Origin of the sequence: Streptomyces sp. NPDC050439 (assembly GCF_040655335.1) — a bacterium.
Taxonomy (GTDB): Bacteria; Actinomycetota; Actinomycetes; order Streptomycetales; family Streptomycetaceae; genus Streptomyces.
On record NZ_JBFAJT010000007.1, the window covers coordinates 113,282 to 225,192 of the forward strand.

The 111,911-nt window shown below is 71.4% G+C and carries 101 protein-coding genes, 1 tRNA gene and 1 pseudogene (2 of these 103 running past the window's edge); 44 read left to right on the forward strand and 59 right to left on the reverse strand.

The features are described 5' to 3' along the window. Positions 1-1,495, forward strand: the 3' portion of a protein-coding gene (locus tag AB0I66_RS28315; protein ID WP_363210774.1) for an amidohydrolase. The gene continues 233 nt to the left of window position 1, outside the view; only the last 1,495 of its 1,728 coding nucleotides appear in the window; the start codon falls outside the window, past its left edge; the stop codon is at positions 1,493-1,495. Positions 1,496-1,525: 30 nt separating this feature from the next. On the opposite strand, the gene AB0I66_RS28320 is transcribed toward AB0I66_RS28315, so the two are convergent. Together AB0I66_RS28320 and AB0I66_RS28325 are read right to left on the reverse strand one after the other, a co-directional pair. Then, on the reverse strand, positions 1,526-2,308 hold the full coding sequence (locus AB0I66_RS28320) for an ABC transporter permease (protein WP_363210775.1): 783 nt from the start codon (positions 2,306-2,308) through the stop codon (positions 1,526-1,528). Between the two features lie 112 nt (positions 2,309-2,420). After that, positions 2,421-3,350 (reverse strand): ATP-binding cassette domain-containing protein, encoded by a 930-nt coding sequence (locus AB0I66_RS28325; RefSeq protein ID WP_363210776.1) that lies wholly within the window; start codon positions 3,348-3,350, stop codon positions 2,421-2,423. A 63-nt stretch (positions 3,351-3,413) separates the two neighbouring features. Here AB0I66_RS28325 and AB0I66_RS28330 point away from each other — a divergent pair, with 63 nt between their 5' ends. Continuing rightward, positions 3,414-4,124 (forward strand): TetR/AcrR family transcriptional regulator C-terminal domain-containing protein, encoded by a 711-nt coding sequence (locus tag AB0I66_RS28330; RefSeq protein ID WP_363210777.1) that lies wholly within the window; start codon positions 3,414-3,416, stop codon positions 4,122-4,124. A 22-nt stretch (positions 4,125-4,146) separates the two neighbouring features. Here the strand turns inward: AB0I66_RS28330 and AB0I66_RS28335 are convergent, their stop codons facing one another. The 3 genes from AB0I66_RS28335 to AB0I66_RS28345 all read right to left on the reverse strand — a co-directional run bounded on the left by AB0I66_RS28335 (position 4,147) and on the right by AB0I66_RS28345 (position 9,010). Next, positions 4,147-6,909: an AAA family ATPase gene (locus tag AB0I66_RS28335; protein ID WP_363210778.1), complete on the reverse strand. Its 2,763-nt coding sequence runs from the start codon at positions 6,907-6,909 to the stop codon at positions 4,147-4,149. A gap of 197 nt (positions 6,910-7,106) precedes the next feature. Then, positions 7,107-8,030, reverse strand: coding sequence for an NADP-dependent oxidoreductase (locus AB0I66_RS28340; RefSeq protein ID WP_363210779.1), 924 nt, complete (start codon positions 8,028-8,030; stop codon positions 7,107-7,109). Then, positions 8,027-9,010: a zinc-binding dehydrogenase gene (locus AB0I66_RS28345; protein WP_363210780.1), complete on the reverse strand. Its 984-nt coding sequence runs from the start codon at positions 9,008-9,010 to the stop codon at positions 8,027-8,029. The genes AB0I66_RS28340 and AB0I66_RS28345 overlap by 4 nt, the downstream gene beginning before the upstream one ends. A gap of 218 nt (positions 9,011-9,228) precedes the next feature. On the opposite strand from AB0I66_RS28345, the gene AB0I66_RS28350 reads away from it, so the two are divergent. Continuing rightward, on the forward strand, positions 9,229-10,620 hold the full coding sequence (locus tag AB0I66_RS28350; RefSeq protein WP_363210781.1) for an MFS transporter: 1,392 nt from the start codon (positions 9,229-9,231) through the stop codon (positions 10,618-10,620). Between the two features lie 12 nt (positions 10,621-10,632). Here the strand turns inward: AB0I66_RS28350 and AB0I66_RS28355 are convergent, their stop codons facing one another. Genes AB0I66_RS28355 through hmgA form a run of 3 tightly spaced genes read right to left on the reverse strand, consistent with a single transcriptional unit; the run spans position 10,633 to position 13,987 of the window. Further along, on the reverse strand, positions 10,633-11,841 hold the full coding sequence (locus tag AB0I66_RS28355) for a type ISP restriction/modification enzyme (protein WP_363210782.1): 1,209 nt from the start codon (positions 11,839-11,841) through the stop codon (positions 10,633-10,635). 15 nt (positions 11,842-11,856) lie between these two features. Then, the gene (locus tag AB0I66_RS28360; protein ID WP_363210783.1) at positions 11,857-12,606 is read right to left on the reverse strand and encodes a GntR family transcriptional regulator; all 750 of its coding nucleotides are present in this window, start codon (positions 12,604-12,606) and stop codon (positions 11,857-11,859) included. A 34-nt stretch (positions 12,607-12,640) separates the two neighbouring features. Then, entirely contained in the window at positions 12,641-13,987 is a 1,347-nt protein-coding gene (gene hmgA, locus AB0I66_RS28365; RefSeq protein ID WP_363210784.1) for a homogentisate 1,2-dioxygenase, read from the reverse strand. Between the two features lie 101 nt (positions 13,988-14,088). Here hmgA and AB0I66_RS28370 point away from each other — a divergent pair, with 101 nt between their 5' ends. From AB0I66_RS28370 to AB0I66_RS28385, 4 genes are all read left to right on the forward strand, one after another. Continuing rightward, entirely contained in the window at positions 14,089-14,721 is a 633-nt protein-coding gene (locus AB0I66_RS28370; protein WP_363210785.1) for a TetR/AcrR family transcriptional regulator, read from the forward strand. Positions 14,722-14,811: 90 nt separating this feature from the next. After that, positions 14,812-17,085, forward strand: coding sequence for a molybdopterin-dependent oxidoreductase (locus tag AB0I66_RS28375; protein ID WP_363210786.1), 2,274 nt, complete (start codon positions 14,812-14,814; stop codon positions 17,083-17,085). A gap of 121 nt (positions 17,086-17,206) precedes the next feature. After that, positions 17,207-18,637 (forward strand): citrate:proton symporter, encoded by a 1,431-nt coding sequence (locus tag AB0I66_RS28380; protein ID WP_363210787.1) that lies wholly within the window; start codon positions 17,207-17,209, stop codon positions 18,635-18,637. A 14-nt stretch (positions 18,638-18,651) separates the two neighbouring features. Next, positions 18,652-19,896, forward strand: coding sequence for an MFS transporter (locus tag AB0I66_RS28385; RefSeq protein WP_363210788.1), 1,245 nt, complete (start codon positions 18,652-18,654; stop codon positions 19,894-19,896). A gap of 136 nt (positions 19,897-20,032) precedes the next feature. Here the strand turns inward: AB0I66_RS28385 and AB0I66_RS28390 are convergent, their stop codons facing one another. The 6 genes from AB0I66_RS28390 to AB0I66_RS28415 all read right to left on the reverse strand — a co-directional run bounded on the left by AB0I66_RS28390 (position 20,033) and on the right by AB0I66_RS28415 (position 27,953). Further along, the gene (locus AB0I66_RS28390) at positions 20,033-22,255 is read right to left on the reverse strand and encodes a glycoside hydrolase family 3 N-terminal domain-containing protein (protein ID WP_363210789.1); all 2,223 of its coding nucleotides are present in this window, start codon (positions 22,253-22,255) and stop codon (positions 20,033-20,035) included. Between the two features lie 13 nt (positions 22,256-22,268). Next, on the reverse strand, positions 22,269-23,156 hold the full coding sequence (locus AB0I66_RS28395; RefSeq protein ID WP_363210790.1) for a carbohydrate ABC transporter permease: 888 nt from the start codon (positions 23,154-23,156) through the stop codon (positions 22,269-22,271). Then, positions 23,153-24,055 (reverse strand): sugar ABC transporter permease, encoded by a 903-nt coding sequence (locus tag AB0I66_RS28400; RefSeq protein ID WP_363210791.1) that lies wholly within the window; start codon positions 24,053-24,055, stop codon positions 23,153-23,155. Before AB0I66_RS28400 ends, AB0I66_RS28395 begins: the two co-directional genes overlap by 4 nt. Then, the gene (locus AB0I66_RS28405; RefSeq protein ID WP_363210792.1) at positions 24,052-25,425 is read right to left on the reverse strand and encodes an extracellular solute-binding protein; all 1,374 of its coding nucleotides are present in this window, start codon (positions 25,423-25,425) and stop codon (positions 24,052-24,054) included. Before AB0I66_RS28405 ends, AB0I66_RS28400 begins: the two co-directional genes overlap by 4 nt. Positions 25,426-25,563: 138 nt before the next feature. Then, positions 25,564-26,577 (reverse strand): LacI family DNA-binding transcriptional regulator, encoded by a 1,014-nt coding sequence (locus AB0I66_RS28410; RefSeq protein ID WP_363210793.1) that lies wholly within the window; start codon positions 26,575-26,577, stop codon positions 25,564-25,566. A gap of 161 nt (positions 26,578-26,738) precedes the next feature. Next, on the reverse strand, positions 26,739-27,953 hold the full coding sequence (locus tag AB0I66_RS28415) for a S8 family peptidase (protein WP_363210794.1): 1,215 nt from the start codon (positions 27,951-27,953) through the stop codon (positions 26,739-26,741). Between the two features lie 329 nt (positions 27,954-28,282). On the opposite strand from AB0I66_RS28415, the gene AB0I66_RS28420 reads away from it, so the two are divergent. The 3 genes from AB0I66_RS28420 (at position 28,283) to AB0I66_RS28430 (ending at position 32,349) form a co-directional block, all read left to right on the forward strand. After that, the gene (locus tag AB0I66_RS28420; RefSeq protein WP_363210795.1) at positions 28,283-29,671 is read left to right on the forward strand and encodes an aldehyde dehydrogenase family protein; all 1,389 of its coding nucleotides are present in this window, start codon (positions 28,283-28,285) and stop codon (positions 29,669-29,671) included. A 56-nt stretch (positions 29,672-29,727) separates the two neighbouring features. After that, entirely contained in the window at positions 29,728-30,810 is a 1,083-nt protein-coding gene (locus tag AB0I66_RS28425; RefSeq protein ID WP_363210796.1) for a Zn-dependent alcohol dehydrogenase, read from the forward strand. 174 nt (positions 30,811-30,984) lie between these two features. Beyond that, complete coding sequence (locus AB0I66_RS28430; RefSeq protein WP_363210797.1) at positions 30,985-32,349, forward strand: MFS transporter; 1,365 nt, start codon at positions 30,985-30,987, stop codon at positions 32,347-32,349. Here AB0I66_RS28430 and AB0I66_RS28435 read toward each other — a convergent pair. Genes AB0I66_RS28435 through AB0I66_RS28445 form a run of 3 tightly spaced genes read right to left on the reverse strand, consistent with a single transcriptional unit; the run spans position 32,315 to position 34,817 of the window. Then, on the reverse strand, positions 32,315-33,358 hold the full coding sequence (locus AB0I66_RS28435; RefSeq protein WP_363210798.1) for an urea transporter: 1,044 nt from the start codon (positions 33,356-33,358) through the stop codon (positions 32,315-32,317). The genes AB0I66_RS28430 and AB0I66_RS28435 overlap by 35 nt on opposite strands. A gap of 60 nt (positions 33,359-33,418) precedes the next feature. Further along, entirely contained in the window at positions 33,419-34,123 is a 705-nt protein-coding gene (locus AB0I66_RS28440) for a winged helix-turn-helix domain-containing protein (protein WP_363210799.1), read from the reverse strand. A 43-nt stretch (positions 34,124-34,166) separates the two neighbouring features. Beyond that, positions 34,167-34,817: a TetR/AcrR family transcriptional regulator gene (locus AB0I66_RS28445; protein ID WP_363210800.1), complete on the reverse strand. Its 651-nt coding sequence runs from the start codon at positions 34,815-34,817 to the stop codon at positions 34,167-34,169. 84 nt (positions 34,818-34,901) lie between these two features. Between AB0I66_RS28445 and AB0I66_RS28450 the strand changes: the two genes are divergently transcribed. The 3 genes from AB0I66_RS28450 to AB0I66_RS28460 all read left to right on the forward strand — a co-directional run bounded on the left by AB0I66_RS28450 (position 34,902) and on the right by AB0I66_RS28460 (position 37,151). Beyond that, a complete protein-coding gene (locus AB0I66_RS28450; protein ID WP_363210801.1) occupies positions 34,902-36,053 on the forward strand; it encodes an acyl-CoA dehydrogenase family protein in 1,152 nt (383 codons plus the stop codon). Positions 36,054-36,152: 99 nt separating this feature from the next. After that, a complete protein-coding gene (locus tag AB0I66_RS28455) occupies positions 36,153-36,449 on the forward strand; it encodes a YiaA/YiaB family inner membrane protein (RefSeq protein ID WP_363210802.1) in 297 nt (98 codons plus the stop codon). A 69-nt stretch (positions 36,450-36,518) separates the two neighbouring features. Further along, entirely contained in the window at positions 36,519-37,151 is a 633-nt protein-coding gene (locus tag AB0I66_RS28460) for a TetR/AcrR family transcriptional regulator (protein ID WP_363210803.1), read from the forward strand. A gap of 13 nt (positions 37,152-37,164) precedes the next feature. On the opposite strand, the gene AB0I66_RS28465 is transcribed toward AB0I66_RS28460, so the two are convergent. Beyond that, positions 37,165-37,629, reverse strand: coding sequence for a MaoC family dehydratase (locus tag AB0I66_RS28465; protein WP_363210804.1), 465 nt, complete (start codon positions 37,627-37,629; stop codon positions 37,165-37,167). Positions 37,630-37,745: 116 nt separating this feature from the next. On the opposite strand from AB0I66_RS28465, the gene soxR reads away from it, so the two are divergent. Continuing rightward, positions 37,746-38,213 carry a redox-sensitive transcriptional activator SoxR gene (soxR, locus tag AB0I66_RS28470; protein WP_363210805.1) on the forward strand — a complete coding sequence of 156 codons (468 nt, stop codon included), beginning with the start codon at positions 37,746-37,748 and terminating at the stop codon, positions 38,211-38,213. Here soxR and AB0I66_RS28475 read toward each other — a convergent pair. Both AB0I66_RS28475 and AB0I66_RS28480 read right to left on the reverse strand, forming a co-directional pair. Next, positions 38,170-39,504 carry a solute carrier family 23 protein gene (locus tag AB0I66_RS28475; protein ID WP_363210806.1) on the reverse strand — a complete coding sequence of 445 codons (1,335 nt, stop codon included), beginning with the start codon at positions 39,502-39,504 and terminating at the stop codon, positions 38,170-38,172. The two genes, soxR and AB0I66_RS28475, sit on opposite strands and share 44 nt — an antisense overlap. 4 nt (positions 39,505-39,508) lie before the next feature. Continuing rightward, positions 39,509-40,660, reverse strand: a complete 1,152-nt coding sequence (locus AB0I66_RS28480) for an aryl-sulfate sulfotransferase (protein WP_363210807.1) — start codon at positions 40,658-40,660, stop codon at positions 39,509-39,511. Between the two features lie 97 nt (positions 40,661-40,757). Between AB0I66_RS28480 and AB0I66_RS28485 the strand changes: the two genes are divergently transcribed. Then, positions 40,758-41,348 carry an XRE family transcriptional regulator gene (locus tag AB0I66_RS28485; protein ID WP_363210808.1) on the forward strand — a complete coding sequence of 197 codons (591 nt, stop codon included), beginning with the start codon at positions 40,758-40,760 and terminating at the stop codon, positions 41,346-41,348. Between the two features lie 41 nt (positions 41,349-41,389). Here AB0I66_RS28485 and AB0I66_RS28490 read toward each other — a convergent pair whose 3' ends face one another. Together AB0I66_RS28490 and AB0I66_RS28495 are read right to left on the reverse strand one after the other, a co-directional pair. Further along, on the reverse strand, positions 41,390-42,460 hold the full coding sequence (locus AB0I66_RS28490; protein ID WP_363210809.1) for an RNA ligase (ATP): 1,071 nt from the start codon (positions 42,458-42,460) through the stop codon (positions 41,390-41,392). Positions 42,461-42,599: 139 nt separating this feature from the next. After that, the gene (locus tag AB0I66_RS28495) at positions 42,600-43,322 is read right to left on the reverse strand and encodes a 3-keto-5-aminohexanoate cleavage protein (RefSeq protein ID WP_363210810.1); all 723 of its coding nucleotides are present in this window, start codon (positions 43,320-43,322) and stop codon (positions 42,600-42,602) included. A gap of 51 nt (positions 43,323-43,373) precedes the next feature. Between AB0I66_RS28495 and AB0I66_RS28500 the strand changes: the two genes are divergently transcribed. Beyond that, a complete protein-coding gene (locus AB0I66_RS28500) occupies positions 43,374-43,892 on the forward strand; it encodes a hypothetical protein (RefSeq protein WP_363210811.1) in 519 nt (172 codons plus the stop codon). Between the two features lie 33 nt (positions 43,893-43,925). Here the strand turns inward: AB0I66_RS28500 and AB0I66_RS28505 are convergent, their stop codons facing one another. Continuing rightward, positions 43,926-44,534 carry a hypothetical protein gene (locus tag AB0I66_RS28505; protein WP_363210812.1) on the reverse strand — a complete coding sequence of 203 codons (609 nt, stop codon included), beginning with the start codon at positions 44,532-44,534 and terminating at the stop codon, positions 43,926-43,928. A gap of 239 nt (positions 44,535-44,773) precedes the next feature. On the opposite strand from AB0I66_RS28505, the gene AB0I66_RS28510 reads away from it, so the two are divergent. After that, on the forward strand, positions 44,774-47,611 hold the full coding sequence (locus tag AB0I66_RS28510) for a penicillin acylase family protein (RefSeq protein WP_363210813.1): 2,838 nt from the start codon (positions 44,774-44,776) through the stop codon (positions 47,609-47,611). An 11-nt stretch (positions 47,612-47,622) separates the two neighbouring features. On the opposite strand, the gene AB0I66_RS28515 is transcribed toward AB0I66_RS28510, so the two are convergent. From AB0I66_RS28515 to AB0I66_RS28530, 4 genes are all read right to left on the reverse strand, one after another. Then, the gene (locus AB0I66_RS28515; RefSeq protein WP_363210814.1) at positions 47,623-48,894 is read right to left on the reverse strand and encodes a serine-threonine protein kinase; all 1,272 of its coding nucleotides are present in this window, start codon (positions 48,892-48,894) and stop codon (positions 47,623-47,625) included. Positions 48,895-48,947: 53 nt separating this feature from the next. Beyond that, complete coding sequence (locus AB0I66_RS28520; protein WP_363211137.1) at positions 48,948-50,201, reverse strand: MFS transporter; 1,254 nt, start codon at positions 50,199-50,201, stop codon at positions 48,948-48,950. Positions 50,202-50,340: 139 nt separating this feature from the next. Continuing rightward, positions 50,341-51,666, reverse strand: a complete 1,326-nt coding sequence (locus AB0I66_RS28525; protein ID WP_363210815.1) for an erythromycin esterase family protein — start codon at positions 51,664-51,666, stop codon at positions 50,341-50,343. 124 nt (positions 51,667-51,790) lie between these two features. Next, positions 51,791-53,059, reverse strand: coding sequence for a DUF1343 domain-containing protein (locus AB0I66_RS28530; protein ID WP_363210816.1), 1,269 nt, complete (start codon positions 53,057-53,059; stop codon positions 51,791-51,793). Between the two features lie 155 nt (positions 53,060-53,214). Here AB0I66_RS28530 and AB0I66_RS28535 point away from each other — a divergent pair, with 155 nt between their 5' ends. Genes AB0I66_RS28535 through AB0I66_RS28545 form a run of 3 tightly spaced genes read left to right on the forward strand, consistent with a single transcriptional unit; the run spans position 53,215 to position 56,339 of the window. Next, positions 53,215-53,982 (forward strand): SDR family oxidoreductase, encoded by a 768-nt coding sequence (locus AB0I66_RS28535; protein WP_363211138.1) that lies wholly within the window; start codon positions 53,215-53,217, stop codon positions 53,980-53,982. Beyond that, positions 53,979-55,721 (forward strand): AMP-binding protein, encoded by a 1,743-nt coding sequence (locus AB0I66_RS28540; protein WP_363210817.1) that lies wholly within the window; start codon positions 53,979-53,981, stop codon positions 55,719-55,721. Before AB0I66_RS28535 ends, AB0I66_RS28540 begins: the two co-directional genes overlap by 4 nt. Before the next feature lie 24 nt (positions 55,722-55,745). Beyond that, complete coding sequence (locus tag AB0I66_RS28545) at positions 55,746-56,339, forward strand: TetR/AcrR family transcriptional regulator (protein WP_363210818.1); 594 nt, start codon at positions 55,746-55,748, stop codon at positions 56,337-56,339. 6 nt (positions 56,340-56,345) lie between these two features. Here the strand turns inward: AB0I66_RS28545 and AB0I66_RS28550 are convergent, their stop codons facing one another. The 3 genes from AB0I66_RS28550 to AB0I66_RS28560 all read right to left on the reverse strand — a co-directional run bounded on the left by AB0I66_RS28550 (position 56,346) and on the right by AB0I66_RS28560 (position 59,136). Then, positions 56,346-57,560: an acyl-CoA dehydrogenase family protein gene (locus tag AB0I66_RS28550; RefSeq protein ID WP_363210819.1), complete on the reverse strand. Its 1,215-nt coding sequence runs from the start codon at positions 57,558-57,560 to the stop codon at positions 56,346-56,348. Positions 57,561-57,567: 7 nt separating this feature from the next. Continuing rightward, entirely contained in the window at positions 57,568-58,602 is a 1,035-nt protein-coding gene (locus AB0I66_RS28555) for a phosphotransferase family protein (RefSeq protein ID WP_363210820.1), read from the reverse strand. Positions 58,603-58,839: 237 nt separating this feature from the next. Continuing rightward, positions 58,840-59,136, reverse strand: coding sequence for a hypothetical protein (locus AB0I66_RS28560; RefSeq protein ID WP_363210821.1), 297 nt, complete (start codon positions 59,134-59,136; stop codon positions 58,840-58,842). 126 nt (positions 59,137-59,262) lie between these two features. Here AB0I66_RS28560 and AB0I66_RS28565 point away from each other — a divergent pair, with 126 nt between their 5' ends. Beyond that, positions 59,263-60,219, forward strand: coding sequence for an NADP-dependent oxidoreductase (locus AB0I66_RS28565; protein WP_363210822.1), 957 nt, complete (start codon positions 59,263-59,265; stop codon positions 60,217-60,219). Between the two features lie 24 nt (positions 60,220-60,243). On the opposite strand, the gene AB0I66_RS28570 is transcribed toward AB0I66_RS28565, so the two are convergent. From AB0I66_RS28570 to AB0I66_RS28590, 5 genes are read right to left on the reverse strand one after another with little or no spacing between them, the layout of a single operon-like run. Continuing rightward, entirely contained in the window at positions 60,244-60,585 is a 342-nt protein-coding gene (locus AB0I66_RS28570) for a DUF202 domain-containing protein (RefSeq protein ID WP_363210823.1), read from the reverse strand. Beyond that, positions 60,573-60,965 (reverse strand): DUF202 domain-containing protein, encoded by a 393-nt coding sequence (locus AB0I66_RS28575; protein WP_361052801.1) that lies wholly within the window; start codon positions 60,963-60,965, stop codon positions 60,573-60,575. The genes AB0I66_RS28570 and AB0I66_RS28575 overlap by 13 nt, the downstream gene beginning before the upstream one ends. 9 nt (positions 60,966-60,974) lie before the next feature. Beyond that, positions 60,975-61,511, reverse strand: coding sequence for an NUDIX domain-containing protein (locus AB0I66_RS28580; RefSeq protein ID WP_363210824.1), 537 nt, complete (start codon positions 61,509-61,511; stop codon positions 60,975-60,977). 37 nt (positions 61,512-61,548) lie between these two features. Then, entirely contained in the window at positions 61,549-62,322 is a 774-nt protein-coding gene (locus AB0I66_RS28585; protein WP_363210825.1) for a glucose 1-dehydrogenase, read from the reverse strand. After that, positions 62,319-62,945, reverse strand: a complete 627-nt coding sequence (locus tag AB0I66_RS28590) for a helix-turn-helix domain-containing protein (RefSeq protein WP_363210826.1) — start codon at positions 62,943-62,945, stop codon at positions 62,319-62,321. The genes AB0I66_RS28585 and AB0I66_RS28590 overlap by 4 nt, the downstream gene beginning before the upstream one ends. Before the next feature lie 128 nt (positions 62,946-63,073). Between AB0I66_RS28590 and AB0I66_RS28595 the strand changes: the two genes are divergently transcribed. The 5 genes from AB0I66_RS28595 (at position 63,074) to AB0I66_RS28615 (ending at position 68,922) form a co-directional block, all read left to right on the forward strand. Further along, complete coding sequence (locus AB0I66_RS28595; RefSeq protein WP_363210827.1) at positions 63,074-64,729, forward strand: FAD-binding dehydrogenase; 1,656 nt, start codon at positions 63,074-63,076, stop codon at positions 64,727-64,729. Between the two features lie 211 nt (positions 64,730-64,940). Continuing rightward, a complete protein-coding gene (locus tag AB0I66_RS28600; protein WP_363210828.1) occupies positions 64,941-65,900 on the forward strand; it encodes a hypothetical protein in 960 nt (319 codons plus the stop codon). 41 nt (positions 65,901-65,941) lie between these two features. Next, positions 65,942-67,510 carry an APC family permease gene (locus AB0I66_RS28605; RefSeq protein WP_363210829.1) on the forward strand — a complete coding sequence of 523 codons (1,569 nt, stop codon included), beginning with the start codon at positions 65,942-65,944 and terminating at the stop codon, positions 67,508-67,510. Between the two features lie 172 nt (positions 67,511-67,682). Beyond that, positions 67,683-68,348 carry a molybdopterin-dependent oxidoreductase gene (locus AB0I66_RS28610; RefSeq protein WP_363211139.1) on the forward strand — a complete coding sequence of 222 codons (666 nt, stop codon included), beginning with the start codon at positions 67,683-67,685 and terminating at the stop codon, positions 68,346-68,348. After that, positions 68,320-68,922, forward strand: coding sequence for a cytochrome b/b6 domain-containing protein (locus tag AB0I66_RS28615; RefSeq protein ID WP_363210830.1), 603 nt, complete (start codon positions 68,320-68,322; stop codon positions 68,920-68,922). The genes AB0I66_RS28610 and AB0I66_RS28615 overlap by 29 nt, the downstream gene beginning before the upstream one ends. A 63-nt stretch (positions 68,923-68,985) precedes the next feature. Here the strand turns inward: AB0I66_RS28615 and AB0I66_RS28620 are convergent, their stop codons facing one another. Beyond that, positions 68,986-70,383, reverse strand: coding sequence for a gluconate:H+ symporter (locus AB0I66_RS28620; RefSeq protein WP_363210831.1), 1,398 nt, complete (start codon positions 70,381-70,383; stop codon positions 68,986-68,988). 83 nt (positions 70,384-70,466) lie between these two features. Continuing rightward, complete coding sequence (locus tag AB0I66_RS28625; RefSeq protein WP_363210832.1) at positions 70,467-70,976, reverse strand: gluconokinase; 510 nt, start codon at positions 70,974-70,976, stop codon at positions 70,467-70,469. Positions 70,977-71,165: 189 nt separating this feature from the next. Between AB0I66_RS28625 and AB0I66_RS28630 the strand changes: the two genes are divergently transcribed. Continuing rightward, entirely contained in the window at positions 71,166-71,867 is a 702-nt protein-coding gene (locus AB0I66_RS28630) for an FCD domain-containing protein (protein WP_363210833.1), read from the forward strand. Between the two features lie 64 nt (positions 71,868-71,931). Beyond that, the gene (locus tag AB0I66_RS28635; RefSeq protein ID WP_363210834.1) at positions 71,932-72,333 is read left to right on the forward strand and encodes a YchJ family protein; all 402 of its coding nucleotides are present in this window, start codon (positions 71,932-71,934) and stop codon (positions 72,331-72,333) included. A gap of 24 nt (positions 72,334-72,357) precedes the next feature. Here AB0I66_RS28635 and AB0I66_RS28640 read toward each other — a convergent pair whose 3' ends face one another. After that, positions 72,358-73,638: a lipase family protein gene (locus AB0I66_RS28640; RefSeq protein ID WP_363210835.1), complete on the reverse strand. Its 1,281-nt coding sequence runs from the start codon at positions 73,636-73,638 to the stop codon at positions 72,358-72,360. A 394-nt stretch (positions 73,639-74,032) separates the two neighbouring features. Here AB0I66_RS28640 and AB0I66_RS28645 point away from each other — a divergent pair, with 394 nt between their 5' ends. The 4 genes and pseudogenes from AB0I66_RS28645 to AB0I66_RS28660 all read left to right on the forward strand — a co-directional run. Continuing rightward, complete coding sequence (locus AB0I66_RS28645; RefSeq protein WP_363210836.1) at positions 74,033-76,912, forward strand: peroxidase family protein; 2,880 nt, start codon at positions 74,033-74,035, stop codon at positions 76,910-76,912. Further along, entirely contained in the window at positions 76,899-78,311 is a 1,413-nt protein-coding gene (locus AB0I66_RS28650) for a hypothetical protein (protein ID WP_363210837.1), read from the forward strand. Before AB0I66_RS28645 ends, AB0I66_RS28650 begins: the two co-directional genes overlap by 14 nt. A gap of 60 nt (positions 78,312-78,371) precedes the next feature. Then, complete coding sequence (locus AB0I66_RS28655; RefSeq protein WP_363210838.1) at positions 78,372-79,214, forward strand: YhjD/YihY/BrkB family envelope integrity protein; 843 nt, start codon at positions 78,372-78,374, stop codon at positions 79,212-79,214. Positions 79,215-79,734: 520 nt separating this feature from the next. Beyond that, positions 79,735-79,971 (forward strand): annotated as a pseudogene (locus tag AB0I66_RS28660) (M23 family metallopeptidase); the annotation flags it as partial. A gap of 199 nt (positions 79,972-80,170) precedes the next feature. Here AB0I66_RS28660 and AB0I66_RS28665 read toward each other — a convergent pair. Beyond that, positions 80,171-80,258, reverse strand: a tRNA-Leu gene (locus AB0I66_RS28665). Positions 80,259-80,439: 181 nt separating this feature from the next. On the opposite strand from AB0I66_RS28665, the gene AB0I66_RS28670 reads away from it, so the two are divergent. From AB0I66_RS28670 to AB0I66_RS28680, 3 genes are all read left to right on the forward strand, one after another. Continuing rightward, the gene (locus AB0I66_RS28670) at positions 80,440-81,792 is read left to right on the forward strand and encodes a M20/M25/M40 family metallo-hydrolase (RefSeq protein WP_363210839.1); all 1,353 of its coding nucleotides are present in this window, start codon (positions 80,440-80,442) and stop codon (positions 81,790-81,792) included. A gap of 147 nt (positions 81,793-81,939) precedes the next feature. Beyond that, complete coding sequence (gene chpH / locus AB0I66_RS28675; RefSeq protein WP_363210840.1) at positions 81,940-82,173, forward strand: chaplin ChpH; 234 nt, start codon at positions 81,940-81,942, stop codon at positions 82,171-82,173. A 140-nt stretch (positions 82,174-82,313) separates the two neighbouring features. Further along, on the forward strand, positions 82,314-83,090 hold the full coding sequence (locus AB0I66_RS28680; protein ID WP_363210841.1) for a chaplin family protein: 777 nt from the start codon (positions 82,314-82,316) through the stop codon (positions 83,088-83,090). A gap of 87 nt (positions 83,091-83,177) precedes the next feature. On the opposite strand, the gene AB0I66_RS28685 is transcribed toward AB0I66_RS28680, so the two are convergent. Then, positions 83,178-83,366 carry a DUF5703 family protein gene (locus tag AB0I66_RS28685; RefSeq protein ID WP_363210842.1) on the reverse strand — a complete coding sequence of 63 codons (189 nt, stop codon included), beginning with the start codon at positions 83,364-83,366 and terminating at the stop codon, positions 83,178-83,180. Between the two features lie 47 nt (positions 83,367-83,413). On the opposite strand from AB0I66_RS28685, the gene AB0I66_RS28690 reads away from it, so the two are divergent. Then, complete coding sequence (locus AB0I66_RS28690; protein ID WP_363210843.1) at positions 83,414-84,172, forward strand: hypothetical protein; 759 nt, start codon at positions 83,414-83,416, stop codon at positions 84,170-84,172. Between the two features lie 70 nt (positions 84,173-84,242). Here the strand turns inward: AB0I66_RS28690 and AB0I66_RS28695 are convergent, their stop codons facing one another. Both AB0I66_RS28695 and AB0I66_RS28700 read right to left on the reverse strand, forming a co-directional pair. After that, complete coding sequence (locus AB0I66_RS28695) at positions 84,243-86,444, reverse strand: helix-hairpin-helix domain-containing protein (protein ID WP_363210844.1); 2,202 nt, start codon at positions 86,442-86,444, stop codon at positions 84,243-84,245. Next, on the reverse strand, positions 86,441-87,421 hold the full coding sequence (locus AB0I66_RS28700) for an aldo/keto reductase (protein ID WP_363210845.1): 981 nt from the start codon (positions 87,419-87,421) through the stop codon (positions 86,441-86,443). Before AB0I66_RS28700 ends, AB0I66_RS28695 begins: the two co-directional genes overlap by 4 nt. Before the next feature lie 187 nt (positions 87,422-87,608). Between AB0I66_RS28700 and AB0I66_RS28705 the strand changes: the two genes are divergently transcribed. Beyond that, entirely contained in the window at positions 87,609-88,658 is a 1,050-nt protein-coding gene (locus tag AB0I66_RS28705; protein ID WP_363210846.1) for an LLM class F420-dependent oxidoreductase, read from the forward strand. A 222-nt stretch (positions 88,659-88,880) separates the two neighbouring features. Next, positions 88,881-89,660 carry a ferritin-like domain-containing protein gene (locus tag AB0I66_RS28710; RefSeq protein WP_363210847.1) on the forward strand — a complete coding sequence of 260 codons (780 nt, stop codon included), beginning with the start codon at positions 88,881-88,883 and terminating at the stop codon, positions 89,658-89,660. An 18-nt stretch (positions 89,661-89,678) separates the two neighbouring features. Here AB0I66_RS28710 and corA read toward each other — a convergent pair whose 3' ends face one another. Continuing rightward, complete coding sequence (gene corA, locus AB0I66_RS28715; protein ID WP_363211140.1) at positions 89,679-90,677, reverse strand: magnesium/cobalt transporter CorA; 999 nt, start codon at positions 90,675-90,677, stop codon at positions 89,679-89,681. Between the two features lie 62 nt (positions 90,678-90,739). Between corA and AB0I66_RS28720 the strand changes: the two genes are divergently transcribed. The 4 genes from AB0I66_RS28720 (at position 90,740) to mshC (ending at position 94,236) form a co-directional block, all read left to right on the forward strand. After that, positions 90,740-91,426 (forward strand): histidine phosphatase family protein, encoded by a 687-nt coding sequence (locus tag AB0I66_RS28720; protein ID WP_160504050.1) that lies wholly within the window; start codon positions 90,740-90,742, stop codon positions 91,424-91,426. Positions 91,427-91,507: 81 nt separating this feature from the next. Continuing rightward, complete coding sequence (locus AB0I66_RS28725; RefSeq protein WP_363210848.1) at positions 91,508-92,098, forward strand: DUF3090 domain-containing protein; 591 nt, start codon at positions 91,508-91,510, stop codon at positions 92,096-92,098. A gap of 23 nt (positions 92,099-92,121) precedes the next feature. Then, positions 92,122-92,919 (forward strand): SCO1664 family protein, encoded by a 798-nt coding sequence (locus AB0I66_RS28730; protein WP_363211141.1) that lies wholly within the window; start codon positions 92,122-92,124, stop codon positions 92,917-92,919. Positions 92,920-93,006: 87 nt separating this feature from the next. After that, on the forward strand, positions 93,007-94,236 hold the full coding sequence (gene mshC / locus AB0I66_RS28735) for a cysteine--1-D-myo-inosityl 2-amino-2-deoxy-alpha-D-glucopyranoside ligase (RefSeq protein ID WP_363210849.1): 1,230 nt from the start codon (positions 93,007-93,009) through the stop codon (positions 94,234-94,236). 98 nt (positions 94,237-94,334) lie between these two features. On the opposite strand, the gene AB0I66_RS28740 is transcribed toward mshC, so the two are convergent. From AB0I66_RS28740 to AB0I66_RS28755, 4 genes are all read right to left on the reverse strand, one after another. Continuing rightward, the gene (locus tag AB0I66_RS28740) at positions 94,335-94,901 is read right to left on the reverse strand and encodes a hypothetical protein (RefSeq protein ID WP_363210850.1); all 567 of its coding nucleotides are present in this window, start codon (positions 94,899-94,901) and stop codon (positions 94,335-94,337) included. Positions 94,902-94,935: 34 nt separating this feature from the next. Next, positions 94,936-96,732 carry a S8 family peptidase gene (locus AB0I66_RS28745; protein ID WP_363210851.1) on the reverse strand — a complete coding sequence of 599 codons (1,797 nt, stop codon included), beginning with the start codon at positions 96,730-96,732 and terminating at the stop codon, positions 94,936-94,938. A 255-nt stretch (positions 96,733-96,987) separates the two neighbouring features. Next, on the reverse strand, positions 96,988-98,040 hold the full coding sequence (locus tag AB0I66_RS28750) for a PAC2 family protein (RefSeq protein WP_363210852.1): 1,053 nt from the start codon (positions 98,038-98,040) through the stop codon (positions 96,988-96,990). A gap of 140 nt (positions 98,041-98,180) precedes the next feature. Beyond that, entirely contained in the window at positions 98,181-98,852 is a 672-nt protein-coding gene (locus tag AB0I66_RS28755; protein ID WP_363210853.1) for a FadR/GntR family transcriptional regulator, read from the reverse strand. Positions 98,853-99,024: 172 nt separating this feature from the next. Between AB0I66_RS28755 and AB0I66_RS28760 the strand changes: the two genes are divergently transcribed. Continuing rightward, the gene (locus AB0I66_RS28760; RefSeq protein WP_363210854.1) at positions 99,025-99,567 is read left to right on the forward strand and encodes a MarR family transcriptional regulator; all 543 of its coding nucleotides are present in this window, start codon (positions 99,025-99,027) and stop codon (positions 99,565-99,567) included. Here the strand turns inward: AB0I66_RS28760 and AB0I66_RS28765 are convergent. Genes AB0I66_RS28765 through AB0I66_RS28815 form a run of 11 tightly spaced genes read right to left on the reverse strand, consistent with a single transcriptional unit; the run spans position 99,549 to position 109,897 of the window. Beyond that, complete coding sequence (locus AB0I66_RS28765) at positions 99,549-100,568, reverse strand: aromatic ring-hydroxylating dioxygenase subunit alpha (protein ID WP_363210855.1); 1,020 nt, start codon at positions 100,566-100,568, stop codon at positions 99,549-99,551. The two genes, AB0I66_RS28760 and AB0I66_RS28765, sit on opposite strands and share 19 nt — an antisense overlap. Positions 100,569-100,573: 5 nt before the next feature. Further along, positions 100,574-100,798, reverse strand: a complete 225-nt coding sequence (locus AB0I66_RS28770; protein ID WP_363210856.1) for a recombinase-like helix-turn-helix domain-containing protein — start codon at positions 100,796-100,798, stop codon at positions 100,574-100,576. Between the two features lie 49 nt (positions 100,799-100,847). Then, entirely contained in the window at positions 100,848-101,783 is a 936-nt protein-coding gene (locus AB0I66_RS28775) for a PDR/VanB family oxidoreductase (protein ID WP_363210857.1), read from the reverse strand. A gap of 13 nt (positions 101,784-101,796) precedes the next feature. Beyond that, complete coding sequence (locus tag AB0I66_RS28780) at positions 101,797-103,764, reverse strand: thiamine pyrophosphate-binding protein (protein ID WP_363210858.1); 1,968 nt, start codon at positions 103,762-103,764, stop codon at positions 101,797-101,799. Between the two features lie 11 nt (positions 103,765-103,775). After that, a complete protein-coding gene (locus AB0I66_RS28785) occupies positions 103,776-104,561 on the reverse strand; it encodes an SDR family oxidoreductase (protein WP_363210859.1) in 786 nt (261 codons plus the stop codon). Between the two features lie 19 nt (positions 104,562-104,580). Beyond that, on the reverse strand, positions 104,581-105,336 hold the full coding sequence (locus AB0I66_RS28790) for an SDR family oxidoreductase (protein WP_363210860.1): 756 nt from the start codon (positions 105,334-105,336) through the stop codon (positions 104,581-104,583). After that, the gene (locus tag AB0I66_RS28795) at positions 105,329-105,850 is read right to left on the reverse strand and encodes a cupin domain-containing protein (RefSeq protein WP_363210861.1); all 522 of its coding nucleotides are present in this window, start codon (positions 105,848-105,850) and stop codon (positions 105,329-105,331) included. Before AB0I66_RS28795 ends, AB0I66_RS28790 begins: the two co-directional genes overlap by 8 nt. 14 nt (positions 105,851-105,864) lie before the next feature. Continuing rightward, the gene (locus tag AB0I66_RS28800) at positions 105,865-106,656 is read right to left on the reverse strand and encodes an alpha/beta fold hydrolase (protein WP_363210862.1); all 792 of its coding nucleotides are present in this window, start codon (positions 106,654-106,656) and stop codon (positions 105,865-105,867) included. Further along, positions 106,653-107,450, reverse strand: coding sequence for an aspartate dehydrogenase domain-containing protein (locus AB0I66_RS28805; protein WP_363210863.1), 798 nt, complete (start codon positions 107,448-107,450; stop codon positions 106,653-106,655). The genes AB0I66_RS28800 and AB0I66_RS28805 overlap by 4 nt, the downstream gene beginning before the upstream one ends. Beyond that, a complete protein-coding gene (locus AB0I66_RS28810; RefSeq protein ID WP_363210864.1) occupies positions 107,447-108,385 on the reverse strand; it encodes a VOC family protein in 939 nt (312 codons plus the stop codon). The genes AB0I66_RS28805 and AB0I66_RS28810 overlap by 4 nt, the downstream gene beginning before the upstream one ends. A 24-nt stretch (positions 108,386-108,409) precedes the next feature. Beyond that, the gene (locus AB0I66_RS28815) at positions 108,410-109,897 is read right to left on the reverse strand and encodes an aldehyde dehydrogenase family protein (protein ID WP_363210865.1); all 1,488 of its coding nucleotides are present in this window, start codon (positions 109,895-109,897) and stop codon (positions 108,410-108,412) included. Positions 109,898-110,196: 299 nt separating this feature from the next. On the opposite strand from AB0I66_RS28815, the gene AB0I66_RS28820 reads away from it, so the two are divergent. After that, a complete protein-coding gene (locus AB0I66_RS28820) occupies positions 110,197-111,576 on the forward strand; it encodes an MFS transporter (RefSeq protein WP_363210866.1) in 1,380 nt (459 codons plus the stop codon). An 88-nt stretch (positions 111,577-111,664) separates the two neighbouring features. Here AB0I66_RS28820 and AB0I66_RS28825 read toward each other — a convergent pair whose 3' ends face one another. Further along, a protein-coding gene (locus AB0I66_RS28825; protein WP_363211142.1) for a ferredoxin reductase crosses the window boundary here: on the reverse strand, positions 111,665-111,911 show its 3' portion. 500 nt of this gene lie beyond the right edge of the window; 247 of the gene's 747 nt are visible here — the last part of the coding sequence; the start codon falls outside the window, past its right edge — the gene reads right to left on this strand; its stop codon occupies positions 111,665-111,667.

Consider the following 111,911-nt stretch of genomic DNA (forward strand, 5'->3'; position numbering starts at 1 on the left):
CACCTCCCACGACGACCGGATCACCGGCCTGAACGCCGAGATCTGGGACAACGCCGAGCTGTCCCTGCGCGAGTGGAAGTCCTCCGTCGCCGAGGCCGAATTCCTCGAACAGGCCGGATTCGACGTGCAGTTCGGCACCGCGGGCTTCCCGACGGCCTTCACCGCGACGTACACGCACGGCAAGGGCGGACCGGTCCTCGGCTTCAGCGGCGAGTACGACGCGCTGCCCGGCCTCTCGCAGCACAAGGGCGTCGGCCACCATGACCCGCGCGAGTACATCCACGACCCCTTCGCCCCCAGCTACGGCCCCGGCCACGGCTGCGGCCACAGCGCGCTCGGCACGGCGGCGGCAGCCGCCGCGGCAGCCGTCGCCCAGGCCGCGAAGAAGCACCGCGTCCCCGTCACCGTGAAGTTCTTCGGCTCCACGGCCGAGGAAGCACTGATCGGCAAGACGTACGCCGTCAGCAAGGGGGTCTACGACGGGCTCGACGCGTTCCTGGACTGGCACCCCTCGACGGCCAACGCGACCGGCTGGGGCACCACCACCGCGATGACCGCCGTCACCTTCACCTTCCTCGGCGTGGCAGGCCACGGCGGCACCCCGCTCGGCAACAAGTCCGCCCTGGACGCCGCCGTGATGATGGCGACGATGTCGGAGTTCCTGCGCGAGGAGAACCTGGCGCCGAGCGGCCGCCTGCACTGGGTGATCAACAACGGCGGCGACATCCCTAACGTCACCCCGGAGATCGCCGAGATCTCGTACTACGTGCGCGAAGGAAGCCCCGCCCGCGTCCAGGTCCTCCTGGACAAGGTGATCGCGGTCTCCGAGGCGGCAGCGAAGGCGTCGCAGACGTCCGTGCGCCACCGCGTCACCTCCGCCTGCTGGAACCAGCTCCCGGCCAAGGCGTTCGCCGAGCTCCTGCACGCGAACATGCGCGAGATAGGCCCGCCCGACTTCACCTCCGAGGCCCATGAGCTGGCCAAGGAGCTCCAGGAGTCCCTGGGCCTGCCCCAGAAGGGCCTGCACGACAAGATCGGTGAACTCACCCCGCCCAACCCGGTGTTCATGGGCGGCGGCTCCACCGACGTCGCCGACATCAGCTGGAACGTCCCCACCGTCTCGATGGGCGCCGCCCTCGCCCCCATCGGCACCAAGATGCACACCTGGTCCACCGCCGCCTGCGCGGCGGCCGCCCCCGGCCAGGCCGCGGTGCTCGCCGCCGCGAAGTATCTGGCGGCGACGGCGGTCGACCTGATCACGCAGCCCGAACGCCTGAAGGCGGTCAAGGACGAGTTCAAGGAGCGCACGAAGGACGTCAGGTGGAAGACCGCGCTGCCCGACGGCTATGAGCCGCCGATGTACGAACCCCCGGCGTGGTTCCTGAAGAAGACGGGCCAGAAGTGGCCGCCGCCGAACATCACCTGGCCGCCGAAGCGCGTGGTGTCCCAGGAGAAGTTCTCCTCGCTCGGACCGGAGCTCGCGCCCCAGAAGTAGGGCGCCCCGCAGAAAAATTCGGCAGTCCGCTCACCGTCCGCCGCGCGTGTACCGGCGGACGGAGAGCGGCACGCACACGGCGAGCAGCGCGAGGCACCAGAGAACCGCCCCCGCCACGGGATGCGCCACCGGCCAGGCGGCGTCGACCGGGACGGGCGCGTTGCCGCAGAGATCACGCACCGCCGTGGCGACCGCGCTGATCGGATTCCACTCGGCGACCGTCCGCAGCCACGCGGGGAGCCCGTCCACGGGGATGTACGCGTTCGAGAGCAGCGGCAGCATGAACGTCGCGCCGCCCAGCTGTCCCGCCGCCTCCTCGCTCTGCGAGACGAGGCCGAGCAGAATGCCGATCCAGGTCGTCGCGAACCGGAAGAGCAGCAACAGGCCGAAGGCGCCGAGGGCCTGCAGCGGCCCGCCCTCGATCCGCCAGCCCATCGCGAGCCCGACGAGCATCAACGGCACGAGCCCCACCGCGGTGGTCAGCAGATCGGCGACGGCCTGCCCGAGCGGCACGGCCGACCGGCTCATGGGCATCGTGCGGAACCGGTCCATGACACCCCGGTGGGAGTCCTGGGCAGCGGTGAACATGCCGGTCATGATGCCGTTCGCGGCGGTCGCGACGAGCATGCCCGGGACGAGGAAGGCACGGTAGTCGGCGCCGGGCATGGCGAGGGCGCTGCCGAAGACGTAACCGAAGAAGAGCAGGAAGACGATGGGCATCGTCTGCGTCATGACGAGGATGGCGGGCGCGTGCCGGATACGCCGCAGATGCCGCCCGAGAACGGCGGAGCCGTCGTAGAGGATGGCGCTCAAGGGGAAACCTCCAAGGGTCGGGTGGCCACCCGCCCCGCCCTCGGCCGACGCGTGTCGGGCTGCGGGGTGCTCGGGTGGGTGGGCGGGAAAGAATCCGCCGCGAAGCCGCGGTCTAGGAAACGCGCGCGACCAGCCGAAGAAAGACCTCGTCGAGAGTCGGCGCCCGAAGCGTCGCGTCGACGACGGGGACTCCCGCAGAGTCCAGCTCCCGTACGACCCGGGGCAGGGTCAGCGTCGTGTCGAGGGCGACCGCCCCCGCGGCCCGCCGACCGGGGTCGAGGATGGGCTCGGAGCCGGTCAACTGATCGAGGATGACCGCGGCGGCATGCAGCGCGGCATCCTCGGCGACGACCACTTCGACGTAACTCCCGATCTGCGCCTTCAGGGCGGTGGGCGTTCCGCGATGCGCGACCCGCCCCCCGTCGATCAGGACGACCTCGTCGGCCAGCTGATCCGCCTCCTCCAGATACTGCGTCGTCAGCAGCACGGTCGTCCCCTCGGCGGCCAACTCCCGTACGGCGTCCCAGATGCCGTTGCGGCTGTGCGGATCGAGCCCGGTGGTGGGCTCGTCGAGGAAGAGCACCCGTGGCCGCACCAGCAGGCTCGCCGCGAGGTCGAGCCGCCGCCGCATGCCACCGGAGTACGTCCGCGCGGGACGGTCGGCCGCGTCCGTGAGGCCGAAGCGGTCGAGCAACTCGTCGCCCCGCGCCCGCGGAGCCCGCAGCAGCCGGGCGAAGAGCCGCAGATTCTCCCGCCCGGTCAGATCCCCGTCGACGGAGGCGTACTGCCCGGTCACCCCGATGAGCCGCCGCACCGTGGCGGCCTCCCGCACCACGTCGTGCCCCGCCACGAACGCCCTCCCGGCGTCCGGCGCCTGGAGCGTGGTGAGCAGGCGCACGGCGGTCGTCTTGCCTGCCCCGTTCGGGCCGAGCAGCCCGCAGACGGTGCCTTCCGGGACGGCGAGGTCGAGCCCCCGCAGGGCGTGGACGTCACCGAAGCGCTTCTCCAGACCCTCACTAAGTACAGCGTACGTAGAAGTCATGGCCACACGGTACCTCACTACGTACGCTGTACGTAACTAACATGGTGAGCGAGGTGATGATCAATGGCGGGCCGAGCGGCCGAACCGGAAGTGATCTGGGCGCGCCCCGAGCGTGCGGGCCGTGGCCCGAAGCCCGCGTACAGCAGGGCGGACATCGCGGCGGCGGCCGTCCGTATCGCCGACGCGGACGGCATCGACGCGCTCTCCATGCGCAGGGTCGCAGCCGAGCTCGGCTGCGGCACCATGTCGCTCTACAACTACGTGCCGCGCAAGGAAGACCTGAACGAACTGATGGTCGACGCGGTGAGCGGCGAGTACGTGCTGCCGGCCGGACCGCCGGGCAGTGACTGGCGCGCCGAGATGATGGCGCTCGGCCGGCAGACGCGCGGGATCATGCGACGCCATCCGTGGCTGCCGCGGATCATGTCGACGCTGTACGGCTTCAGTCCGAACGCCCTGCGCTACCTGGAGCACTGCCTCGGCGCACTGGAGGGCCTCGACGTGCCCTACGGCACCAAGATGGAACTCATCGGGATGGTCAACGGCTCGGTCATGACGTACGTCGTCAACGAGTTCGCCATGGCGGAGCGCGCGCGGGCCCTGCCGTGGACGGAGGAGCAGGAGCAGCAGGTGCGGTTCGCGTACCTCGCGGGGCAGGTCGCCGACGGGGCCTATCCGCGGCTCGCGGCGGCGCTGTCGGAGGGGCCTTCGCCCGGGGACGCCGACGAGCTCTTCGACCGGATGCTGAACCGGCTCCTGGATTCGTTCGCCTGAGGGTGCACGCCGGCACCCTCGCTCAGGCCGTGGCCTCCTCCTGGTCCCGGAACCGCAGGCGGGCCAGCTCGCCGCGCGATGCCACGCCCAGCTTCGGATAGGCGTTGTAGAGGTGGTATCCCACCGTGCGCGGCGAGAGGAACAGCTGGGCGCCGATGTCCCGGTTGGTCATGCCGGTCGCCGCGAGGCGCACGACCTGCCGCTCCTGCGGGGTGAGCCGCTCCAGGGGTGCCTCGTCACCGACGTGCCGCGCCCTGCTCTCGCCGGTGGCCCGCAGCTCGGCGCGGGCCCGCTCGGCCCACGGCGGCGACGCCAGCAGCTCGAACGTGTCCAGGGCCGAGCGCAGCGGGACACGGGCCTCGCTCCTGCGGCCCGCGCGGCGCAGCCACTCCCCGAAGAGCAGCTCCGTGCGGGCCCGTTCGAACGGGCGGCCGTCGTCGACGTGCAGCGCGAGGGCTTCCTCGTACGCGGCCTCCGCCTCCGTCTCCGGGGCGAGCAGCGCACGGCAGCGGGCGGTCAGTGCCCGCGCCCAGGCCGTACCCGTGTGGCCGGCCCACTCGCCGAACGTCTTCGCCGCCTCCCGTACGGAATCGGCCTTCCCGGTCCGTACGGCGGCCTCGACGCGGTCCGGCACGCAGTACAGGACGACGATCGTGTGGCCGGACGGGCTCGCCGCCACGTCCTCGTACGCCCGCAGTGCGGCCTCGTGGTGGCCGAGGCCGAGCTCCAGCATGGCGACCGCCATCCCGCCCCACACCTGCCCGGGCAGCACCTGCCGCAGATCACCCTTGGCCGCGAGCTCGCGGCAGCGCTCCTCGTCGCCGTCCAGGGCGGCGAGGTAGGCGAGGATGCCCGTCAACTGGCCCACGTAGTGCGGCTGTCCGGTGTCCTGGGCGATCCGCAGGCCCTCCGTCGCGCCCATCAGGGCACAGCTGTGGCGGCCCAGGAAGATCCGCGCCCGGGTCCGCAGAAGGAGCACGAGCGGCAGCGGGCCCAGGGCGCCCTGCTCACGGCACTCGCGGTCCAGCTCGGCGGCGAGGTCGTTGCCGGTCTCCAGCGCGCCGAGCGGCGAGAACCAGGAGGCGATCGAGACGCGTTCGCGCAGGGTGTGCCCGCGGTCGTGCCGCTCGGCCCGCAGGCTCTCGAACAGCGCGCGCAGCGGCGGGAGTCCGCTGCCCGGGTCACCTGCCGCGAGCCGGGCGAGGCCCTCCGCGGCCGGCAGATAGGGCAGGGCGTCCGGGGGAGTCTTGACGTCGAGTTCGCCGATGCGGTGGCTCATCTCGTCGATCGACTGCCGGTGCCCGGAGAGCCAGGCGGCGGTCATCGCCTCGTACGCCATGAACGCCGCCGTCTGCGGGGCGTGCGGGGCGATGTCGGCGGCCGTGTCCAGGAGCACGGAGTACGAGGCCTCCAGGCGGCCCTGCTCGCGGGCCACGGCGGCGCGCACCTGCGCGAGCTGCGCGAGGACGGCCGGGTCGGACAGGTGCGGGGCGGCGCGCAGGGCCAGTTCGGCGGCGCGTTCGTTGTGGCCCGCGTCCGCGGCGGCCGACGCGGCGAGCGCGAGACGCCGGGCGCGGTGCGCGCCGTCCGGGCTGAGCTGGGCGGCGCGTTCGCAGGCGGCGGCGACGGCCGCGTAGCCGCCGCGGGATCGCGCGTGTTCGGCGGTCTGCTCCAGGACACCGGCCACGTACTCGTCGGGCTCCGTGGTGGCGGCCGCCAGATGCCAGGCGCGGCGGTCCACGTTGCCCACGCAGGGCAGGGCGTCGGCCAGTGCGCGGTGTGCGGCGATACGGTCGCCGACCGGGGCGCTCTGGTAGGCGGCGGCGCGGATCATGGGGTGCCGGAAGGTGAGGCGGCCGCCGTCCAGGCTGAGCAGTTCCTTGCGTTCGGCGGGCTCCAGATCCGTGACGCCGGCACCGAGCCGGCTCGCCGCGGCCGCCGTGACGGTCAGGTCGCCGGTGCCTTCCGCCGCCGCGACCACGAGCAGGGTGCGGGTGGCCCGGGGCAGCGCCGACATCCGGTCGGCGAAGGTCCGCAGGAGGCGGGAGTGGCTCGGCAGCGAGCTCAAGTGGCCGCCGTAGCCGGGTATGTGTCCCTCGCGCTGGGCGGCGGGCAGCTCGCGCAGGGCGAGCGGGTTGCCGCCGGACTCGGCGCGGATCTGCTCGCGTACGTAGCGGGGAAGATCACCTGCGTGTTCGGCGAGGAGATCCCCCGCGGTCTCGTCGTCGAGGCCGGTGAGCCGCAGCTCGGGCAGGCCCTCGGCGGGGAAGGGCGGCGCGTGGGCGTCGCGTGCGGCGAACAGCATCACCACGCCGTCGGCGGCGAGGCGCCGGGCGGCGAAGAGGAGGGCGTCGGCGGAGGCCTGGTCGAGCCACTGGGCGTCGTCGACCAGGCAGAGGAGGGAGCCTGCCTCGTCGGCGAGGTCCGCGAGGAGGGTCAGGACGGCCAGGCCGATGAGGAAGCGGTCGGCCTGCGCGCTCGGGGCGAGGCCGAGTGCCGCGCGGAGCGCCTTGGCCTGCGGCTCCGGCAGGGCGTCGATCCGGTCGGTCACGCGGTGCAGGAGCAGGTGCAGGCCGGCGAAGGGGAGTTCGCTCTCGGCCTCGATGCCGGTTGCCTGCAGCAGGCGGGTGTCGTGGCTCCTGGCGGTGGCGGCGGCGTGCGCGAGGAGTGCGGACTTGCCGATGCCGGCCTCTCCTCGTACTACGAGGGCAGCGCTGTGGCCCTGCCGGGCCTGGGCCAACAGGGCGTCCAGCTTCGCGATTTCATCGCCGCGTCCGTAGAGCATGCCTTGACCCTAACGGGGCACCTGAGTTGCCCGGCCGCCGTCCGTCCCGCCCGCTTCGCGGCGGACCTTTCCCACCCACCCACCCGTTACCCCGGAGCAGGGGGCAGGGGGCAGGGGGTAGGGAGCCGGGCGCCGGGAGTCGGGGTGCTGGGCCCCCGGGGGTTGAGGCGGCCCGCCAGGTTAGGCGTTGCCGACCGTCAGAGGGTGGGCGTCAGGATCACCTTGCCTCGGCCGTGGCCCCGTTCCACCTCCCGCTGTGCGTCCGCCGCTCGGTCCAGGGTGTACTGCGCGCGGATGTGGACCCGCAGCGCGCCCTTCGCGTACAGGGCCGTCATCTCCGCCAGGCGCGACGCCGTTCTCGTGCCGTTCAGTTCGGGCAGGCCCAGGCGGCGGGCCTCCTCCGTGGCGACCATCGTGATGACCCGGTCGGGCTGCTTCGCCACCGCGGCCGACGCACGCAGCGCCTCCGCGCCCGCACCGTCCAGCGCCGCGTCCACGCCCTCCGGGGCGATCGCACGCACCCGCTCCTCCAGGCCCTCCCCGTACGTCACGGGAATCGCGCCCAACGACCGCAGATGGTCGTGGTTGGCCTCGCTCGCCGTGCCGATCACCGTCGTCGCGCCCCACGCCCGCGCCAACTGCACCGCCAGCGTGCCGAGTCCGCCCGCCGCCGCGTTGATCAGGACCGTGTCACCCGCGCCCACCCGCATCGCGCTCAGCGCCATGTGCGCCCCCTGCGCGTTGCCCGAGAAGCCGCCCGCCACCGTCCACTCCATCGCGTCCGGCTTGGCGACCAGGTTCTCCGCCGGGACGACGACGTACTCCGCGTACGAGCCGAGCAAGGAGAAGCCGAGCACCGGATCGCCCGGCCCGAAGCCGGTCACCCCGGGGCCCGTCACGTCGACCGTCCCCGCGAACTCATTGCCCGGCACCACGGGGAACACCACCCCCGGCGGTCTGATCACGCCTTTCCGCAGCCCGATGTCGAACGGCAGCACGCCGGCCGCCCGTACCCGCACCCGCACCTCGCCCGGACCGGGCTCGGGGACGGGCAGATCGATCGGACGCAGCACCTCCGCCGGACCGTGCGCCGCGAACGCCACGGCTCGCATCGTGCTCATGGTGTGAGCACCACCTTTCCCACCGTCTCCCGCCCCAGCAGCGCCGCATGCGCCGCCCCCGCCTCCCGCAGCGGGAACGTCGTCACCGCCGGTACGAGCGTGCCGCGTGCCGCCTCGTCCAGTGCCCGCTCCTGGAGGCCCCGCAGGCCGCCGGGAAGCCGCGCGATCCGCGGGCCCAGCGCGTACGTCGCCGTCAGGAGTCTGCTCTGCAGATCCTTCGTGCCCAGTTCCGTGGGCTTGCCCGACGACCAGCCGTACATTACGAACCGGCCGCCGAAGCCCAGGAGTTCGAGCGCGGCGCGCCCCGCGGCTCCGCCCACGCTGTCGAAGGCGACGCTCACCTCGCGGCCGCCGAGCGCCGCGCGCACCTTCTCCGGCCAGTCGGGCTCGTTGTAGTCGACGGCCACGTCCGCGCCCAGCTCACGGACTCGCGCGGTCTTCTCGGGGCCTCCCGCCGCGCCCACCACGGTTACGCCCGCGTTCCTCGCGGCCTGCACGAGGAGTGTGCCGATGCCGCCCGCGGCGGCCGTCACCAGGGCCACGTCGTCCGGTTCGAGCGCGGCGACGTGCAGGATGCCGAGCGCCATCCGGCCGGTGCCGACCATGGCGATCGAGGCCTCGTAGGAGAGCGCGTCGGGCAGCGCGAACAGTGCGTCCGTCTCCCGCACGGCCAGTTCCGCGTAGCCCGCGTTGACCAGGCCAAGATGCGTCACCACCCGCCTGCCGAGCCACTCCTCGTCCACTCCCTCGCCGAGGGCGTCGACCACGCCTGCCACCTCCCGGCCGGGGGTCATCGGCAGCTCCGGCATCGGGAAGGGGAGTTCGTCGGCCGCCCCCTTCTGCAGCGCGGTGTCCAGGAGGTGGACCCCCGCGGCCTTGACCGCGACACGGACCTGGCCGGGCCCCGGCTCCGGGTCGGCGACCTCCTCGTACCGCAGGTTCTCGGGCCCGCCGAAGGCGTGCAGTCGGATCGCTCGCATGGTCGGCTCGCTTTCGTCGTACGGAGTCGTACGGAGATGAGGTGGATGAGGCGGCGGGTGGTTCTCGCCGTCACGAGAAAGCTACGGAGAGGGCCGGCTCCCTGGCCTCTGTCAGGTGACCGGGACCATGACCGGGTGATGACTGGGGCGGGCCTTGTCGGTCACCCCAGTCGTGCGACAGAGGCGCCGCACGCGCCCCGGTTCCTAGCGTCGACCCCATGACGCACGCGACCCGTGACACCCCGCCCCCTGCCGACACCGCCCCCACCACGACCCGCTGGACGCCGGTCGCCGTCATGGCGCTCGCCATGCTGATGGTCACCCTGGAGCTGAGCCTCTCCTCCGTGACGCTGCCGGCGATCGGCGCCGACCTCGGTGTCGGTACCTCCGCGACCCAGTGGGTGCTCCTCGCCTACGCCCTGCCGACGGCCGCCCTCGCGATCCCCGCCGGGCGGTGGGCCGACCGCGTCGACCTCCGCGCGGTGTTCCTCTTCTCCGTCCCGGCCATCGGCCTCACCAGCGTCCTCGCGGCCGCCGCGCCCAACCTCCCCGTGCTGCTTGCCGCCCGCGTCCTCCAGGGCGTCGCGGGCGCGCTGGCCGTCGCGGTCTACCTGCCGGTCGTCGCCGCCGTCGTACGACCGGAGCAGCGGGGCCGTGCGATGGGCTACATCGCCACGATCATGCCGATCGGCTCGATGGGCGGCTCGTCCCTCGGTGGGATCGTCGCGGACGCGTACGGCTGGCGGCCCGTGATGCTGATGAAGGTGCCGGTCCTGATCCTCGTGATCTGGCTGGGGGCGCGGCACATACCCTCCACCGGCGGCGGGCTCTCCCGGCCCGACCGGTCCCTGGTGGGAGACGGCCTGGTCCTGGGCGGATCGGTGACCGCGCTCCTGGTCGCCTTCGACCGGGTGGAGGCCGGACAGCCGGTCGTCGCGGGGCTGTTCGCGGTGGCCGCGGCCGCCCTCGCGCTGTGGTGGACGCGGCTGCGCTCGGCGCGCCCGGTGATCGGTCTGCTGCGGCGCAGGGCCATCGGGCTTCCGGTCCTCTCGCTCCTGCTGACCGGCACGTTCGTGGGGCTCTCCTACTTCCTGCTGCCGTTCTACGTCGCCGACGTCCTGCACGGGAGCGCCGCCATGACCGGCCTCGCGATGGTCTTCTTCATCGGCGCGGTGGCCGCGGTCTCGCCGCTCAGCGGGCAGCTCGCCGACCGGCTGCCCGGCAGAATCCTCGGGGCCGCGGGACTGCTCCTGGTCATCGGCGGCCTGCTGAGCATGCTGACGCTCGGGCCCGGCTCCGGGCTGTTCGACATCGGCTGGCGGCTGGCCGTGATCGGCGTGGGACAGGCGCTGTTCGGCACCCCGGTGAACGCCTCGATCCTGGCCGCCGCACCCGCCGGCCTGGTGGGCACGAGCGGCGGCGTCGGCAACACGTTCCGCACCCTCGGCTTCACCGTCGGCCCGGCGGCAGCGGCCCTCGCGTACGGCCTGGGCGGCGGAGGGGCGGACGGCTTCCGGGCCGGGGTCGTCACGCTGACCCTGCTGCAGGTGGCCGGCCTGGGGGCGTTGCTCGCCTCCGGCGCAGGCTCCCGCAACGCTCGGGCCACGTGACCCCGGGCAGCTTCAGATGAGGGCGAACTGGCCGCCCGGCCCTTCCTCGTGATGATCGAGGACCGATGCCGGGCGGCGGGCGGCGTCGGGGACGGGGAGTACGCCGGCCCGGTGCAGTGCGTCCGCGGAGATGCCGGGGCCGGCCGACTCGAGCGCACGGGTCAGTTCGTCCTGAAGGGGGCGGAGTTCCGCGAGCAGTGCGAGTGCCGTGATCAGCTCAAGGAGCTCGGACGTCCAGGTCTGGGGCCACTCCTTCGGACGGATCGCCTCCAGGGAGCCCGCCTCACCCGTCTCCGTACGCCGCGCGAACCACAGCTCAAGGACACGCACCCCGCTCACCTCGAAGTCCCACGCCTCCCGTGGCACCGGCGAGATGCGGCCCGCGTCCACGCACAGGGCCTCCTCGTCGGCGTCGTACGCGACCTCGGCGGGGCGGGCGGGCAGGGGCGCCCGCACGTAGGGCCGCCGGCCACCGGGAAGCTTCGGTCGCGCGCCGTCACCGCGGGCCTGGAGCGCGAGCATGCGGCGCCCCAGCTCCGTGCCCCGCGCCCAGAGTTCGACGTCGGACGTCAGCGGCACCCGGCAGCCGGCCGGGGATGCCTGCGCGACGGCCAGCGTCCAGGCGAGGAGGTCACCGGCGCCGATGTCCGTGCCGAGTGACGTGGAGAGGTGGGCGAGGAGGCCCGGCGCCGCATTGGGTTCGTCGCCGCCGGGGCGGCGGAACAGTGGCCGGATGCGCCCCGGCCGCCCGGCGGGGGAGCGTCCGTCGGGCAGTACGGCGGAGGCGAGGACCGCGGGGCCCGTGGAACCGGCGACGTGCCCCTGCTCGACGAGAAAGAGCTGGCCCTCGCCCGCGACCCGCCACAGCTCCGGGCGCGCGGCGTCGATGAGCCGGTGGTCCGGGATCAGCCACTGCTCGTCGAAGGGGCCGTGCAGGACCCGCACCGGCTCGGGGCAGGGGCCGGACTCCGCGGCCAGCGGGACGGTGCCGCCCGGGTGGCCCGGGAGTTGGGCGACCGCGGTGTGCAGGGTGCGCGAGCGCGAGGGGGAGAGGAGCTTGTCGCGTTCCGCCGTGTCCGCCCGCACGAACGCGGCCCAACGGGCTTTGAGGGATGCGGCGTCCGGTCCCATCGGCCACCCGCGGCCCGGCCGGAGCGGTGCGACGGACCACGGCATGAGGTCCGCGAGCAGCGGCGCTTCGTCGTGCGTCACGCCCGGCATCGTACGTCGAGACCCTTACGTCGCGTCGAGGGTGACCGTGAAGGAGAAGCGGTCCCCGCGGTAGTGGATGCGCGCCACGTCCAGGGCGCGGCCGTCCTCGTCGTACGTGATGCCGGTGTAGTGCAGGATCGGGCTGAGCAGCGGCACTTCGAGGAGGCGGGCCGTCTCCGGGTCGGCGAGCGTGGCCTCGACGGTGTCCGTGATGCGGCTGATGCGGACGCCCACGACGTCGCGCAGGACCTTGGTCATGGGCCAGCGCGTCAGGTCGTCGAGGTCGACACGGTCCGCGAGTTCGGGACGTATGTAGTTATGGGCGTGATTGGTCGGTTCGCCCGTCTTCTCGTCGCTGCGCAGCCGGTGGTACGTCGCCACCTCGGTCAGGTCGGGGAAGTGCTCCGAGAGTTCGCCGGAGACCGGTGACGTGCCGTGCGCGAGCAGCTGCGTGCTCATGCCCGACTGCTGGGCCACGATCGCGTCGACCGAGCCGAGCAGCCGGACCGGTGAGCCGCGCTGGGCGCTGGGCTCGATGAACGTGCCGCGCCGCCGGTGCCGGGTGATCAGGCCCTCGTCCTCCAGCTCCTTGAGCGCCTGGCGCATGGTCAGGACGCTCACGCCGTAGTGCCCCGCCAGCTGCTCCTCGGTGGGCAGCCGGAGCGGGGCATCGGGCGTTCGGCCGAGTATCGAGGCGCGCAGCGACTGCGACACCTGATACCAGAGCGGCAGCTTGCGATTCAGGACGATCGAGTCCGGGGCGAAAGCGGTCACGGTCTCTCCGAATCAGTTGCCGACCAGGTGCCGATCAGTTTCGAAAATGGCGCTCCAGACCCTCCCACACATCGTCGTATCCGCGCTGCAGATGGGCGGCCTGAGCTGCCTGTTCGGTCGCCGTCACCGGCCAGCGCGTCTCGAACATGAAGGCAAGTCCGTCGTCGATCTTCTGCGGCTTCAGCTCGGCGGCCGAGGCCTTCTCGAAGGTGTCGCGGTCGGGGCCGTGCGCCGACATCATGTTGTGCAGGGAGCCGCCGCCGGGCACGAAACCTTCCGCCTTCGCGTCGTACGCGCCCTCGATCAGGCCCATGTACTCGCTCATCACGTTCCGGTGGAAGTACGGCGGCCGGAAGGTGTTCTCGCCGACCAGCCAGCGCGGCGCGAAGACCACGAAGTCGACGCCCGCCAGGCCCGGGGTGTCGGACGGCGAGGTGAGGACCGTGAAGATCGACGGGTCCGGGTGGTCGTAGCTGATGGTGCCGATGACGTTGAAGCGACGCAGGTCGTACACGTACGGCACGTGGTTGCCGTGCCAGGCGACGACGTCGAGCGGCGAGTGGTCGTAGGTCGCCTGCCACAGGTTGCCGCAGAACTTGTTCACGACCTCCACCGGGCGGTCCGCGTCCTCGTACGCGGCGACCGGGGCCCTGAAGTCCCTTGCGTTCGCGAGGCCGTTCGCGCCGATCGGGCCCAGGTCGGGGAGCTGGAAGGCCGCCCCGTAGTTCTCACAGACGTAGCCGCGCGCCGTCCCGTCGAGCAGTTCCACGCGAAAGCGCACCCCGCGCGGGATGAGCGCCACCTCGCCCGGCTCGGTGCGCAGCAGGCCGAACTCGGTGCGAAGGAGCAGGCCGCCCTGCTCGGGTACGACGAGGAGTTCGCCGTCCGAGTCGCTGAACACCCGGTCCCGCATGGAGGAGTTGGCGTGGTAGAGGTGCACGGCCATGCCGGTGCGCTGGGTGGCGTCTCCGTTGCCGCCCAGCGTCCACAGGCCCGCGAGGAAGTCCGTGCCCGGGGCGGGCTCGGGGAGCGGGTTCCAGCGCAGCCGGTTGGGGTCGGGCGTCTCGGTGAAGGGCGCCGTCCGCAAGGCACCGTTGTCCACGCGGGTGAAGGCGGGGTGCGCGGCCGAGGGGCGGATGCGATAGAGCCAGGAGCGGCGGTTGTGCGCGCGGGGCTCGGTGAAGGCGGTGCCGCTCAGCTGCTCCGCGTACAGGCCGAGGGGAGCGCGCTGGGGCGAGTTCCGGCCGTGCGGCAGGGCGCCGGGCACCGCTTCGGAGCTGTGTTCGTTGCCGAAGCCGGAGAGGTACGTCAGTGCCTCGGCCGTCTTGCGCGGGTCGTTCCCGTCCCCACGGCTGGCGTCGCTGGTGTGTTCCCGGCTCATCATCGCTCCCTCGTCAACGATTCCTATGGGACACCGTAGGATTCGCGTTTTCCTTCCGCAAGGGGATCCAAGGATGTGAACATTGCTCTACTCTCCCGGGGATGCCCCACCGTGATCAGCCAAAGCCCCCGCCGCCCCCGAAGACCCTGCGCCGCGTGCCCGTGCAGGAGCGCAGCGCCGAGCGTCTGACCCGCATCCTCGACGCCTGCGCCGAACTGCTCGACGAGGTCGGCTACGAGGACCTGAGCACCCGCGCCGTCGCCGCCCGGGCGGGCGTCCCGATCGGCTCGGTCTACCGCTTCTTCGGCAACAAGCGCGCCATGGCCGACGCCCTGGCCCACCGCAACCTCGACGCCTACGGAGAGCGCGTGGCGGCGCGCATGGCCGGGGTGGAGCGCGGTGACTGGCGCGGCGCCGTCGACGCGGCCTTCGACGAGTACCTCGCCATGATGCGCAGCGTCCCGGGCTTCGGCCTGGTCGACTTCGGCATCCCCTCGGCCCCCGGCGCGATGCCCGACGCCAATTCGGACGTCGCCGAGCGGGTGGCGGGACTGCTCGCCGAACACATCGGCCGGCCGCTGGACAAGAAGCTGCGCCGCACGGTGCTCGTCGGCGTCGAGGCGGTGGACGCCGTCCTGCAACTGGCCTTCCGTGCGCACCCGTCGGGCGATCCCGACCTGATCGACGAGACGCGGACCCTGCTGCACTCGTACTTCGCGGGTTCACTGGACTGAACCCGTTCCCCGCAGGGGCCTGACGCCATGCATACCGGTCGGTATGGTGAGAGCGCACGTGCGCCGTAGCCGCCGCCCTGGAGGGTCTCCATGCCCAGCACAGCCCTGCGTATCTGCCCCCTCTGCGAAGCCACCTGCGGGCTCACGCTCACCATCGAAGGACCCCCTGACGGCGCCGGCGCCGCGCGGGTGACCGGAGCGCGCGGAGACCGGGACGATGTGTTCAGCCACGGCTTCATCTGCCCCAAAGGCGCCTCCTTCGGAGAGGCCGACTCGGACCCCGACCGCCTGACGGGCCCCCTCGTACGCAAGGACGGCGTACTGCGGGAGGCAAGCTGGGACGAGGCGTTCGACGCCGTCGCCGCCGGGCTTCGCCCCCTGATCGAGCGGTACGGGCCGCAGGCGGTCGGCGTGGTGCTCGGCAACCCGAACGTGCACACCATGGCCGGCGGCCTCTACCCGCCCGTGCTGCTCGGCGCGCTCGGCACCCGCAACATCTTCACCGCGAGCACCGTCGACCAGATGCCCAAGCACGTCTCCAGCGGACTCCTCTTCGGCGACGCGTTCGCCATCCCCGTGCCCGACCTGGACCGCACCGACCATCTGCTCCTGCTCGGCGCCAACCCCCTGGACTCCAACGGGAGCCTGTGCACCGCCCCCGACTTCCCGGGCAAGCTGAAGGCGCTGCGCGCGCGAGGCGGCACGCTCACCGTCGTCGACCCCCGCCGCACCCGCACCGCCAAGCTCGCCGACCGGCACCTGGCGATCCGGCCCGGCACGGACGCGCTGTTGCTCGCGGCCATGGTCCAGGTGCTCTTCGAGGAGAAACTCACCGACCTCGGGGTGCTCGAAGACCAGGTGGAGGGCGTCGAGGAGGTACGCGAGGCCGTGGGCCACCTCACCCCCGACGTCGTCTCCGCGGCCTGCGACGTGCCCGCCGACACCATCCGCACCCTCGCCCGCGACCTGGCCGCCGCGCCCACCGCCGCCGTCTACGCCCGCGTCGGCGCCAGCACCGTCGCCTACGGCACGCTCACCAACTGGCTGGTCGACGTCCTGAACGTGCTGACCGGCAACCTCGACCGGCCCGGCGGCGCCCTCTTCCCGCTCTCGGCCACCGACCGCGCACCCCGCCCGGCGGGCCCCGGCAAGGGCTTCGCGCTCGGCCGCTGGCACAGCCGCGTGAGCGGGCACCCCGAGGCCAAGGGCGAACTGCCGATCGCCGCGCTCGCCGAGGAGATCGACACCCCCGGTGACGAGGCGATCCGCGCGGTCGTCGCCGTCGCGGCCAACCCCGTCCTCTCGGCCCCCGACGGCGACCGGCTCGACAAGGCCCTGGCCTCACTCGACTTCATGGTCAGCGTCGACCCGTACCTGAACGAGACCTCCTGCCACGCCCACGTGGTGCTGCCGCCGCCCCCGCCCTCCCGGAGCCCGCACTTCGACTTCGCCTTCAACGGATTCGCCGTACGCAACCAGGTCCGTTACACCCGCGCCGCGCTGCCCCTGGCTGACGGCCGGATGGCGGAGACCGAGATCCTGGCCCGGCTCGTGCTCGCCGCCGGGGGGATGCACGGCGCCGATCCGGCGGCCGTCGACGCGATGGTCGTCGACAAGGCGCTCGGCAAGGCCGTCACCGAGCCGCACTCCGCCGTGCACGGCCGTGACCCCGGGGAACTGTCCGCCCTCCTCACCGGCGAGAGCGGCCCCGAGCGGCGGCTCGACCTGATGCTGCGCCTGGGCCCCTACGGCGACGGATTCGGCGCCCGCGAGGACGGGCTGACCTTGGAACGGCTCCTCGCCCACCCGCACGGCATCGACCTCGGACCCCTGGAGTCCCGCCTCCCGCAGGTCCTCAGGACCCGCAGCGGCCGGGTGGAGCTCTTCCCCGCCCCGATCGCGGACGACCTGCCGCGCCTGACGAACGCGCTGCGCGCCGCCCCGGACGAGCTCGTCCTGGTGGGCCGCCGCCACCTGCGCTCCAACAACAGCTGGATGCACAACGTGCGCACCCTCACCGGCGGCTCCAACCGCTGCACCCTGCACGTCCACCCCGACGACGCGGCCCGCGTCGGCCTGGAGAACGGCGGACACGCGCGCGTGGAGGCCACCGGCGGCTCGCTCACCGTGCCCGTGGAGGTGACGGACGCCGTGCGCCCCGGAGTGGTCAGCCTGCCGCACGGCTGGGGCCACGACCGCCCCGGCACCCGCCTGGCCGTCGCCGCCGAGAACCCGGGGGCCAATGTGAACCAGCTCCTGGACGGCACCCTCCTCGACCCGCTCTCCGGGACGTCCGTGCTCAACGGCTTCCCGGTGTCCGTCACTGCCCTCGTATCGGAAACAGTTCCGGCAGCAAGTCGTTGACCTGGAGTTTTGCGCTTATTGCTCACACGTCAACATCTTGTTAACGGATCGAGACGGGTCCTAACGTCAACCGGACCGCCAGACCTGGTGGGAGTTCGATGGTGAACGTTAGGTAGCCCCCATGCTGACAATCCTCGGATTCGTCATGATCGCCACCTTCCTGGTGCTGATCATGATGAAGAAGATGTCGCCGATCGCGGCACTGGTGCTGATCCCCGCGCTCTTCTGCGTGTTCGTAGGAAAGGGAGCCCATCTCGGGGACTACGTCCTCGAAGGCGTCGGGAATCTGGCGCCCACGGCGGCCATGCTCATGTTCGCCATCGTGTACTTCGGCGTCATGATCGACGTCGGCCTGTTCGACCCGATCGTCCGGGGCATCCTGCGCTTCTGCAAGGCGGACCCGGTACGCATCGTGGTCGGCACCGCGCTGCTCGCCGCGATCGTCTCGCTCGACGGCGACGGCTCGACGACCTTCATGATCACGGTCTCGGCGATGTATCCGCTCTACAAACGCCTCAAGATGAGCCTCGTCGTCATGACGGGTGTCGCGGCCACCGCCAACGGCGTCATGAACACCCTGCCGTGGGGCGGCCCGACGGCCCGCGCCGCGACCGCCCTCAAGGTCGACGCCGCGGACATCTTCGTGCCGATGATCCCGGCGCTCGCCATGGGCCTCGTCTGCGTCTTCCTCCTCGCCTACGCACTGGGCCTGCGGGAGCGCAAGCGGCTCGGGATGCTCTCCCTGGACGAGGTCCTGGAGAAGGAGACGGCGGACGAGACGGTCCTGGTGGGTGCCGGTGGCGGCACCGGCGGGCGCACCTCGCTCACGAAGAAGACCACCGGGGGAGCGGGCTCCGGCACGGACGCGGACGCCGCGGAGTCCACCGACGACGCCGACGAGGACGACGGCTTCCAGGGGCTCGACCCGAACCGCTCCACCCTGCGCCCCAAGCTCTACTGGTTCAACGCCGGTCTCACCGTGGTCCTGCTCACGGCCATGATCATGGAGTGGCTGCCGATCCCGGTCCTCTTCCTGCTCGGCGCCGCGCTCGCCCTGACGGTCAACTTCCCGCACATGCCCGACCAGAAGGCCCGTATCGGCGCCCACGCCGAGAACGTCCTCAACGTCACCGGCATGGTCTTCGCGGCCGCCGTCTTCACCGGCGTCCTCCAGGGCACCGGCATGGTCGACAGCATGGCCAAATGGCTCGTCGACGCGATCCCGGAGGGCATGGGCCCGCAGATGGGCCTGGTCACCGGCCTCCTGTCCCTGCCGCTCACCTACTTCATGTCGAACGACGGCTTCTACTTCGGCGTCCTGCCGGTCCTCGCCGAGGCCGGCCAGGCACACGGCGTCGGCACCCTGGAGATCGCCCGCGCCTCCATCGCGGGCCAGGCCCTGCACATGTCGAGCCCGCTGGTGCCCGCCGTGTACGTCCTCGTCGGCATGGCGAAGGTCGAGTTCGGCGACCACACCAAGTTCACCGTCAAATGGGCCGTTCTCACCTCTCTCGTGGTGCTCGGCTCCGGCATCCTCTTCGGCATCATCTGATGCCATTGACACCGGTGACACTGTCGACACCGGGCCGGGCCTGGTTGCTGCGCCTCGTCATCGCCTTCGCCTTCGCGCAGGGGGCGGTGTCGATGGCGCGTCCGGCCGTCTCCTACCGGGCGCTCTCCCTCGGCGCCGACGAGCGGGCGATCGGCGTCATCGCCGGTGTGTACGCCCTGCTCCCGCTCTTCGCCGCCGTACCGCTCGGGCGCAGGACCGACCACGGGCGGTGCGCGCCGCTCCTTCCGATCGGCGTCGTGCTGATCGCCGGAGGGTGTGCGCTCAGCGGTACGGCGGGCTCGCTCGGCCCGCTGGCCGCCTGGAGCGGTGTGATGGGGCTCGGTCACCTGTGCTTCGTGATCGGCGCCCAGTCGATCGTGGCCCGGCAGTCCGCCCCCGACGAACAGGACCGCAACTTCGGGCACTTCACGATCGGTGCCTCGCTGGGGCAGCTGATCGGGCCGATCGCGGCGGGGTCCCTGATCGGCGGGGACATGGGGCGTACGAGTGCGTTCGCCCTCTTGGTGTCGGGTGGGGTCGCGGCGGTCTCGCTCACCTCGCTGTGGCGCATCGAGCACGTCCGTTCCGGCGGGGGCTCGCCGAAGCGGGGGGACAAGGTCCCGGTGTTCGGCATCCTGCGTGCCCGCGGTGTCCCCGCGGGGATCTTCATCAGCCTCGCGGTGCTCTCCGCCACGGACATCCTCACGGCTTACCTGCCGGTGGTCGGCGAGCACCGGGGCATCGCGCCCGCGACGGTCGGCGTGCTCCTCTCGCTGCGGGCCGCCGCGACGATCGCCTGCCGCCTCGTGATGACGCCGCTGATCAATCTGCTCGGGCGTACGGCGCTGATCGTGGTCACGTGTCTGCTGGCCGCCCTGCTGTGTGCGGGGGTTGCGCTGCCGGTGCCTGTGTGGGGGCTCGCGGTGATGCTGGTGCTGCTGGGCTTCTGTCTCGGGGTCGGGCAGCCGCTGTCGATGACGACGGTGGTGCAGGCTGCTCCTGAGGGGGCGCGGTCCACTGCGTTGGCCTTGCGGCTTACGGGGAATCGGCTCGGTCAGGTTGCTGCCCCCGCGGGGGCGGGGCTGATTGCCGGGGTGGCGGGGGTGGCGGCGCCGTTCGTGATGCTCGGGGGGCTCTTGCTGGTGGCGGCAGGGCTGGGGCTGAGGCGTAACCCTGCGGGGCCCTCCCCAATCCCACCCCTTCCCGAAACTGGGGGCTCCGCCCCCAGACCCCCGCTCCTCAAACGCCGGAGGGGCTGAAAGACAGCGCGCGGGCGGGTATTTCAGCCCGTCCGGCGTTTGAGGACGAACTCGGCGGAGCCGGTGATTGGCGGCCACCGTGCGGCAGGGCCGCTACGCGGAGCCGGTGATTGGCGGCCACCGTGCGGCAGGGCCGCTACTTCACCCGCACCTCGCACCGCATGCGCCGCTCATGGCCCACCATCCGCTCCGGGCCCGTCAGGGTCAGCGGCAGCCGGTGGTGGGTCCTCGCGCTGGAGGGGCCGAAGCGGAGTTCCAGGGCGCCCGGGTCCACGATCCGGTGGCCCTCGGGGCCCGTGTACGACGCCAGGTCGGCGTGGAACGTGGCCTCGACCTCCGCGGACTCACCCGGCGAAAGCGGCACGCGGGCGTAACCGATCAGGCGGGTCACCGGGCGCGCCACCCGGCCCACGGGATCGTGGAGGTAGAGCTGGACCACCTCCGTGCCGGAAACGGCCCCCGTGTTGGTGACCGTCAGCCGCAGCGTCACCTCACCGTCCGTGGGCAGCTCGGCGGGAACGGGGGACACCTCCCACCCGAAGGTGGTGTACGAGAGGCCGTGCCCGAAGGGATACAGCGGCGTCGGATCGAGGTTGCTCGCCTCGCCGCGATGGCCCAGCGGGGGAGCCAGGTACGTCCAGGGCTGGCCCGACGGATCGCGGGGCACGCTGACCGGGAGGCGGCCCGACGGGTTCACCCGGCCCGAAAGGACCCCCGCCACCGCACCCCCGCCCTCCTCACCGGGGAAGAACGCCTGCACCACCCCCGCGAGGCCGTCCGCCCAGCGCCCGAGCGCGTACGGGCGGCCGGAGAGCAGGACCAGGATCGGGGGCGTTCCCGCCGTGAGTGTCTCGTCCAGCAACTCACCCTGCCTGTCCGGTAGTTCCAGGTCCGTCGCGTCACAACCCTCTCCCGACGTGCCCCGTCCGAAAAGCCCCGAGCGGTCACCCACCACCGCCACGCAGACCTCCGCGTCGGCCGGGTCGTCGACGAACACCGCCTCCGGGAACTCCGCCCGCAGCGCCTGGAGCAATGTCGGAACCGCGACGCCCATCGGCAACTCCGGGTGCTCCACGCCCACATGGCGCGGGAAGGTGTAGCAGCCGAGCATCGCCGCCGGGTCGTCGGCGAGCGGGCCCACCACGGCGATACGTGTGCGCGGGCGGAGAGGGAGGGTCCCGCCCGGGTTGGCGAGCAGGACCACCGACTCCTCGGCCAACTCGCGCGCCAGCAGCCGCATCTGGGGCGGGTCCAGGTCCAGCGGCCCCGCGGGGGGAGCCGGCGTCCAGCCCGGGTCGAGCAGGCCCAGCTCGCACTTCTGGGTCAGTACGCGAAGCGCGGCGCGGTCCACCGCGTCCCGCGGGGCGGCGGTTCCCGCGCCGAAGCACCGTACCGCCGGGAGTTCCACGTCCACGCCCGCCGCCAGGGCCAGCGCTGCCGCCCCAGCCCTGGAGTCGGTCACCCCGTGGGCCGACTCCAGGAAGGACACCCCGAAGTAGTCCGAGACGACCGTGCCGGTGAAACCCCAGTCCTCGCGCAGGAGTTGCGTGAGCAGCGCCCGGTGGGCGTGGGCCGGGAGCCCGTCCAGGTCGTTGTACGCGGGCATCACCGAGCGGGCGCCCCCGTCACGTATCGCCATCTCGAAGGGAGGGAGTACGACGTCCGCCAGTTCGCGCGGGCCGATGGACACCGGCGCGTGATTGCGGGCCCCGCGCGAGGCTCCGTAGCCCGCGAAGTGTTTGAGGGTGGCGACGATCCCGGTCGACTGGAGGCCCTGGACGTACGCCGTGCCGATGGTCGCCACCAGATACGGGTCCTCGCCGATCGACTCCTCCGTGCGGCCCCAGCGCGGGTCGCGCACGACGTCCAGGACCGGGGCGAGCCCCTGGTGGACGCCGACCGCGCGCATGGACGTACCGATGGACTCGGCCATCCTGCCGACCAGTTCAGGGTCGAAGGACGCGCCCCAGGCGAGCGGTGTCGGGAAGATGGCCGCCTGCCAGGCCGTGAAGCCGGTGAGGCACTCCTCGTGCGCGACGGCGGGAAGGCTGAAGCGGTTCGCGGCGCGGACCCGCTCCTGGAGGGCTGCGAGCCGCGCCGCGCCCTCGGCGGGTTCCACCGGGGCCGTGCCGAAGGGGCGCGTCACTTGGCCGAGGCCGTGGGGGAGCAGCGCCTGAAGGTCGACGCGTTCGGCCACCTCGTGTTGCAGGGGTGCCACGTCGGCGCTCTCCTCCTGGGCGTCCGAGCCGGGCCAGACGCTGTAGAGCTGGGCGAGCCGCTCCTCCGCCGTCATCCGGGCGAGCAGGTCCGCGGCCCGCTCGGAAGCGGGCAGCGTGGTGTCCTGCCAGGGGTGGACCATGGAACTCCTCAAGTCAGCGGCCGCCCGCGCCCATCAGACCGTCGACCAGCTGACGGCGGGCGAAGAGATACACGGCGAAGATGGGCACGATGGACAGGACCACGGCGGCGAGCAGCGCCGGCACGTCGACGCGGAACTCGCCGACGTAGTCGTAGAGCCCGAGGGTGAGCACCCGGGACTCGGGGGACTGGGTGAGGATCAGCGGGAAGAGGAAGCCGTTCCAGGCCTGCAGGGCGGTGTAGACGGCCGCCGTGGAGATGCCTCCGCGGGACATCGGGACGACCAGGCGCAGCAGGATGCGGGTGGGCCCGGCGCCGTCGAGAGCCATCGACTCGTACAGCTCCTCGTCGATGTCCCGCATGGAACCGGCGAGGATCAGCACGCTCACGGGCAGCGCGAACGCGGCCGTCGGCAGGATCACGGCGAGCAGCGAGTCGTACAGCTGCAACTTCGTGATCAGCAGGAACACCGGGATGATCACGGCCTGGGCGGGGATCGCGAGGCCGAGCAGGAACATCTGGAAGAGGCGCTGGGCGCCCCGGCCCCGCGCCCGCACCACCGCGTAACCGACGCACACCCCGAGCACCAGGACGATCGCGACGCAGGCGACCGTGACCACCGCGGTGTTGAGGAGGTAGGTGAAGAAGCTGCTGTCCAGGACGCGGCGGTAGTTGTCGAGGATCGGGTCGGTGGGCGCGGAGAGCGGGCCGCGGTCGAAGTACGCGTCGCGCGACTGGAGCGTCGTGGCGAGCAGGACGTACAGCGGCAGCGCGATGATCACCAGCCAGATCAGCGAGGCGACTCCGGCCGGGAGGTTGGGGCGGGCGCGCCGCCGACGGCCGGTCCCGCGCGGCGGCCGTACGGGGGCCTGCGTGCCCGGCCGCTCGATGGTGCTGGTCACAGGCCCTCCCGCGTGGAGCGCATCGCCGAGAAGCCGGTGAGGCGTACGAGCAGCAGGGAGATGCCCGTCGCGACCACGACGAGCGCCGTGGCGATGGCGCTCGCGTAGCCCATGTCGCGGGAGACGAAGCCGGTCTCGTACATCCAGTAGGGGACGATCGTGGTGTCCGTGCCGGGGCCGCCCTCGGTGAGGATCAGCACGGTGTCGAAGAACGTCAGCGCGCCGACCACCATCAGGACGGACGAGGTGATGACGGTGTTGCGCAGCTGCGGCAGCGTGATGTGGAAGAACTGCCGCACCGTGCCCGCCCCGTCGATCGACGCCGCGTCGTAGAGGGAGCGCGGGATCTGCCGGGCGCCGCCCTGGTAGAGCAGGGTGTGGAACGGGATGAACTGCCAGGCCGCCACGAAGAGCACCGCGCCGAACGCGCCGCGCGAGGAGCCGAGCACGTCGCCGTCCGCGAAGCCGATCCAGGGGCCGATGTCGGCGATCAGGCCGAAGTTGGGGTCGAGGAGTGTCTTCCAGAGCAGTGCGAGCGCCACCGACGAGGCCAGCAGCGGCAGGAAGAAGACGGCGCTGAGCACGGCGCGGTTCTTCTGTCGGCCCGCCGCCCAGACGCCCAGCAGCAGCGCGATCGGCGTCTGGACGAGCCAGGTCAGCGCGGTGAGCAGCAGGCTCAGGACGATCGCCCCGCGCATCGTGGAGTCCTCCCACAGGCGGCGCCAGTTGCCGGTGCCGCTGAAGGAGGGCAGGCCGCCGAGTCCGTCCCACTCGGTGAAGGAGAGATAGCCGACGAGGAGGAGCGGGCCGAGCGCGAAGCAGAGGAAGAACAGGGCGCCGGGCGCGGCCCACAGCAGGCCGGGGCGGCCCACGCGGCTGCCGGCGGGGGCCGGGCTCACTGCACGCGCCGCATCGCGTCGGCGAAGCCCTTCGGGCTCAGGTCGCCGTTGAAGAGCTTCTGCAGGTTGTTGGTGAGCGGGGCGGTGAACTTGGCGGGGAGCGCCTGGTCCCAGGAGAGCGTGAAGGACGGGGCCTCGCTCACCATGTCGTACTGGTAGGTGGCGTACTCGGGGCTTTTGTGCGCGCCGAGCTGCTTCTTCGCGTCCGAGGTCGCCGGGACGTCCCCGTTGGCGACGAGGTCCTTGGCGTAGGCGTCCTGGGAGGCGAACTTCAGGAACTCCACGGCGGCGTCGCGCCGTTCGCCCTTCTTCACCCGGGTGGCGTTGACGGACCAGTAGTTGGTGGGGTTGCCGACGACGTCCTTCGGGTCGCCCTTGCCGTCCGGCACCGCGGGGAAGGACGTCCAGCCGAGGCCCTTCTCGGCGAACTCCTTCTGGTTGGCCTGCTGGTTGGCGTACTCCCAGCTGCCCATCAGGTGCATGGCGGCCTTGCCGCGGGCGAACAGGGTGGACGCGCCGTCGGCCGTGTAGTTGACGGACTTGTAGTTCTTGCCGAACGCCCCGCGGTCGACCAGGTCACGGATCATCTCGCCCGCCTTGATCATGGCGGGGTCGTTCCAGGCGGACGCGTCGCCGTCCATGATCTTCTGGAAGACGTCGGGCCCGCCGATCCGGTCGAGGAGGTACTCGAGCCACATCAGTTCGGTCCACGGGTCGGCGCCCGCGAGCGCGAAGGGCGTGACGTCCTTCTCCTTGAAGGTGTCGATCAGGTCGAGCATGTCGGCCCAGGACGAGGGAGGTTGGGCGCCCGCCTCGCGGAACACCTTCTTGTTGTAGAAGAGGATCACCGGCTGCATGCCGCGCATCGGGACGCCGTAGTACGTCCCGTCGATGCGGCCCGCGTCCAGGATCGAGGGGATGAACGCCTTCTTCAGCGCGGGATCCTTCTTCATGTACGGGCCGAGGTCCACCAGCATGTCCTTGGCCGCGAAGTCGCTGATGGAGCCGCCGCCCCAGTTGAAGAAGATGTCGGGGGCGTTGGCGGTGCCCATGGAGGTGCGCATCTTGTCCTGGTAGCCCTCGCCGGGGATCTCGACGAGCTTCACCTTGACGTCCGAGGTCTTGTTGAAGCGGTCGACGACCTTGCGCTGCACGGCGGCCGACGGGTCGCCGTAGACCCAGGCCTCCAGCGCGGCGCCGCCACCGCCCGCGCTGTCCTGGGGGCCGCCGCTGCCGCAGGCGGAGAGGCCGGTGGCGGCGAGCGTCAGGGCCGCGGCGGCGGCCAGGGCCGTACGTATGCGTCGGCCCGGTCGGCCCGGTCGGCCCGGACGGCCCGGGAGGCACAGTCGGCGCAGGGGAGGGGTAGGCATCGCAGCGCACCTTCCGGAAGAGTTCCGAAAATTATCGGTCGATGCGCACGGAAGTTACGGGCGGCGTCCGGACGTGTCAACGCCCCTGACAGGAAAGGGAGTTCGCGGGGCCGGAGGAGAGCGGGGTGGGGGCGGGGCTCAGACGCGGGACGCGGTGCTCGCCCGAACCACCAGCTCCGTGGCCAGTTCGACGCGGGGCGACGCCGGCTCCTCGCCGAGCGCGAGCCGCAGCACCGTACGGGCCGCCAGTTTCCCCATGTCGGACAGCGGCTGACGCACGGTCGTCAGGGGCGGCGCCGACCAGCTGACCTCCGGCAGATCGTCGAAGCCCACCACGCTGAGATCCTCGGGAACGCGCAGGCCGCGCCGCCGCAGCGCCTCGATCGCGCCGAGCGCCATCTGGTCGCTGGCGGCGAAGAGCGCGGTCGGCGGCTCGGCGAGGCCGAGGAGCTCACCCGCCCCGGCGAACCCGGACGCGTGGTAGAAGTCGCCCGGCACGATCAGCGCGTCGTCGACCGGCACGCCCGCGCTCTCCAGGGCCGCCCGGTAGCCGTCGAGCCTGGCCCGGGAGCACAGGAGCCTCGGCGGGCCCGCGATGAAGCCGATCCTGCGGTGGCCCAGGGAGAGCAGATGCTCCGTCGCGGCCATCCCGCCGGCCCAGTTGGTGGCGCCCACGGTCGGTGCGTCCAGGGCGGGCGATCCCGCCGGGTCGATCACGACGAGCGGTACGCCGAGCCGCCGCAGCTCGTCGTGGAGCATCGGTTCCAGGACGGAGGTCACCAGGATCACGCCGTCCGACGCTCGGGCCCGCAGGTTCTTCATCCACTGGCGGGCCGAGCCCGACGCCCCGTGGATCGCGGAGACGACCGTGCCCGCGCCTGCCGCGTGCGCCACTTCCTCCACGCCACGGATGATCTCGACGGCCCAGGGGCTGTCGAGGTCGTTGAAGACCAGGTCGACGAGGGCGGCACGGCTGCCGGGCGCGCTCGCCCGCCGTTCGTAGCCGTGCTCGCGCAGCAGGTCCTCGATGCGCGCGCGGGTGTCCTCGGAGACGTCGGACCGGCCGTTGACCACCCGTGACACCGTCGGCACCGAGACACCCGCCTGCCTGGCTATCTCCGTGATGGTCACCTTGCTCCTGGACCGGCTCACTTCGCACCTCCGTCAAACTCCGTCGAAACCTTGCAGAAGTCTTCCGGAACACCGGAGTTGAGGTGAAGCCTAGAGGAGAGGATCGGTCCCGCACCGCAAAGTTCCCCGGAGGCGCCGGCTGCCTCCGGGGAACGGTGTGCTGTTCGGGAACTGCCCGTCGACTACGGGACGATCTTGAGCAGCCTGTTCGGCGAGCCGCTGCCCGGGCTCGTGACCTTGCCCGTGGTGGCTCCGTTCACCAGCGCGGACGAGACCTGGGCGGGTGTGGCCGAGGTGTGGCCCGCCAGGTAGACCGCCGCGGCGCCCGCGACGTGCGGGGTGGCCATCGACGTACCGGAGATCGTGTTCGTGGCCGTGTCGCCGGTGTTCCAGCCCGCCTTGATCGAGACGCCCGGCGCGAAGATGTCAAGGACCGAGCCGTAGTTGGACCAGCTGGCCTTGGCGTCCGTGTTGCTGGTGGCGCCCACCGTGATTGCCGCGGGGACCCGCGCCGGGGACGACGAGGAGGCGTTGACGCCCTCGTTGCCCGCGGCGACCGCGTAGCTGACACCGTCGGCGATGGAGTTCTTCACCGCGTTGTCGAGGGTGGTGGACGCGCCGCCGCCGAGCGACATGTTGGCCACGGCGGGGGCGCCCGCCGTGTGGTTGCCCGTCACCCAGTCGATGCCCGCGATGACACCGGCGGTCGTGCCGGAGCCGTTGTTGTCGAGCACGCGGACGGCCACGATCTTGGCCTTCTTGGCGACGCCGTACGTCTTGCCCGCGATGGTGGTGGCCACGTGCGTGCCGTGACCGTTGCCGTCCTGGGCGGTGTTGTCGCGGTCGACCGCGTCATAGCCGTTCACCGCGCGCCCGCTGATCTCGGAGTGCGTGATGCGTACGCCGGTGTCGATCACGTACGCGGTGACGCCCGAGCCCGCGGTGTCCGGGTAGGTGTAGGTGCCGGACAGCGGCAGGCTCGTCTGGTCGATGCGGTCCAGGCCCCAGGGGGCGTTGGTCTGGGTCGCGTCGGCCCGGACGGTGCGGTTCTGCTCCACCGAGGCGACGGCGGGGTCGGCGGCGAGTTGTCTCGCCTCCGCCGCGCTCAGGTCGACGGTGTATCCGTTGAGCGCGGACCTGAAGGTCTTCTGCACCGACCCGCCGTACTCGGATATCAGGCCCTTGCCCTGGGTCGAGGCGGCCTTGAAGCCCGAGTCCTTCTTCAGCGTGACGATGTAACTGCCCTTGACGGCGTCGGCCGAACCGGCGCCGATCACGGTGCCCTCGGCGGGAGCGGCCTGGGCCGGGAGGGCGGTGACCGCACCGAACAGGGTGGCGGCGGTGGCGGTCGAGATCGCCGCGGCGATCACGGTCTTCTTGCTGCGCAGCATTGCCATTACGAGGGAGTCCTCCTCATTGGCGGCGCTCGCCCTGGGGTCGGGCGGCGCAACTGTGGGGGCGTGTGCGTGCTCGCACACACAGCCAGGAGCGGTGCGTTCCGCTCCCGGCGCGCTCAGCAGAATGTCGGCTCTACAGGCGTAGATCAAGGGAGTTGACGACGTGACATGTATCTGTCACATGCACGAAACGGAATTTCGGCGGACCCTCTGGGGGGTAGGTGTCGAGCCGGGGTGAATGTCCCTGGTCCCGACGCCCTTCCGACGCCCCTGGTGCCAAAAAACTATCAGCGCTAGTTTGGGGTGCGGACGACTACCTGAGGAGTGCGATGAAGGCCCACGACGGCATGTACATCGGCGGCGCCTGGCGGCCCGCCGTCGGTACGGACACGATCACGGTCCTGAACCCGGCCGACGAGCAGCCGATCGGCCAGGTCCCGGCAGGCACGGCGCAGGACGTCGACGCGGCGGTGCGCGCCGCCCGCGAGGCCTTCCCCGCCTGGGCGGCGACCCCGCCCGCCGAGCGAGGAGCGCTCATCGGCGCGCTCCGCGACCAGCTGGTCGCCCGCAAGGACGAGATCGCCGAGACGGTGACGGCGGAGCTCGGCTCGCCGCTGCCGTTCTCGCAGATGGTGCACGCGGGCGTACCGATCCTGGTCTCCGGTTCGTATGCCGAGCTCGCCGCGACGTACGCCTTCGAGGAGAAGATCGGCAACTCCACGGTCTACCTGGAGCCGGTCGGCGTGGTCGGCGCGATCACCCCCTGGAACTATCCCCTCCACCAGATCGTCAACAAGGTCGCCCCCGCGCTCGCCGCGGGCTGCACGGTGGTCCTGAAGCCCGCCGAGGACACCCCGCTCACCGCCCAGCTCTTCGCCGAGGCCGCGCACGAGGCGGGCATCCCCGCCGGTGTCTTCAACCTGGTCACCGGGCTCGGCCCGGTCGCCGGACAGGCGCTCGCCGAGCACGAGGACGTCGACCTGGTCTCCTTCACCGGCTCCACGGCGGTCGGCAAGCAGATCGGCGCGACCGCGGGTGCGGCCGTCAAGCGCGTCGCCCTGGAACTCGGCGGCAAGTCCGCCAACGTCATCCTGCCCAGCGCCGACCTGGCCAAGGCGGTCAACGTCGGCGTCGCCAACGTCATGTCCAACTCGGGCCAGACGTGCAGCGCGTGGACCCGCATGCTGGTGGACTCGGAGCGGTACGACGAGGCGGTCGCGCTCGCGTCGGCCGCCGCGGTCAAGTACGGCTCCCGCATCGGCCCCGTCGTCAACGCCAAGCAGCAGGCTCGCGTGCGGGGTTACATCGACAAGGGCGTCGAGGAAGGCGCCCGCGTGGTGGCAGGCGGCTCCGAAGTTCCGCGCGAACAGGGCTACTTCGTACAGCCGACGGTCTTCGCCGACGTCACCCCGGACATGACGATCGCCCAGGAGGAGATCTTCGGCCCGGTCGTCTCGATCATCCGGTACGAGGACGAGGCCGAGGCCCTGCGGATCGCCAACGGCACCGTGTACGGGCTCGCGGGCGCGGTCTGGGCGGCCGACGACGCGGAGGCGATCGCCTTCGCCCGCCGCATGGACACGGGGCAGGTCGACATCAACGGCGGCAGCTTCAACCCCCTCGCCCCGTTCGGCGGTTACAAGCAGTCGGGGGTGGGGCGCGAACTGGGCCCGCACGGGCTCGCCGAGTACCTCCAGACGAAGTCCCTCCAGTTCTGAGCGGTCCCGAGCAGTTCTGAACTCATCGCCACCCGCCTTTCAAGGAGTACGCCACCGTGGTCCGCGCCGCCGTTCTGCCCGCCGTCGGTTCTCCGCTGGAGATCACCGAGATCGACCTGCCCGAGCCGGGACCAGGCCAGGTGCGGGTGCGCCTCGCCGCCGCCGGGGTCTGCCACTCCGACCTGTCCCTGACGAACGGCACGATGCGGGTGCCCGTGCCCGCCGTGCTCGGGCACGAGGGCGCGGGGACGGTCGTTTCCGTGGGGGAGGGGGTCACGCATGTCGCCCCCGGTGCCGGGGTCGTCCTCAACTGGGCCCCCTCCTGCGGCAGTTGTCACCCCTGCTCGCTCGGCGAGGTGTGGCTGTGCGTGAACGCGCTGGCCGGTGCGGCCGATGTGTATGCCAAGCGCGCCTCGGACGGCGCCGACCTGCACCCGGGCCTGAACGTCGCCGCGTTCGCCGAGGAGACGGTGGTGGCGGGCAACTGCGTGCTGCCCGCCCCGGACGGCGTCCCGCTGACGGACGCCGCCCTCCTCGGCTGCGCCGTGCTCACCGGCTACGGCGCCGTGCACCACTCCGCGCGGGTACGCGAAGGCGAGACGGTGGCCGTTTACGGGGTCGGGGGCGTGGGTCTCGCGACACTCCAGGCGGCACGGATCGCCGGGGCCTCGCAGATCATCGCGGTCGACGTGTCTCCGGAAAAGGAGGCGCTGGCGCGGTCGGCCGGAGCGACGGAGTATGTCGTCGCCTCCGAGAAGACGGCGAAGGACATCCGCAAGCTGACCGGCGGCCAGGGCGTGGACGTGGCCGTGGAGTGCGTGGGCCGCGCGGTGACGATCCGCACGGCCTGGGAGTCCACGCGGCGCGGCGGGCGTACGACGGTGGTCGGCATCGGCGGCAAGGACCAGCAGATCACCTTCAACGCCCTGGAGATCTTCCACTGGGGCAGGACCCTCGCGGGGTGCGTGTACGGCAACTCGGACCCCGCGGTCGACCTGCCGGTCCTGGCCGATCACATCCGTGCGGGGCGCTTCGACCTCGGCCTCCTGGTGACGGACCGCATCGCCCTGGACGGCATCCCCGCGGCCTTCGAGAACATGGTCGCGGGGAAGGGCGGGCGGGCGCTGGTGGTGTTCTAGCCCCGGTCAAAACATCACCGGCTCCGCCGAGTTCGTCCTCAAACGCCGGACGGGCTGGATTTCCAGTCCGTCCGACGCGAACCGTTGACCACATACCCACCGGTCGGTACGGTCCCTGCAATCACACGCCCACCCCCCCGTCCCGTCCCCGGACCCACCGGAGTGTGCACCGCAATGGACCCCGCACCGTCCGCCCCCACGGCGGCCCCCCACCCCCCATCCGATCGGCCCGCGAACCCGGCGGATCCCCACCGCCGCAAGGTGGCCACCGCGGCCGCCCTCGCCTCGGCCGTCGAGTGGTACGACTACTTCGTCTTCGGCATCGCGGCCGCCCTCGTCCTGGGCGACCTGTACTTCCCCTCCGGCAGCTCCTCCGCCGGAGTCCTCGCCGCGTTCGCCACCTTCGCGGTCGGCTTCCTGGCCCGCCCCGTCGGCGGCATCATCGCCGGGCACCTCGGCGACAAGCGTGGCCGCAAGCCCATGCTGGTCCTCGCCCTGACCCTGATGGGCCTGTCCACCACGGGCATCGGCCTGCTCCCCACGTACGACACCGTCGGCATCGCCGCGCCGATCCTCCTCGTCACCCTCCGCGTGTTCCAGGGCATCGCGGTCGGCGCGCAGTGGGGCGGCGCGATGCTGATGGCCACCGAGTACGCCCCCGAGGGCAAGCGCGGCCTCTACGGGAGCCTGGTCCAGCTCGGCGTGCCCATCGGCGTGGTGACCGCCAACACGGTCTTCCTGATCGCCGGTGCCGTCACCAGCGAGAGCACCTTCGAGTCATGGGGCTGGCGAGTGCCCTTCATGGTCGGGCTCCTCGTCCTCGTGCTCGCCTGGTACATCCACACCCGCGTGGAGGAGACCCCGGAGTTCCGTGAGGCGGAGAAGGCCCTCGCGGAGAAGGAGAAGGCCCAGAAGAGCGCGGGCGGCGAAGGGGGCAACTCGCCCCTGCGGACGATCCTGCGCCACCACCTCGGCACCGTCTTCCTGGCGGGCGGCTCCTTCGCGGTGAACACGGCGACCTTCTACATCATCATCACCGGCGTCCTCGACTACACCACCCGCGAACTCGACATGAAGCGCAGCGCGGTCCTCACCGTCTCGCTCTGCGTGAGCCTCACCCAACTCGCCCTGATCCCGGCGTCCGCCGCGCTCTCCGACCGCATCGGACGGCTGAAGATCTACGCTCTGGGCGCCGCGGGGCTCGCGGTCTGGGCGGTGCCGATGTTCCTGCTCATCGACACCGGCTCGCTGCTGTGGCTGGCCGTCGGCACCTTTGTCACCAGCTGTTTCCTCAGCATCATGTACGGGCCGCAGGCCGCGCTGTTCGCGGAGCTGTTCACCGCCGAGATGCGCTACACGGGAGCCTCGCTCGGCTATCAGATCGCGGCCGTGTTCGGCGGCGGGCTCGCGCCCTTCGTGATGGTGCTGCTCCTGGAGGCGACGGGCACCTCGATGGCCGTCTCCGCGTACATCATCGGCCTCGCGGTGATCGCGCTCATCTCCATCAAGGTGCTTGCGGGGAGGGCGAGTTCCCGCTGACGGGGGCACTCGTGACCGGTGGCGGCGCCGTCTTCGCCGACGGCGCCGCGGCCGGTTCGCCCAGGCGTGCGAAGGACTTGGCCGCGGCCAGGAACGCGAGAGTCGTCAGCACGAACGGCCAGGTGAACGCGTGCCCGCCGGAGGGTGCGAGGAGCGCCGTCAGCGCTGAGCCCGCGAGGGTCGCCGTGGCGGCGCCGACGAGCGCGTAGGCGAGCGTCACGCCCCGGGAGGGCAGGAAGACGCCGCACAGCGCGAGCGCCACGAGGACCGCGTTGTATCCCATCGTGCCGTCGGCGATCCGCGCGGTCGGCGCCCCGAGCGCGACCGCCGTGCCGATGCCGGTCAGGCTGCCGAGGCACGCCACGGCCCCCGCGCGACGGCTCGCGACGAAGAGGCCGAGGAGCACGAGCGCGCCGACGTACCACTGCGGCATGAAGAAGATCTGGGCGAAGCCCGCGAAGAACCCGCGCGTCAGATCGACGAGCCGGAGCGCTGTCGGGTCACTCGCCGCCTGCGTCAGCGCCGCCGGGTCGACCCGGTGGTGCCAGACCCGCTCGAAACCGGGCGCCGCCATCGTCGTCACGCTCGCGAGCAGGCAGTACGGGAGCGTGAGCGAGGGCAGGTCCCAGACGGCGAGGAGGTTCACGATCGCCGCCGTCACCACCGTGACCACCACGCAGCCCGCGAGGGCGAGCACGGCCGTGGACAGGTGCCCGGCGCCGAGGAACACCGCGAAACACAGCGCGGTGAGGCAGGCGTTGAAGCCTTCGAGCCCGGTCGAGACGCGGTCGTGCGCCGCCCCGAGGAGCCGCGCCGTCCCCGTGCCGACGGCCGTGCCCGCGAGCCCGTAGAGGCCGTACTGCCATCCCGCCGCGAAGAGCGCCACGCAGAAGACCGCACCCGCCGCCGCGCTGGGCAGGAAGGTGACCTGCGCCTGGCCGCGCAGGACGTGGGCGGCGAAGGGCAGGGCCCGAAGTGGCAGGCTCTTGGCATCCGTTGCGTGCCGCACGGCTCACTCCCGTGTTACGTCCATGTTTCCCCCGACAAGGCAGGTGCACTTTACATTTACCTAGCGGGGCGCGGCGATACCGAGGTGCGTCTCCAGTGCCCGCGCTCCCGTCGGCGTCACCTTGACCGCCCGCTCGGAACCGATCCGCACCAACCACCCCGCGTCCAGCGCATGGCGGCACAGCGCCGCGCCCGCGACCCCCGCCAGGTGCGGCCTGCGTTCCGTCCAGTCGACGCAGGCGCGGGCCAGCGGGCGCCTGCCGGTGCGCTCCAGGCCGATGCCCGACTCCCCGAACCAGGTGATCCCTTCGTCGGTCAGGGCGAAGCCCGCGTCCTGGCGCAGCAGGCCGCGCTCCGTCATCGCCCGGGTGATCGTGATGCCCAGGTGGCCCGCGAGGTGGTCGTAACAGGTGCGTCCGCGCGCCATCGCCTCGCTCGCACCGGACTCCCGCAGCGTGCGCGGCGGCCGGACGGCGGCCCCGCCCGGCCGCGCGTATGCCGTCAGGTCCTCGATCAGTTGCGCCACGCGCGCGTCGGCGACGCGGACGTAGCGGTGGCGTCCCTGCCGCTCCTCGGCGAGCAGCCCGCCCGCGACGAGCTTCCCCAGGTGCTCGCTCAGCGTGGACGCCGCGACCCCCGCGTGCCGCGCCAGCTCACCGGCGGTCCAGGCCCGGCCGTCGAGCAGGGCGAGCAGACAGGCGGCGCGCGTCTCGTCGGCGATGAGCCCGGCGAGCGCGGCGAGGTGAGGGGTCGCGGGGTCGGTCATGGCTCAAGGATGCGCCGGGGACGGTTCGGTCGGCGCCGAACGGTCATACGGCGGGCGCCGCCACCTGCGCGTACTGCAGCGCCAGCCCGTCGAGCAGCGCCTGCAGGCCCGTCTCGAAGGCGCGCTCGTCGATCTCCTGCTGGCGGTCGGCGAGGAGGTGGGCCTGGCCCAGGTGCGGATAGTCGGCCGGGTCGTAGGCGGTCGCGTCGTCCACGAAGCCGCCGGCGAAGGAGCCGAGCGCCGAACCCATGATGAAGTACCGCATCAGCGCGCCGATCGACGTGGCCTGCGCGGCGGGCCAGCCCGCGTCGACCATCGCCCCGAACACCGCGTCCGCCAGGCGCAGTCCGGCCGGGCGCCGGCCGGGGCCGCTCGCGAGCACCGGAACGATGTTGGGGTGCAGGGTGAGCGCCGCGCGGTAGGAGACGGCCCAGTCGTGCAGCGCCGTCCGCCAGTCGCGTTCGTCGGTGGTCTCGAACATCGACAGGTCGACCTGTGCGCTCACCGAGTCCGCGACCGCCTCCAGGATCTCGTCCTTCGTGCGGAAGTGGTTGTAGAGCGAGGGCCCGCTGACCCCGAGCTCGGCGGCGAGGCGCCGCGTCGAGACGGCGGCGAGGCCCTCGGCGTCCACGAGCGCGCGCGCCGTCTCGACGATGCGATCTCTGCTGAGGAGGGGCTTGCGCGGTCGGGCCATGCGGCACATAGTAGGGCTGCCGCAAGAAACTAGCAGTGCTAATTTAAATCTGGTCCCACGCGTCGATCCGAAGAGGTGCCCCCGATGAACCTGGAGCTCAGCGAGGAGCAGTCCGCCGTCCGGCAGCTGGCGAAGGACTTCGTCGCCCGCGAGATCGCCCCGCACGTCATCGAGTGGGACCGTGCCGAGAGCGTCGACCGCTCGATCGTGAAGAAGCTCGGTGAGGTCGGCTTCCTCGGGCTCACCGTCGACGAGGAGTACGGCGGCTCGGGCGGGGACCACCTCGCCTACTGCCTGGTGACCGAGGAGCTGGGGCGCGGCGACTCGTCCGTGCGCGGCATCGTGTCGGTCTCCCTCGGCCTGGTGGCCAAGACCATCGCGTACTGGGGGAGCGAGGAACAGAAGCGGCAGTGGCTGCCGGGCCTCACCTCCGGTGAGCTCGTCGGGTGCTTCGGGCTGACCGAGCCGGGCACCGGGTCCGACGCGGGGAACCTCTCGACGAAGGCCGTGCGCGACGGCGGCGACTACGTCATCAACGGCTCCAAGATGTTCATCACGAACGGCACCTGGGCCGACGTCGTGCTGCTCTTCGCGCGGACGAACGACGCCCCCGGCCACAAGGGCGTCTCCGCCTTCCTGGTGCCGACCGACACTCCGGGACTGAGCCGCCGCACCATCCACGGCAAGCTCGGGCTGCGCGGCCAGGCCACCGCCGAACTGGTCCTCGAGGGCGTCCGCGTCCCCGCGTCGGCCATGATGGCGCCCGAGGGCAAGGGCTTCTCGGTGGCCATGTCGGCGCTCGCCAAGGGGCGGATGTCGGTCGCCGCCGGGTGTGTGGGCATCGCCCAGGCCGCCCTTGACGCGGCCGTGACGTACGCGACCGAGCGCGAGCAGTTCGGCAAGGCCATCGCGGGGCACCAGCTGGTGCAGGAGCTGATCAGCGACATCGCGGTGGACGTGGACGCCGCGCGCCTGCTGACCTGGCGGGTCGCCGACCTCATCGACCGCGGGCAGCCCTTCACCACGGAGTCCTCCAAGGCCAAGCTGTTCGCCTCCGAGGCCGCGGTGCGCGCCGCAAACAACGCCCTCCAGGTCTTCGGCGGCTACGGCTACATCGACGAGTACCCCGCGGGCAAGCTGCTGCGCGACGCGCGCGTGATGACGCTCTACGAGGGCACGAGCCAGATCCAGAAGCTGGTCATAGGACGGGCGCTCACCGGGATCTCGGCCTTCTGAGTACGCGACTTGAGCACGCGACTTGAGCACGTGACCTGAGTACGTGACCTGAGTACGGCAACGGATGTGGCGCGGCCGCTCCCGGGCGAAGCTCTGACCATGAGTGAGACACCGGCACCGGTCAAGCAGCAGAACAGCACCGCCTACTACGGTCAGGCCATCGCGTCGTTCGCCGTGGCGATCGGCGCCGTGGCGATCGGCGTCTACAGCCTCGACGTCAGCGGCTGGATCCGCGCCTTCCTCGCCGTCTCCGTCCTGTACCTGACGACCTCCGCGTTCACCCTCGCCAAGGTGATCAGGGACCGGCAGGAGGCGGACCAGCTCGTCAGCCGCGTCGACCAGGCCCGTCTGGAGAAGATTCTGGCCGAACACGACCCGTTCAAGCCGGCGGCCTGACCGGCGTCCTAAGCGCTTGCTCACCGTCAGGGGTATGGTGTCCCTCCCGACCGGCGGAAGGAGTGGGCGATGAGCACGGCGGAGCAGACCGAGGGCGATGACCTGCCATGGGGCGAGGTCACGCCCGATGCGGCGCGGCGGCTGCTGATCGCCGCCGTCGAGGCCTTCGCCGAGCGTGGGTACCACGCGACGACGACCCGGGACATCGCGGGCCGCGCCGGCATGAGCCCGGCGGCGCTCTACATCCACTACAAGACCAAGGAAGAGCTGCTCCACCGCATCAGCCGGATCGGCCACGACAAGGCCCTGCGGGTCCTGCGCACCGCGGCCGACGGTCCGGGCGGCGCGGCGGAGCGGCTCGCCGACGCCGTACGGTCCTTCGTGCGCTGGCACGCCGACCATCACACCACCGCCCGCGTGGTCCAGTACGAGCTGGACGCGCTCGGCGAGGAGCACCGCACGGAGATCGTCGCGCTGCGCCGCCAGTCGGACGCCGCCGTGCGGGACATGATCAACGACGGGGTGCGGGACGGGGAGTTCGACGTCCCCGACGTGCCGGGCACCACCCTTGCCGTGCTCTCGCTCTGCATCGACGTGGCCCGCTGGTTCAACGTCGCGGGCACCCGGACGCCCGACGAGGTCGGCGCGCTCTACGCCGACCTCGTGCTGCGGATGGTGGGGGCCAAGAAGCAGGACTCCTGAGCCCCCGGCCGCCTCAGAAGTAGTAGCGCGAGACCGACTCCGCGACGCAGGCGGGCTTCTCGCTGCCCTCGCGCTCGACGGTGACCACGGCGGTGACCTGGACGCCGCCGTCCTTGGTCGGCTCGACCTCCTTGAGCACGGCGGTCGCCCGCACCCGGGAGCCCGAGGGCACCGGCGAGGGGAAGCGGACCTTGTTGGTGCCGTAGTTGACGCCCATCTTCATGCCCTCGACGCGCATGACCTCCGGCACCAGGCTCGGCAGCAGCGACAGCGTCAGATAGCCGTGCGCGATGGTCGTCTTGAAGGGGCCCTGGGCCGCCTTCTCCGCGTCCACGTGGATCCACTGGTGGTCGCCCGTGGCGTCGGCGAACAGGTCGATCCGCTTCTGGTCGACCTCCAGCCACTCGCTGTGCCCGAGCTGCTCGCCGACCCCGGCACGCAGGTCGTCGGCCGACGCGAAGATCCTCGGCTCTGCCATGTCCCTGGCCTCCTCAAAATGTACGAACTAAGCGGTTGCTCAGCATGCTGCGTACGCCGACGTGTGTCAACGGACCGGTCATCGCGGGCGGCGGATCTGCCATTAGGGTTGGAGGGGTGCCCCAGATCCCAGAGAAGATCCATGAGCTCACCGTCGGCCAGCTCTCGGCCCGCAGCGGCGCCGCCGTCTCCGCCCTGCACTTCTACGAGACCAAGGGCCTGATCACCAGCCGCCGCACCTCGGGCAACCAGCGCCGCTACCACCGTGACGCGCTGCGCCGCGTCGCCTTCGTCCGTGCCGCGCAGCGCGTGGGCATTCCGCTCGCCACGATCCGCGAGGCGCTCGACTCGCTCCCCGAGGAGCGCACCCCGACCCGCGAGGACTGGGCGCGCCTCTCGGAGGACTGGCGCTCCGAACTGGACGAGCGGATCAAGCAGTTGGGGCGGTTGCGCGATCACCTCACCGACTGCATCGGCTGCGGCTGCCTCTCCCTGGAGAACTGCGTGCTCTCCAACCCCGACGACGTCTTCGGCGAACGCCTCACCGGCTCCCGTCTGTTGGTGGAGCGCCGGCCTCAGTCGTGACCTCGGGGGTGACCTCGGGCGCGGCTTCGGGCCGGTCGCGCGGCCCCAGATGGCGGAAGGCCACGCTGAGGATCACGGCGGCGAGCGCGCCCGCGGCCACTCCGCTGCCGAAGATCGTGTGCGCCCAGGGCGGCAGCGGTGCGTACAGGCCCGGGGTCATCACCGGCAGCAGCCCCACGACCAGGGCCAGAGCCACCACGATGCTGTCGGTGCCGTGCGTGAGGTCGACCCGGGACAGCATGCTGAAGCCGAGGACGGCGATCACCGCGTAGATCACCAGACCCGCCGCGCCGACCACCGGCTCGGGGATGGCGGCGAGCAGGCGCGTCAGCGGGGTCAGCAGACCGCAGACGACGAGCAGTACGCCCGCGCCCGCCGTGACGAACCTGCTGCGTACGCGCGTCAGTTGGACGATGCCGATGTTCTCGGCGCTCGTCACCATCAAGGACGTGCCGAAGACACCGGCGCCCAGCGACACGAGGGCGTCGGCGCGGGCGATGCGCGGCACGTCCCGGCCCGCGTCCGGGGTGCGGCCGACCGCCTCGCTGTTGAGCACGGTCTGGCCGGTGGCCTCGGCGAGCGAGGCGAGCGCGAAGACCAGCAGCGGGATCGCCGCGAGCAGGTCGAAGTGCGGGGCGCCGTACGGGAAGGGGTCCGGCAGCGCGAACGCGGCGCCGGAGGCGAGATGGATGTCCGTGCCGAGCAGCAGCGCGATGGCCGTGCCGCCCACGAGGCCGAACAGCACCGCCATCTGCCGCCACACGCCCCGCAGGACGAGGAAGAGCAGCGCGATGACGCCGAGCGTCGCGAACCCGGGTCCCGGCCCCGACGCCACCATCGGGGCCGTCACCTTGATCATGTTGATGCCGATGAGGACGACCGTCGTCCCCATCACCAGGGGCGGGAACAGCCGCACCACACGTCCGTAGAAGGGTAGTACGCAGATCAGGAACACCCCGGCGATCAGGACGGAGCCGGACGCCGTCGCGGCCCCGTACTCCTTCCCGATCTGCAGGAAGATCGCCACCGCCGCCCCGCCCGGCAGCATCAGGAACGGCAGCCGGGCGCCGACCCGCAGCGCCCTTACGCCGAGCGACTGGAGCAGCGCCCCGATGCCGCACAGCACCAGCGTGGCGCTGAGCAGCGAGGCCGTCTGAGCGGTGGTCAGCCGCAGCGTCGTGCCGATCAGGATCACCGAGGAGACGGGCGCGGCGATCCCGGCGAGGAGGTGCTGGAGGGCGAGCGGTGCGAGGCGCGGCAGCGGAAGGCGCTCGTCGACGGCGGCCACCACGGGCTCAGCCCTTCGCTGGTGCGGGAGCCGGGGTGAGCCAGGGCAGTTCGGAGGCGGCGTAACGGTAGGCGCGGAAGACGGCGTTGGGCTCCGACGGGAAGAGTTTGCGGACCTCTTCCTCCTCGTAGCCGCCGAAGAACGGCACGACGTACTCCCAGCAGAGGTAGCCGTCCGCGGTGACCTCGAAGAGGCGGCCCGCGGGGGAGTCGGTGATCAGGGTGTTGCCGTTCGGCAGTCGCTGGGCGCTGCCCATGAACGGCGCGAAGAACGACTCGCGGGCCGGGTCGTGGTACTCCCAGACGACCTTGCCGCTGGAACGCTCGATCTCGATGACCCGGCTGAACGGCACGTCCCAGTGCGGCCGGAAGACGCCGTTGTCGAAGACGAGGAAGTTGCCGTTCGGCAGTTCGGTCGGGCAGTGCTGCTGGGACACGACGCCGGGCTCCGAGCGCCAGATGATGTCGCCCGTCTCACGGGATATGACGACGACGGCGGAGACCGAGCGGAAGCTGGCGAGGATGTTGCCGTCGCTCGTCGGCAGGACGCTGTTGATCAGCGGGTAGTGCTCGCGGGCGTAGTCGGGGTGGAGCGGGAAGTCCGCGCGGCCGAGGTGCTCGGAGACCTTCCACTCCCAGGTGGTGTTCCCCTCGGCGTCCACCTCGACGATGGTGTCGGCCCACACGGTCCCGTCGGAGGCCTCGGACCCGGGCACGCCTCCGCGGACGGCCGCGGCGTCCTCGCCGGTCAGGGGTTCGAGTGCCGTGTAGAGGAGCCGGCCGTCGCCGTAGTGGTGCGCGTCGTGGTGCTGGAAGCGGTCGCGGTGCTCGCGCAGGACCGTGCCGTCCGGGGCGATCTCCTGCATGATCCCGCCGCGGTACTTGTGCCACATGGGGAAGAGCGCGGGCTCGTCGGGGAGTACGCCGTTGTAGGCGAGGTTGCCGTTCGGCAGGATCCGCGCGTGCCGTCCCGGGCGGTGCGGGAGGTTCCACTGGTGGGCGATCTCGCCGTGGGCGTCGACGAGGTAGACCTCGCCGCTGCCGGTGAGCGGGGCGAAGAGGGTGTAGCCGCCAAAACTGGCGCCCTCGTCCAGGGCCATCAGGCCGGTGCCACGGCGGCGGCGCTGATTCTGGTCCACGCGGGTCATGTCGCGGGTCATGGAAGTCCCGTCCTCTCGGTCAGGTGCGCTCGACTGCGCGCACTTAACTTTCTTAAGTGGTGCCGAAGAGGTTAACCCGACGGATATGCTGAGGGACATGGGTACGAGTGAGGAAAGTGCGGCGGGCGTCCCGCAGGTCGGTCCCGGGATCCGCAGGCTCCGCCGGGCCCTTGACCTGACGCTGGCGGACGTGGCGGCGCGGGCGGGGGTCTCGGCGCCCTTCCTCAGCCAGGTGGAGAACGGCCGCTCCCGGCCCAGCATGGGGTCCTTGCAGCGCATCGCCGACGCCCTGGACACCACGGCCGTCCAGCTCCTCGCCTCGGCGGATCCGCCGAAGCCGGTGGACGTGGTGCGCGGTGACTCGGCCTCGGTGGGCGAGGGCAAGGGCGACCGGGAGGCCCGGATGCGTCCGCTGGTCCGCGGCCACCAGCGGCTGCACGCCCTGGAGTTCACCGGGGACCACGACTGGGGCCGCGAGTACCGCCACCGCAACGACGAGATCCTCTACGTGGCCGACGGCTCGGCCGAGGTGGAGGCGGACGGCTCCGTGTACCGCCTGGACCGCGGGGACACGCTGTACTGCGCGGCCGAACTACCGCACCGCTGGCGTCCGTTGGAGGAGGGGACGCGGATGTTGGTGGTGGGGATCGCGGACGGGGTGCGGGTGACGGACGAGCGGGGCCACTGAGATGGCCGCCTGCCCGTCCGCCAGGTCGCTCGCCCCGGGGGTCACTCGAACTCCGTGCCGCCCTTCCTCGTCAGATAGGCCGCGCTGACCGCCTTGGCGATGGCGCGGCCGCCGGTCACGGGGGAGTACCGCTCGACCGCGGGCCGGATCACGACGCCCTCCCGCAGATGCAGGGCGCGCCCGGACACCGTCTCGCGGCCCGAGGCGACCGCCAGGACGTGCTCGGCGTCGTACGGGCCCTCGTACAGGCGCGGCACCAAGGGGAGCCGGTCCTTGAGCAGGGCCGCGGGGTCCAGCCACCGGACCTCGCCGTCGATCTCGGCGCTCACGTCGAAGACCGCGTAACCGAGCGTCTCGCGGCGTCCGTCGGCGCCGTACGTGAGGTCCTGGACTCCGGCGCCGTACACCTCCCCGAAGATCCCGACCCGGCGCGCGCCGAGCCGCTCGGCCAGGGCGGCGGCCGCGGCCGCGACTCCGTGCCCATGTACCGCGCGCCAGTACAGATTGCGCGCATCTTCCTTCAGGGCAAGGGACTTGGCCCCAAAGCCCTTCGAGGAGACATGCACCCGGCCGCCCGCATCGGCGACGTAGGTCAGCAGGCAGGCGGAACCGTGCAGCTTCTCCGTGAGGACCACCGGCTCGCCGGGCGCGAAGATGTCCGGGTGGCGCTGGATGTTCTCGATGTCGACCCACGGCAGCAGGTCGGGTGCGGCCTCGACGTCACCGTTCATGGTGGGCGGTATCGGCGGCACCCACTTCACGACACCGAGCCGGTCCGCGAAGTCCGTGCCCTCCGCCGCGGCCCGCGCCAAATCCACCTCCGCGAGCGCCCGAGGCCGGCACACGATGCCCTGCGACAACTCACCCCGCAACCGCACCGCCTTGACCCGATCCGCCTTGCCGCCCGCGAGCCGCCCGGTGAGCCCCAGCTCGTCGATCAACTCGACGGGCAGGACAGCCTGCTCCGGTATGTAGAGCGCCGTATCCCCGCTCCGATAGACGCCCTTGGCGACGACCGCGCGATACAGGCCCACCTGGGCCAGTTCGAGGGCATCGGCGTTGGGATGCTCGTGAATGGTCAGCACTTCGGCGGTGACGCGCAGCGTCGACATGGGACGGGCTCCTGGTTCCTACGTGCCGCGTGGACACGGGATCACGACGTTCATCACCACCAACTGTGCCGACGACAAAGCACTGGAGCGACCAAATATGTGGCTGCTAACGTCACGCTCTCGCGCGCCGGGGCCACCCCTACCGGGACGGCGTCCCGTACATCGACAGTGCCGTAGAGACCAACTGAGCGTTTGACTCCGCTCGTTCGCCGTCCGGCAGGACCAGGGTGTCCTCCAGGCCGATGCGGGTGGCCAGGCCCAGGCGGCCCGCGAGGCGTAGTACGGGCCAGGTGCCTGCCTCCTCGCCGTGCAGCAGGACGGGGCGGCCGTGGGAGCGGCCGAGCACGGTGAGGAGGGCGCGGGCCGAGTCGCGGGCCGTGGCGGGGTCGGGGTCCGTCACCTCCGCGAGGACCCGCAGGACGCGCGGGCCGAGCGGCGACGCCATGAAGCGTTCCGTGCCGTCCGTGCCGGACCAGATGCCGGCCTCCACGCCCACGCCCCGGTCCAGCAGGGCCTCGGCCACCGCCTCCGCCCCGGGCTCGTGCCAGTTCACCGACGCGTGGTCGGGCAGCACGGTCCACGCCCGGATGCGCGCCACCCGCTCCCTGGGGTCGGCCTCCGCCCAGGCGCCCGTGGTCACCCCGACCGGCACGGAGGTCACGGAACGGACCGCTTCCAGCGCGGCCGCAACCGCACGTGGCGCCAACGTGTCTTGCCCACAGGGGGACTTGGGGTGAACATGAACGTCCCGCGCGCCCGCCGCGACGGCCGCCGCCGCGGACTCGGCCATCGCCCCGGGTGACAGGGGGATCAACGCACCATCGCCCGCGCCGCGGGCGCCGTTCAGACATACCTGCATCACCACAGGACAGCACAGACGACGACACACAGACGACTCACAGGGGGAAGGCCGATGGGAATAGCCATCTGCTCGTTGCTGTGGAGTGCCGAGCGCTCGGGGCGGCAGAAGATCACCTACGACAGCGACGGCTACCACCTCGTGCGTTTTCCGTACACGGGCACCGACGAGTCGTACGACCCGTGGCACATGCACGACCCCGGCAAAGGCGCCACCAGCCCGTCAGGTTTCCCGGACGCCAGGTCCGGGCTCATCTGGCCGAGCCATCACGGCTGGGGCACCCTGTCGGCGATGATCTTCTGGGAGCCGGACGACCGGCCCACCGAGTACCGCGCGCGCTTCGTGCGCGACCCGCTCGGCGCCTCCACCGGCTACGACTCCACGGCCACCACCGACTGGATGCCCACCAGGGGCGGGCAGTACCGGACGCACATGTGGCAGATGTTCGTCCGCCCGCAGACACCGGTCGGCCTGAAGATGTCGGCGCGCGGCCCCGGCGACGTGAAGATCGCCGCACCGCTCATGTTCGCCGAGTTCAAGCTGGCCATACAGACGGACGTGGCGACGCCCTAGCCGCCGTACGCCCGCGGACGCTCCGGCCGCACCTCATGCCGAGACCAGCGGCCGTGCCCGCCGCGCCCGTGCCCGCGCCATCGCGGCGGGCGTGAGCACCGGGGCCGGCACGACGATGCCGCAGCCCGTGCAGACGGCGCCCGCGGAGGGCTCGTGCGCCAGGCCGTGCGTCCAGACGAGGTCGGTGCGGTCGCACACCGGGCACACCGTGCCCGGCTCCCGCTCCAGCGCCGCGATCAGCCGCCGCAGCACCTCGGCGAGCGGTCCCGAGGGGTGGACGCCGGGATCGTCGCACCAGGCGACCCCGAAGCCGCCCCAGGTGCACCGGTGCCAGTCGTCCACGCTGCCGGGCCGGCGGAGCCCGTCGTGCTTCTCCTTGCGGCGGCGCTCCGCGAAGTCCCGCTCGTAGGCGAGCCAGACCGCGCGCGCCGCCTCCAGCTCATCGAGCGCGGCCACCAGCCGCGCCGGGTCGGGAGAGCGGTCCTCGGGCCCGAAGCCCGCCCGGGAGCACAAATGATCCCAGGTCGCCCGGTGGCCGTAAGGGGCGAACCTCTCCAGGCACTTGCGCAGTGAATACCGCCGCAGTGCCAAATCGCTCAGCGGATCGCGCACCTGTCTCGCGAGACTCCGGAATCCGGCCATCGCCCTGCACCTCCGTCGCACGTTCTCGGACGTTGCCGAGTAGACGTATCGACTTGCGATTCGGCTCCCTCGACTTCCCCCCGAGTTTTCGGCGGACGACATAAGGCGGCGGTGAGCTGGAGCTATGTGCGCATTTTGAAAAAGCGACGCATGTTCATCTTCCGGGTTCGGCAACCCGCCAGTAACCTCCGCCTCAACTCCACCCCACAGGAGCACGAGCGGAGCCCAGAGGAGCACCCATGCGACGACGCATCGACCGGCTCAGAACCCTCACCGCCACCGCGGCACTCGCCCTCGCCGCGTCCCTCCTCGCACCGCAGCCGGGGGCGGCTGCCGACACCGAAGAGCCTCAACCCGCCGCGACGGACTACTGCGAGGGGCAGTGCGCGGACATCCTGCCGCCCGGCGCGAACGGGAACGCCACGCTCGCCGAGATACTCGCCCACCGCGTCCTGGGCACCCAGCCCAAGCACGCGAACGACCAGTTGGGCCCCTACGACGCGCTCTCCTCCGGCTATCCGTCCCTCACCGACGACAAGCTGACGGAGTTCTTCAACGACGCGTCCTTCGGCGTGCGCGAAGGCCAGGTCGCCTCCGTCACCAGACCGCGCGACGACGTGACGATCACCCGGGACAAGAAGTACGGCATCCCGCACATCAAGGGCTCCACGCGCTACGGCACCGAGTTCGGGGCGGGCTTCGCGGCCGGGCAGGACCGGCTCTGGCTGATCGACCTCTTCCGGCACATCGGCCGCGGCGAGCTGACGTCCTTCGCGGGCGGCGCGCTCGCCAACCAGGGCCTGGAGCAGCAGTTCTGGCCGCAGGCCCCGTACACGGAGAAGGACCTGGAGAAGCAGGTCGAGTACATCAGGACGACGCAGGGCGAGCGCGGCAAGCAGGCCATGGAGGACGCCCAGGCCTACATCGACGGCCTCAACGCCTATCGCGTGAAGTCGAAGAACGGCCGCTACTTCCCGGGTGAGTACGTCCTCACCGGCAAGATCGACGCGATCACCAACATCGGTGAGATCCAGCCCTTCAAGATCACCGACATGATCGCGCTCGCGTCCGTCGTCGGCGGTCTCTTCGGCAACGGCGGCGGCGGAGAGGTCGACGCGGCCCTCTCCCTCCTCAAGTCCCAGGAGAAGTACGGCGTCGAGAAGGGCACGAAGGTCTGGGAGTCCTTCCGCGCCCGCAACGACCCCGAGGCCGTCCAGACCGTCCACGACGGCACGAGCTTCCCGTACGCGGGCAAGCCGGAGAACGCCCGCGGCACCGCGATGCCCGACGCCGGTTCGGTCGAGCGCGAGCAGCTGGTGTACGACCGCGAGGGCGGCGCAAAGCCCGCGTCCGGGGACAAGGCCCCCAAGGACCCGGTGAAGGCGCCCAAGAAGCTCAAGCCGCTCCAGGGGATGTACGACGACGGGGTGCTGCCCGAGGACCTGTTCCGGCAGGACGGCCACAAGAAGGGCATGTCGAACGCTCTCCTCGTCTCCGGCAAGCACACCGCGAGCGGAAACCCCGTCGCCGTCTTCGGCCCGCAGACCGGCTACTTCGCCCCGCAGCTCCTCATGCAGCAGGAGCTCCAGGGCCCCGGCATCAGTGCGCGCGGCGTCTCCTTCGCGGGCGTCGGCATGTACGTCCAGCTGGGGCGCGGCCAGGACTACGCCTGGTCGGCCACGTCCGCCGGGCAGGACATCACCGACACGTACGCCGTCGAACTCTGCGAACCGGGCGGCGGCACCCCCACCAAGCAGTCCGCCCACTATCTCCACGACGGCACCTGCACCCCCATGGAGAAGATGGAGCGCAAGAACTCCTGGAAGCCGACCCTCGCCGACTCCACGGCCGCGGGCTCCTACCGCATGCAGGTGTTCCGCACGAAGTACGGCGTCGTGACGCACCGCGCGAGCGTCGAGGGCAAGCCCGTCGCGTACGTCTCGCTGCGCTCCACCTACCGCCACGAGGCCGACTCGATCATCGGCTTCCAGATGCTGAACGACCCGACGTACGTCAAGGACGCCTCGACGTTCAAGAAGGCCGCCGAGAACATCAGCTACGCCTTCAACTGGTTCTACGCCGACTCGCGCGACACCGCGTACTACAACAGCGGCGCCAACCCCGAGCGCGCGAAGGACATCGACCCCGCCCTGCCGGTCAAGGCCCAGAAGGCCTACGAGTGGCAGGACTTCGACCCGGAGAACAACACATCGGCACAGACTCCGTCCGCCGAACACCCGCAGTCCGTCAACCAGGACTACTACATCTCCTGGAACAACAAGCAGGCCAAGGACTTCAGCACGGCGGGCTTCGGCCTGAGCGCCGTGCACCGCGGTGACCTGCTCGACGGACGGGTGAAGAAGCTCACCGAGGAAGGCGGCGTCACGCGCGCCGCACTGACCCAGGCCATGTCCGAGGCGGCGGTCACCGACCTGCGCGGCGAACAGGTGCTCCCCGAACTGCTCAAGGTGGTGCGGAGCAAGCCCGTCACCGACCCCCAGCAGGCCAAGGCGGTCCAGCAGCTGGAGGCCTGGCGAAAGGCGGGCTCGCAGCGGAATCAGACAGCGGCGGGCTCCAAGACCTACGCCCACCCCGACGCCGTACGCATCATGGACGCCTGGTGGCCCCTGCTGATCGAGGCGGAGTTCAAGCCGGGCCTTGGCAAGGAGCTGTACGAGGCGCTGACGGGGCAGCTGAGCACCGACGAGGCACCGTCGGCCGGGCACGGGCCGACCGGGGCGCACGCCGGTTCGGCCTTCCAGTACGGCTGGTGGGGCTACGCGGACAAGGACCTGCGGGCCGTGCTCGGGCAGCCCGTGGAAGGCGCGCTCGGGGACACATACTGCGGCGAGGGGAAGCTGGACGCCTGCCGTGACGCGCTCCTTGCCACCCTGACGCAGGCCGTCGCCAAGCCCGCCACCGAGGTCTATCCCGGCGACGACAGCTGCAAGCCGGGCGAGCAGTGGTGCGCGGACTCGATCATCCACCGGGCGCTCGGCGGCATCACGCACGGGCCGGTCCAGTGGCAGAACCGGCCCACCTACCAGCAGATCGTCGAATTTCCCGAGCACCGCTAGGAGAAAGGGAATTACGTGAGCGGGATCCGCCCTGCGGCGAACACGACACGCGCCAGTTCCTCGTGGCAGATGTCGCTGTGCGCGCCGGAGGGCGGACCACCGCGCCGCACCACCGACGACGCGTCCACACTGACGCACCCCTTGGCCGGGATCGCCCGGCCCAGTTTGACGCGTCTGGCGCCGTCCACCGCCCGGATGCCGTCGTACCCGATGGCGCCCCAGCGCTCCCAGAGACCGAGGAAGGTCGAGGAGTCACCGGCGATCTTCGACGCCAGGGGGTAGATCTTGCCCAGGGCGTCGTCGTGCCGTGAGTAGCAGGACACCAGCGGCCCGTCGATCCGCCGCTGCACGCCGCTGAGCGCGCCGCTGCGCGAGGGCGCGTGCGGCAGCCGCTTGGAGAACGCGTAGTGCGAGAAGGCCCCTTGGAGCAGGGTCGTGGACTTCACGCTGCGCACCGACGCCGGCATCCCGCGCAGGGCGTACGACACGAGCCGTGCGCCGAAGCTGTGCCCGATGAGATGCACCCGTACGTTCGGTGCCTCCCGGGCCAGCAGTCCGATCGCGGGGCCGAGCCCCAGCTGGCCCACGGAGCCCGCCCGGCGTTTCATGGCGTAGTAGCTGGCCTGGCGGAGAACTTCGTGCGCCCCGTTCCAGAGACGTTTGCGCAGGCTGCCGAAGAGCTCCTGCTGGCCGGTGCCCTCCATCGCCGCGGCGAACACCTGGCACACCTCGACCGCGTCGTCGGTCAGCATGGCGGGCAGACCCGTCCAGGTGTCGTTGGCGAAGCGCCAGGCGGCACTGTTCTGGTGCACGGCGACCAGATTGCGCACCAGGCGGCTGTACTCGTAGAGACGCGTGGGCACCTCGGAGCGCTCCTCGAGGAGTGCACCGATCCGCCGCAGGTCGTCGTCGTGATCGGGGAACGTGCGGGCGAGCAGCAGCCGCGTCGGCTCGTCGAGCAGAGGTCCCGCGCCCGGCACCGGACCCGGCCCGGTGGCCGTGACCGACGGCTCGAAGTCCGGGATCCGTTCGTCGGGGAAGCGGATGGCGGGCCAGAGCACGCCCACGTACCCCAGGCGTACGCGCGATCCCGCGAGGTCGCGGCACGGCGTGTAGAACCGCCGGTAGAGGTCGGTCGCCATGTCTTGGTCGTTGTTCCAGCCGTGCGCGAGGACGAGGAGATCGGTGACGTTCTCGTCGGCCACCTCGGCGAGGAGATGGTCGCGTTGCGTGGTGTCGACATCCCCGTCGGCGTCGAAGGTCAGTTCCCAGTAGGGCTCCACGCGGTCATCGTCCTGCGGCGCCGGTGTACTGACCAGATGTCCCGCAAGGGAAGCTACGCCAGTTCCCGCTCGCGCGTTTCCGGCAGCGCGAGGACGCACACCAGGGACACGACGGCCATGGCGCTCACGTACCAGCCCACCGACGACGAACCGAACGCGGACTGCAGCCGGGTCGCCACCAGCGGGGAGACCGCGCCGCCCAGCACACCGCCCAGGTTGTAGGCGAGCGAGGCGCCCGAGTAGCGCACCTTCGTGCCGAACAGCTCCGGCAGGTAGGCGCCCATCGGCCCGTAGACGACCCCCATGCAGAACAGCGCGCCGCCGAGCGCCAGCGCCATGAGCACCGGCTGCTCGGTGTCCAGGAGCGGGAAGAGCACCAGGCCCCACACCACCGCGAGCCCGGCGCCCACCAGGACCAGCTTGCGGCGTCCGGCGCCGTCGGAGCGCGTCGCGGCGAGCCACGTGCCGGCCGCGAGGAAGAGACAGGCCACCAGCGAGAGGCCCAGCATGGTGTTGCGGGAGACGCCCAGGGTGCCGGTGGAGTAGGCGAGGCAGTACGTCGTCGCCGTGTAGAAGAGGCCGTACGCGACGACCATCCCGCCCGCGCCGAGCAGCAGTTCACGCGGATGGTGGCGCAGCACGTCGAGCGTGGGGACCTTGCTGGCCTCTTGCGCGTCCATGACCTTCGCGAAGACCGGCGTCTCGCTGATCCGCAGCCGGACGAAGAGTCCGACGCCGACGAGCAGGAAGGAGAGCAGGAACGGCACGCGCCAGCCCCAGGAGCGGAACGCGTCGTCGGACAGGACCGCCGAGAGCAGCCAGAAGATGCCGGTCGCCGCGAAGAACCCGACGGACGGGCCGAGTTGCGGGAAGGCCGCGTACAGGCCGCGTTTCTTCTTCGGCGCGTGTTCCACGGCGAGCAGCGCGGCCCCGCCCCACTCGCCGCCGAGCCCGATGCCCTGCAGGAAGCGCAGCAGGATCAGCAGGACGGGCGCCCAGATGCCCAGGGTGCCGTATCCGGGCAGGAGTCCGACGAGCGCCGTCGACAGACCCATCAGGAGCAGCGAGGCCACGAGCACCGACTTGCGGCCGACACGGTCGCCGAAGTGCCCGAAGACCACCGAGCCGATGGGCCGCGCCGCGAACGCCACCGCATAGGTGGAGAAGGAGGCGAGGGTGGCGTTGACCGGGTCCAGGGTCGGGAAGAACGCCTCGTTCAGGACGAGCGCGGCCGCCGTGCCGTAGATGTAGAAGTCGTAGAACTCGATGGCCGTCCCGATGAACGAGGCCACGGCCACCCGGCGCATGCTCTCGGGGCTGCCGTCCGCGTCCGGGACCTGCTCTTTCTCTGCTGCTGTCGATTCGCTCCGCACGACCGGCACTGTCGCGTTGGATGTAGGGGCCAGTCAATACCCGGGACGGCTTGTCTCGGTCATTGAGACCGCTTCACCGGTCCTGGCGGTGAGCTGCGGTGACGCGGTGCAGATGGATGAGGATGTCGTGCGAGGGCGCGAGCCGGATCTGGTGCGGGCCGTCCGGGAACGCCGTGCCGATGCTCTTGGTCAGGCGGCTCTTGCCCAGCCACTTCCGGGCGGTCGCGGGAGCGGTCCGCATGTCCAGGAAGTAGTCGTCGTGCCGCACCTTGTCGAGCGTGTGCTCGTTCATCCCGCGCGTGGCGGCGCCCACGGAGCGCGGCTTCCACACCTCGGACTCCGCGCTCTGCGCCATGAGCGAGCCCCGGTCGAAGGTGAACCCGATGCTGACGTAGCGCTCGCCGAGCCGGTCCCGCAGGAAGGCGCCCTGCATCTTCGGGTAGCGGGGGTCGTAACTCTCGTACCCCACATGGGCGTTGTGCGCCGACAGAAGCACCTTGTCGCCGGTCTGCCGCTGCCACCACGCGGTGTTCCGCGCCATGAGGCGGTCGCGGTAGAGCATGCCGTCCTTGATGCCTTCGGGAGTGTCGAAGGGGAAGGCGTAGATCGTGGCGGTCTGCGAGACGGACCGGGCGTGCTGCAGGGCCAGGGTGAACTCGCGGTCGGAGGAGGCGGGTCGCAGTTCCTTCAGCAGGTCGTGCGCCTCCCGTGCCTTCCCGGAAAGCTCTTCGCGCTCCTTCAGCGGCCTGGCCATGTACGTGTCCCCGTCCGCGAGGCGGCGGATCGGCGCGTACAGCTCGGTGATCCTGGGCAGCAGACCGGGCTCATGGGCGCGGACGTAGTCTTCCACGCCGTCGAACAACTCGGCGCCGATCTCGGGGTAGTTGAGGTCGTTGCCCATGAAACGCACCTGGCGGTGCGGGTGCTTGTCGTTGTAGTTGCGCATCCAGGTCAGGAGCTCGACGTACTCCTCGGTGTCCCAGGGCGTCTTCGCCAGCTCCTTGTGGACCAGCTCGCGCACGTCTCCCTTGCCCCCGCGCACGTACGCGTCGAAACGCAGGCCCGTGGTCCAGCTGACCTCCTGCGAGAAGGTGGTGAACCCCTTCTCCTCCACGAGATAGCGAAAGACGCGGTCCTTCATCGTGAAGAACTCGTGCGAACCATGTGTGGCCTCACCCAGGCCCACCACCGAAGCGTCACCCACCATCCGGCCCATCGGCCGCAGGTCCTTCGTGGAACCGCCCGGATCGGTCGAGCGCAAGGGGTGAGCCGCTCGTTCGATCGCCGGGACCGGATCGGTGGACGCCGGCGCCGCGCCGGCCTGAGGGGCGACGAGCACCCCCAGGCCGAGCGTGCCGGCCACCGCCAGGGGGACGGTGCGTCGTGCTGTCCGTGCCATGCCGGATCTCCTCAACTCGGGTGTACGGAGCTAAAGATCAGGATTCCGGCCCGGCAGGGGCGCCTGCCACCCGGCAGGCACCCCTCTCACCGGTGGGGCCTTCCCCACCTTCTCCGGCGAAGGCCTACGAGTAGCGCAGGTACCGCTTGCGCACGGCGCGGAACCGAGCGAGATCGTCGTGCCAGCCGGCCACCACCTCGTCCGTGCCCGCGCCCGCGTCGATCATGGTGCGGACCCGCGTGGTGCCCGTCAGCTTGTCGATCCAGTTGTCGGGGCGCCAGGCGAAGCCGCTCCACGTCTTCTTGGCGGTCACAAGGAGCGCGATACCGGTGCGCACCGGGTCGAACGACTCCCGGTCGTGCACATGGAGCTGCACGCCGCCGATCGTCTTGCCCTGGAACTTGGAGAACGTCGGCGCGAAATACGCCTCCCTGAAGTCCACGCCGCGCAGCCCGGCATCGTTCGCGGCGGCAGCCCACTTCCGGTCGATGCCCTCGGCGCCCAGCAACTCGAAGGGGCGGGTCGTGCCGCGCCCCTCGGAGAGGTTCGTGCCCTCGAAGAGGCAGGTGCCGCTGTAGACCAGGGCGGTCTCGGGCGTGGGCATGTTCGGGCTCGGCGGCACCCACGGGAGCTCGGAGGCGTCGTAGAAGTCCGAGCGCTTCCAGCCCGTCATCCGTACGGTCTCCAGCTCGACCGGGCGCTCCAGGAACTCGCCGTTGAACAGCAGCGCGAGCTCCGTCACCGTCATCCCGTGCGCCTGCGCTATCGGCTGCCGGCCGACGAACGTCGCGAACTCCTTGTGCAGCACGGGTCCCAGCGCGGCGCGTCCCGTCACCGGATTCGGCCGGTCGAGGACGACGAACCGTTTCCCCGCGAGCTCGGCCGACTCCATGCAGTCGAAGAGCGTCCAGATGTACGTGTAGAAGCGCGCCCCCACGTCCTGGATGTCGAAGACGATCGTGTCGACGCCGGACGCCGTGAAGATGTCGGCGAGGGCCTTGCCGCTCTTCTGGTACGTGTCGTAGACCGGAAGCCCGGTGGCAGGGTCGTCGTACCGGCCCTCGGAACCACCCGCCTGCGCCGTGCCACGGAAGCCGTGCTCGGGGCCGAAGACCGCTACCAGGTCCACTCGCTCGTCGGCGTGCATGACGTCGACGATGTGGCGGACGTCCCTGGTCACGCCGGTCGGATTGGTGACGACACCGACCCGCTCGCCGTCCAGGAGCGCGTATCCGTCGGCGGCCAGGCGGTCGAAGCCGGTGCGCAGCCTCCGGCCGCCGCCCGATCCGCCCCCGCCTCCCGCGGCGGCCGCCGGGGCCGCCGATGTGAGGGCCGTGGCGGTGCCGGCGGCCAGCAGGCCCCGTCTGGAGAAGCTGCGGCGGGACAGGTTCATGCAGAGACCTCCGTGTGCGCGGTGGCTGTCATGGCCACGCACGCTAGCGCGCGGACCGCGGCCGGGGAACGAACCTGGCTGCCCGACCCTCTTCCATCCGAACATACCGACTGGTTAGTCTGCGATCACAGCGGAGCCGCAGTCGAAGGAGACTGATCGTGGAGACCTTGCAGGACAAGGGAGTTGTCGTCACCGGTGCCGGAGGCGGGATCGGGGCCGCGCTGGCCCGCCGGTTCGCCGCCGCCGGGGCGCGCGTCGTGGTCAACGACCTGGACGCCGCCAAGGCCAAGGCGGTGGCCGACGAGATCGGTGCCGTCGCCGTGGCCGGCGACGCGTCTGCGGTCGTGGCCGAGGCCAGAGACGCGCTGAGCGGCACCGTGGACGTGTACTGCGCCAACGCGGGCCTCGGCTCCGGCGGCTCGGAGGCCGCGCCCGAAGAGGTCTGGGCCACGGCCTGGGACGTCAACGTCATGGCCCATGTGCGCGCGGCCCACGCGCTGCTGCCCGAGTGGCTCGAGCGCGGCAGCGGCCGCTTCGTCTCCACCGTCTCGGCTGCGGGGCTGCTCACCATGATCGGCGCCGCGCCCTACAGCGTCACCAAGCACGGCGCGTACGCCTTCGCCGAGTGGCTCTCGCTGACCTACCGCCATCGCGGGATCGACGTCCACGCGATCTGCCCCCAGGGCGTGCGCACCGACATGCTCGCCGCCACCGGCACCGCGGGCGACCTCGTGCTCACCCCGACCGCGATCGAACCGGACGACGTCGCGGACGCGCTCTTCACCGGGATGGAGGAGGGCCGCTTCCTGATCCTGCCGCACCCCGAGGTGGCCGAGTACTACCGCATCCGCGCCGCCGAACCGGACAAATGGCTCACCGGCATGAACCACATCCAGCAGAAGTGGGAGGCGACGGACCGGTGAGCGACTCCACCAGGACCGGCTCCCTCACGGCCTCCGCCACGGCCGCCGGTGCGTCCATCTACGCCGCCAAGCCCTGGCTCGGCCGCCTCAGCGAGGCCCAACGCGGCCCGGTCGAGCCCGCCGCGTCCGTCGTGCACGCCTTCCGCGCCGCGGTGCTGAGGGCCCCCGAGCACACGGCCCTCGCCTACTTCGACGGGCGCCTGAGCTACCGCGAGGTGGACGCCCTCACCGACTCCGTCGCCGGGCACCTCGCCGCACGCGGGCTCGCCCGGGGCGACCGGGTCGCGATCCTGCTGCAGAACACCCCGCACTTCGTGATCGCGCTGCTCGGCGCGTGGAAGGCGGGCGCCACGGTCGTGCCGGTGAACCCCATGTACAAGTCGGCGGAGGTCGGGCACGTCCTCGCGGACGCCGACGTGACGGCGCTGATCTGCTCCGACCGCGCCTGGGAGACGTATCTGCGCGAGACGGCCGCCGCCTCGCCCGTACGCGTCGTGCTCACCGCCTGCCAGCTCGACCTGCAGACCCGGGGCGACACCCGCGTCCTGGACTTCGAGCGCCTCCCGCAGGCCGCCGACGCCGACGACCTGGTGACCGTCGCCCGGCAGGGACTCCCGGCCCCCGGCGACCGGCAGCTGGGCCCCGCCGACATCGCCCTCATCAGCTACACGTCGGGTACGAGCGGTCAGCCCAAGGGCGCCATGAACACCCACGGAAACATCACCTACAACGCCGAGCGGCAGCGCACGGGCTCCGGCATCCCCGAAGGCGCCTGCTACTTCGCGATGGCGCCGCTCTTCCACATCACCGGCATGGTCGCTCAGGTCGCCGCCTGTCTGACCAACGCCGGCACCCTCGCGCTCGCCTACCGCTTCGAGGCCGGAGTGGTCCTCGACGCCTTCGCCGAGCACAAGCCGGCGTACACCGTGGGCCCGTCCACGGCCTTCATGGCGCTCGCCGCCCACCCCTCCGTCACGCGGGAGCACTTCGACTCCTTCGCGATGATCTCCTCGGGCGGCGCGCCGCTGCCGCCCGCCCTGGTGGAGAAGTTCCGCGCGGGCTTCGGCCCCTACATCCACAACGGGTACGGGCTCACCGAGTGCACCGCGCCCTGCGCCTCCGTGCCGCCGGGCCAGGAGGCGCCGGTCGACCCGGTCTCCGGCACCCTCGCCGTCGGCGTCCCCGGCCCCGAGACGGTCGTCAGGATCGTCGACGACCACGGCGCGGACGTCCCCTTCGGGGAACAGGGCGAGATCACCGTGCGCGGCCCGCAGGTCGTGCCCGGCTACTGGAAGCGCCCCGAAGCCACGGACGAGGCGTTCCCCGACGGCGAACTGCGCACCGGCGACATCGGCTTCATGGACGAGCAGGGCTGGCTCTACGTGGTCGACCGCAAGAAGGACATGATCAACGCCTCCGGTTTCAAGGTATGGCCGCGCGAGGTGGAGGACGTCCTCTACAGTCACGCAGCCGTCCGCGAGGCGGCGGTCATCGGCGTCCCGGACAGCTACCGCGGCGAGACGGTCAAGGCCTTCGTCAGCCTGCGCCCGCAGGCCGACGTCGCGCCGGACGACCTGGCGGCGTACTGCAAGGAACGGCTTGCGGCGTACAAGTACCCCCGCGCGGTCGAGATCCTGCCGGAGCTGCCGAAGACCACAAGTGGGAAGATCCTCCGGCGGGAACTGCGTTCCCGCAACGACACAAACAACGACACGAGCTCTCGGCACGACGAGAGCTGAATCCCCGAAAGGCAGGTGGCGGCAGTGGCCAGGACGACGGACGGTGACGGCACGCCCGTCCCTCAGCGGCTGCTCGCCGCCGCCACGCGGCTCTTCGCCGACCGCGGCTACGACCGCACATCGGTGCAGGAGATCGTGGAGTCGGCAGGCGTCACCAAGGGCGCGCTCTACCACTACTTCGGCTCGAAGGACGACCTCCTGCACGAGGTGTACGCGCGGGTGCTGCGCGTCCAGCAGGAGCGTCTCGACGCCTACGCGGACGCCGACGCCCCCATCGAGCAGCGGGTGCGGGACGCGGCGGCGGACGTCGTCGTCACGACGATCGACAACCTCGACGACGCCTCGATCTTCTTCCGCTCCATGCACCATCTGAGCCCGGAGAAGAACAAGCAGGTGCGCTCCGAGCGCCGCCGCTACCACGAGCGGTTCCGCGCGCTGATCGAGGAGGGCCAGGAGGCCGGCGTCTTCTCCAAGGCGACCCCCGCGGACCTGGTGGTGGACTACCACTTCGGCTCGGTCCACCACCTGTCCACCTGGTACCGCCCGGGCGGCCCGCTCACCCCGCAGCAGGTCGCCGACCACTTGGCGGACCTGCTGCTGAGGGCGCTGCGGCCGTAGCGATACCTACAGGTACTTCTTCAGCTCGCGTCGGGCCAGCGACCGCTGGTGCACCTCGTCCGGTCCGTCGGCCAGACGCAACGTCCTCGCGGAAGCCCACAGCTCGGCGAGCGGGAAGTCCTGGCTGACGCCGCCCGCGCCGTGCAGCTGGACCGCCTGGTCGAGGATGTCGACGACCGTACGCGGGGTGGCGATCTTGATGGACTGGATCTCCGTGTGCGCGCCCTTGTTGCCCACGGTGTCCATCAGCCACGCGGTCTTCAGGACGAGAAGGCGCAGCTGCTCCACCGCGACCCTGGCGTCCGCGATCCACTCCTGGACGACGCCCTGCTGGGCGAGTGGCTTGCCGAAGGCCGTACGCGCCACCGCGCGCTGACACATCAGCTCGATGGCCCGCTCGGCCATGCCGATCAGGCGCATGCAGTGGTGGATGCGGCCGGGGCCGAGGCGCGCCTGGGCGATGGCGAAGCCGCCGCCCTCCTCGCCGATCAGGTTGCTCACGGGGACCCGGGCCCCGTCGAAGACGACCTCGGCGTGCCCGCCGTGGGAGTGGTCCTCGTAGCCGTACACCTGCATGGCGCGCCGTACCTCGACACCGGGGGTGTCACGCGGCACGAGGACCATGGACTGCTGGCGGCGGGGGTCGGAGCCCTCGGGGTCCGTCTTGCCCATCAGGATGAAGATCTGGCAGTCCGGGTTCATCGCCCCGGAGATGTACCACTTGCGCCCGGTGATGACGTACTCGTCGCCGTCGCGCTCGATGAGCGTGGTGATGTTCGTGGCGTCGGACGAGGCGACCTCGGGCTCGGTCATCGCGAACGCCGAGCGGATCTCACCGGCGAGCAGCGGCTCCAGCCACTGCTTCTTCTGCTCGTCGTTGCCGAACTGGGCGAGGACCTCCATGTTGCCGGTGTCCGGCGCCGCGCAGTTCAGCGCGGTGGGCGCCAGGTGCGGGGAGCGCCCGGTGATCTCGGCGAGCGGGGCGTACTGGAGGTTGGTGAGCCCCGCGCCGTGCTCGGCGTCCGGCAAGAAGAGATTCCACAGGCCCTGCTTGCGGGCCTCGGCCTTCAGCTCGCCGACGATCGCCGGGGTGTCCCAGGGGGAGGCGAGCTGGGCGCGCTGCTCCTCGGCGACCTTCTCCGCCGGGTAGACGTGCTCGTCCATGAAGGTGAGGAGCCTGTCGCGCAGCTCTTCGGTACGGGCGTCGAATGCGAAGTCCATGGCTGTCTCAGCCTTCCTGTCGTCCTTGGAGGGTGGTGAGGCCGTGCTCGATGAAGACGGGGACCAGCTCCCCGATGCGGTCGAAGCCCGCGCCGACCGTCTGGCCGAGCGTGTACCGGTAGTGGATGCCCTCCAGGATCACGGCGAGCTTGAACCACGCGAACGCCGTGTACCAGGAGACCGCGGAGACGTCGCGCCCCGAGCGCGCGGCATACCGCTCGATCAGCTCCGCGGCCTCCGGGTGACCCGGTGCGCCCGCCGTGGTGCTGATGGGGGAGTCGGGCAGCTGGAGGCGGGTGCTGTACATGACCAGCAGGCCCAGGTCGGTGAGCGGATCGCCGAGGGTGGACATCTCCCAGTCGAGGATCGCCTTGATCCGGTCGTCCTCGCCGATCAGGACGTTGTCGAGGCGGTAGTCGCCGTGTACGACGGTGGGCGCGGGGGAGTCGGGCAGCTGCCGCCCCAGGGCGGCGTGCAGCTCGTCGATCCCCGCCAGGTCGCGGTTGCGCGAGGCGTCGAGCTGCTTGCCCCAGCGGCGCAGCTGGCGGTCGAGGAAGCCCTCGGGCCGTCCGAAGTCACCCAGCCCGATCGCTTCGGGGGCCACGGAGTGCAGGTCGACGAGGGTGTCGACGAGCCCGAGGACCGCGGCGCGGGTGCGCTCGGCGCCCAGCGGCGTGAGCTCCTCGGCGGTGCGGTACGGCGTGCCGTCCACGAAGTCCATGACGTAGAAGGGCGCCCCGAGCACGTCGACGTCCTCGCAGAGCAGCACCGGCGCCGGCACCGGAACCTCGGTCCCGCGGTGCAGGGCGCTGATCACCCGGTGCTCGCGCTTCATGTCGTGCGCGGTCGCGAGGACGTGCCCGAGCGGTGGCCGCCGTACGACCCAGCGCGTGGTGCCGTCCGTCACGGCGTACGTCAGGTTCGACCGGCCGCCCTCGATCAGCCGGGCGGTGAGCGGGCCGCCCACGAGGCCCGGCCGCTCGCGGTCCAGATGGCCGCGCAACTGGTCGAGGTCGAGGCCTGGTGGATGGTCTGAGCTCATCTTCGCTCCTGGTCGGACGGTCGTCGTCTGGGTGCCGCGGCGCTGACGCGCGGCGTCGCGCTGACGTTCATGATGCCGACCAGTCGGTATGTAGTCCAGAGCGCAGGGCGAACGTGATCAGGATCGCGGCGGGACGAAAGCCTCCGGACAGGCCGATCCCCCGCCACAGACTGCCAGTTGGCGCCCGTGCGGGGGAAGTCGGCGGAGGCGGTTGCCCCTCGGTGCGGCCCGCAGGCCTCAGTGGTCGTCCCAGTGACCGTCGTGCGCCGCGTGTCGGTGGCCGTCGTGCACGTAGTCCACGTGGTCGCCGTGCAGCACCGAGCTGTGCCCGCAGCCCTCGCCGTGCCGGTGGTCGTGCCCCTCGTGCACGGAGTGCTCGTCCGGCTCGCACTCGTCCCAGTGGCCGGAGTGCAGGCGGTGCATGTGGCCGTCGTGCGCGTAGTCGACGTGGTCGCCGTGCGGCACCTCGGAGTGCCCGCAGGCCGGGCCGTGGACATGCTCGTGGACGGGGTGTTCGTGGTGGAGCGTGGTCATGGCGACTACACCTTCCGTGGGAGGGGTGACTCTCTCAGGCTAGTACCCAATGCCCCTTTGATGGGGATATGGAAGCCTCGTTGATGTTTCCGTCACCCCACGAAGCGCCCCCAGGAAGCCGACCCCATGAAGGCGATCAGCTACCGCCGGTACGGCGGCCCCGAAGTCCTCGAGTACGGCGATGTGCGCGACCCCAAGGTCGGCCCCGACTCCGTCCTCGTGAAAGTCCGCGCCGCGTCGGTGAACCCCGTCGACTGGAAGTGCATGGGCGGCCACCTCGACGGCATCCTCGACCCCGTCTTCCCGGTCATCCCCGGCTGGGACGTCGCGGGCGTCGTGGTGCAGCCGGGCGCCTCCGTCCCGGAGTACGTGGTGGGGGACGAGGTCATCGGCTACGTACGCGAGGACTTCCTCTCCCGCGGCACCTTCGCCGAGTACGTGGCGGCCCCCGTGCGCACCCTGGCCCGCAAACCGCGCAACCTCACCTTCGAGGAGGCCGCGGGCCTGCCGCTCACCGGGCTCACCGCCTATCAGGTGATCGTCAAGACGCTCTCGGTGACGGAGGGGGACGTCGTCCTCGTGCACGCGGCGGCCGGCGGCGTCGGCTCGATCGCCGTCCAGCTCGCCCGGCACGCGGGCGCCCGCGTCATCGGCACCGCGAGCGAGCGCAACCACGACTACCTGCGGGAACTGGGCGCGGAACCGGTCACCTACGGCGACGGTCTGGCCGACCGCGTGCGGGCCCTCGCCCCGGACGGGGTGGACGCGGCCTTCGACACGATCGGCGGCGACACCCTCAAGGTGTCCGCCGACCTCCTCGCGCCCGACGGCCGCCTCGCGTCGATCGCGGACGGCGCGGTCATCGGCCTCGGCGGCCACTACTGCTTCGTACGGCCGGACGCCGACGATCTCCGGCACCTGACGCAGCTCGTGGAGCAGGACGTCGTGACGGTCCACGTCGACGAGACGTTCCCGCTGGAGAAGGCGGCGGACGCGTACCGCCTCGGCGCGGAGGGCCGTACCCGGGGCAAGATCGTCGTCACGGTGGACTGGACGGCGGAGGACGGGCCCGCCGAGCACTGAGGGCCGTGAATCCCGAGGGGCCGCTCAGAACACCATGGCCGTCGCGCACGCCGCCAGCGCCATCGTGCACAGCGCGGCCGTCGCCGCGGCCCGCGCAGGGAGCCGCAGCGGCCTGCTGCTCGCGGCGAGCTCGGTCATCCTGCGGTGCGCCACGACCAGGAAACCGAGCCACAGGAGCAGGCAGAGCGCGCAGGCGACGACGGCCACCGGGGTGGTGCCCTCCTGGAGGGCGGCGCGCGCCGCGAGGACCGCCGCGACGGTGCAGGACAGGGTCGTACGCCGCCACGCGAGCCGGGTGCGCTCCGGCTGCAGCCCCGGATCGCGCTCGGGGACCGCCGTCTCGCCCCGGTCGCTCACCCCTCCCACCCGAAGAGCACGACGACGACCATGGCGAGCGCCACGACCGCGACGGCCAGGCTCAGGACGGTCGGGAAGCGCGAGACGGGCAGATCGTCGCCGCGCCGCATCGCCCGCTCGCAGCGCACCCAGTGGTTGACCGCGCGCAGCGAGCTGAGCACGCCCGCGGCGAGCAGGGCGAGTGCGAGCCCGATGCGCCACCCCCAGCGCAGGTCCGGCAGGAACTGGTCCACCGCGAAACCGCCGCCGATGAGGGCGAGGGCGGTGCGCAGCCAGGCGAGGAACGTGCGCTCGTTGGCGAGCGAGAAGCGGTAGTCGGGGGTGTCGCCCTCGTCGCGGATCCGCTCGGGCGCGAACCACAGGCGCAGGCTTTGTACGAAGTTGCTCACTTGCCGACCCTAGCTGGCGCGGTATTCCCGCAGTCGCTCGTACGCCGCGAGCCCGTCCGGCACCCAGTCCCACTCGCCGAGCCGCTCCTCCAGCTCCGCGTCGCCGATGAAGGCATGCCAGGCGACCTCCTCGGCCTGCGGGTCCACCGGCAGGTCGCAGCGCACCTCGTAGAGGTACGACCACCAGCTGTGCCCCGCGCCGTCCTCGTACAGGAACTTGAACAGCGGTGTGGGCCGCGGCAGTCCGTGGACGCCGAGTTCCTCCTCCGCCTCGCGCAGGGCGGCGTCGTCGTAGGACTCGCCGGCCCCGACGACACCGCCGACGAACATGTCGTACATCGAGGGGAAGACCAGCTTGACCGGTGTGCGGCGGTGCACGAACACGCGGCCCTCGGCGTCCCGTGCCTGGATGAACACGCAACGGTGGCGCAGGCCGCGCGCGTACACCTCACCGCGCGGGGCCTCGCCGACGACCTCGTCGTTCTCGTCGACGACGGAAAGGATCTCTTCGCTGGGATCGGGCACGGATGGGCTGTTCGACGTCATGCCGACCATCCAACCCCACCACGCCGGGCGGCCGCCCTCACTGCCCCATGACGTACTTGACGGTGGGGCCCGCGGTCCAGCCGCCGTCGACGGCGAGCTCGGCGCCGGTCACGTACGAGGCGGCGTCGGAGAGCAGGAAGACCATGGCGCCCGCGATCTCGTGCGGCTCGCCGACGCGGCCCATCGGGGTGTTGGGGTACTTGCCCTCGCCCCGCTCGATGCCCACCTGCGCGGTCATCGGGGTGTACGTCATGCCCGGGTGGACGGAGTTGACGCGGATGCGGGCGGTGCCGAGCTCCACGGCGCCGATCTTGGTGAGCCCGCGGACGCCCCACTTGGACGCGCCGTAACCGGCGGTGAGCGCCAGGCCCATGAGTCCGGCCGCCGACGAGATGTTGACGATGGAGCCGCCGCCGGCCTCCTTCATGGCCGGGACGACGCTCTTCATGCCGATGAAGACGCCGGTGAGATTGATGTCGAGGACCTTGCGGAAGTGCTCGACCGACTCCGACTCCAGGAACTGGCCCGTGGAGATGCCGGCGTTGTTGACCAGGCCGTGCACCCCGCCGAACTCGCCGACCGCGAGGGCCACGACGCGCTGCCAGTCCTCTTCCGATGTCACGTCGTGGTGCGCGAAGCGGGCGCGCTCGCCGAGTTCGGCGGCCGTGACCTCGCCCTCCTTGTCGAGGACGTCGGTCAGGACGACATTGGCACCGGCGGCGACCGCCTGGCGTGCGGCCTCGGCGCCGAGGCCGCGGGCGGCTCCGGTGATCACGACGGTCTTGCCGGTGAGGTCGTGCGTTGCGCTCATGGTTCCCTCCGCGGGACGGGGGCCCGAAGCAGGGCCGTGGTGGTCTCGACGAGATCCGCGAGGAAGAGCGGTTCGTCGGTCAGGGGGGTGGTGCCCGCCAGGTACTGGCCCGCGCGGTCGGCCATGGCGGCGCCGATCAGGGTGAGCGCCAGGTCGAGGCGCTCCAGCCGCAGCGGCTCGGGAAGGCCGGTGAGGCAGTCCTCCGCGCGGCCGATCAGGTCCCAGTAGACGGTGCCGTCGAGGGTCGGGTGCGGGGTGCGGGTGCGGACGCCGCTCTCGTGGCTGAGCTGGGCCGAGACGCGCAGGCAGCGGCGGCCGCGTTCCGAGCGGAGCTCGGTCGCCTCCGCGTGCACCAAAGCCGTGAGCAGCCCCCGGAGTCCGTCCGCCGCCTGGTCCAGCTCGGCGGTGAGCATCTTCTCCGTACGGGACTGGCGCTCGGCCATGACGGCGTCCAGGAGGCCCGCGCGGCTGCCGAAGTGGTACTGCACGGCGGACGGGTTGCTCTGCCCCGCGAGCCGCACGATGTCCCGCAGCTGCGCGCCGTGCACGCCTTGCGCGGCGAACACTTCCTCGCCCGCGCGGATCAGCTTCTCGCGGGTCTCGGGTCCTGAGGTCCTGGCCATGAAGGCATTGTAATGCTGGCCATTATTAAAAGCGAGGCGCTGTTCCAGGAGCCAGACGGTTGACGCCGCTCCCGCGGTTACTCAGGATCTGACTCACCAGTAAGCCCCTGCTTAGGAGGAACCCCCGGATGGCCTACGACGCAGACGTCATCGTGATCGGCGCGGGCCTCGCCGGCCTCGCCGCCACCGCGGAACTCGTCGACGCGGGCCGCCGGGTCATCCTCGTCGACCAGGAGCCCGAGCAGTCGCTCGGCGGCCAGGCGCACTGGTCCTTCGGCGGGCTCTTCTTCGTCGACTCCCCGGAGCAGCGCAGGCTCCGCATCAAGGACTCCCGCGCCCTGGCCCTCCAGGACTGGATGGGCACCGCCGCCTTCGACCGCCCCGAGGACCACTGGCCCCGCAAATGGGCCGAGGCGTACGTCGACTTCGCCGCGGGCGAGAAGCGGCCCTGGCTCTACGGGCAGGGCGTGCGGTTCTTCCCCGTGGTGGGCTGGGCCGAGCGCGGCGGCTATGACGCGCAGGGCCACGGCAACTCCGTGCCGCGCTTCCACATCACCTGGGGCACGGGTCCCGGCCTCGTCGCCCCCTTCGAGCGCCGGGTCCGCGAGGGCGTCGCCCGCGGCCTCGTCCAGCTCAAGTTCCGCCACCGGGTCTCCGCCTTGTCCCGCAGCGCGGGCAGCGTCGACACCGTGAGCGGCGAGGTCCTCGAACCCTCCGACGCCGAGCGCGGCACGGCCAGCAGCCGTGAGGTCACCGGCTCCTTCGAGTTCCGGGCCCAGGCGGTGATCGTCACCTCCGGTGGCATCGGCGGCAACCACGACCTCGTGCGCGCCAACTGGCCCGAGCGCCTCGGCACCCCGCCGGAGCGGATGGTCTCCGGCGTGCCCGCGCACGTCGACGGCCGGATGCTCGGCATCACCGAGGACGCGGGCGCGCGGCTCATCAACCGCGACCGCATGTGGCACTACACCGAGGGCATCCAGAACTGGAACCCCATCTGGGACAACCACGGCATCCGCATCCTGCCGGGTCCCTCCTCGCTCTGGCTGGACGCGCGCGGCGACCGGCTTCCCGTGCCGCTCTTCCCCGGCTTCGACACCCTCGGCACGCTCGAACACATCATGAAGTCGGGGTACGAATACACCTGGTTCGTGCTCAACCAGCGCATCATCGGCAAGGAGTTCACGCTCAGCGGCTCCGAGCAGAACCCCGACCTCACCGGCAAGTCCGTGCGCGGCGTCATCGACCGGGCGCGCGCCGACGTGGCCGCCCCGGTGAAGGCGTTCATGGACAACGGCGCCGACTTCGTCGTGGAGAAGGACCTCTCCTCCCTGGTGCGCGGCATGAACGCGCTCACCAAGGAACCCCTCATCGACGAGGCCGCGCTGCGCCGCACCGTCACCGCGCGCGACCGCGAGATCGCCAACCCCTTCACCAAGGACCTCCAGGTCACCGCGATCCACGGCGCCCGCAAATTCCTCGGCGACCGGCTCATCAGGGCCGCCGCCCCGCACCGCATCCTCGACCCCAAGGCGGGCCCGCTCGTCGCGGTGCGGCTGAACATCCTCACCCGCAAGACCCTCGGCGGCCTGGAGACCGACCTGTCCTCGCGCGTCCTGGCCCAGGGCGGCGAACCGCTCCCCGGTGTGTACGCGGCGGGGGAGGCGGCCGGTTTCGGCGGCGGGGGAGTGCACGGCTACCGCTCGCTCGAAGGCACGTTCCTCGGCGGCTGCCTCTTCTCGGGGCGCACCGCGGGCCGGGCGGCGGCCAAGTCGGTTGGCTGAACGCCGCGTTCGTCGTGCCGTGACGTGATCGTCGCCGCTTGTCCGAATCGTGTCCTGTCGGTCAACTCCGCAGGTGAGGGGTGAAGTCTTAAGGTTCTGAAACGAGTTGGTGAAGGGGCCCGGGTAAGGCAGACCTTGACTGGAGGGCTGCCTACCGCTTTGCTGTGCGTGATCATCCGTACGCGAGCCGCGCCGGGGAGGAAGTCCCGCGGTGTCACCACCCCCACCCCCCTTGGGCCGTTCCCGCAAGCGAGCGGCCTACGCCTTCGACCCCGCACTCGACGACGCCGAACTCGTGGACGCCCGCACCGCCCTGGCCCAGGGCCGCTGGACCGAGGTCCGCGCGCTGCTCGCCGCCACCGGCGACGACTGGGACCGCAGGGGCCACCGGTTCGACGTACTCGCGCAGGAGCCCACCACCACCGCCTGGGCCCGTGACTGGCGGCTCGCCGAGCCCGAGAGCACCGATGTCCTCGTGCTGCTCGCCCATGCCTCCGTGCACCTCGCGCTGCGCGGCAAGGGGCGCTCCGAGAAGGCGCGGGACGCCTGCCGCGAAGTGGCCGCGCTGCTGCCGGCCGACCCCACGCCGTGGCTCGCGCTGCTCACCCTGGAGCGTTCACTCGGCCGCGAGGAGGACGTCGTCCGGCTCTTCGACGAGGTCCGCCACCGGCACCCCGAGCACCACCACGCCCACCACCTGATGGTGGCCAGGCTCGCCGAGCGGCGCCCCGCCGCGGGCCAGGACCCGCTGCACGAGGTGTACGACTTCGCTGCCTGGGCGGCCGAACAGGCGCCCGCGGACTCGCCGTTGGCGGTCCTGCCGGTCATCGCGCACGCCGAGCGCTACCGCGTGCTCGCCGCCGCGGGCAGCGAGCCCGTGAACCCGGCGGCCTCCGAGCACTGGACGGGACGCCGGGCCCGACAGGTCATGAAGGCCGCCTTCGACTGGTGGCTGGAGTGGCAGATGCCCACGGCCGGGGCCCACCCGCGCGGCCTCGTCGACCTCAACTTCCTCGCCCACGCCAAGTTCTGCGAGGGCCGGGCGGCCGAGGCGGCCGCCCTCTTCCACCGCATCGGGCGGCACGCGACCCGAGCCCCCTGGTCGTACCCGGACCGGGACCCGTACAAGGCGTTCACCGCCGCGCGCGGCGCCGCGCTCGGCTCCGCCTGACCCACCGCACCAACCGGCCCACCCGAAAGGACAACCGCGCCATGGCGACGGGCAGTTCGAGCAGCACGAGCGACACGCGACCCGCGAGCAGAGCCGCCGACGGCAGCGGGATCAGCACGTACAAGGGTCAGGAGACGGCACTGCGCGCCGGCCGCCTCGGGACGGCGGGTCTCCTCCTGTCCGTGCTCGCGGCGACCGGACCGCTGATGGTCGTCGCCGGTGTCATGCCCACCACATACGGCGTGATGGGCGTGGTCGGACAGCCGCTGCTCTTCCTCATCCTCGGCGTGGTCCTCGGCCTGTTCAGCTTCGGCTACGCCGAGATGAGCCGCCACGTCCACAACGCCGGCGCCTTCTACGCGTACATATCGAGGGGCCTCGGCGGAACCGCGGGCGCGGGCGCCTCGCTGGTCGCGCTCGTCGCCTACAGCGTCCTTCAGGCGGGGCTCTACGGCCTCCTCGGCTTCGAGGTGTCCGGGCTGCTCAACACGTACTTCGACGTCGAAGTGGCCTGGTGGATACCGGCGCTCGTCACCGTGGCCGTCGTCGCCGTGCTCGCCTGGCTGAAGATCGACCTGAACGCGCGCGTCCTCGGCGTGCTGCTGCTCATCGAGGTGGCGCTCGTCGTCATCTTCGACATCGCGGCCATCGCGGACCCGGCCAAGGAAGGCCTGTCCCTGCACGCCTTCAACCCCGACACCCTCACGGGCGCGGGCGTCGCCACCTCGCTCTGCTTCTGCATCGCCGCCTTCACCGGCTTCGAGCAGGCCCCCGTGTACGCGGAGGAGACCGACCGCCCGCAGGTCGTCGTCGCCCGCGTGATGTTCTTCGCGGTCGGCTTCGTCGCGATCTTCTTCGCGATCAGCTCCTGGGCGCTCTCGGTCGCCGCGGGCCCCTCCGGCATCGTCCCGGCCGCGCAGGAACAGAGCGCGGGGCTGCTCTTCGGGCTCACCGAGTCCCGGCTCGGCGGCACCTTCACCGACGTACTCCACGTCCTGTTCGTGACGGGCATGTTCGCGGCGATCCTCTCCTTCCACAACGTGGTCGCGCGCTACGCCTTCGCCATGGGCCGCGAGGGTCTGCTGCCCGCCGCGTTCGGCAGGACCAACACCTCCACCGGCGCCCCCGGCACCGGCTCGCTGCTCCAGACGGTCATCTCCGTGCTGGTCGTCGTGGCCTTCGCGGTCACCGACGACGGCCCGTTCGGCGACCCGACCGCGCCGGTCCTGCACCTGTTCACCTGGGGCGGAAACATCGGCGCCCTCGGCGTCATCCTCCTGATGGCCACGGCGTCCGTCGCGGTCATCGTCTTCTTCGTGCGACGCGGCGCCGCGCGCGCCCAGGCCTGGCGCATCACCGCATCCGCGCTCGCCGCGGTCGGCCTGCTCGTCATCGCGGGTTACACCGTCAAGGACTTCGACGTCCTGGTCGGCGCGGACTCCGGTTCGGCGCTCAGCTGGGTGCTGCCCGGCATCATCCTGCTCGCCGCCCTCATCGGCGTGCTCTACGGCCTGTACCTGCGCTCGGCCAAGCCGGAGGCGCACGCACGGATCGGCCTGGGCAACGAGGCGTTCCAGCTGGAGAAGGCGGCGAAGACGCCGGGCGAGTAGCCGGGCGAGCAAAAAGGCCCGCTGAATGTGACGGAACGCTGACGGACACCCGCGGCCCCTGTACCCCGGGGGCCGCGGGTGCTCGAATCGAAGGGTGACCAGCTCCCCTCAGCACCCGCCCGAAGAGGACCACGCAGGCGGCGCGCCGGTCGGCCGCCGTCTGGTCCTGGGCATGCTCGGCCTCGGCGCCCTGGGCGTGGCCGCCGCGCCACCGCTCCAGCGAGGCCTGGAGGCATTCCTCGGCGCCGCCTCCGACAAGGACCCCACGGGCCTGACGGACCTGCTCCCGAACGGCGGCGGCTTCCGCTACTACTCGGTCGCCGCGTCCGTCCCGCACAAGAACGCGTCGACGTACCGCCTGAAGATCGACGGCCTGGTGGACCGCGAGGCCGACTACACCCTGGCCGAACTGCGCGCCCTGCCGCAGACGCGCCTGGTGCGTGACGTCCAGTGCGTGACGGGCTGGCGGGTGCCGGGCACACCGTTCGAGGGCGTACGTCTCTCCCGCCTGCTCGACGCGGCAGGCGTACGCCCCACCGCCCGCGCCGTCCGCTTCACCTGCTTCGACGGCACGTACAGCGAGAGCCTGACCCTGAAGCAGGCCCGGCGGGCGGACGTCATGGTGGCGCTGCGCATGCAGGACAAGGACCTGGGCCACACCCACGGCGGCCCGGCCCGCCTCTACGTCGCCCCGATGTACTTCTACAAGTCCGCGAAGTGGCTCTCCGGGATCACGCTCACGGACGAGGTGAAGCCGGGCTACTGGGAGAAGCGGGGCTACGACGTCGACGCGTGGGTGGGTGATTCGAATGGCAGGGACGACGAGCCCACGGCCTGAAGTGACGGCACGGGTACGGAGGTTCAGCCCGGCGCAGCGGTGGGTGCACCGGGTGACGGCCTTCCTGATGGGGGTCTGCGTCGCGACCGCGGCCTGCCTCTACATCCCACAGCTGGCCGAACTCGTGGGGCGCCGCGCACTGGTGGTGACCGTCCACGAATGGTCGGGGCTGCTGCTCCCGGCCCCGTTCCTGGCGGGCCTCGCCTCCCGCGCCTTCCGCGGCGACCTGCGCCTCCTGAACCGCTTCGGCCCGTACGACAGGGCCTGGCTGCGGCGTCGCACCCGGCGGGCGGGCAAGTTCAACGCGGGCCAGAAGCTGTACGCGGGCTGGCTGGCGGGGGCGGTCCTGGTGATGCTGGGCACGGGCCTGCTGATGTGGTTCACGGACCTCGCCCCCCTGACCTGGCGCACGGGAAGCACGTTCGTCCACGACTGGCTGGCCCTCGCACTAGGCGTGGTGATCGCCGGCCACGTGGGGATGGCGTGGGCGGACCCGGAGGCGAGACGCGGGATGCGGACCGGGTCGGTGGACGTGGAGTGGGCGGAGCGGAAGCATGCGCTGTGGCGCAGGTGACAAGAACGCCGGACGGGCTGGATGTTCCGGCCCGTCCGGCGTTTGAGGACGCTCTGACCCCGGCTAAATCACAAGGGACAGCAGAAGAACAAACCCGCCCGCGACCACGGAGATGATCGTCTCCATCACGGACCACGTCTTGATCGTCTGCCCGACACTCATCCCGAAGTACTCCTTCACCAGCCAGAACCCCGCATCGTTCACATGCGAGAAGAAGAGCGACCCCGCTCCGATGGCCAGCACGAGCAGCGCCGTATGCGTGTCGGACATGTTCGCGGCCAGCGGTGCCACGAGGCCCGCGGCCGAGATGGTGGCGACGGTCGCCGAACCCGTGGCGAGGCGGATCACCACGGCGATCAGCCACGCGAGCAGCAGTGCCGGGATCGACCAGTCCTCGGAGATCTCCAGGACCATCTTGCCGACACCCGAGTCGATGAGGGTCTGCTTGAAGCCACCTCCCGCACCGACGATCATCAGCACACCGGCGATCGGCGCGAGCGACTTCTCGACGGTGGTCGAGAGCTGCCCCTTGGTGAACCCGGCCGCACGGCCCAGCGTGAACATGCCCACGATGACCGCCGCGAGCAGCGCGATCAGCGGCGAGCCGACGACGTCGAAGACGCGCTGAACCGTGTGCTCGGGGTTGTCGACGATGATGTCGACCAGGGCCTTGGCCAGCATCATCACGACGGGCAGCAGCACGGTCGCGACCGTCACGCCGAACCCGGGACGCTTCTCCAGGTCCTCCGAAGGACGCTGCGGCGTCATCTTCTCGGGGACGGGGACGTCCACCCACTTCGCCGCGTACTTCGAGAAGACCGGACCGGCGATGATCACCGTCGGGATGGCGACGAGCACGCCGAGCGCGAGGGTGATGCCGAGGTTCGCGTCCACCGCGTCGATCGCGACCAGCGGGCCGGGGTGCGGCGGGATGAGCCCGTGCATCACGGACAGACCGGCCAGGGCCGGGATGCCGATCCGCATCAGCGAGTAGTTGCCGCGCTTGGCGACCATCAGGACGACCGGGATCAGCAGCACGATGCCGACCTCGAAGAAGAGCGGAAGCCCGATCACCGAGGCGATCAGGACCATCGCCCACGGCATGGAGCGCCCGCCCGCCTTGGCGAGGATCGTGTCGACGATCTGGTCCGCGCCGCCGGAGTCGGCGAGCAGCTTGCCGAGGATCGCGCCGAGCGCGATCAGCACACCCACACCCGCGACCGTCGAGCCGAGACCTGCGGTGAAGCTGGCGATCGCCTTGTCCAGCGGGGCGCCCGCGAAGGCGCCGAGGGCGAGCGAACCGATGGTCAGGGCCAGGAACGCGTGCAGCTTGAACTTCGTGATGAGCAGGACGATGACGGCGATGCCCGCGAGGACGGCGATACCCAGCTGGGCATGGCCAGCGGAGGTGATCGGCTCGACGGCGTCCGCTGCCAGCATCTCAACGCTGAGACTGGTCACGGTGTCTTCCTTGTACGTCAGGGGAGGGGGGTGCGGGGGAACAGGGACTACGGGGCTACGGGGACTACGGGGGACTGCTGGGACTACTGGTCGAGCGCGCCAAGGGCCTGGAAGGCGCGCTCGCTGATCTCGTCCGGACTGCCGGTGACGTCGACGGCGACGCCCGCCTCGTCCGCGCCGAGCGGCTGCAGCGTGGCGAACTGCGAGTCGAGCAGGGCTGTCGGCATGAAGTGGCCCTGGCGGTGGGACATGCGGTCCTCGATGAGGGCGCGGTCGCCGGTGAGGTGCACGAAGACGACGCCGGGAGCGGCAGCCCGCAGCCGGTCGCGATAGCTGCGCTTCAGCGCCGAGCTGCTGACCACACCGCCGAGTCCGGCCCTGCCGTGGGCCCAGGCGCCGATGGCATCGAGCCACGGCCAGCGGTCGTCGTCGGTCAGCGGGGTCCCGGCCGACATCTTGGCGATGTTCGCCGGGGGGTGGAAGTCGTCGCCCTCGGCGTAGGGAACGCCGAGCTGTGCCGCGAGCAGGGGGCCGATCGTTGTCTTGCCGGTTCCTGCAACGCCCATCACTACGACGACGTGGGGGGTGCTCATCGCTGTGCTGCCTCGCTGTCTTCTTCGACATCGGTCCGAAACGAGCCATCGGTCCGGAACGAGCCACGGGACGGGGGAGACCCATGGCTCGTTCACGTCACTGAAACCCATTAGGTCTGACAAATTCAAGAGGCTGTGACACAAAAGTCTGACTTTTTGTTCCCGCGGGTCCCCACATACCCTGACGACATGACCGATCAGGCCCGTGGGCTGCACGCTCGCGTACTGGAAAGCCTCGGGCCCGCCATCACCGGTGGCGAGTACCCGCCGGGCAGCGTGTTGCGCACGGACGAGCTGGCCCAGCGCTTCGAGGTGTCACGCTCCGTCGTGCGCGAGGCCGTGCGAGTCCTGGAGTCGATGCACCTGGTCGAGTCCCGGCGCCGGGTCGGCGTGACGGTGCGGCCCACCGCGGAGTGGAACGTCTACGACCCCCAGGTCATCCGGTGGCGTCTGGCCGGCGCCGACCGGCCCCGCCAGCTGCGCTCCCTCACGGTCCTGCGCTCGGCGATCGAACCCGCCGCCGCGGCGCTCGCCGCCCAGCACGCCACTCCCGAGCAGTGCGCGGCCCTCACCGAATGCGCCCTCGGCATGGTCGCCACCTCGCGGGGCCAGCAGCTGGAGGGCTATCTCTTCCACGACATCAACTTCCACCGCATCGTCCTGAACGCGTCGGGCAACGAGATGTTCGCCCGCCTCGGTGATGTCGTCGCGGAGGTCCTCGCGGGCCGCACCCACCACCAGGTCATGTTCGAGGACCCGGACCCGGCCGCCGTCACCCTGCACGTCAGGCTCGCGGAGGCGGTGCGGGAAGGCGATCCGGCGCGCGCGGAGGAGCTGACGCGGGAGATCGCGGTGGGCGCGCTGCACGAGCTGGACATCCTCGCGCCCTAAGGCCCTGCCGAAGGATCTCCGGCCCTGCCGAAGGATCTCCGTGGCGTCGGGGACAATGGTCCGCATGTCCCGACGCGCCCCCAGCACCCCGTCCTGCCCCTGCGGCCGCCCTCAGCCGTACGAGAAGTGCTGCGGACGGCTGCACCAGGGCGAGGCCGTGGCCGCCGTCCCTGAGGAGCTGATGCGCTCCCGGTACTGCGCCTTCGCCGTCCGAAACGAGGCGTACCTCCTGCGCACCTGGCACCCCCGCACCCGGCCGCCCCGCGTCGAGTTCGACCCGGGCCTGCGGTGGGTCGGCCTGGAGATCCTGGACACGGCCGACGGAACCGCGTTCCACACCACCGGCACGGTCGAGTTCCGGGCCCGCTACACCGACGAGGGCCGCCCCGACGCCCTGCACGAGCGCAGCCGCTTCGAGCGCGTCGACGGGGTGTGGGTCTACGTCGACGGAGCCTTCATCGACTAGGTCCCCCGGGCGTCTGCCGCCGCCTCACAGGACGTCGCCGTACTCGCTCATGACCCCCGGCGGAGCCAGCGCGTTCACGTAGTGCCCCGGCCCGTGGTCCTCGAAGGAGTACGTGAACGGGATCGTGCGGGTCAGCGCGAGGCGCGTCGCGAAGAACGCGAGGGGCGCCACCACCGCCAGCCCGGCAAGGCTGTCCATCTGCGGGTAGTGCGGCGCAGGTTCGCGCACCTCGACCCAGCCGGCCTCCCGGCGCGGCCCCCGCGCGAGGCCCTCCACGGCCCGCCCCACCGCCCTCGCCCGCTGCCCCGCCATGGCGCGCAGCCGGCCCCCGAGCAGATCGCCGGGCAGGGCGAGCGCCTCGGTCAGCGCGTCCGCCACCAGCGAGAAGGCGCCGTCGGCCACGCCACGCCGCCCCCGGTAGTGGAACTCGCGGCCGAAGGGTGCGTACGGCCCGACCGGGCGCGGCGGCAGCGCGGGCACGACGTCGCGGTCATAGATGTACCGGATGAGCCGGTCACGCAGTACGTGCACGCCCCGCGGGTCGCGGGCCTCGTGGCAGGCGCGGGCCAGCTCCGGGCCGCCCAGCATGGGCTGGCCGAAGGTGTAGACGGCCCTCAGGCGTTCGGCGACGGCGGCGTAACGCGGCTCGTGGGTCAGCACGACGCCCATCAGCGCCGCCATCGCACCGCCCAGACTGTGCCCGGTGATGTAGAGCGCCTCCATCCCGCCGCCCACCGCGCCCTGCTCCTCGGGGTCGACCGACTCGCCGCGCAGCGCCCGCTCCAGGGCCTGCATGACCAGGTACCGCGATGCCCGCATGTTGCGGTAGAAGCCCGCGTGGACGTCGTACCGCTCGTCGCCGAGGGCCACCCGGAGCGTCTCGGGACGTACGTCGGCGTCGGTGAGGATGCTGATGATGTCCTCCGGCTGGGTGCCGCGATAGCAGAGGATCACCACCCGCCGGTCCTTGTCCTGAAGCAGGTACGCCGCCGAGGCGATGTACATGGCGCCCACCCGCTGCTCGAAGACCCGGCAGCGGTTCTCCTCCAGACCCAGCCGCGCCATGATCATGGCGAGCGTCTCCGGGTCGGCGTCCTCGGCGGTGCCGGCGTACGAGTACGCCGCGCACGTCGCGAGCGCGTGCGGGACCACGCCCTCCGGATCGGGCTGCGACTTGTCCGCCACCAGCCGTTCCACCAGGTCCGGATAGACCGGGAAGCCCGGCCCGGGGCCGGTGTCCGCACCGGCCTTGAACGGGCGGCGCAGATCGCTGAAGGACGGAGCGCGGACGTGGTGGTCGCGCATGGTTTCCCCCGGAACGAGCGGCGACGGCAACGGAGTTGCGAGCACACCACCGGCCCGGTCCGCAGTCAACTCGCGCGCGCCCGGGCCCAGCCGACCCGTCACGGACCGGCCACCGGCGCGCCCCGCTCCTGGGGTTGCTGTGAGAGAAGACCCCAGAGGGACAGCCGGACGATCACCCGCGCCGCCTCGCACGGCCACCTGCGGGCGCCCGACAGGCCCAAATACCGCCGCCCGTCTGCCTGTTCGAGGTCAGGGCCGGGCCCCGCACATAGGCGGGAACCCGCGCTGCGGCCGTCCGGCGCCGCCAGTAGCGTCCTAGAGCCCTGTCCTCGGACAGGGCTCTAGGCCCTGACCCAGCCCCGTCCCGTAAGCCTGCGTGCGAAGGAATCGCCTGATGGCCGACACCGGACAGTACGAGCAGACCTACGAGCGATACGTGGGCGGCAGCCCCGAGGCGGAGCACCGCCTCTTCGAGCGCCTGGCCCACGAGATCATGAAGGTCCAGGCGAAGAACCGGCGTACAAGTGACGCCGGTTCGCTCGCGCGCACCCAGCACGCGAAACCCGCGCTCGGCGTGGAGAACGCCCGCCTCACCTTCCACGCGGACCTCCCCGAAGCCCTGCGCGGCGGTTTCGCCCAGCCGGGCGCCGAGTACGCGGCGACCGTGCGGCTCTCCAACGCCAGTGGCACCCGGCAGCCCGACGCCGTGGCCGATCTGCGCGGCGTGGCCGTGCGCGTGACGGTGTCGGACGAGGAGAGCCATGACCTGCTTGCCACCAACTTCCCGGTGTCGCACGCCCGCGACGCCCGCGAGTTCGTGGCCTTCGCCAAGGCCATGGCGGGCGCCGACAGCACGCTCCAGAAGGCCTTCGGCCTCTTCGTGAAGCTGCCGCTCGCCGTCGGCTTCTCCACCGCGACCCGGATGCGGCGCAACATCCAGGCCGCCACCCGGCACAAGGTCAACAGCCTCGCCAAGGAGACGTACTGGAGCCGCGGCGCCATCCTCTGGGGCGAGGCGGGCCCCGTCCGCTACCTCCTGCGTCCCGTCATGGGCAGCGCCCCCGACCCCAAGCCCGAGCGCCGCGACCCGGGCTTCCTGCACCGGGAGCTCGCGCACCGCCTCATCACGTCGGACGTCGTCTTCGACCTGTGCGTCCAGCGGTACGTGGACGAGCAGCGCACGCCCATCGAGGACGGCTCGGTGGAGTGGAAGGACAACGTCGCGCCCCCGGTGCCCGTCGCCCGCCTCACCGTGCCACGCCAGGACCTGGCCGGCGCAGACGCTCAGGCGGCGGCCGGCCGGGTCGAGGAGCTCGCCTTCAACCCCTGGTACACGACCGACGAGTTCCGCCCCCTCGGCAATCTCAACCGCGCCCGCAAGGCCGCGTACGAAGCGAGCGTGGCCCACCGTCAGGGCCTGCGCTTCGTCACCGGGGAGCCGCTGCGCAACACCGTCCTCGGCATTCCCGTCGGCCGGTTCTTCGGCGCGCTCAACCGGTATGTGCCGTGGTACAGGCTGCCGTTGGAGGCGAGCCTGCTGAACCTGGTCTACCTGCGCAAGGTGCTCCGGCGCCTCAACCTCATCGACACCGACGTCCACGAGGCGCCGCCGAAGGCCGTCCGGGTGCCGCAGCCGGCCGACGAACGGCTGCGCACGGCCCGGTCGTACGACGGGACGTACAACGACCTCTCCGCGCCCAAGATGGGATCCGTGGGCGCGGCCTTCGGCCGCAACCTGAAGCCCGACTACCGGCCCGACCTCTTCGACACCCCGAACCCGGTCACCGTCAGCCGCACGCTCCTGCAACGCGACACCTTCGTGCCCGCGACCTCGCTCAACATCCTGGCCGCCGCCTGGATCCAGTTCCAGGTGCACGACTGGGTCAACCACGGCCGCTACCCGACGGGCACCAAGTCGGTCGAGGTCCCGCTGCCGCCCGGCAGCACCTGGCACAACACCCCCGGCGGGCCGCCCGAGAACGTCATGCGCTTCGCCGAGAACGAGGGCATCCAGCTCCCCGGCGACCAGCCGCCGATCCTCTTCGCCAACACGGCGTCCCACTGGTGGGACGGTTCCGAGGTGTACGGCGCGGACGAGCAGACCGCGAGGTTCCTGCGCGAGGCCGACGGCAGCGCCGACCTGCGCCTGGAGGACGGCCACCTGCCCACCGGCGGCCAGAACGGCATCCCGCTCACCGGCTTCAACGAGAGCTGGTGGCTCGGCCTCAGCGCCATGCACACGCTCTTCGCCCGCGAACACAACGCGGTCTGCGCCGCCCTGCGCCGGGAGTACCCGGCGATGAGCGAGGACAGCGTCTACCACACGGCGCGTCTTGTCGTCTCCGCCCTCATCGCCAAGATCCACACGGTGGAGTGGACCCCGGCGATCCTCGCCACCGAGGCCATCGACCTCGGCCTGCACACCAACTGGGAGGGCCCGCCCGCCAATTGGCTCAACAAGCTGGGCCTGTGGCTCCTGGAATCCCACTCGCTGACCGGCATCCCCAAGACGCTGCCGGACCACCACGCGGCGCCGTACTCCCTCACCGAGGACTTCGTCACCGTCTACCGGATGCACCCGCTGATCCCCGACGACTACGTGATGCGCGAGCACCACTTCGGGCAGCGCCTGGAGAGCCTGACGTTCCAGGACATCCAAGGCGGCGCGGCGGAGGCCGCCATCCGCAAGACGGGTCTGGCCGACACCCTCTACTCGCTGGGCATCGCCCACCCGGGCGCGATCACCCTGAACAACTTCCCGCGCGCGCTGCAGCGCTTCGAGCGCGACGGCGAGATCATCGACCTGTCGGTCGTCGACCTCGTCCGCACCCGCAGGCGGGGCGTGCCGCGCTACAACGACTTCCGGGCGGGCCTGCACAAGCCGCGCATCCGCCGCTTCGAGGACCTGAGCCAGGACCCCGAGACCGTGGCGCGCCTCAAGGACGTCTACAGCTCGGTCGACGAGATCGACACGGTGGTCGGCCTGTTCGCCGAGAACCCGCCGACCGGCTTCGGCTTCAGCGACACGGCCTTCCGCATCTTCATCCTGATGGCCACCCGGCGCCTCCAGAGCGACCGCTTCCTGACCGTCGACTACCGCCCCGAGATCTACACGCCGCTCGGCATCGAATGGGTCGAGAAAAGCGGCATGAAGTCCGTGATCCAGCGCCACGCGCCGGACCTCGCGGGTCTGCTGCCCCGTGACGCCAGCGCGTTCGCACCGTGGCGGCAGGTCAAGCCGGTGCGGGACGGAGGCAGCGATGCCAACGGGTGAGGCCGGGCCCGACAGCCGGGCGAACGGCCACCACCCCGGGCTCGCCGACCTCTTCGTACGCCCCCTTCTGGAGACGGTCTGGCGCCGCCGCACCCACCGGGTGAGCCGCGGCGCCACCGTCCCCGCGGGGTCGATGAGTTACGTCTCCAAGGACACCCCCCAGCCCCTGACCGAGCTGGAGGAGGCGGTCCTGATCGCCCTCACCGGCTGTACGGGGCTGACCATGCCCGACCGCCCCTTCGAGGACCCGCGCGACGGCAAACCGATCATGGCGAAGCCGAACCTGACCATGGCGGGGCGCACCGCGGGCAGCCCCGACAACGCGCAGGGCACGCACTTCTTCCTGATCAACGACACGGGCACGTACTACCTGCGGAAGCTGCCGCCGGCGCCCGAGGAACCCTTCGACGACGCGACACTGACCGCCCGTGCGCGGGAGACCAAGGTCAAGGTCCTCGGTCACCGTCTCGACGTGGCGGAGGGCCTGCGGGACTTCCCCGCCTACCTCGACTCGAACCGTTTCCTGTCGAACCTGCCGGGCACGACGGTCCTCTTCCCGGTGGTCGACCTCTCCCACCAGTACATCAACGCCCTGATGTACCTGCTCACGCAGCCGGACGGGGCGCGGCCCACCCTGGTGGACGACCGGAACTTCTACCGGCCCGCGGGCGTACAGAAGTGGATCAAGAACGGTTTCCTGAACGAGAAGCTGAAGCTCCCGCTGGGTGCCCTCGGCCCGCTGCGCACCCAGATCGAGGCCGACCTGCTGCTGCAGAACCTGATGCTGGTGGCGGAGGCGATGGGCCTCGGCGCCTGGATCCACGCGTCCATCAACCCCCAAATAGCCCTGGGGGACCCGAAGTTCTCCCGCGCCTACGGCAGGATGCTCGGCTTCACCTTCGTCACCCCGCGCTGGCGTCCGGCCGACATCTGGCGCTGGCACATCCCGCTCCCCAAGTACGCGAACGTCCGCTCGCACCCGGTGGGCCTGAAGGGGCCGGACGGGGAGCAGCTGATCTCCGCGATGTGCCCGCCCGCGTTCGCGTCGATGTCCGACGCGGTGGACGCGGTGATCCGCGAGAAGTTCGGCCCCGGGGGCGTCTACGGCGACAAGGACGTCTTCACCCGCATCTACCGGGAGGACTACGGCCAGCGCTATCTCGCCGAGGCCAGTGAGTACGAGGAGCGGGTGATCGAGTGCGCCCGCGACATCTGCACGTACATCCTGCGCACCCACCGCCGCTTCCCCGCGCACACGGACGCGATCCACGTCCCGGGGGTCTGGCTGCAGGCCCACCACGTGGAGAACGAGTATTACGACAAGTACTTCACGCAGGGCCTCACCCCGGCACACCGCCGCCACGGGGATCTGTGGGACGGAGCCGTGGACGCCGGGTGAGGTGCTCGTTCGGCGGTATGGCGGGCTGGCTTCGGGGGGATTGCGGGTATTCGATCCGACATGCCCTCAGCACCCGATATGCCGCCGGGCGACGGACGTCGACCCCTGCGCTTCCACCGCCGTCTGCCGGCGTCCTCGTCGTTCGCCGGGCTCGCCTGGAACCGAGGGCGCGAGATGGAGCTGATGCACCGTGCCATGGGCTTCGCGGCGCTGAGCTTCCTCACGCTTGTGCCGCTGCTGGTCGTGGTCGCCGCGGCCGACCTCGCCAGGGGAGAAGGGTTCGCGCGGTGGCTGGTGCAGGGGCTCGGGGTGTCCGAGGTGCCGGAGGAGGCGATCAAGCAGCTCTTCGGTGTGCCGGGGCGGGCGCTGCAACGGACCACGGCGCTGGGCCTCGCCGCGCTGGCCGCGTTCGGCGTGACCTTCGGCTCCGCCGTCCAGACCGGCTACGAACGGGCGTGGGACCTGCCGTCGGCGCGCTGGCACACCATGTGGCGGCACGTCGTCTGGCTGGCCGGCCTGGTCTTCGTCCTGCTGCTCTTCGTCACCATGCCCGCGCCGGAGGAGTCGTCCGCCGCCGAGACCGCTCTCGTCACCGTCGGCGACACCATCGGCGTGTTCCTCTTCTTCTGGTGGTCCCAGCGACTGCTGCTCTGCGGCCGCGTCCGCTGGCGGGCCCTGGCCCCCGGTGCCGCGCTGACCGCCCTCGGGCTCCTGGGCCTACGCGTCTTCTCGCAGTTCGTCTTCTCCCCCCTGATCGCGTCGAACGCGGTGACGTACGGCCCGTTCGGCACCGTACTGATCCTGCAGTCCTGGCTGGTGGGCGTGGGCTTCGTCGTCTACGGCGGAGCCCTGACGGGCCGCCTCGTCCACGAACGGCGACTACAGCGCGGACTGCCGTCATGACACCGTGACAGGATGCGGGCGCCGTTCGAACCGACACACCTGCGAAGAGGTGCACATGCTCGTGATGCTGTGGAAGCGCTACGGCCTGATATTCGCCGCCGGTGCCTTGTGCATCGTGGTGAACTCCCAAGGGCTCGGCCCGCTCTGGTTCACCGGCCTGGCGCTGGTGATCGTCAGTCAGATCATGCGCGTGACACTCATCCGCACCCAACGCCCGCCCCTGGACCGCGAGCCGTTGCTCCTGCGCATGCCGGTCGCCGGGCGCTGGAAGGCGCTCAACGGCCCGGCCACGAAGGTTCCCAGCCACACCCACAGCCACGCGCAGACCTACGCCATCGACCTGATGCACGTCCCCGAAGCAACCGGCGACGGCGTCACGCCGCAGGCTCCGCCCTTCCGCCGGCTCTGGCCGCTCGCCCGGCGCCCCCGCCTCTACCCCACCTACGGCATGCCCGTGCTGGCCCCCGCCGACGGCGTCGTCGTCGCGACCGGGCGCCGTCAGCGCGACCACCTGTCGCGCATGTCGCTGCCCGCCTTCCTCTACCTCTACCTGGAGGGCTTCATCCGCAGTCTCGGCTGGCCGAGCCACCTCTTGGGGAACCACATCATCCTGGACATGGGGGACGGCGTGTACGCGGCCTTCGCGCACCTGAGGCGCGGCTCGCTGCGCGTGGCTGTGGGAGACCGGGTGGCGGCCGGCCAGGAGCTCGCCGAATGCGGCAACTCCGGCAACTCCTCCGAGCCCCACCTGCACTTCCAGCTGATGGACGGCCCCGATGTGATGACGGCGCGAGGTGTGCCGTTCGCCTGGCACTACCGCGACGACGAGGGCATGGAGCACACCGGCGTGCCCGAGGACAGCACGCACTGTGTCCCGGCCGGACCGCTGCCGGTGACCGGCAACGCAAAAGCGCCGGTCGGGATCTCTCCCGACCAGCGCGTTTGTGGTCAATCTCTGGTGTCCGAGGGGGGACTTGAACCCCCACGCCCGATAAAGGGCACTAGCACCTCAAGCTAGCGCGTCTGCCATTCCGCCACCCGGACCGGTGGTCTCTCGCGGTTTCCCGCGGCGACGTGGAAAACCATAGCAAACATTCGGGGGCCTCCGATCACACAGGTCAGCAGCGTGAACGGCGCATGACGGCGGGTGCCCGGTCTTGGGTGTCGGAGGGGGAACGCGGGAGGATGAGGGGGACCACCAGCAGCGATAGCGGAAGGAACCATCGTGAGCGAGCCGAGCAGGGCCGACAGGGCGGGCGACGCGGACCGGTCGCGGACCGTCACCGGTGAGGACGAGGTCGTCGATCTCTGCCGCGATCTCATCCGCATCGACACGAGCAACTACGGCGACCACTCGGGCCCGGGCGAGCGCAAGGCCGCCGAGTACGTCGCGGAGAAGCTCGCCGAGGTGGGCTTGGAACCGCAGATCTTCGAGTCGCACCCCGGCCGCGCCTCCACGGTGGCCCGTATCGAGGGCGAGGACCGCTCCCGGCCCGCGCTGCTCATCCACGGCCACACCGACGTCGTGCCGGCCAATGCCCAGGACTGGCGGCACCACCCCTTCTCCGGGGAGATCGCGGACGGCTGTGTATGGGGCCGCGGCGCCGTCGACATGAAGGACATGGACGCGATGACCCTCGCGGTCGTACGCGAGCGCATGCGGACCGGGCGCAAGCCCCCGCGCGACATCGTGCTGTCCTTCATGGCCGACGAGGAGGCCGGCGGCACGTACGGCGCCCGCTACCTCGTGGACAACCACCCGGAGCTCTTCGAGGGCGTCACCGAGGCCATCAGTGAGGTCGGCGGCTTCTCCTTCCAGGTCAACGAGGACCTGCGGCTCTACCTCATCGAGACGGCCCAGAAGGGCATGCACTGGATGAAGCTGACCGTGGACGGCACCGCGGGCCACGGTTCGATGATCCACAAGGACAACGCCATCACGGAACTCTCGGAGGCCGTGGGTCGGTTGGGACGCCACAAGTTCCCGGTGCGGGTCACCAAGACGCTGCGGCACTTCCTGGACGAGCTCGGCGACGCGCTCGGCACCGAGCTCGACCCCGAGAACATGGACGAGACGCTCGCCAAGCTCGGCGGCATCGCCAAGCTCATCGGCGCCTCCCTGCAGAACACCGCCAACCCGACCCAGCTGGGCGCGGGCTACAAGGTCAACGTCATCCCGGGCCAGGCGACGGCGCATGTCGACGGCCGCTTCCTGCCGGGGTACGAGGAGGAGTTCCTCGCCGACCTGGACCGGCTGCTCGGCCCGAACGTCAAGCGCACGGACGTGCACGCGGACAAGGCCCTGGAGACCACCTTCGACGGCGCGCTCGTCGACGCCATGCAGACGGCGCTCCAGGCCGAGGACCCGATCGCCCGCGCCGTTCCGTACATGCTCTCGGCGGGCACCGACGCCAAGTCCTTCGACGACCTCGGCATCCGCGGCTTCGGCTTCGCGCCGCTGAAGCTGCCGCCGGAGCTGGACTTCGCGGGCATGTTCCACGGCGTGGACGAGCGGGTTCCGGTGGACGGGCTCAAGTTCGGGGTGCGCGTGCTCGACCGGTTCATCGACGCGTCCTGAACTCCGGCGTTTCTCCAATAATCGTCAGCGCGTGCGTACTTGACTGAAAAGAGTGAAAGCAACCATAGGCTCGTAGCCCCATTACCTCCTGCTCGTTACAGGTGGTGCGGTCCGCGGCTGGGATCGCATTGCCAACAAGGAGGAATAATGCTGAAGAAGATCGTCGCTGCTGCGGCTGCCACTGGTGGTCTCGTGCTCGCTGGTGCGGGTATCGCTGCTGCCGACGCCGGCGCCCAGGGTGCCGCCGTGGGGTCTCCCGGTGTGCTCTCGGGCAACGTCGTCCAGGCGCCCATCCACGTTCCGGTGAACGTCTGTGGCAACACGGTCTCCGTGATCGGGCTCCTGAACCCCGCCTTCGGCAACACCTGCGCCAACGTCTGACGTTGTTGTGCCTCACCCCATGAGGGTCTGAGTCTGTCGGCCCCGGAGTGCGAGCCATGCACTCCGGGGCCTTCCGGCATTCGGTGTGCGCGCCCCGAGGCGCGTACGCATTCCTGAAGGTCATAAGGCAGGGAAAACCTATGCGACAGGTCACTCGTAAAGGCCTGATCACGGTGGCGGCCGCGACGGGCGTGCTCGCCATCAGCGGTGGATACGCGCAAGCCGACTCGGGCGCCCGCGGGGGAGCATCGGATTCTCCGGGCGTCGCGTCCGGCAACTCGGTCCAGCTCCCGGTCCACGTGCCGCTCAACGTATGCGGCAACAGCGTCAACGTCGTCGGCGTGCTGAACCCCGCGGCGGGCAACAACTGCGTCAACACCTCCGACGGGGGTGGCAGCGGCCACGGCAAGCCCTCGGGCGGTGGCTCGTCGGCGGACGGGCACGCCAGTGACTCGCCCGGCGTGGCCTCGGGCAACGACGTCCAGCTGCCGGTCGACGTGCCGGTGAACGTTTGCGGCAACAGCGTCACCATCGTCGGCCTCGGCAACGCGACCGGCGGCAACGACTGCGTCAACGACTCGGGCGAGGGAACACCGCCGGGCAGCGAGAAGCCGCCCACGAAGCCCGAGCAGCCGCCGGGTGGCCCGGAGAAGCCCGAGACGCCGGGAACACCGGGGACGCCGGAGAATCCGGGCGGACAGGAAGAGCCGGGGGACCCCGGTACGCCCGGTGAGAAGCCGGCGGACGACCGTGCGATGCCGAACCAGCCGGGGGCGCAGACCATCGCGCAGCCCAAGGGCTCGGAGTCGCTCGCCGAGACGGGCAGCGAGCTGCCGGTCGGCGTCGTCCTTCCGGTGGGTGCGGGCCTGCTGCTCGCGGGCACGGTGCTGTACCGCAGGACGCGGGCGAACGCCTGATCAGGGTGCGCGTCGCCCCTTGACGCGGTACGCAGAACGGAGGGTGTCCCGCCTGGGCGGGGCACCCTCCTCGCTCGTTCGCTCAGCTCACCAGGTGGCCCGCAGCTGGCGGATGATCCGCCGCTTCAGCCGCACCCTGCGGCTGCCGTCCGTACGCAGGCTCAGGCGGTCCAACTCCCAGTGCCCGTACTCCGCGTGGTCCGTCAGCAGGCGCGTCGCTTCCTTGCGGGTGACCCCGCGCGGCACATACACGTCGACAAATTCGTATTCCGGCATCGCATCTATTGTGCAAGTACAGGCCCGGTACGGATAGCGTCTGCACTATGTCTGATGCTGCGCAGCCCACCGCTGCCGAGGTACGCGCCGCCGCCGAGGCGGTCAAGACCGCGCTCGACCGTCACCTTGCCGCGGTCGAACGCAGGTCGGGTGAGGACGACCCGGCCGTCTACGAGGCGTTCAACGAGCTGGCCGCCGCGGCCGAGGAGTACGACGAGCTTCTCTACGACCGCCATGACGAGGTCACCCCCTTCGAGATCCCCGGTTCGGACAGCGGAGTGCTGCCGCCGTACCAGGGCCCGGAGGAGGCGAACGCGCTCAGCGTGCTGATCCGCAGGGACTACGCCGTGGCGGAGCCGCAGCGGCTCCTCGCGCAGGCCCAGCGGATCGCGGACCTCGACGAGGGCACGCCGGGTGCGTCCGGCACGTCGGGCGCGAGCCCCGCGGCCGCGGCGGCCGGCAGCAGTGTGCACGCGGCGCTCGGTGTTCTCTTCGGTGAGTTCGAACCGGACGAAATCGCTTCCCGGCACAAGGAGTTCGGCCTGGAGGAGGGCGACTCCACGCTCTGGGTCACCGCGGCGGACGAGCCGCCCGAGCCGGGGGAGTGGCTCGACACCCCCTTCGACCAGGCGGACCCGCACCGGGTCCTGTGCCGCTTCGACGTCAGCGCGGTCTTCGACGACGAACCGGACGACGAAGGGCCCGAGGTCGACGCCGTGGCGGTGCTCGAAGAGCTCGACGACGTCGACGAGGTGGACGTGCTCGACGTCGACGACGACAGAAGACCCCTGGACGCGGACCGCTGACCCTCGTGCCCGCGGGTGCCGCCGGCCCTGGCGGCCACCGGCACCCGCAGGCGGGGGAAGGACCCTCGTATCAGGACGCGGCGGGTGCGGCGGGTGCGGCGGGCACCTGAGGGCGCAGGAGGGTCTGCAGGCGCGTCGTACGGGCCTTGGCGGGGATCTCCGCCACCGCGCGCGGCAGTGCCTGCTCGGCGCCCTGGACCACCGACAGGTGACGCTCACCGCGGCTGAACGCGGTGTAGACCCAGGGCCTGCTCAGGGCCGCGGTCGCGTCGCCGGGCAGCACCACGACCGCCGCGGGCCAGCTCAGGCCCACGGCCTGGTGCGCGGTGAGCGCCCAGGCATGCCGCACCGTCTGCTCCACCTGCTCCTGCGCCACGACGACGGGGGCGCCGTCACACTCCAGGTGCAGCCCCTCCGCGTCGGCCCGCACGACCCGGCCCAGCGTCGTGCGGCCGGGCGCCGGGACGTGGGCGACGCGGTCGCCGGGGTCGAATCCGGCGAACTTGCCGGGACCGGGGTTCAGCCGCTCCTTGAGCGCGGTGTTCAACGCACGCGTGCCGGCCGCGCCGCCGTGCCCGGGAGTGATCACCTGGGTGTCCTCCGTGGGCACCCCGATCGCCCGCGGCACCGAGTCCGCCACGAGCTGCACCGTGCGGTGGACGGCCTCGCCCGCGTCGCGCACGGGGACGATCACGACTTCCTTGCCCGGCGCCTCGACCTGGTTCAGCTCGCCGATGCCGATGCCGGACACCAGCTCCCCGATGGGCCCGGGGTCCGGGACACGTGAGACGACCTGCGGGCAGCAGCGCGCCGCGAGGAGGTCCGCGAAGACCCGGCCAGGGCCCGCCGACCAGAGCACCCCCGGGTCGCCGCTCAGCACAAGGCGGGCGCCGTCCGGCAGGGACTCCACCAGCATCGCGGCGGACTCCACGTCCAGCTGCGGCGCGTCAAGGACCACCAGGAGGTCGAGGGCGAGCGCGCCGTCCCTGTCCCGCCCCGGGCCCTCCGCTCCCGACAGCAGCCCGGCCACGGTCGCGGTGCCCGCCCCGTCCGTTCCCGCGAGCCCGGCGACGCGACGCCGGCCCGCGGAGCTGTGCGTGGCCGCCCACGCGCGCAGGCCGAGGCCCGCGGCGGCCTTCAGCACCGCGGCGGGCTCGGCGCGTGCCGCCTCGCCGCCGGTGTGCAGGACGAGACCGTGACCGGCCACCGCGCGGATCAGCTCGGCGGTGGAACCCGGGGCCTCGCCTGCCGCGGACTCCCAGTCGGCGGCCTGGGGACCCGAACCCTCTTCCTTGGACAGAGAGTTGATCACCCGGGCGAGCCCGTCGGCGAGGCTTTCCTCCGCGAGGGCGTACTGCTCCAGGCCGACCAAGACACGGACCGGCTGTTCCGTCTCCTCGCCCTCGCCCTCGTCGTCGGCTTCCTCCCGTACGGGGGCCGGTGCTCCCGGTGTCTCGACGGGGTCCTGAAAGACCAGGATGTCGCCCTCCGCGATGGCGCTCTGCACCGCCGCGTCCGGATCGGGCACGGCGCGCCGGCCCAGCGCCGCGGTGAGCGCCGCCGCGTCCAGTGCCGTGTGACCCGCGACGGCCGCCTGCTCCAGGAGCCAGGCGGTGATCGCGCGTCCCCTGCGCTCGTCGTCGGGCCCGCACTCCGCGCCGAGCAACGCACGCGCGAACCCGTCGGCCTGCTCCGTGCGCACGCCGCCGACCCGCAGCAACTGCCAGGGGTCGGCGCGCAGTTGTTCGTCGGCGCCCTCGCCGAGCGCCGCCGCCGTCCGTGCCGCGAGGGCGGCGGGCGCCCCTCCGTCGGCGAGGACGGCACGGACCGCTTCCACGGCCTCGTCGCCGGGACCCGAGGGGGCCGAAGCGACGGGCTGGGGCCGCCGCACGGGCTCCGGCGCGGTCCTGCGGGGCTCCGGCGCGGGCTCGCTGAAGGCGCTGGCGACCGGCTTCTCGCCGCTCTCCACCGCGCGTACGGCGGCCAGCAGGTCGGCGGCCTTGCCGCTGAGTTTGGCTCCGGCGTCGACCGGCCCCTGCTTGGCGGCCTTCCGCTCGGCGATCCGCTCCTGGAGCTCCCGCTGGGCGGCGATCTCCGCCTCGGTCTCGGAGAGTTCCTTGCCCTCCGCGGCGGCCTCGCCCTCGGCGGCGGCTGTGTCGGCGGCGGCCTCCGGAGTCTCGGTCCCGGCCTCCTCCGGAGCCTCTGCCTCGGTTTCCTCCGGGGCAGCGGCCTCCGCTTCCTCCGCGGCAGCGGTCTCCGGCTCCGTACTCACAGCGTGCTCCAGTCGTGATCGGGGTAGCGGTGCACGGGCGCCGACACATCGTCGAGGGCCCGGCAGATCTCGTCAGGAAGACTAAGGGTCTCCACTGACAATGCGGCCGTGAGCTGCTGCGCGTTGCGCGCGCCGACGATCGGCGCGGTCACTCCGGGCCGGTCGCGCACCCACGCGAGGGCGACCTGCAGGGGCGTGGCCGCGAGGCCGTCCGCGGCCGTGGCGAGCGCGTCGACGATGCGGCCCGCGGCATCGTCCAGATAGGGCGCGACGAACGGCGCGAGGTGCTCGGAGGCGCCGCGCGAGTCGGCCGGGGTGGAGTGGCGGTACTTCCCGGTGAGCACGCCGCGGCCGAGCGGCGACGAGGGCAGCAGGCCCAGACCGAGGTCCATCGCGGCGGGCAGCAGCTCCCGCTCGACGCCGCGCTGCAGCAGGGAGTACTCCATCTGCGCCCCGGCGAGACGGGTCCGTGTGCCCGGGGCCGCGAGCTGCCACGTCGCCGCCTTGGCGAGCTGCCAGCCGGAGAAGTTCGAGATGCCCGCATAGCGCGCCCGGCCGCTGCTGACGGCGATGTCCAGGGCCTGGAGCGTCTCGTCCAGGGGCGTGCAGGGGTCGAAGGCGTGCAGCTGCCACAGGTCCACGTAGTCCGTCCCCAGGCGGGCCAGGGAGGCGTCGAGCGCGGACAGGAGGTGACCCCGTGAGCCGTCGAAGCGGCGGTCGGGGTCCGGCACGCTGCCCGCCTTGGTCGCGATGACCAGATCGCGCCGCGGCACGAGCCGTTCTATGAGTCGGCCGAGCAGATATTCGGCCTCTCCGTCGCCGTACACATCCGCCGTGTCGACGAGGCTGCCGCCGGCTTCCCAGAACACCTTCAGCAGATCGGCGGCGTCGCTCTCCTGGGTATGGCCCCAGGTGAGGGTGCCGAGTCCGATCCGGGACACGCGAAGGCCGGTACGGCCGAGATGCCTCTGCTCCATGGGCGCTGAGATTACTGGCCGTGCTCCAGCGGCGTGAGGGGCTGTGGACAAACCTGTGCCTGTGGAAAACCCGCCACCACCCGGCCTGCCCCCGAGCTCACCCCCGAGCCCGCCGCTGACGGCCCCCGCGCCCGCGCGCTACAGTCCCCGGCACAGGCACGTTACTGCTCAGTAAGGGGATTCGGCCATGCAGCTCGGGATCAACCTCGGCTACTGGGGCGCGGGGATGGACGCGGACAACCTCGCCGTCGCCAAGGAGGCCGACAAGCTCGGCTACGCGGTCTGCTGGGCCGCCGAGGCCTACGGCTCGGACGCCGCGACGGTGCTGTCCTGGGTGGCCGCGCAGACCGAACGCATCGACATCGGATCCGCGATCTTCCAGATCCCGGCCCGGCAGCCCGCGATGACCGCCATGACCGCGGCGACGCTTGACTCGCTCTCCGGCGGCCGCTTCCGCCTGGGCCTCGGCGTCTCGGGACCGCAGGTCTCCGAGGGCTGGTACGGCGTCAAGTTCGACAAGCCGCTCGCCCGCACCCGCGAGTACGTCGAGATCGTCCGCAAGGCCATGACGCGCGAACGCCTCAGCCACGAGGGCGAGCACTGGACGCTTCCGCTGCCGGGAGGACCGGGCAAGCCCATCAAGCTGACCGTCCACCCTGAGCGCGAGCACATCCCGCTGTACGTCGCCGCGATCGGCCCCAAGAACCTGGAGCAGACCGGCGAGATCGCCGACGGCGCCCTGCTGATCTTCCCCTCCGCCGAGCACCTGGAGGAGACCGCGATCCGGCACCTGCGCGCGGGGCGAGAGAAGGCGGGCAAGACGATGGACGGCTTCGACGTCGTCCCGACGGTGCCGCTCGCCGTGGGCGACGACGTCAGCGGCCTCGCGGACATGTTCCGCCCGTACACCGCCCTCTACGTGGGCGGCATGGGCAGCCGCAAGCAGAACTTCTACAACCAGCTCGCCCAGCGCATGGGCTACGAGAAGGCAGCCGCCGAGATCCAGGACAAGTACCTGTCCGGCGACAAGGAGGGCGCGGCGGCCGCGGTGCCGCGCGAGCTGATCGACTCGACCACGCTGCTCGGTTCCGTGGACCGCATCGCCGACCGGATGCAGGCCTACGCGGCCGCCGGGGTCACCACGCTGACGCTGGCGCCGGCCGGTTTCACGCTGGACGAGCGGATCGCGGCCCTGCGCGCGGGTACGCAGGCGCTGGAGCGCGCCGGACTGGCGTAACCGGGGGGAAAGTTCTGCGGCCGTGGTGGGGGCTCGGGGGTCTTCCCCGCCACGGCCGTCACGGGGCACAACGCGTCATGGAGCCCGTCGGTTACGGCCCTGTCCGGGGGCAACTGTCCTTCGTTTGGCGGAGCTGTCCGCGACACCTGTTGCCACACCCGCGCCACCGCCTTTGACTTGTTCTTTGCGGAGGTCCGCGCGGAGGGCATGGAGGTGCCACTGATGCTGTCGGCCAAAAGTGTCTTCGAGGAGATCCTCGACAACGACGATTCGTTCCAGCTCTTCTGTTCCATCGCCGCCAGCGGGGAGACGCAGGGCGGCTGGGAGAACGGGCGCATCGCGGCGCTGCTCCCCGAGAGCGCGCGCGGCCTCACCGCCAAGGTCACCCGGCACGGCGCCGACGAGGACAAGCACGGGCGGATCTTCAACGCCCTGCTGAAGAAGCGGGGCCTGGAGCCCGTCCCCGTACCGCCCGAGACCGACTACACCATGCTCCTGGAGCAGCAGGGCATCGGTCTCGCACACGACAAGCTGCGCCGTGAGGAGCCGCTGACCGAGCGGGACGTCGTCGTCTACCTCGCGCACAGCCGCGTCACCGAACAGCGGGCCGCCGACCAGATGGACATGCTCGTCACGTACTTCGGCGACCACCCCGAGGTCGGCAAGGCCATCCGGATGATCTGCCACGACGAGGACAACCACCTGGCGTACTGCCACGAGGAGCTGCTGCGCCTGGCGGCGGCCGGGCACGGGCGGACGATCCTGGACACCCTGCACGAGTGCGCCCGCGCCGAGACGCGCGTGTACCGCGACGTGAGCATCGCCGTGATGGGCCACATGGGGCGCATCCTGGGCTGGCCGAAGCCCAAGGCGGCGGCGCTCGCCGCGGGCGTCAACGGGCTCTATGCGTTCGAACGGCTCGGCGGCTGGCGGCGGATGGTGTCCCTGAAGATGCCCGAGCGGCGCGACGCACTCGGCGGGCCCGCCACGTCGTTCGCCTGAGCGGGACCCGACCGCGGGCTAGAGCCAGCCGCGGTGCTTGAACAGCCGGTAGAGGAAGAACTCGATCCCGGCCATCAGCAGGATCACCGCCGGATAGGACCACAGCCAGCGCAGCTCGGGCATGTGGTCGAAGTTCATGCCGTAGATGCCGGCGATCATCGTCGGCACCGCGGCCATGGCCGCCCACGCCGAGATCTTCCGCATGTCGTCGTTCTGTCGCACGCTCATCTGCGCCAGGTGCGCGGAGAGGATGTCGGACACCAGGCGGTCGAGGCTGTCCACCCAGTCGTTCACGCGCGTCAGATGGTCGTTGACGTCCCGGAAGAACGGCTGGGCCGTGTCCTTCACGAACGGCACGTCGGGCGCGAAGGGGCCCGACCCCGACAGGCGCATCATGGGCACCGCCAACGGCCCTGTGGCCCGGCGGAACTCGACGATCTGCCGCTTGAAGCGGTAGATCCGGGACGCCGTGTTGCGGCTGCCCCCGCTGTCGGGCGAGAAGACCTCCGCCTCCAGCTCCTCCAGGTCGGTCTGGAGCTCGGCCGCGACCTCCAGATAGTGGTCGACCGTGGCGTCGGCGACCGCGTACAGGACCGATGTGGGGCCGTGCCTGAGCATCTCCGGCTCGGCCTCCATGCGATGGCGTACGGCACCGAGGGGCGAGCCCTCGCCGTGCCGGACCGTCACCACGAAGCCCTCGCCGATGAAGACCATGACCTCGCCCGACGACACGGCGTCGCTGTCCGGCTCGTACACGACCGGCTTCAGGACGACGAAAAGAGAGTCGTCGAACACCTCCAGCTTGGGCCGCTGGTGCGCCTTCAAGGCGTCCTCCACCGCCAGTGGATGCAGCCCGAACTCCCTGCTGACCTCGTCGAACTCGTCCTCCGTGGGTTCGTGCAGGCCCACCCAGACAAAGGCGTCCCCCGCGGCACGTGCCTTGCCCAGGGCGTCCGAGAAGTCCGCCTCACACTCGGTGCGGCGCCCGTCCCGGTACATCGCGCAGTCCACGATCACGGACGGCATTCTTCCGAACCTCTGCCCGAGGCGCACCCCCGCGTCGGCTTAGGCTGGCCCGCATGCCCACGCTGATCCTCGTCCGGCACGGACGATCCACCGCCAACACCGCGGGCCTGCTCGCCGGGTGGACCCCCGGCGTGGCCCTGGACGAGCGCGGCGCCGCACAGGCCGCCGCGCTCCCCGGGCGCCTCGCGGACCTGCCGCTCGCCGAAGTCGTCACGAGCCCCCTGCAGCGCTGCCAGGAGACCGTCGCGCCGCTGCTCGCCGCCCGGCCGGACCTGCGGGCGCACACCGACGACCGCATCGGGGAGTGCCACTACGGCGACTGGTCCGGCCGCAAGCTGGCCGAACTGTCCGACGAGCCGCTGATGGAGGTCGTACAGCAGCATCCGTCGGCGGCCGCCTTCCCGGGCGGCGAGTCCATGCGCGCCATGCAGACGCGGGCGGCCGAGGCCGTACGCGAGTGGAACGCGCGCGTGGAGCGCGATCACGGCCCCGACGCCGTCTATCTGATGTGCTCGCACGGCGACATCATCAAGTCCCTCGTCGCGGACGCCATCGGCCTTCACCTGGACCTCTTCCAGCGCATCTCCGTGGAGCCCTGCTCCGTCACCGCCATCCGCTTCACACGCCTGCGCCCCTTCCTCGTACGCCTGGGGGACACCGGTGACTTCGGGTCGCTCGCGCCGCGCGCGGAGCCGTCGGGCAGCGACGCGGCGGTGGGAGGCGATGCGGGAGCACCGTGATCGTCACCCGCAGTAGGGTGCAGTCGTCGCGCCGAACGAGCGCAAATGATCAACCGCAGTCGATCCCAATGGAGACAGGACGTGTCGCGTCAGGTGTTCCTCTACGACCCGCCGGAACGCTTCGTGGCCGGAACGGTCGGGCTCCCCGGCCGGCGTACCTTCTTCCTCCAGGCCTCCGCGGGTGTCCGGGTGACCAGCGTCGCCCTGGAGAAGACCCAGGTGGCCGCCCTCGCCGAACGCATGGAAGAGCTGCTGGACGAGGTGGTGCGCCGCAGTGGCGGCAACACCCCCGTGCCCGCGGTGGCCCCCTCGGAGGTCAGTGACAGCGCGCCCCTGGACTCACCCGTCGAGGAGGAGTTCCGCGTCGGCACCATGGCGCTGGCCTGGGACGGCGACGAGGAGCGGATGATCGTCGAGGCGCAGGCTCTGGTCGAGCTGGACGCCGAGTCCGACGAGGATCTCGCCGAAGCCGAGGAAAGGCTTCTGCAGGACGAGGAGAACGGGCCGCCGATGCTGCGCGTGCGGCTCACCGGGGCGCAGGCGCGCGCGTTCGCCAAGCGCGCCCTGGACGTCGTGAACGCGGGCCGGCCGCCGTGCCCGCTGTGCAGCCTCCCGCTCGACCCGGAAGGACACGTATGCCCGCGGCAGAACGGATACCGGCGGGGCGCGTGAGCGTGGCCTCCGGCACCGACGTCATGGAGTTGCTCGCCCGGGGTGAGCTGACCGTGCGGGGACGCATCCGCGATGCCTCGAACGCGGTGCTCTACTGCTCCGTCTCCTACGAGGGCCAGGAAACCGTCTGCGTCTACAAGCCGGTCGCCGGGGAGCGTCCCCTGTGGGATTTCCCCGACGGGACGCTCGCACAGCGGGAGGTGGCCGCGTACGAGGTCTCCGAGGCGACGGGGTGGGGCCTCGTCCCGCCGACCGTCCTGCGGGACGGGCCGCACGGCGAGGGCATGTGCCAGCTGTGGATCGAGGGCTCGGACACCGACCCGGAGTCCGCCGAGGACGGCGGGGAGCTGCTGGCCCTCGTCGAGGGCGCGGAGCCGGGCGAGGGCTGGAAGGCGATCGGCTTCGCCGACGTGGGGGAGGGGCGCACGGCGCTCCTCGTGCACGCGGACGACGAGCGGCTGCGGCGGCTCGCGGTGCTCGACGCCGTGATCAACAACGCGGACCGCAAGGGCGGGCATCTGCTGACCGACGCGGGGCGCCTGTACGGCATCGACCACGGGGTCACCTTCAACGCCGAGGACAAGCTGCGGACGCTGCTGTGGGGGTGGGCGGGGGAGCCGCTGACCGCCGAGGCGGTGGGTGTGCTTGAGTCCCTGCGGGACGGGCTGGGCGCCGACGCGCCGCTGGCCCTGCGGCTGGGGAAGCTGATCACCGGAGCTGAGGTGGACGCGCTCCGCGCGAGGGTGAACGCCTTGCTGGCGTCGGGGAAGCATCCCGTGCCCAGCGGTGATTGGCCCGCCATTCCGTGGCCGCCGGTCTAGTCCGCGGCGGCTCAATTCGCACCGCACAAGGCTCCCCGCCAGGCCCCCCACTCGTATGCGGACGCTCCGTCCGGTTAGGCTCATGGAATGCATGCCTGGCCCGCTTCTGAGGTCCCCGCCCTTCCTGGCAAGGGCCGCGACCTCCGGATCCACGACACCGCGACCGGCGGTCTTGTCACCCTTGACCCCGGTCCCGTCGCCCGTATCTACGTCTGCGGCATCACTCCGTACGACGCCACCCACATGGGTCACGCGGCGACCTACAACGCGTTCGACCTCGTGCAGCGCGTGTGGCTCGACACCAAGCGGCAGGTTCATTACGTCCAAAACGTGACCGACGTGGACGACCCGCTCCTGGAACGCGCCAACCGCGACGGCAAGGACTGGGTCGAGCTCGCCGAGGGTGAGACCGCCCTGTTCCGCGAGGACATGACCGCCCTGCGACTGCTCCCGCCGCAGCACTACATCGGAGCCGTCGAGGCGATACCCGGCATCGTGCCGCTCGTCGAACGGCTCAGGGACATGGGTGCCGCCTACGAGCTCGAGGGCGACGTCTATTTCTCGGTCGAGTCCGACCCGCACTTCGGCGAGGTGTCGGGCCTCGACGCCGCCGCGATGAAGCTGCTCTCCGCCGAGCGCGGCGGCGACCCGGACCGCCCGGGCAAGAAGGACCCGCTCGACCCGATGCTCTGGATGGCGGCCCGTGAGGGCGAGCCCAGCTGGGACGGCGCCTCGCTCGGCCGTGGCCGCCCCGGCTGGCACATCGAGTGCGTGGCCATCGCCCTCGACCACCTGGGCATGGGCTTCGACGTGCAGGGCGGCGGCTCCGACCTCGCCTTCCCGCACCACGAGATGGGTGCCTCCCACGCCCAGGCGCTCACCGGCGAGTACCCCTTCGCCAAGGCGTACGTCCACGCCGGCATGGTCGCCCTGGACGGCGCGAAGATGTCCAAGTCCAAGGGCAACCTGGTCTTCGTGTCGAAGCTGCGGCGGGACGGGACCGACCCGGCCGCCATCCGCCTCGCACTCCTGGCGCACCACTACCGCGCCGACTGGGAGTGGACCGACGCGGTCCTGACCGAGGCCGTGGAGCGCCTCGGCCGGTGGCGCGCCGCCGTCTCGCGTCCCGACGGACCCTCCGCCGACGCACTCGTCGAGGAGATGCGCGAAGCACTGGCCGACGACCTGGACGCACCGGCCGCGCTCGCCGCGGTCGACGCGTGGGCCGCACGCCAGGAGGCCGAGGGCGGCACGGAAGAGGGCGCCCCCGGCGTCGTGTCGCGCGCGGTCGACGCGCTGCTCGGCGTGGCCCTGTAGTCACCGTCGACAGCCGAGTTCATCCGGCATGAAGAGCGGCGCCGGGCGGGAAGGACTCCGCCCGGCGCCGCGGTCCGTTCACACGACGGTGCTGACCGTCACTTCGTGACCACGACGGCCACCAGATACGCCGGGTTGGTGGTGTCGTAGTAGCCGTACACCCGCTGGCCGAACGCGAAGGCCGTCTGCACCTCGTCGCGGGTCTGCGGGTTGGGGTTGATGAAGACCCGCCACGCGTCGTCGACCCACAGGTAGAGGGCCGACGCCTGGCTGGGGAGGGGCTGGACGACGTCCCAGAACGACGTCGCGACGTTCGACGCGACCGCCTGCGTGGAGATCTCGGGCGCCTGCGCCTGCGGGATGCTCTCCTGGCCGAGCTGCTGGAGCAGCTGCTGGTAGGGCTGCTGCTGGCCGATCTCCTTGAGCTGCTGCTGGAGGTGCGGCGGGGCCTGCTGCTGCGCACCCTGCATGCCTTGGGTCCCCTGGGGGCCCTGCATTCCCGGCATCCCCTGCATGCCGCGCATGCCCTGCTGGCCGAACGGCTGCTGCTGTTGCCGGCCGGACTGCTGGCCGGACTGTTGGGGCGGCGCGGTGCTCGGGCCCTGCTGGCCCTGTTGCTGCTGGCCTTGCTGCTGCAGGGGGCTCATGTGTGGGGTGGTGCTCATGCGTGTGCCACCTTCCCTCAATGGTTGTGATGCTTCAGCCCGTGACGACCAGGCCGACGACCTCGTCGTCCGAGAACCAGACGCGTACGTCGGGGTGTCCTCCGGCGAAGGCGGCGCGCACCGCCCGACGGATGTCCGGGGACGGGTCGTTCAGGTTGCGCCACTCTCCTGCGACGAACAGCCGCAGGCGCGGCGGGAGTTCGGGGGGATACGGGATCAGCTCGTCCCAGTAGCGTTCGGCCCGGCCCGAGCCCACCGCCGACGGCAGCAGGTTCGTGACCGCCGACTTGATGTCCGGGCGGTTGCCGATCCGCTGCGACGCCGGGCGGCCCGGTGCGTCCTGCTGCGGCGAGCCCGTCGAGCGCAGCACCGTGCGCGCCCGCTCCGAGGTCATCAGCTGCTGGCCCGCGGCCTTCAGCATGCCCTGCAGACAGGCCAGGGCGCCGACGACGACCGGCGAGGCGGACGAAGTGCCGGAGAACGTGTCCGTGTACCAGGCGATCTCGTCGGGGCCGCCCTGCAGATCGCCCGGCTGGTTCCAGGAGCCGCCGGTCGTGGTCGTCTCGCGGCCCCAGCCCTGGGCGTCCACGCGGGCGCCGTAGTTGGAGAACCCCAGACGTGAGCGGTCGGGGCCGTGATCCCGGCCGTGGGTGCCGGGCGGCGGCGAGCCCGCGCCGACCAGGACGGCGCGCGAGGGCCGGTTGGAGGGGTTGAAGGGGTTGCGCCACGACTCGGGGAACTCGTCGGGCCTGCGCTCGTACACCGCGTCGTCCAGGGACTCCGCGCCGTTGCCCGCCGCGCCCACGACGATGACGCCCTTCGCGGTGGCGTACCGGATCGCCGCGTAGTCGTCGGGCCACCACTCCAGGGCGATGTAGCCCCGCTGGTCGTCGCGCGGCTCGAAGTCGAACCGGGGTCCAGGGCGGTGCAGTTCGATCAGCACGATGTCACCGGGGCCGAGCCGCTGTGCCGCCGCGTGGATCGTCGCCGCGGTGCCCAGGGGCTGGAAGGAGGCCGTCGCGGTCATCGCCTCGGGCGCGATGCCCGTGATGCCCACGTAGTTGCGGTCGCCGCCGATCACGCCGATCACCGCGGTGCCGTGGTTGCGCCAGGCCACGTCCTGGATCGGCGTCCCGATGACCACGCCGGCGAGCTTGCCCGTCAGGTCCTCGTGACTCAGCTGCCAGGCGCCCTCGATGTCGATCACCGTGATGCCCTCGCCCGAACCGCCGAGCCGCTGCCACGCCCAGTGCGCGTCGACGCCTTCGGGCGCGGGGCGCAGATAGCCCTGGCGCCCGGTGAAGTCGGGGGTGACGGGGGCGCCTTCCTTGCGGCGCGCGGACTCGCCGATGTCGGCCGTGCCGTGCTCTCCCGGCCCGCGCTGGGCCGGGGTCTGCGGCTTGTCGGTCGAGCCGAGCGACGCCGGTACGGCACCCGGCTTCACGTACGCCGTGTCGATCCCCGGCAGCGCGGCCAGCCGCGAGCGCAGTTCCTGGGCCCGGCTCTCGCCGCCGAGTACGCGGTAGAAGAGCGCCAGGTCGTCGCCGTCGCCGCCGTCCGCCTCGGGGTGCTGCCCGGCCGCGGCGTGCAGACGCTCCTCGTTGCCGAACAGCGGTTCAAGGGCGAGCTGTTCGTCGCCGAGGAACATGTTCAGGGCCGACACGTCGGAGCCCGCCGCCGAGCGGACGCCCTCGGCCCCGGCCCGCAGCCGGGCCTCCGGCCGTGCGACGACGATCAGCTCCTGCTCGGACGCGCGGTAGGTGAATCCCGCCCCGTCGGGTCCGGGGCCACTGGCTCCCGGGCCCCCTGCCGGCTCTACCTGGTCGGTCATCGCTTCACCGCTCCCTTCGGTCCTGCGGGGTGCCGTGCTGCGCGCTGTGGCCGCGCATTCCGGGGCACACCTTGCTACCGCCGGGCGCGGCCGTCCACCCCCTTTGCCCCAACTGGGTTTGAAATCAAGGGGATCGGGGAAGCCCGTGCATTTCGTCCGGAAGGCGATGTCACGCCCCAATCCGGCCAGACGCCGAACGCGACGGGGGCGGCACCCTCATGGATGCCGCCCCAGGTAACTCGTTCTATGCCGCTGTCAGTCCTCGGAGGAATCAGCGGGTCCGGATTCGTCGCTGCTCTCGCTGCTCTCTTCGTCCCGTCCCGCCGCTCCGGACCCCGGTTCCGTGTCCGTGTCCGGACGCGTCTGCGGCTTCGGCGGCCGGGTGCGGTCGCCACCGGGGCTGTCCCGCAGATACGGGGCCGTGTCGCCGCCCTCCGTCGCGTGGCCGCCGGGCTGCGGCGGGCCGCCGCCGTCGCGCCGGCGCAGATAACGCTCGAACTCGCGGGCGATGGCCTCGCCGGTCGCCTCGGGCAGCTCGGCCGTGTCCCGAGCCTCTTCGAGCGACTGGACGTACTCGGCGACCTCGCTGTCCTCGGCCGCGAGCTGGTCCACGCCCACCTGCCAGGCACGCGCGTCCTCGGCGAGGTCGCCCAGCGGGATGCGCAGGCCGATGAGGTCTTCCAGGCGGTTCAGGAGGGCCAGCGTGGCCTTGGGGTTCGGCGGCTGCGAGACGTAGTGCGGGACGGCCGCCCACAGGCTGACCGCCGGAACACCCGCGTGCGTGCACGCCTCCTGGAGGATGCCGACGATGCCCGTCGGGCCCTCGTACTTCGTCTCCTCCAGGTCCATGGTGCGGGCCAGGTCCGGGTCGGACGTGACGCCGCTGACCGGGACGGGGCGGGTGTGCGGGGTGTCACCGAGCAGTGCGCCCATGATCACCACCAGCTCCACGCCCAGTTCATGGGCGAACCCCAGGATCTCGTTGCAGAACGACCGCCAGCGCATCGACGGCTCGATGCCGCGCACCAGCACGAGGTCGCGAGGCTTGTCGCCGCCCACGCGGACCACCGAGAGCCGGGTCGTCGGCCAGGTGATCTTGCGGACGCCGCCCTCCAGGAAGACCGTGGGGCGGTTGACCTGGAAGTCGTAGTAGTCCTCGGCGTCAAGTGCCGCGAAGACCTCGCCCTTCCACTCCTTGTCGAGATGCGCGACCGCGGTGGAGGCGGCGTCGCCGGCGTCGTTCCAGCCCTCGAACGCGGCCACCATGACCGGGTCGACCAGCTCGGGTACCCCCTCGAGCTCGATCACCCAGGCCTCCTTCCGACGTCCTTTACGTACGCCCCAACCTTACGGCGTCCGGCGGGGCCCTCCGCAGCCCCCTTGCGCGGGCCGCGATGGATGGATCATTGCCCCACGGAAGGCCCGCGCACTCCCTCGGAACCCGTGCTTCACAGCGTCGAGCGCAGCCACTGCTCCACGCTCGCGATGTGCACCGTCGCCCATGACCTGGCCGCCTCGGCGTCGCGGGCGCGCAGCGCGGTGAGGATCGCGCGGTGCTCGTGCAGGGTGCGGCTGACGGCGTCCTCCTGGGTGAGGCCGCGCCAGACGCGGGCCCGGGTGGTGGGTCCGGAGAGGCCGTCCAGGAGCGAGCAGAGCACCGAGTTGCCGGACGACTGCACGATGCCCCGGTGGAACTCCAGGTCGCAGGCGACCAGTTCCTCCACCGAGGGTGCCGGGCCGAGAGCGTCCAACTGGGCGCTCAGCACGTCGAGTTCGGCCTCGGTGATGTGGGCGCTCGCCATCGCAGTGGCGGCCGGTTCCAGGATGCGGCGCACCGCGAGGAACTCGAGGACCGTGTCGTCGCGGTGGAAGTCGACGACGAAGCTGAGGGCTTCGAGGAGCAGCTGCGGGTCCAGGCTCGTGACGTACGTGCCGTCGCCCTGACGTACGTCGAGGATGCGGATCAGTGAGAGGGCGCGCACCGCCTCGCGCAGTGAGTTGCGTGAAAGGCCCAGGTCGGCGGCGAGTTCACTCTCCTTGGGCAACCGGTCGCCGGGGCGCAGCGCGCCGGAGACGATCATGCCCTTGATCTTTTCGATGGCCTCGTCGGTGACAGCCATGGGGACCTCGCCTCGCAAGACAGAAGACATCCGATGTATCGGACGAGTATGGCGGGTCCATGCACCCGCGTGCACGAGGTCCCGCGAATACGCACTTCTCTCAGGGCTAAGATTTCCCCACTGACCGCGGCCGGAGACCGGCCGCGGGACGGCGAGAGGGAGGCTACGGCAGATGGCCGGGAAGAAGTCGGCGGGGCCCCAGCGGGACGCGGTCGCGTCGATCATCGAGGACTGGGCGAGGGAACGGCCGGATCTCGACACCGCGCCCCTGGAGGTCCTCGCGCGGCTGCACCGGACCTTCCTGCGCTACAACACCAGGCTCACCACGGCCATCGAGCGGCACGGTCTCGCGGTCGCCGGGTTCGACGTGCTGACCGCGCTGCGCAGGGCCGGGGCGCCCTACCGGCTCACGGCGGGCCAGCTCGCCGACTCCGGCCTCGTGTCGTCGGCCGGCGTGACGCTGCGCATCGACCGCCTGGAGAAGGACGGCCTCATCGTGCGCGAACGCGACGCCGAGGACCGCCGCGTCGTCTACTCACGGCTCACCGAGGCGGGCCTCGCCAAGATCGACGAGGTGTTCGCCGAGCATCTCGACAACGAACGCCGGATGCTCGACGGACTCTCCCCGGCCGAGTGCCGTCAGCTGGCCCGGCTGATGTCCAAGCTGGAGCGGTCCATCACCGACTCCGACGCACCTCACGAACCGGAGGCCTGAGCCTCCGCCTCCGCGCGGTACATGCGGCGCAGCCGGACCACGCCCAGGTCGTGCTGGTAGAGGTTCTCGCGCTGGTCGGCGTCGGCGGGCATCGCCTCCAGCATCACGCGGTCCTGTTCGAGGACCTGCCAGTGGCGCTCCTCGATGAGCGTCTTGTAGAGGAAGCGCCAGGTGTCGCGCTGCCAGCCCTGCACCCGGCGGTAGCGCCAGAAGAAGACACCGGTGCGGTTCTCGTCGACCGGGCAGACCATGCCGACGATCCCGAACGGGCCGCCGGGGCCCGCCGACGGCGGGTAGGGGATGGTGAGGTCCACCCAGTCCACGCCGGTGCGGCACAGCTCCACCCAGTCGAAGTTGACGCCCCGCTGGTCGGTCTTCTCGAAGAAGTAGCCGCGGTCCGTCTCCCGGATGCGGAACTTGGCGGTGGTGTCGCCGTCGTACATCGTGTGCGACTCGTGGTGCAGGAACGCCCCGTGCATCGGGTCGAGGAGGTTCTCCACCGCGAACCGCCACGGGCCGTTCCACTCCGCGTAGCAGAGGATCGCGTCGACGTCGGGGTCGGTGAGCGGGTCGGGCAGGGTCAGTTCGGCGGGCTCGGGGTGTTTCTCGTCGCCGAAGTACGCCAGGATCGCGCCGCCGATCTCGCGCACGGGCAGCGACGTGACGAGTTTCTTGCCCTCCAGGTTGCAGCCGGGCAGACCCGGTACGGAGGAGACGGTGCCGTCGGTCTCGACCTCCACGCCGTGGTACCAGCAGGCAACCCGGTCACCGAGGTGTTTGCCCAGGGAGAGGGGTGCCCCGCGGTGCGGGCAGCGGTCGGCGAGCATCGAGAGGGCGCCGTCGGAGCGCCGGAAGAGCAGCCACTGCTCGCCAAGGGCGGTGACCTTGCGCATGGCGCCGGGGGCGACGAAGTCCGAGGGGACGACGGGGTGCCACTGGTTGCGCAGGCCGGTGGCGTAGATGTGGTCGGCGGAAGCGGTCGGGCCTGCAAAGGTGGTCATCGGGGTCACGCTCCCAGTCGGTTCATCTCGGCACGGAAAGACTCTTCGGTCCACGGGGCGCCGTCGGGCGCGTGCACCTGACGGGCATTCAGCCCGTTGATGACGTCGGAGAGTTCATGGCCCTCCTTGGTGAAGACCTCTTCGAGGGTGGCGGCGAGCTTGTACTCGTAAGGGGTCGGCTCGTGCGTACGGGACTGGTGGATGTCCAGGTACGGCCAGGTGGTGGTCACTGTTGCCTCCGGTGGGGACTCACGGATCGGGGACTGACGGATCGGGGAATCACAGGTCGAGGACGAGACGGCCGGACGCGCAGCGCGAGACGCAGATCATCATGGAGGCGTTCGCGGCGTGCTCGGCCTCGCTGAGCAGGAAGTCGCGGTGCTCGGGCGTGCCGTCGAGCACGCGCGTCTCGCAGCTGCCGCAGATGCCTTCCTGGCAGGAGCTGCTGACGCTCAGGCCCGCGTCCTCGGCGGCCCGCAGGATGGAAGTGTCGGCGCCGACGGAGAGCGTGAGGCCGGATTTCCGGCACTCCACCTCGAACGCGGCGTCGTCCCCGGTCTGCTCCACGACGGGCGCGGCGAACCGCTCCACGCGCAGCCGGTCCGCCGGACAGAGCGCCTCCACGGCGGCGAGCAGCGGCTCCGGTCCGCAGCAGTACACGAGTGTGCCCTCGGGCAGTCCGTCGAGCGCCGACGCGAGGTCGATGTGCCCGTGCTCGTCCTGCGGTACGACGGTCAAGTCGCCGTCCAACGCGCTCAGTTCATCGGTGAACGCCATCGAGCCCCGATTGCGTCCGCCGTACACCATGCGCCAGTCGGCCCCGCGCCGCGCCGCCTCGCGGGCCATGGCGAGGAGCGGGGTGACGCCGATGCCGCCCGCGACGAAGAGGTAGCCGGGGGCGTCCTCCAGGGCGAAGTGATTGCGCGGCTCGGAGGCGGTGACCGTCTGGCCCGGTCGCAGCTTGGTGTGCACGTGCCGCGAACCGCCGCGCGACGAGGCCTCGTTGAGGACGCCGATGCGGTACGCGGTCGCGTCGCGCGGGTCGCCGCACAGGCTGTACTGGCGTACGTGCCCGCCCGTGTGGAGGTCGAGGTGTGCCCCGGGGCTCCAGGCGGGCAGTGGCTTGCCCTCCGGATGGGCGAGCTCGACGGAGAGCACGCCGTCCGCCTCCCAGGTCATGCGGCGCACAAGGAGCGTGAGTTCGCTCTCGTTCATGGTGAAGGCCTCCTCACTGGCCGGGGATCTTGACGGGCGGGGTGAACGGGTTCTTCATCGGGCCGAGACCCGCCAGGTCGACCTCGACGAGGGTCGGCCCGTCGGAGGCCACGGCGTGGCTGATCACGGGCTGCGCGTGCTCCTCGGCGGCGATCCTGGCGTAGGGCAACCCGCAGGCCTGGGCGAGGAGTTCGAAGTCGGGTGTGGCGAGATCGACCCCGGAGCGGCGTTCGCTGTAGCGGTCCTGCATGTTGCGCAGCACGCCGTACCCGCCGTCGTTGAAGACGATCAGCGTCAGGCGTGGCCGCTCCTGGGCGAGCGTGAGCAGTTCGCCCAGGTGGACGGCGAGCCCGCCGTCACCGGCGAGGACGACGGTGGGCGCGTCGGGCCGCGCGAGGGCCGCGCCGATGCCCATGCCGAGCCCCTGACCGATGCCGCCGCCGCGCGGGAAGACGTTGTCGCGGGGGTCGTACATCTCCAGGAGCCGGTTGCCCCAGCTGCTGGACGGGATGGTCACGTCGCGGGCCACGACCGCCTCGCGGGGCAGTGCGGCACGGATGGCGTCGCAGATCGCGGCCTGCGGGCCGATGTTGTCGTGCAGGGTGGCGCGGACGTCCGCGCGGACGGCGGCGACACGGCGCGTCCAGCTCTCGTCGGCCCGGCGCGCGTGCGGGAGCAGGGCCGCGAGTACCTCGGGCGCGTGCCCGTGCAGGGCGTGCCGCGCCGGGTACACGCGCCCGAGGGCGGCGGCGTCGATGTCGACCTGAATGTGCGCTTCGGGAAGCATGAGCCCGTAGTCGGCGGTCTCGTTGGACCGGAAGTGCGTGCCGATGGTCAGCAGCAGGTCCGCGTCCGCGAGGAGGGCACGGGCTGCCGGGGTCGTGGCGAAGTTCCCTATGACCTGCGGGTGATCCTCGGGCACGGCGCCACGGCCGGAGTTGGACGTGAGCAGCCCGGCGCCGGTGACGTGCAGCAACTCGGCGAGCTCGGCGCCGGCGCGGGTGGCTCCACCGCCGGCCCAGATGAGGGGGCGCTCGGCGGAGGCCAGCAGGGCTTGGGCGGCGGCGAACTCGGAAGCGGCGGGGGTGGGGTGGGGCCGTGCCGGGGCTCCAGGGTGGCCGAGTGTTCGCAGGCTTTCGGTCTGCGGGGCGCCGGCCTGGGCGGCGTCAGCGGCGCAGGATCGCTGTTCCCTGCCGGACGGCTTGTTCGCCGGTGCCGGTGTCCCGGAAGGAGTGGTCACGTGCCGCTCGGCTTCTGCCGGAGAGGCCGTGGTCATCGGTGTGCTGGGCAGCGAAAGCGCGGTTTCCGGTGCCGCCTTCTCCGGCGTGGCCGCAGGCCGCTCGGTACGCTCCGGAGCCGGCGAGGCGTGCTGCGTGCCGGGACCCGGAAGCGCTGCCCCCGCGATCCTCGGCGCCGCGTCCGTCTGGGCCGCGTACTGCAGATCAACCGGCCACTCCACGCTCGCCGGGCCACCCGGGTCCGTCAGGGCTGCTCGGGCCGCCTCGCGCAGGATGCGGCCCGCGTCCTGCGTCGAAGGAATGGTCGCCGCGTACTTGGAGACCGCGCCGAGCATGCCCAGCTGGTCCTTGGTCTCGTGGATGAAACCGCGGCCGCTGCCCAGGAACTCGCTCTCCACCTGTCCGGTGACGTGCAGGACGGAGGTGCCCGCGCTCAGCGCCTCGACCAGGGAACCGGCCGCGTTGCCCGCGCCCGTCCCGGTCGAGGTGAGCGCGCAGCCGAGCGATCCGCGCGCACGGCCGTAGGCGTCGGCCGCGTTCACGGCGGTCGCCTCGTGGCGGACCGGCACGAAACGCAGCTCCCGGTCGACCGCCTCGACCAGCGGCAGGTTGTGCACGCTGACGATCCCGAAGACCGTGTCGATGCCGAGTTCCCGCAGCACGGCGACGAGGAGGTCGCCGCCGGTGGCGTGGTGCGCGGCCGGCGCGGACGGCGCGAGCGGCGTGGATGGAGTGGGTGGCATGGGGGAGCTCCTCAGAGGATGCCGCGGCCGACGCCGCCGCAGACGTCGATGCTGGTGCCGGTGGTGTACGAGGCGCGGGGCGAGAGCAGCGCGACGATCGCGTACGCGACCTCCTCCGCGCGGCCCAGGCGGCCGAGGGCGATCCCGCGGTCCGCCGCGAGCTCCGCCTGCCAGTCCTCGTACGACAGACCCGACTCGGCCGCCGCGTGGCGGCGGGTCCACTGACCGGTGTCGATCAGGCCCAGGCAGACCGAGTTGACGCGGATGCCCTCGGGGGCGAGCTCCGTGGCCAGGGACTTGGAGAGGTTGAGGATGCCCGCGCGGGCGGCACTGGTGGTGATGAGGCGGGGCTCGGGCTGCTTGGCGAGGACCGCGTTCACGTTGACGACGCTCGCCGCGTCCGACGCCGCCAGGTACGGGCGGGCCGCGTGCAGGGGGTTGAGGACCCCGGCGAACTTCAGCTCCAGCTCGTCGCGCCAGTCAGCCGCGGTCGACTCGGCGAAGCCCTTCATGCGGGACTGCCCCGCGTTGTTGACGAGCCCGTCGAGCGAGCCGAAGGTGTCCGCCGCGCGCTCGGTGAACGCCCGTACGGCATCAGCGTCGCGTACGTCGCACACGCCCGTCACGAGGCGGTCACCGCCGCCGAGGCCGGCCGCGGCCTTGGCGAGACGGTCGGCGTCACGCCCGCAGGTCGCGACGCGCGCGCCCTCGTCGAGCAGGGCGCGGACCGTGGCCAGGCCGACGCCCGAGCTGCCGCCGGTGACCAGGACGGTCCGGTCGGAGAGGCCCAGATCCATAACTCAGTGCTCCGTTACGTCAGTTCATGGTGAAGCCGCCGTTGACGGCGATCACCTGTCCGGTCAGATAGCGGGACTCCTCGGAGAGGAGGAAGGAGACGAGGCCGACGAGGTCGTCCGGCTGCTGCGGACGGGAGATCGCCCGGTTGCCCCGGTAGAGCGCGTGCCGCTCGGCCGGCACCGTCGCGGTGGCCTCGACCTCGGTCAGGCCGGGCGCCACCGCGTTCACGGTGATTCCCTTGTCGCCCAGCTCCCGCGCCATCGCCCGGGTCAGCGCGATGACCGCGCCCTTGGAGGCGATGTAGTGGGCCAGGCGCGGCGACCCGTAGAGGGCCGCGTCGGACGCGATGTTGACGATCCGGCCGGGGGAGCGGAACTGCGGGTGCAGGGCCTTGGCGACCAGCCACGGGCTGCGGGCGTTCACCGCCATCAGGCGGTCCCACACCTCGACGTCGATGTCCTGGAACTCCTTGCCGCCGACGCCGTTGGCGAGCGCGGCATTGTTGACCAGACCGTACAGCGACCCCAAGTCAGCAACAGCCAGTGCGAGTTCGGTCACCGAGTCCGGGTCCGCGACGTCACACCGCACGAAATGCGCGTCCAGGCCGTCGGCGCGCAGCCCGGCGACGGCCTCGCCGCCGAGCCCCGCGTCCACCTCGGCGACGACGACCCTGAAGCCGTCCTCGCCCACCCGGCGGGCCATGGCGAGACCGAGACCACGGCCCGCGCCGGTGATGACGACGGTGCGGTCGTCGGTCGAGCGGTCGTCAGTCACGGGTGACGCCGTGCATCGGCGAGTGCTCGGGGTACGTCGGCACCTGCGGCTTCTGCGTGCCGATGACGACGCAGAACAGCGCGTCGGTGTCGCCCTCGTTCTTCAGGGAGCGCGCCACGCCGGCCGGGACGACGATCATGTCGCGGTAGCCGAGGGTGCGGTACTCGGCCTCCTCCGCGCCCCGGTGGATGCCCACCTTGACCTGTCCTTCCAGGACGAAGAAGGCCTCCTCGACGTCGTGGTGGGTGTGCTCGGGGCCCTCGGCGCCGGGCGGCAGCAGCATGTTGGAGAAGGTGAAGCCGCCGGACGGCAGGATGCGGCTGTCGTTCTCGTGGTTGCCGGTCGCGCCGGACCCGACGTAACGGATCTGACCGCGGCGGTACTGCGGGCCCGCCTTCTCCTGGAAGGACAGCGTGCTGAAGTCCGCGACACGGGACTCCTTGGTGGCGATCAGCGAGTCGGTGTACTTGCCGAGGTCGCCGCCGTTGTCGTACTCGGTGGTGGTCAGAGGCATGGCGGGGCTCCTTCTCAGAGGTGTTCGGGGATACGGGCGGTGATGCGGAGGTGGGAGAGGACCCAGGCGTTGAAGGCCTCGGGCTGCTCCTGGTTGGCCAGGTGACCGGCGTCCTTGACGATCACGTAGGCGGTCTTGTGCAGGGCTCCGGCGATGGCCTGGGAGGCCTCGACGCCGGTGACCCGGTCCTGGTCGCCGCAGAGGACGAGGGCGGGGGCCGCGATGCCGGGGATCTCGGGGCGCAGATCGGCGGACGCCATGGACTCGGCGGCGTACGCGTATCCGGGCAGGCGCACGGAGGCGGCCATGGTGTCGACGACCCGCCGGACGAGCCGAGGGGGCGCGTCCGGCGAGACGAGCCGGGGGCCACGCCGCTCGGCGAACTCCCGCGGCCCGAGTTCCGCGAGCTCGGCGGCCCGCTGCCGCATGGCATCGGCCTTCGCGGGGTCGGTGCCGGAACCGGCGCTGGAGTCCGCCACGATCAGCGAGTCGACCAGTTCGGGGTGGCGGGCCGCGAGCCGCAGCGCGATCACCCCGCCCCACGAGACGCCCAGGACATGGGCGCTCGCGCCGCGTTCCCGGATGAGGGCGGCTGCCGCGTCCGCATAGCCGTCCAGGTCCAACGACCCTCTCGGGTCAGCGGACTTGGCGTATCCGGGAGCGTCCCAGGCCACCACCCGCACATACGCGGACAGCTCGGCGAGCTGCGGGGCGAAGGCGGCCGACGAGGAGCCGATGCCGTGCAGGCAGAGCAGCAGCGGCCCGGTGGACCCTGCTTCCTCCACGTGGATCGCGGCGGCGGTCACAGGATCTGCCCCGTCCGGCCCGCGAGCGCCGCGAGGCTGCGCAGGACCGCGTACGGCACGACCTGGCTGGTCGCCGGGTTGCCCGGGTCCGGCAGATGTGCGACTTCGAAGCGGTACGAGCCGTGCGCGCCGGACGCCTCGACGACATGCCGCGTGTGGTGGGCGCCGGGGTCGGCGACGACCTGGACCCGCACAGCGTCCAGGTCGCCGACGGCGAGGGCGACCGATGCCGCGACGTTCGTCGACTTGGGGAACTTCACGGGGACATCGCGCGCGGTCCCGGACATGACCTCGACCGGACCGGTGGCCGCCCGCATCCGGGACAGCAACTCGGCGTCCATCCACGGCTGTTCGAGGGTGGCGGGCAGTTTCGTCGTGGTGAGCCGCACCTCGTCGAGCGGCCCGAGGGAACGCACCGCCTGGAGCAGGTCGAGCCCGCCGACCGCGCCCCCGGTGAAGTACACCCGGCCGGGACCGGCGGCCAGGAGCCGTTTGGAGAGCTCCTCGTCGGTGAGCGCGCCCGTCGAGGCGATCAGCAGATCGGTCCCGGAGGTGAGGACACGCTCGCCCCACTCCCGTACGAATCCCTGGCCCGCCGCCTCGACGATGAGATCGCAGCGCTCCATGGCCTCGTCGAAGGAGACCTGCGGGGCGGGGGCGCTCTCGCCGAGCGGACGGTTGTCGACGAGGCACGTCAACTCGGCCCCGGTGACCCGGTGTTCGGCCAGTGCGGTGCCGACGACGCGCCCGATGGCGCCCCAGCCGACGATGCCGACCTTGCGTACGGCGCTCATGCGTGAACCTCCGGTTCGTTACGGGCGGCCAAGGGGCCGGGGTCGGGTGCGCCCGCCATGTGGCAGCGGATCTCCTTCGAGGGCGGCCCGGCCGTCCCCCAGAGGTCGGAGAGCTCGGGCACCCGCCGCCAGACCTTGGCGATCCACGCGTCCTCGACGATCTGCGCGACCTCGGAGGTGTACTCGCAGACCAGCCCGGAAGGATCGGTGAAGTAGGAGAACGTGTTGTTGCCGGGGCCGTGCCGTCCGGGACCCCACTGCGGGTCGATCCCGTGGTGCCGCAGCCGGCCCAGGCCCCGCATGAAGTGGTCGACCGAACTCATCTCGTACGCCACGTGGTTGAGCGAGGCCCACTCGGCCTGGTTGAAGGCGATGCAGTGGTGGTCGGCGTTGCAGCGCAGGAACGCCATCTGGTGCTCGGACCAGTCGGAGACGCGCAGGCCGAGGACGTCGCGGTAGAAGGCGACGGAGGCGTCGATGTCCGCCGTGTTGAGCACGGCGTGCGTGACGCCCACCGGCACGGCACCGTCCCGGCCGCGCGGCGGCACCGCGTGGACCTCCGCGCTGATCTCGATCAGGCGGTGCTCGGGGTCGGTGAAACGCAGGCCGTAGCCGCCGCCGACCTGGTCGAGCGGGCCGGGCCCTGCGACGGGCGTGATGCCGCGGGCGAGGAGCCTGTGGGCGGCCTCGTCGACCTCGGCGGGCGTGCCCACGGCGAAGGAGATCTTGCCGAGGCCGACGCGGTCGGCGCGGGTGAGCTGGAGGGCGTGGTGCTCGGCGCCGGTCCCGCGCAGCCAGGCGGCCGTGCCGCGCTCGGACTCCACGGTCTCCAGGCCCCAGACCTCCTGGTAGAAGTCGGCGGCCTCGGTGAAGGAAGGCGTGAGCAGTTCGACGGAGCGCAGGGCGCGCAGCCGTGCGACGGGGGGTTGAGGCATGACCTTCTCCAGAGATACGGGGGTTCAGTTGGCCCAGGGGAGAGGCGCGTCGGACAGGCCCCAGTACAGGGACTTCTGGCGCTGGTGGGCGCGGATGCCGTCGCGGCCCTTCTCGCGGCCGAGGCCGCTCTCCTTCGTGCCGCCGAAGGGCGTGGCGATGCTGAACTGCTTGTACGTGTTGATCCAGACCGTGCCCGCCTCCACGCGGCGCGCGATCCGCCAGGCGGCCCGGTGGTCGCGGGTCCAGATGCCGCAGGCGAGGCCGTAGACACTGTCGTTGGCCTGCCGCACGAGGTCGTCCTCGTCGTCGAAGGGCAGCGCGACCAGGACGGGCCCGAAGATCTCCTCCTGGCAGGTGCGCGAGGTATTGGGGAGGCCGTCCAGGACGGTGGGCAGGTAGTACGCCCCGTCCTGGTACTCCGCACCCTCGGGCACGCCCCCGCCGCACAGCACCCGCGCGCCTTCCTCGCGGGCGAGATCGACGTACGCGGCGACGGAGTCCCGGTGCTTGTGGTGCACGAGGGGTGCGACCTGGGTGTCGGGGGAGGAGCCGGGCCCGACGCGCAACTTCCCCACCCGCGCGACCAGTTCGCCGACGAACTCCTCGTACAGCTCACGCGCGACGAAGAGCCGCGACCCCGCGATGCAGGACTGTCCGCTGGAGGAGAAGACCCCGAACATCACGCCGGCCAGTGCCTGCTCGATGTCGGCGTCGGCGAGTACGACCGTGGGCGACTTGCCGCCCAGTTCGAGCGAGACCGGCATCAGCTTCTCGGCCGCCGCGTGGGCGAGCGTACGGCCCGTGCCCGTGCCGCCGGTGAAGGTGACCTTGCCGACGCGCGGATCGCGGACGATCGCGTCCCCGACGACGCTGCCGCGCCCGGTGAGGACGGAGAGCAGGCCGGCCGGGAGCCCGAATTCCGCCAGGGCGCCGCTGATGAGACGGCCCAGGGCCAGCGAGACCAGCGGGGTCCACTCGGCGGGCTTGAGCAGGACCGCGTTGCCGCCCGCCAGCGCCGGGGCGAGCTTCTGGGCGTCGCTGGCGACCGGGGAGTTCCAGGGGTTGATCGCGCCGACGACACCGATCGGCTCGTACACGCTCATCGTCACGTAGTCGCCGCGCGAGGGAGTGAGGGCCTCCTCGGCGGTCTCCAGGGCGGCGGCCGTGTAGCGGAAGGTGGCCGCCGCGCTCGCCACCAGGGCGCGCGTCTCGGTGAGCGCCTTGCCGGTGTCGGCGGTCTGCAGGGCCGCGAGGTCCTCCGCGGACGCCTCGATCAGCTCGGCGACGCGGTGCAGGAGCAGGGCGCGACGGTGGGGCAGCAGGTCACGCCAGCGCGGGTCGGCGGCGGCCTCGGCCGCCGCCCGGGCCGCTTCGGCGACCTCGCCGAGGGAGACGGCGTGGACGGTGGCGAGCACGCGGCCCGTCGCGGGGTCGACGGTGTCGGCCGGGGCGCCCGCGCCGCGTCGCCACTCGCCCGCGATGAGGGCCTCGTCGGCTGGGATGCGGGGCATGGGGCCTCCTTGCGTGCGGTGTCCGGGGTGAACCGCCGCTTGCTTCGGGCGAGTTCCGGATGGTCTTCGGTAAGCGCTAGAAATCTAAGGGCTTAAATATCTGGAGCGCAAGACCTGCCCGTCGACGGACTTCGTGGATTTCCCCTGCGGAGACTCTTGACGCGCTCCGGTGCCGGGACGGTACAACTTAAGCGCTTAGAAACTTTGCGCTTACTCGCTTCTTGGCTTGAGTTTCCCCAGACTCCGTGGCCGTCGCGTTCCTCCCCTCGTCCCCGCCCCCTCAGCAGCGGAGTGCCCGCATGACGATCGACGCCTCCCCGGACCCATCGGTCCGGGCCGCCATAGCCGCCCGCTTCGAACGGCTACCCCTGTGCCGCTGGCACGTCACCGTCCGGCTCATCGTGGGCGCGGTCACCTTCTTCGAGGCCTTCGACCAGCTCCTGATCGCCTACGCCCTGCCGGAACTGCGCCACGAGTGGGACCTCAGCACGTCCGCCGCGACGCTGCTGCTCACCGTCGGCTCGATCGGCATGCTGATCGGCGCGCTGCTCTCCGGGCGCCTCGCGGACCGCATCGGCCGCGTGAAGGTCATCGCGCTGTGCATCGCGCTGTCCAGCGTCGCCAACCTGGCCCTGTCCGTGTCCACGTCGCCCGACGCCTTCATGGCCCTGCGGTTCGTCCAGGGCCTGGCGATCGGGGGTGAGGTGCCGGTGGCGGCGACCTTCATCGCCGAGATCACCCGAAGCCACCAGCGCGGCCGCTTCGTCCTCCTCTACGAGCTGGTGTTCCCGGCGGGCCTGACCGTGGGCGCGCTTGTCGCGGCCTGGGTGGTGCCGATGCTCGGCTGGCGCTGGATGTACGCCATCGCCGCGCTGCCCGGCCTGCTCTGCATCCTCGTCCAGCGCAAGGTCCCCGAGTCGCCGCGGTGGCTCGCCGACCACGGAAGGCTGGAGGAGGCGGACGCGGTGATGTCCGGCATCGAGGCGGACGTCGAGCGGATCACGAAGAAACCCCTGCCGCCCGTGCCCGAGGCGCTTCCCGTCGCCGCCCCCGGCGAGGCCGCCTCCGGCCTTCGAGGCCTGTTCACCGGCCGCTACCGCCGCCGGACCTTGATCATCGGCGTGCTCTGGTTCACCGGCTACTTCGTCAACTACGGCATCACGTCCTGGCTCCCGACGATCTACCAGAACCGCTACGACCTGACCCTCTCCGACGCGCTCCTCTACTCGACGGTCACGTCCTGCGCGGGCCTGCTCGGCTGCCTCGTGGCCGCGCTCACCGTCGACCGCCTTGGCCGCCGGAAGGTCATCACCGGCTGTCTGGGCGGGGCGGCGGTGATGCTGGTGACGCTCGCGGCGGTCGGCGCGGACACGCCGGTCCAGGTCCTGGTGTGGACCTCGCTCGCCGCGGTCTTCTTCTTCGGCTCCAACATCTGCCTGTACCTCTACACGCCGGAGCTCTTCCCGACGCGGATGCGGGCGCTCGGCAGCAGTGTCGGCGGGGCGATGAACCGCCTCGGCGTGATCCTCGGCCCGATCGTGGTGGGTGTGGTGTACGCGGGCGGCAATGTGTCCACGGTGTTCGTGATGCTGGGGGCCGTGGCGCTGGTGGGTTCTGTGGTGGCGGCGGTGGGGGCCGAGGAGACGGCGGGGCGGAGGCTGGAGGAGGTCTCGCCGTAGCCGCGTTCATACTCAAACGCCGGCCGGGCTGAAAGATTCAGCCCGGCCGGCGATGCTGGGGAGAGCCCCGCAGAGACCGCCTGAACCCCTACCCGAACCGCTCGATCCGGATGCGATCAACCGGCTGGCCCCCGGCCACCAGCAGGCGCGACGCATGCTCGGCGAAGCCATTGGACCCGCAGACGTACGCCTCCCAACCCCCCTCGGGCTGGCCGGGGCCGAGGAACGGCGCGAGGTGCTCGGCACGAAGCCGCCCCTCCACCCGCGTCAACACCACCGTGGTCTCATCGCCGTACTCATCCGCGTAGATCAAATCCTCGCGCGTCCGCGCGGAG

Excerpts from the sequence above, each read along its gene's own strand:
- AB0I66_RS28325 (WP_363210776.1), bottom strand. The coding sequence starts at position 3,350 with ATGACTTCTACGTACGCTGTACTTAGTGAGGGTCTGGAGAAGCGCTTC.
- AB0I66_RS28330 (WP_363210777.1), top strand. The coding sequence starts at position 3,414 with ATGGCGGGCCGAGCGGCCGAACCGGAAGTGATCTGGGCGCGCCCCGAG.
- AB0I66_RS28335 (WP_363210778.1), bottom strand. The coding sequence starts at position 6,909 with ATGCTCTACGGACGCGGCGATGAAATCGCGAAGCTGGACGCCCTGTTG.
- AB0I66_RS28340 (WP_363210779.1), bottom strand. The coding sequence starts at position 8,030 with ATGAGCACGATGCGAGCCGTGGCGTTCGCGGCGCACGGTCCGGCGGAG.
- AB0I66_RS28345 (WP_363210780.1), bottom strand. The coding sequence starts at position 9,010 with ATGCGAGCGATCCGACTGCACGCCTTCGGCGGGCCCGAGAACCTGCGG.
- AB0I66_RS28350 (WP_363210781.1), top strand. The coding sequence starts at position 9,229 with ATGACGCACGCGACCCGTGACACCCCGCCCCCTGCCGACACCGCCCCC.
- AB0I66_RS28355 (WP_363210782.1), bottom strand. The coding sequence starts at position 11,841 with ATGCCGGGCGTGACGCACGACGAAGCGCCGCTGCTCGCGGACCTCATG.
- hmgA (WP_363210784.1), bottom strand. The coding sequence starts at position 13,987 with ATGAGCCGGGAACACACCAGCGACGCCAGCCGTGGGGACGGGAACGAC.
- AB0I66_RS28370 (WP_363210785.1), top strand. The coding sequence starts at position 14,089 with ATGCCCCACCGTGATCAGCCAAAGCCCCCGCCGCCCCCGAAGACCCTG.
- AB0I66_RS28375 (WP_363210786.1), top strand. The coding sequence starts at position 14,812 with ATGCCCAGCACAGCCCTGCGTATCTGCCCCCTCTGCGAAGCCACCTGC.
- AB0I66_RS28380 (WP_363210787.1), top strand. The coding sequence starts at position 17,207 with ATGCTGACAATCCTCGGATTCGTCATGATCGCCACCTTCCTGGTGCTG.
- AB0I66_RS28390 (WP_363210789.1), bottom strand. The coding sequence starts at position 22,255 with ATGGTCCACCCCTGGCAGGACACCACGCTGCCCGCTTCCGAGCGGGCC.
- AB0I66_RS28405 (WP_363210792.1), bottom strand. The coding sequence starts at position 25,425 with ATGCCTACCCCTCCCCTGCGCCGACTGTGCCTCCCGGGCCGTCCGGGC.
- AB0I66_RS28415 (WP_363210794.1), bottom strand. The coding sequence starts at position 27,953 with ATGGCAATGCTGCGCAGCAAGAAGACCGTGATCGCCGCGGCGATCTCG.
- AB0I66_RS28420 (WP_363210795.1), top strand. The coding sequence starts at position 28,283 with ATGAAGGCCCACGACGGCATGTACATCGGCGGCGCCTGGCGGCCCGCC.
- AB0I66_RS28430 (WP_363210797.1), top strand. The coding sequence starts at position 30,985 with ATGGACCCCGCACCGTCCGCCCCCACGGCGGCCCCCCACCCCCCATCC.
- AB0I66_RS28440 (WP_363210799.1), bottom strand. The coding sequence starts at position 34,123 with ATGACCGACCCCGCGACCCCTCACCTCGCCGCGCTCGCCGGGCTCATC.
- AB0I66_RS28445 (WP_363210800.1), bottom strand. The coding sequence starts at position 34,817 with ATGGCCCGACCGCGCAAGCCCCTCCTCAGCAGAGATCGCATCGTCGAG.
- AB0I66_RS28450 (WP_363210801.1), top strand. The coding sequence starts at position 34,902 with ATGAACCTGGAGCTCAGCGAGGAGCAGTCCGCCGTCCGGCAGCTGGCG.
- AB0I66_RS28455 (WP_363210802.1), top strand. The coding sequence starts at position 36,153 with ATGAGTGAGACACCGGCACCGGTCAAGCAGCAGAACAGCACCGCCTAC.
- AB0I66_RS28460 (WP_363210803.1), top strand. The coding sequence starts at position 36,519 with ATGAGCACGGCGGAGCAGACCGAGGGCGATGACCTGCCATGGGGCGAG.
- AB0I66_RS28465 (WP_363210804.1), bottom strand. The coding sequence starts at position 37,629 with ATGGCAGAGCCGAGGATCTTCGCGTCGGCCGACGACCTGCGTGCCGGG.
- AB0I66_RS28480 (WP_363210807.1), bottom strand. The coding sequence starts at position 40,660 with ATGACCCGCGACATGACCCGCGTGGACCAGAATCAGCGCCGCCGCCGT.
- AB0I66_RS28485 (WP_363210808.1), top strand. The coding sequence starts at position 40,758 with ATGGGTACGAGTGAGGAAAGTGCGGCGGGCGTCCCGCAGGTCGGTCCC.
- AB0I66_RS28490 (WP_363210809.1), bottom strand. The coding sequence starts at position 42,460 with ATGTCGACGCTGCGCGTCACCGCCGAAGTGCTGACCATTCACGAGCAT.
- AB0I66_RS28500 (WP_363210811.1), top strand. The coding sequence starts at position 43,374 with ATGGGAATAGCCATCTGCTCGTTGCTGTGGAGTGCCGAGCGCTCGGGG.
- AB0I66_RS28505 (WP_363210812.1), bottom strand. The coding sequence starts at position 44,534 with ATGGCCGGATTCCGGAGTCTCGCGAGACAGGTGCGCGATCCGCTGAGC.
- AB0I66_RS28510 (WP_363210813.1), top strand. The coding sequence starts at position 44,774 with ATGCGACGACGCATCGACCGGCTCAGAACCCTCACCGCCACCGCGGCA.
- AB0I66_RS28520 (WP_363211137.1), bottom strand. The coding sequence starts at position 50,201 with ATGCGCCGGGTGGCCGTGGCCTCGTTCATCGGGACGGCCATCGAGTTC.
- AB0I66_RS28525 (WP_363210815.1), bottom strand. The coding sequence starts at position 51,666 with ATGGCACGGACAGCACGACGCACCGTCCCCCTGGCGGTGGCCGGCACG.
- AB0I66_RS28530 (WP_363210816.1), bottom strand. The coding sequence starts at position 53,059 with ATGAACCTGTCCCGCCGCAGCTTCTCCAGACGGGGCCTGCTGGCCGCC.
- AB0I66_RS28550 (WP_363210819.1), bottom strand. The coding sequence starts at position 57,560 with ATGGACTTCGCATTCGACGCCCGTACCGAAGAGCTGCGCGACAGGCTC.
- AB0I66_RS28555 (WP_363210820.1), bottom strand. The coding sequence starts at position 58,602 with ATGAGCTCAGACCATCCACCAGGCCTCGACCTCGACCAGTTGCGCGGC.
- AB0I66_RS28560 (WP_363210821.1), bottom strand. The coding sequence starts at position 59,136 with ATGACCACGCTCCACCACGAACACCCCGTCCACGAGCATGTCCACGGC.
- AB0I66_RS28565 (WP_363210822.1), top strand. The coding sequence starts at position 59,263 with ATGAAGGCGATCAGCTACCGCCGGTACGGCGGCCCCGAAGTCCTCGAG.
- AB0I66_RS28580 (WP_363210824.1), bottom strand. The coding sequence starts at position 61,511 with ATGACGTCGAACAGCCCATCCGTGCCCGATCCCAGCGAAGAGATCCTT.
- AB0I66_RS28585 (WP_363210825.1), bottom strand. The coding sequence starts at position 62,322 with ATGAGCGCAACGCACGACCTCACCGGCAAGACCGTCGTGATCACCGGA.
- AB0I66_RS28590 (WP_363210826.1), bottom strand. The coding sequence starts at position 62,945 with ATGGCCAGGACCTCAGGACCCGAGACCCGCGAGAAGCTGATCCGCGCG.
- AB0I66_RS28595 (WP_363210827.1), top strand. The coding sequence starts at position 63,074 with ATGGCCTACGACGCAGACGTCATCGTGATCGGCGCGGGCCTCGCCGGC.
- AB0I66_RS28605 (WP_363210829.1), top strand. The coding sequence starts at position 65,942 with ATGGCGACGGGCAGTTCGAGCAGCACGAGCGACACGCGACCCGCGAGC.
- AB0I66_RS28610 (WP_363211139.1), top strand. The coding sequence starts at position 67,683 with ATGCTCGGCCTCGGCGCCCTGGGCGTGGCCGCCGCGCCACCGCTCCAG.
- AB0I66_RS28615 (WP_363210830.1), top strand. The coding sequence starts at position 68,320 with ATGGCAGGGACGACGAGCCCACGGCCTGAAGTGACGGCACGGGTACGG.
- AB0I66_RS28625 (WP_363210832.1), bottom strand. The coding sequence starts at position 70,976 with ATGAGCACCCCCCACGTCGTCGTAGTGATGGGCGTTGCAGGAACCGGC.
- AB0I66_RS28630 (WP_363210833.1), top strand. The coding sequence starts at position 71,166 with ATGACCGATCAGGCCCGTGGGCTGCACGCTCGCGTACTGGAAAGCCTC.
- AB0I66_RS28635 (WP_363210834.1), top strand. The coding sequence starts at position 71,932 with ATGTCCCGACGCGCCCCCAGCACCCCGTCCTGCCCCTGCGGCCGCCCT.
- AB0I66_RS28640 (WP_363210835.1), bottom strand. The coding sequence starts at position 73,638 with ATGCGCGACCACCACGTCCGCGCTCCGTCCTTCAGCGATCTGCGCCGC.
- AB0I66_RS28645 (WP_363210836.1), top strand. The coding sequence starts at position 74,033 with ATGGCCGACACCGGACAGTACGAGCAGACCTACGAGCGATACGTGGGC.
- AB0I66_RS28650 (WP_363210837.1), top strand. The coding sequence starts at position 76,899 with ATGCCAACGGGTGAGGCCGGGCCCGACAGCCGGGCGAACGGCCACCAC.
- AB0I66_RS28655 (WP_363210838.1), top strand. The coding sequence starts at position 78,372 with ATGCCCTCAGCACCCGATATGCCGCCGGGCGACGGACGTCGACCCCTG.
- chpH (WP_363210840.1), top strand. The coding sequence starts at position 81,940 with ATGCTGAAGAAGATCGTCGCTGCTGCGGCTGCCACTGGTGGTCTCGTG.
- AB0I66_RS28680 (WP_363210841.1), top strand. The coding sequence starts at position 82,314 with ATGCGACAGGTCACTCGTAAAGGCCTGATCACGGTGGCGGCCGCGACG.
- AB0I66_RS28685 (WP_363210842.1), bottom strand. The coding sequence starts at position 83,366 with ATGCCGGAATACGAATTTGTCGACGTGTATGTGCCGCGCGGGGTCACC.
- AB0I66_RS28690 (WP_363210843.1), top strand. The coding sequence starts at position 83,414 with ATGTCTGATGCTGCGCAGCCCACCGCTGCCGAGGTACGCGCCGCCGCC.
- AB0I66_RS28700 (WP_363210845.1), bottom strand. The coding sequence starts at position 87,421 with ATGGAGCAGAGGCATCTCGGCCGTACCGGCCTTCGCGTGTCCCGGATC.
- AB0I66_RS28705 (WP_363210846.1), top strand. The coding sequence starts at position 87,609 with ATGCAGCTCGGGATCAACCTCGGCTACTGGGGCGCGGGGATGGACGCG.
- AB0I66_RS28710 (WP_363210847.1), top strand. The coding sequence starts at position 88,881 with ATGCTGTCGGCCAAAAGTGTCTTCGAGGAGATCCTCGACAACGACGAT.
- AB0I66_RS28720 (WP_160504050.1), top strand. The coding sequence starts at position 90,740 with ATGCCCACGCTGATCCTCGTCCGGCACGGACGATCCACCGCCAACACC.
- AB0I66_RS28730 (WP_363211141.1), top strand. The coding sequence starts at position 92,122 with ATGGAGTTGCTCGCCCGGGGTGAGCTGACCGTGCGGGGACGCATCCGC.
- mshC (WP_363210849.1), top strand. The coding sequence starts at position 93,007 with ATGCATGCCTGGCCCGCTTCTGAGGTCCCCGCCCTTCCTGGCAAGGGC.
- AB0I66_RS28740 (WP_363210850.1), bottom strand. The coding sequence starts at position 94,901 with ATGAGCACCACCCCACACATGAGCCCCCTGCAGCAGCAAGGCCAGCAG.
- AB0I66_RS28745 (WP_363210851.1), bottom strand. The coding sequence starts at position 96,732 with ATGACCGACCAGGTAGAGCCGGCAGGGGGCCCGGGAGCCAGTGGCCCC.
- AB0I66_RS28755 (WP_363210853.1), bottom strand. The coding sequence starts at position 98,852 with ATGGCTGTCACCGACGAGGCCATCGAAAAGATCAAGGGCATGATCGTC.
- AB0I66_RS28760 (WP_363210854.1), top strand. The coding sequence starts at position 99,025 with ATGGCCGGGAAGAAGTCGGCGGGGCCCCAGCGGGACGCGGTCGCGTCG.
- AB0I66_RS28765 (WP_363210855.1), bottom strand. The coding sequence starts at position 100,568 with ATGACCACCTTTGCAGGCCCGACCGCTTCCGCCGACCACATCTACGCC.
- AB0I66_RS28775 (WP_363210857.1), bottom strand. The coding sequence starts at position 101,783 with ATGAACGAGAGCGAACTCACGCTCCTTGTGCGCCGCATGACCTGGGAG.
- AB0I66_RS28780 (WP_363210858.1), bottom strand. The coding sequence starts at position 103,764 with ATGCCACCCACTCCATCCACGCCGCTCGCGCCGTCCGCGCCGGCCGCG.
- AB0I66_RS28785 (WP_363210859.1), bottom strand. The coding sequence starts at position 104,561 with ATGGATCTGGGCCTCTCCGACCGGACCGTCCTGGTCACCGGCGGCAGC.
- AB0I66_RS28795 (WP_363210861.1), bottom strand. The coding sequence starts at position 105,850 with ATGCCTCTGACCACCACCGAGTACGACAACGGCGGCGACCTCGGCAAG.
- AB0I66_RS28805 (WP_363210863.1), bottom strand. The coding sequence starts at position 107,450 with ATGAGCGCCGTACGCAAGGTCGGCATCGTCGGCTGGGGCGCCATCGGG.
- AB0I66_RS28810 (WP_363210864.1), bottom strand. The coding sequence starts at position 108,385 with ATGCCTCAACCCCCCGTCGCACGGCTGCGCGCCCTGCGCTCCGTCGAA.
- AB0I66_RS28815 (WP_363210865.1), bottom strand. The coding sequence starts at position 109,897 with ATGCCCCGCATCCCAGCCGACGAGGCCCTCATCGCGGGCGAGTGGCGA.
- AB0I66_RS28820 (WP_363210866.1), top strand. The coding sequence starts at position 110,197 with ATGACGATCGACGCCTCCCCGGACCCATCGGTCCGGGCCGCCATAGCC.